The sequence below is a fragment of the Ralstonia sp. SA306 genome (assembly GCF_054792405.1).
In genome coordinates this window covers 228,992-344,334 of record NZ_CP096451.1, presented here as the reverse complement: position 1 = coordinate 344,334, position 115,343 = coordinate 228,992, and the positions used below count along the sequence as shown (strand labels likewise).

Sequence of the window (115,343 nt, the reverse complement as noted above, 5' to 3'; positions counted from 1 at the left end):
GTCGATGTTCGGCATGACCAACAGGTTCGCTTCGCCTTTGAGCGGCGAATCCGGCACCAGCGAGTCACGCAGCTTCTCGTCGAGCGCGGCATCACCGTGCATCTCACCGTCCACTTCCAGGTTCGGGGCACGTTCGCGCAGGATTGCCAGCGTTTCGCGCATCTTGACGGCCGAAGGCGCTTCCGAGGAGCCGAAGTTCGAGTGCGACATCAGCGCGACCTTGGGCTTGATACCGAAGCGGCACAGCTCCTCAGCAGCCATGATGGTGATCTCGGCGAGTTCCTCGGCAGTCGGGTCAACGTTGACATGCGTATCCGCCAGGAACACCTGCCGACCCGGCAGAACCAGGCCGTTCATGGCCGCGTACACGCAGTTCGTGCCACCCAGGATCTGGTCGATGTAGCGCAAGTGGGCGGCCGTGTTGCTGATCGTGCCGCAGATCATGCCGTCCGCTTCGCCCTTGTGGACCATGACGGCGCCGATCAGCGTATTGCGGCGACGCATCTCCAGCTTGGCGTACTGCGGCGTCACGCCCTTGCGCGCCATCAGCTTGTAATACGTCTCCCAGTAATCGCGGAAGCGCTCGTCATGCTCGGGGTTGACCACGGCGAAGTCCACGCCTTCGCGCAGACGCAGGCCGAAACGCTCGATGCGGTGGGCGATCACGCTCGGGCGGCCGATCAGGATCGGGCTGGCGAGCTTTTCGTCCACGACGATCTGCACCGCGCGCAGCACGCGCTCTTCTTCGCCCTCGGCAAAGACGATGCGCTTGTTCTCCATCGGCACCTTGCGGGCGGCCGAGAAGATCGGCTTCATCAGCGTGCCCGAGTGGTAGACGAACTGCTGCAGATGCTGGCGGTAGGCATCCATGTCTTCGATCGGACGCTGCGCCACGCCCGAGAGCATGGCGGCCTGCGCCACGGCCGGCGCGATCTTGACGATCAGGCGCGGGTCGAAGGGCTTCGGAATCAGATATTCGGGGCCGAACGACAAGTCCTGGATGCCGTACGCGGAAGCAACGATGTCGCTTTGCTCCTGGCGGGCCAGTTCAGCCACGGCGTGCACGGCGGCAACTTCCATCTCACGCGTGATGGTGGTCGCGCCCACATCGAGCGCGCCGCGGAAGATGAACGGAAAGCACAGGACGTTGTTGACCTGGTTCGGGTAATCCGTGCGGCCGGTGCCCATGATGACGTCGGGGCGCACTTCCTTGGCCAGTTCGGGCAGGATTTCCGGGTTCGGGTTGGCCAGCGCGAAGATGATCGGCTTGTCGGCCATGCGCTTGACCATGTCCTGCTTGAGCACGCCAGCGGCGGACAGGCCCAGGAAAATGTCGGCGCCGTCGATGACTTCAGCCAGCGTACGCAGATCGGTCTTCTGTGCGAAGTGCGCCTTGTCCGGGTCCATCAGTTCGGTGCGGCCTTCGTAGACGACGCCCGCCAAGTCGGTCACCCAGATGTTTTCGCGCGTCAGGCCCAGATCAACCAGCAGGTCAAGGCAGGCCAGCGCCGCAGCGCCCGCGCCCGAGGCCACCAGCTTGACCTTCTTGATGTCCTTGCCGACGACCTTCAGCGCGTTTGTAATGCCAGCGCCCACCACGATGGCGGTGCCGTGCTGGTCATCGTGGAAGACAGGGATCTTCATGCGCTTGCGCAGTTCGCGCTCGACGAAGAAGCACTCCGGCGCCTTGATGTCTTCCAGGTTGATGCCGCCGAAGGTCGGCTCCAGCGAGGCGATGATATCGACCAGCTTTTGAGGGTCTTTTTCGTTGATCTCGATGTCAAACACATCGATACCGGCGAACTTCTTGAACAGGCCGGCCTTGCCTTCCATGACAGGCTTCGAGGCTTCCGGGCCGATATCGCCCAGGCCGAGCACGGCCGTGCCGTTGGTCACCACGCCGACGAGGTTGCCGCGGGCGGTGTAGCGGAACGAGTTGGCGACGTCTTCGACAATCTCTTCACAGGCTGCGGCAACACCCGGCGAATATGCCAAGGCGAGGTCGCGCTGGTTCGACAGCGGCTTGGTCGGCGTGACGGAAATCTTGCCCGGGGTCGGAAACTCGTGGTACTCCAGCGCGGCCTTGCGCAAGGCGGCGCGCTGCTGCGCCTTGAGTTCTTCATCCGTGCGGGCGGGCTGCTGAGGCTGGGTATCCACCGTGGTCATGGGTCTCTCGTATCGGGTGGCCAGCGCGCGCGCCGGCCGTCGCATCTAGCGGGCCACCGGGATACCCTCACGAGCGCCACGGGAATACGGTCCGCCTCCTTGGGCCCGTCATTTTATATAGTGAAAAGCGATCTCACAACGGGATTTTGGGTGGGGGTGACATGCGTATTCGCTACAATATTCCACCGCCCTGTCACGGCACCATCGGGCTTGCCCCATATCTCTCCATCGCCGCCGCCGTGCCCAAGCCCGCAAATTCCAACAACTTCGCAGATCCAGCGGCAAATTTATCCGAATTTGACCTGATCCGGCGCTATTTCACCCGGCCGACGCCAAAAGCAATATTGGGCGTGGGCGACGACTGCGCCCTCCTCGCGCCGCGCCCCGGACACGAGTTGGCGATTTCCACAGATATGCTGGTCGCCGGCCGTCACTTTTTTCCACATGCGGAGCCGCGCGCACTTGGACATAAAGCGTTGGCTGTCAACCTGTCGGATCTGGCCGCCATGGGTGCGGAGCCGCGCGCTTTTACGTTGGCCGTGGCGCTGCCCGAAGCCAACCCTGCGTGGCTTAAACCGTTTTCCGAAGGCCTGTTCGCCCTGGCGGATGCCTTTCACTGTGAACTCATCGGCGGCGACACCACGCGCGGGCCGCTCACGCTGAGCCTGACGGTCTTCGGCGACGTCCCCACCGCTGCGGCACTACGCCGCGACGCTGCCCGGCCCGGCGATGACCTCTGGGTCTCGGGCACCGTAGGCGACGCGCGGCTGGCCCTCGGCGCCCTGCGCAACGAATGGGCGCTTACGCCCGACGCACTCGGACACGTGCAGCCGCGCATGGACATGCCCACGCCGCGCGTCGCACTCGGCCTGGCATTGCGCGGTGTCGCCCGGGCAGCGCTCGACATATCAGACGGCTTGTTGGGCGATCTAGGCCACATCCTCACACAATCCCGCGTCGGGGCGACGATCACGGTCGACGATGTACCGCGCTCGGCGACGCTCGCGGCGCAGCCCCTGGCACTCCAGCTGCAATGCACGCTGGCCGGCGGCGACGACTACGAACTTTGCTTCACTGCTCCTGCCGATGCGCGCGATGCCGTGGTCGCGGCGGGGCAGCGCGCGGGTGTGGCTGTCACACGCATCGGCCGCATCGACGCCGAAACCGGCTTGCGGCTCGTCGATGCCCACGGCATGCCAGTCCTCTTCACGCACGGCAGTTTCGATCATTTCTCTTCCGCCTCATGATGTCTTCCGCTCCCTTCCCGCCCTCCAATCCGCCGGGCCAGCCTGAAACCGTCGTCCTCGAGGCGGGCCAGACCGCGCAGGTGCGGCGCCCGACGGCGCGCTTCATGTTCGGCCATCCGGCACGCATCCTGGCGCTCGGCTTCGGCTCGGGCTTGTCGCCCATCCTGCCGGGCACGGTCGGTACGCTGTACGCGTGGCTGATCTACGTGGTGTTTGCACGGTGGATTTCGGGGCCGACTTGGCTGCTGATCGCGGCGGTTGGCTTCGTGATCGGCATCTGGGCATGCGCCCGCACCGCACGCGATCTGGGCGTGGCCGATCATGGCGCCATGGTCTGGGACGAGATGGTCGCGTTCTGGCTCGTGCTGGCGTTCGTCACGCCCACCACGCTGGGCGGGCAGTTCGCCGCGTTCCTGTGGTTCCGCTTCTTCGACATGGTCAAGCCCGCGCCCATCCGCTATTACGACCGCACGCTCAAGGGTTTTGGCGTGCGCGGCGGCTATGGCGTGATGGTCGATGACATTCTCGCGGCGTTCTACGCGCTGCTCGTGTTTGCGCTGTGGCGCTCGTTTTAACGTCTGACGTCAGAAGCTTCGAAGGCATTGTAATGGCTGAATCCCGCGCCCTGGCCCAACTGGCCGAACTTGTGGCTGACACGCTGAACAAGCGCAGCCTGATGATGGCGTCCGCCGAGTCGTGCACAGGTGGGCTGGTGTCTGCAGCCATCACCGATGTATCAGGCTCGTCCGCGTGGTTTGAGCGCGGCTTCGTCGTCTATTCCAACGAAGCGAAATCGCAGATGTTGGGCGTTCCGGCGGCGCTGATCCGCGAACATGGCGCCGTGAGCGAGCCCGTGGCGCATGCCATGGCCGAGGGTGCAGTGCTCAACAGCCGCGCACAGGTGGCCGTCTCGATTACCGGTGTGGCGGGCCCAACCGGCGGCACGCCCGACAAGCCCGTCGGCATGGTGTGTTTCGGCTGGAGCAACCGCCTGCAGACGCGCGTCGAAACGCGCCACTTCAAGGGCGATCGCAAGCAGGTCCGCCTGCAGGCAGCCGAGCACGCACTGCGTGGCCTGCTCGACTTCCTCGACTCGGCTGAGTCGTGATCTAAATCTCGCTGGGATGATCCGGCCGGCGACGATCTCCGTGATCGTGTTCCGGCTGGTGCTCGTGGTCGTGCTCGTGGCGACGGTCGCGATCATGATCGCGGCGCGTCGTCTCGTGCTGATGGGTGTCGTCGCGCTCTTTCTCGAGCTTGCGGTCCGGGTCCTTGCCAGTCTCTTCTCGGTGCGTACCGGCAACGGGGCGGTGCGGATGCGTGGTCATGGTGTCCTCGCTCTCACCGCAACCGGACCGACAAGGCGGATCAGTTGCGGAACTGGTTGATCTGGTCCCGAGTGGCTAGCGCCACGCGGCGCGCGGCATCGGCGAAATCGCTGTCGGTGCTGGCGTAGAGAATGGCCCGCGACGAGTTGATCATCATGCCGGTGCCGTCGGCCGTGCGGCCTGCGCGCACCGTGGCTTCGATGTCGCCGCCCTGGGCGCCCACGCCCGGAATCAGCAGCGGCATGTCGCCGACAATTTCTCGCACCTTGGCAATCTCTTCGGGGAAGGTCGCGCCCACCACCAGGCCCATCTGGCCGCTGGTATTCCACACGTCGCGCGCACGTTCCGCCACGACCTGATAGACAGGGCGGCCGTCGGTTTCCAGAAACTGCACGTCGCTGCCGCCGGCGTTCGAGGTGCGACACAGCACGATCACGCCCTTGTCGGCATGCGCGAGGTACGGCTGCATCGAGTCGAAACCCATGTACGGGCTGACGGTGACGGCGTCGGCCTGATAGCGCTCGAAGGCTTCCTTGGCGTAGTGCTCGGCAGTCGAGCCGATATCGCCTCGCTTGGCATCAAGAATGACGGGGATGCCGGGATATGCCTCGTGGATGTAGTTGATGAGCTGCTCGAGCTGGTCTTCGGCACGCTGCGAGGCGAAGTAGGCGATCTGCGGCTTGAAGGCGCAGACCAGATCGGAGGTCGCGTCCACAATGGCGCGGCAGAACGAGAAGATCGCTCCGCCCGTGCCCGTCAGCGACGCCGGCAGGCGCGACGGATCAGGATCGAGCCCGACGCACAGCAGGGAGTTGTTGCGCTGCCAAGCGGCAGCCAGTTGTTCGGTAAATCGCATGGTGTCGGGAATGTGAGAGCGGCCGGCCGGCCGCGTGACTTGTCTGCATTTTACCCGTCGGGCGGCCCGGTGGCGGCATCTTCCGGGCGTGGCGCCTGCCCCACGCGTGCGCGCCAAGCCACCGCTTGTGGCTGAACCTGCCGCCTCTTTACGCTACACTCGGCGCGATTTTTTCGCCGCCCGTTCAACGCCTGCTTCAAGGAAACACCCATGATCAACCTGTTCGTCGTGCAAAAAGGCCGTCTCGCGCAGGAACAGGTCGAAGAACGCAGCGAACTCCTGCAGCATAAGCCGATCTGGATCGACGTGATCGACCCCGACGACGAAGAGCTGGCGTGGATCAAGGAAGCCTACGGCGTGGTCCTGCCCGAGCTGGAGCAATTGGGAGACCTGGAAGCCTCAGCCCGCTACTTTGAAGGCGAGGACGGCCACATCCACATCCGCACCGATTTCCTGCTCGACGAAGAAGCTACCTCCCGTAACGTGCGCGTGGCCTTCGTCTTGACCAAGGATGTGCTCTTCTCCATCCACGACGAGGATTTGCCCGCATTCCGGCTGGTGCGCATGCGTGCGCGGCTTCGCCCGGGCTCGGTGCGCAACGCCAAAGATGTGCTGATGGATCTGTACGCCACCGACGCAGAATACTCGGCCGACTCCATCGAAGAAGTCTATGAACGCCTGGAAGATGCCAGCAAACGCGTGCTGGCCGATGAGGTGACCGACGCCGCCGCCGCCGATGTGCTGGAGATCATCGCCCGCGTGGAAGACTTGAACGGCCGGATCCGCCGCAACGTGATGGATACGCGCCGCGCGGTGTCGTTCCTGCTGCGCAGCCAGTTGCTCTCGGCTGACCAGCAGGACGAAGCGCGCCAGGTGTTGCGCGACATCGATTCCATCGAGAACCACACGGCATTCCTGTCGGACAAGGTCAACTTCCTGATGGACGCCACGGTCGGCTTCATCAACATCAACCAGAACAAGATCATCAAGCTGTTCTCGGTGGTGTCGGTGGCGCTGATGCCGCCCACACTGATCGCCTCGATCTACGGCATGAACTTCAAAGTGATGCCGGAGCTGGATTGGGCAGAAGGCTACCCATACGCGATCGTGATGATGGTGGTGTCGGCGGCGATTCCGCTGGTGTACTTCCGCCGCAAGGGCTGGCTGAAGTAGCCCCTACGCCAGGTCAATCCGGCAACGTGGCCGAGCCCATGCGGTTGGCGATTACGGTGGCCTTGCGTGTGAAGTTGACGTGCACGTTGGCGCAGTAGCTCTTCTTGTCGAAGCACTTCGGCGCGGGCAACGCTGCAGCCAAGCGGGCCGCCTGACCTACGGTGAGCTGCGAGGCCGGGCGCTTGAAGTAGTGCTGCGCTGCCGCTTCGGCGCCGAATACGCCTTCGCCCCATTCCACCGAATTCAGATAGATCTCGAGAATGCGTTCCTTGTCGAGCCAGAACTCAAGCATCCACGTGATGACGAGTTCTTCACCCTTGCGCAGATAGTGGCGCTCGCCTGAGAGGAAGAGGTTCTTGGCCAGTTGCTGCGTGATGGTCGAACCACCCGCGACCACGTGGCCGCGCCGCTTGTTTTTCTCCCACGCGTCGAGCATGGCGTCGACTTCCCAGCCGCTGTGCGAGACGAAATCTGCGTCTTCACTGGCGATGACCGCGCGCTTGAGGTTGCGTGATATCTGGTCGTAATTGACCCAGCGGTGGTCGACCTTGCAGGTAAAGACGTTGGCGCCGCACAGGCGCATGCGCTCGGCGCGCATGAAGCTGGTAGACGACGGATCAAACACCTGCCAACTCGCGATGGCGGCAAAGAAGTACAGGTTGAGCGCGACCACGCCCGCGACGAAGCAGCCGATCACGTAGCCGAACCAACGCATCATCGCGGGACTCCGCTCCAGGTTCAGCGAGGCGCGCGAGCCGCGACCGCGGCTTCGCCCTGCAACCCCTCGCGCATGGCGAGCAGCACCGGAGCGGTGTCCGGACGCACGTTGCGCCAGACGAAGAACGATTCCGCCGCCTGCTCCACCAGCATGCCCAAGCCGTCCCATGCGCGGGCGCCGTTGCGCCGGGCGAACTCCATGAACACCGTCGGCCGCGGTCCGTACATCATGTCGTAGGCCAGTGCGTTGGGGCCAAACACCGTGGTCGGGATCGGCGGCACTTCGGCCTGGAGGCTGCTCGCCGTAGCGTTGATGACGACGTCGAAAACGTCGTCCGCAGCAAGCTCGTCATAACCGCCGCCCACGAGCTCGACCTCGTGCAGCTTGGCCGAGACCTCGAAGCGCTCGACCAGCTTGTTGGCGCGGTCGGCCGTGCGGTTGGCAATGAACACGCGCGCGGGCTTGTGTTCCAGCAGCGGCAGCAGCACGCCACGCGCCGCACCGCCCGCGCCCAGGAGCAGCACGCGTTCGCCTTCGAACGAGTTGCCGATGTTGTGGGTGATGTCGCGCATCAGGCCGACGCCGTCGGTGTTGTCGCCAAAGATCTCTTCGCCGTCGAACTTGAGCGTGTTGACCGCGCCGGCAGATTCCGCCCGCAGCGACAGCGACGTCGACATGGCATACGCATCGAGCTTGAACGGCACCGTGACGTTGAGCCCACGCCCGCCTTCGCGCACGAAGGCCATCACGGTTTCGTCAAACGCGATCAGCTCCGCATAGATGCGGTCGTAGCGGATGAGCTGCCCGGTCTGCTGCGCAAACGCAGCGTGGATGGTGGGCGACTTGCTGTGCGAGATCGGGTTGCCGATCACGCCATAACGATCTGTGGGCGGCGCGCTCGCAGCTGCGAGGATGGCCTCTTGAAACGACGACATGGACGACGAAATCAGCGGGTCTGCAGGTGGGTTTCCAGGCCTGCTCGGGTGAACTTGAAGGTGGCAACGACATCTTGGATGTCGACGCGCTTGCGCATCTCGGCCGGGAAGCCGCCAAACGGTGAAGACGAACGCACGATTGCGACGGCCTGCCGATCCAGCACGGGGTTGCCCGAGCTTTTGGCGATCTCGATGCCTTCGATCTTGTAGCCGTCCTGGTTGTAGCCAAGCTGGCCTTCGCGGTTGATGCTGATCACCACGATCAACTCGCCGTACAGCGGGCGGCCGTTCTGGCTGGGAAAGTTGGCGGTGCCGCGCGCTTCGATCTTGCGGCGCACGGCATCGTAGTAGCGGGCGTAATCGACCTGACGCGCGCTGGCGGCCGTCAGCACATTGCGGCGCGGGCGCTTGGCGTAGTTTTCGAGGTTGCGGTCGATCTCGGCCTGCAGGCGGGCGATTTCATCTTGCGTGGTGCGGTCGTCGGTGCCATTGGTGGGCGATGGCTGCGGACGCTCGCCGGGCTTGACCTGACGATCGTTGACCAGCGGTGCGCGGTCAGTCGATTGCGTGAGCAGGCGACGCTGCTCTTGCTCAAGATATTCAACGCGGCGCTGCGTGAGCTTGATGGCATCGCCGGTCTGCTCGTTGGTGTCGGCGGGCAGCGGCGTGGTGGCGCGCTGTTGGTCGTATTCACCACCGCCGTTCAGGTTGACCTGGGCCACAGCCGTCGCCTTGGACGGCGCCGTCGACGACTTGGCGTTCACAAGCACCACATCCAGGCCCGGATCTTCGCGCTTGATATCGAACGCCTCAGGGGCCACCACACGCACGAACAGCAGCAGAACATGCACGGCCAGCGACACCACCAGTGCCTTGGTGAGCGTGCTGCTGCCGGACCAGTCCGGACGGTTTGCAAGGGCGGCCATGAGGCGATTCCTGGTCGATGCGCGAAGAATGAAGGTCAGATTGCGATTGTAGTTAGGCAGGGCCAGGCGTTCCACCGCTCTCGCCGTCTTGCGGCGGCGGCGCCACAGCAGCGTCGGCTTCTGCGCGAGCCTCTTCCTCATCGGCCGCCGGTTGTGGTTCAGCCGGCACATCCGCTTCGTTCTCTGCCTCGGCCAGTTCCTCTTCGATGGCTTCGGCTTCAGCTTGCGCGTCCGTTGCGGGTGTAAGGATTTCGACCACGCGGCACGATACTTCCAGGCTGATCTCGTCGGTGTCCAGGATATCGAGCACGACATGCGTGCCGCGTGGCGTTTGCGCCAGTTCCGGCACCTTCGTCACCAGCGGAATATCGGCGAAGCGCACGGCGCCTTCCTTGAGCACCACGGCCTGCATGCGCGTGCGATGTTCCTGCTTGAGCCAGCGCAGGCACCAGTAGCGCTCCATGGTCGACTGATGATCGGCATAGGCAGCGTAGGTGGCTTCGAAGTCGGCCACGGCAGCCAGCAGGTCGGCATCTTTGGGCTTGAACGGCGCGATCAGCTTGGCTGTCACGCCGTGCTGCGCCACCGCGGCAATCTGCCATTGGTTGACCAGATCGACATAGCGGCGCAGAGGCGAGGTGCTCCACGCGTACTGCGCCACGCCCAGGCCTTCATGCGGCGCCGGATACGTCTGCATGCGCGTGCGGTGCATGCCCCACGCCTTCTGCGTGCGATAGATGCCCGGCACCCCGGCGTCGGCCAGCATGCGGCCCCACGTGCTGTTGGCCAGGATCATCAGCTCGGCAACGATCTTGTCCAGCGGCGAGCCGCGCTTGCGCTGTTCGATCCGCACGCGCTCGCCGCCGCCTTCCGCTTCCGGAATCGCATCGATGTAGAACGAATAATCGCCCTTCTGCGCGCCCTCGGGCTTCAGGCCGCTGGCGATGCGTGCCTGCTGGCGACCGTCGTACAAGGCGCACACAAACGGCCACAGCACCGCCAGTTCGGCCTTGAACGGGTAGTCGCCCGAGCCATCGGCCAGCGCGTCGGCAGTGATCACGTCGTCGAGCAGGTTGTGGCGCAGGTTGGCTGCCACGGTCACGGATTCGCAGCGCGTTTCGCTGGCGGTGACCGTCCAGGTGGCGCGGTCGACCGTCGCATACAGGGACAGCGCCGGGCACGCGCGCCCTTCCTGCAGCGTGTAGCGATCCACCACCGACTCCGGCAGCATCGTGATCTTGTCGCCGGGGAAATACACGGTCGACAAGCGCTGGCGTGCAATCACGTCCAACGGTTCGCCGCGCTGGATGCCAAAGCCCGGCGCGGCAATATGGATGCCGATGCGCACGGTGGCGTCATCAATCGGGGTTACGGAGATGGCGTCGTCGATTTCCGTGGTGGTCACGTCGTCGATCGAGAAGGCGCGCACGTCGGCGGCCGGCAACTCCATCGCCGGTTCCGGCACGGTCACATCGGGAAAGCCGGTGCCCTTCGGGAAGCATTCCGACAAAAAGCGCGCCTCGTGCAGCGCGCGGGCGTTGGCGATGCCGCCCACCGCCACCATCAGGCGCATCGGCGACAGGCCCAGCGCCGTGCACGCCGCGTCGAGTGCCTTGTATTCGAGACTGTTCTTGTCCGGTTTGAACAGCAGTTGCAGCGTCTTCCCGCGGAAGGCCTCGGGCAGGCGCATCGCCTTCAACTCGGTTTCGTATTCGGCCTGCAGTGCGGCTTGTTGCTTCTTGCGCTCCAGGCCCGCGAGCGCGGCTTTCAGTTGATCTTCGGGTGCGCGCTGGTAGCGGCCGCGGCCCTTGCGGCGGAAGTAGATCGGCGAGCCATGCAGCGCGATGGCCAGCGCGGCCTGCTGCGTGGCATTGGCGCCAGCGCCAAAGTATTCCCCGGCCAGATCGGTAAAACCGAATTCATCGGCCGAAGCGCATTCCCAGAGGAAATCCAGGTCGATCTCTGCTGACAGAGCCTGGGCGGCCTGCGACAGCTCCCCTGCGGACGGCTGCGCGAATTGCAGCAACACGTCGCGCGACTTGACCTTGGTGCGCTTGGCACTCGGCAACTCGACCTGATAGGCCTCGCCCTGTTGGGACAAGACGGTGCCCGCGCGGATCTCGCCGCCTTCTTCAAACAGCAACTGCATGGATTTGTATGGATTGCGGCACTCGCACGACCGAGCATCGCTTTGAATGAGATGGAATGGCCGCGCACCCTGACGTCACAACGTAATACGCGGCGATAAAAAGTTGGGGGCGATGATACCGCACTGGCTCAACGCCTGGCCCGCCAAATACGCTTACCGCGGCGGCTGGAAGCCAGCCAGCGCGGGCAGGAAAACCTCCGTCACCAGCATCGCGCTCGCGCCACGCCGGAACACCGATCTGCGGGCCGGCAACCGGGCGGTGCCGGCAACAGTCGCATCGCCCAGCGCCCCGTGCGCACGGCGCACCAGCGGGTGGCGCGCGTCCAGCAAGGCGAATTCGAAGTCTCCGCGCTCGACACGCGGATCGGCAAACAGCGAGTGCCCCAGCGGCTGCGTCCCCAGCGCTTTCAGGAACGGCCAGTCAAGCGCCACGCTGCGCGGATGCACGATGGTGTGGGCATAGACCACCGGGATATCGTCGCAGATCAGCAAAACCTCGCGGACCAGCGTATCGGCAGGGCCGGCCATGCCGAGACAACGCCACTCGTCTCGCAATGGCATCGCCCGCCGCTGGCCGAGTAATTGAACGCGGAAGCGCGACGATGCCGCACGAAGCCGCGCAGTCAGCGAGTCGGCGCCGACTGCCCAGCGCGCCCAGTGCCGGTCATAGACCACAGCCGGGGGCAACGCGCTGCGCCAGAGGCTGCGCGGGTAAGACGGGGAATCGGTCATGCGGCGCTAAACGGATGCGCGGCCAACAGGTCGGCGGGAACGCCGCAGAAGACGAGCACTTCGTCCATGTACTGGGCGAAATCGCTGATGCCATGGTCGCCGCCCTCGATGATGCGGGAGGTCGCGCCAGGAAAGTGGCCAAGCATTTCACGGTAGTCGAGCACCTCATCGCCGGTCGCGGCGAGCAGGTAATAGCGCTCGGGTTGCGTGATGGCGGACACGGCGAGCGCTTGCAGCTCGTCCAGGTGATGCGGCTCGACGCGGATCGTGCCACCGCCATGCCACAGCGGCTGTTCGCCGACGTATTTGGCGAGATCCCGCTCTGGGCGGGTAGCGGGATTGAGCATTGCCGCGCGAAGCCCATGCCGCTCAGCCAGCCAAGTGGCGTAAAAGCCCCCCAACGAGGAGCCGATAAGCACAGGTTTGATGCCGTCACGCGCACCCAACTCAGCGATCAGCGCCTCTATTTCGGCCATCGCCGCGCTGGGTGATACAGGCAATGTCGGGCAAACGTATTGATCTGCCAGTCCCACAGAAGCCATCCGCTTGGCCAACAACTGCGCCTTGAACGAGCGGGGCGACGAACGGAATCCGTGCAGATAGATGATGGATGCCGGCATATACAGATCAGCCGGCGGTACCGACGCGTTCAGCCAAGGCGTTCAGCAGCTTCTGATGTACGCCGCCGAATCCGCCGTTGCTCATGACAAGGACATGGTCGCCTGGGCGCGCTGTAGCAGTGACGTCTGCGACTAGAGCGCCCAGATCAGAGAATGCCTTCGCGCGCTCCCCCAGCGGTGCCAACGCGCCAGCCAAATCCCAACCGATTGCATCGCGGCCATCGGCTGCCCCGTAAGCGAAGACTTGATCTGCTCCAGACAAGCTGTCCGGAAGCGCCTGTTTCATCACACCTAACTTCATGGTGTTTGAACGCGGCTCCAGTACCGCGAGAATGCGCCCCTTCCCTACGCGACGGCGCAGTCCCTCGATCGTCGTGCGAATGGCAGTCGGATGATGGGCAAAATCGTCGTAGACGGTCACATCATTGACGGTGCCGCGTACTTCCATACGGCGTTTCACATTTTCGAAACGAGCCAGGCTTTCAATGGCTTGAGCAGGCGGCACGCCGACGTGACGAGCGGCGGCAATCGCCGCCAGCCCGTTCATGCGGTTGTGATCGCCCTGAAGCGCCCAGCGGACCCGACCCTGCGGTTGGCCATTGAAAACCACGTCAAAGCTATCGTCTTCACCCAGGTTCGCGATTTCCCAACCGAGGTCGCCTTCTGCGCCGAATTGCTCGACTTCCGACCAACATCCGCGTCCAAGTACACGCTTCAGACTATCTTCGCGACTATTGACGAGCAGGCGGCCTTGACCGGGCACGGTGCGCACCAAGTGGTGAAATTGGGTTTCGATTGCCGCAAGATCGGGAAAGATGTCGGCGTGATCGAACTCCAGGTTATTCAATATGGCAGTACGGGGGCGGTAATGGACGAACTTGCTGCGCTTGTCGAAGAAGGCCGTGTCGTACTCGTCGGCCTCGATGACGAAGAAGTCGGATTCCGTGAGCCGCGCCGACAGCCCGAAGTTGCACGGCACACCGCCCACCAGGAAGCCAGGGTTGTAGCCTGCGTCCTGCAGAATCCAGGCGAGCATCGACGTGGTGGTCGTTTTGCCATGCGTGCCTGCCACGGCAAGCACCCATTTCTGACGCAGTACGTTGTCACCCAGCCATTGCGGGCCGGAAATGTAGGGCAGATTGCGATCCAGGATGGCTTCCATCAGCGGATTGCCACGGGAGATCACGTTGCCGATGACGTACAGATCGGCGCCGATGGAGAGCTGTTCGGGGTCGAAGCCCTCAATCAGCTCGATACCTTGCGCCTCGAGCTGGGTGCTCATCGGCGGGTAGACGTTGGCGTCGCAGCCGGTGACGCGGTGACCGGCCTGGCGGGCAATCAAGGCAATGCCGCCCATGAAGGTGCCGCAGATTCCAAGGATGTGGATATGCATGGGAGCCATCTCAACTTCGTTGCGCCGCATTGTACCTGCGGCTTCAGGCCGGCCCGCGCGCTTCAGTAAAATAGAGCCATGTCCAAACGCCCCACCCTCGACCCCGCCCGCGTGCGGGAGGAAATTGCCATCACCGCCGCTCGCATGATCGCGGAAGACGGCGCCGACTACGCCACCGCCAAGCGCAAGGCTGCGCGCCAAGTGCTCGGCACGGAATCCCGCGCGCCCGGCGAATGGCTGCCGGACAATGAACAGGTCGAAACGGAAGTCCGCGAATACCAGGCGCTGTTCCAGGCCGAATCCCAGCCGCGCGTGCTGGCGTTGCTGCGCCGCATCGCACTGCTGCTGATGGAAGGGCTGGCAATCCATCACCCGTACTTGGCGGGCGCGGTCTTCAACGGCACCGCCAGCGAGCACTCCGACATCCACCTGCAGGTCTTCTGCGACAGCCCGAAGGATGTGGCGATCTTCCTGCTCAACGCCGGCGTGGATTTCGACACAACAGAGAGCGCTCACTTCGCCGGCCGCGACGAAGTGGAAACGCTCAGCTTCCTATGGCGCGGCCAGTGGCCCGCGGGGGCCGAATCCCGGGAGCTTGCGCGCGAGCTGCGCGCTGAAACAGGCACGCCTGTCGGCGTCCACATCGCCTTATACGACATGAACGATGTGCGCGGCGCGCGGCGCGCAGACGCCACCGGCAAGACCCAACGTGGCGACGCGGCGGCGGTGCGTGCCCTACTGTCGCAGGGGTGACCGGCCGACAGGAGTACAATCCCGCACGCTCCGCCTCTGTCTATATATAGAGACCTCCGCAAAACCATGTCCCGCCGTACCACTCTGATTGCCCTGTTGATCGCTGGCCTGCTTGCCGCGGCGGCGGGCGTCTATTTCGGACATCGCGCCACCGAGCCCAAAACGCCGGCTGACAATGCCGTCACCGCCTTCTACGGCAGCAAGCTTCCAGACGCCAATGGCGCGCCCCTGGATCTGGCAGCTTTTCGTGGCCAGCCGGTGGTGATCAATTTCTGGGCACCGTGGTGCGGTCCTTGCGTGGAAGAAATGCCAGAGCTGTCCGCGCTGGCGCAGGAGCAGAAGGCCAAAGCAAAGTTTGTCGGCATCGGCATTGACTCGGCATCCAATATCCAGACGTTCTTGAGCAAGGTACACGTCACATACCCGATCGCGGTGGCGGGCTTTGGCGGGACAGAACTGGGCCGTCAGTTCGGCAACGAAGTCGGCGGCCTTCCGTTCACTGTGATTCTCAATGCACAAGGCGAAATCACGTTCCGAAAGATGGGCCGCGTGCATCCGGACGAACTGCGCGAGGCTTTGCAGCGCACGTGAATATACAAAAACGTCATATGACGTTCATGTGCACGCAACTCCCCTTCTTCTGCGGCCAAAGCGTAGGCAGCGCCCTCAGGATCGGTGAAAACACCGATTTCTCAAGACTTTTTTGACAAAAACTAGACAAAGCATTCTAAGTTGCTGTAAATTGCGCCCAACTTCGCTCAACCGGTCAAAACCGTGGCTGATAAACCCATCGCCAAAGCGCTTCGCAACGTGCTCGTACTGCACGGCCCGAACCTCAATTTACTGGGGACGCGCGAGCCGGAAGTCTATGGTGCAACCACCCTTGCCGACATCAACGCCGCCTTGGTCGAACGTGCCACGGCGCGCGGCGTGACGCTGGCGCACTTCCAGTCGAACCATGAAGGTGCGCTGGTTGACCGCATCCACGCCGCCAAGAGCGAAGGCATTGAATTCATCATCATCAATCCGGCCGCCTACACGCACACGAGCGTGGCCCTGCGCGACGCGCTGGCCGGCGTGGTGATCCCGTATATCGAAGTACATCTGTCCAACGTGCATCGTCGTGAGCCGTTCCGCCATCATTCGTATCTGGCAGACCAGGCGGTGGGCGTGATTTGCGGACTGGGCTGGCGCGGCTATCTGGCGGCGCTGGACTTCGCAATTGACCAACACGGCGGCTGATCAGCCGTCTTCTTCCTTTTATTTCAACTACTTAACCAACGCAACGACGCCAGCGCCTGGAGCGCCTTTGACCGATGCGCGGCTGAAGAGCCATTCGCGCGCATCCACTGCCCCAGACCGCCGACGCTGCAGGAGAACGTTCATGGATTTGCGCAAGCTGAAAACGCTGATCGACCTGGTAGCCGAATCGGGCATTTCGGAACTCGAAGTGACCGAAGGCGAAGGCAAGGTCCGCATCGTCAAGTCGGCGCCACAAGTGATGGCGCCGATGCAATATGCGCCGATGCCCATGCAGGCTGCACCGGCCGTCGGCGCACCCGCCGCCGCTCCGGCTGCCGTCGGCGCCGAAGCTGCTGCCCCGGCCCTGCCGGCTGGCCACATCGTGACGTCGCCAATGGTCGGTACGTTCTATCGCTCGCCCTCGCCGGGCGCGGCCGAGTTCGTCAAGGTGGGCGACACCGTCAAGGAAGGCCAGACGATCTGCATCATCGAAGCGATGAAACTGCTCAACGAAATCGAAGCGGACAAGGCCGGCGTCATCAAGGAGATCCTGATCGACAACGGCCAGGCTGTGGAATACGGCCAACCGCTGTTCGTGATCGGCTGATCTTCCGGCATCTCACCGACTCTCATCGTGCGGCGCGCAGCGTGCCGCATCCGAGCGCGAGCCGGCGCACCCGGGCTGCCACTGTGCGCGGCCCAGCCACAGCGCCCTCGCCTCTCCTTTTTGTAGCGAGAACACGATGTTCGACAAGATCCTGATCGCGAATCGCGGCGAGATCGCTCTTCGCATCCAGCGCGCCTGCCGCGAACTCGGCATCAAGACCGTGGTGGTCTATTCCGAGGCGGACAAGGAAGCCAAATACGTCAAGCTGGCCGACGAAGCGGTGTGTATCGGCCCGGCACCGTCGCCGCTGTCGTACCTGAACATGCCGGCCATCATCTCGGCCGCCGAAGTCACCGATGCCCAGGCCATCCACCCTGGCTACGGTTTCCTGTCGGAAAACGCCGACTTTGCCGAGCGTGTGGAGCAATCCGGCTTCACCTTCATCGGCCCGACGCCCGAATCGATCCGCCTGATGGGCGACAAGGTGTCGGCCAAGCAGGCGATGATCAAATCCGGCGTGCCGTGCGTGCCGGGCTCGGAAGGCGCCCTGTCGGAAGACCCGAAGGAAATTCTGGCAACGGCCAAGAAGGTCGGCTATCCGGTGATCATCAAGGCGGCTGGCGGCGGCGGTGGCCGCGGCATGCGCGTGGTTCACACCGAGGCTGCGCTGATCAACGCCGTCAACATGACGCGCGAGGAAGCTGGCCGTGCCTTCGGCAATCCGGAAGTCTATATGGAGAAGTTCCTGGAGCATCCGCGCCACGTGGAGATCCAGATCCTGGCCGACCAGCACCGCAACGCCGTCTGGCTGGGCGAGCGTGATTGCTCCATGCAGCGCCGCCACCAGAAGGTGATCGAAGAAGCGCCGGCACCGCACATTCCGCGCCGCCTGATCGAGCGTATTGGTGACCGCTGCGCCGAGGCCTGCAAGAAGATCGGCTACCGTGGCGCCGGCACGTTCGAATTCCTGTACGAAAATGGCGAGTTCTACTTCATCGAAATGAACACGCGCGTGCAGGTCGAACATCCGGTCACGGAAATGATCACGGGCGTCGACATCGTGCAGGAGCAGATCCGTGTGGCGGCCGGCGAAAAGCTGCGCTTCCGCCAGAAGGACATCGTGCTCAAGGGCCACGCCATCGAGTGCCGCATCAACGCGGAAGATCCGTTCAAGTTCACGCCGTCGCCGGGTCGCATCACGTCGTGGCACGTGCCGGGTGGTCCGGGCGTCCGCGTGGACTCGCATGCTTACAACGGCTACTTCGTGCCCCCCAACTACGACTCGATGATCGGCAAGGTCATCACGTACGGCGCCACGCGCGAGCAGGCCATCGCCCGCATGCGTATCGCCCTGTCGGAAATGGTGGTGGAAGGTATCCAGACCAACGTGCCGCTGCACCGCGAACTGATGCTCGATGCCAACTTCGTTGAAGGCGGCACCGACATCCACTACCTGGAGCACCGTCTGGCGCAACAGGAAGTGGCCAAGGGTGGCGGCAAGTGACGTACCGCGAATGCGTGCTCGAAGTGGCGCGTGACGACGCCGAAGCGTTGTCCGAAGCCCTGTTTGATCTCGGCGCACTGTCGGTCTCGGTGGAAGACGCCGATGCCGACACGCCCGAAGAGCAGCCGCTCTTTGGCGAGCCCGGCCACGAGCCAACACGCCTGGCGTGGAACCGATCGCGCGTGGTTGCGCTGCTCGCTGACGATGCCGACCCAGCACTGCTGGTGGCAGCCGCGGCCAACGAGATCAACCTGACGCCGCTGCCCGCGTACACCGTGCGCGAAGTCGAAGAGCAGGACTGGGTTCGCGTCACGCAGTCGCAGTTCGAGCCCATTCATATTGGCGAGCACATCTGGGTCGTGCCGTCTTGGCACGATGCGCCAGAGCCCGATGCCGTGGTGCTGGAACTGGACCCGGGCCTCGCGTTCGGCACAGGCAGCCACCCGACCACGCGCCTGTGCATGGAATGGCTGGAGCAGCACGTGCAGCCTGGCGAACGCACGCTCGACTACGGCTGCGGCTCGGGCATCCTGGCCATCGTCGCCAAGAAGCTGGGCGCCGGTGAAACCGTCGGTGTCGACATCGATCCCAACGCGGTGGAAGCCTCGCGCTACAACGCCGAGCGCAACCACGTCGAAGCCACCTTCGCTCTGCCCGACGACGCACCGGAAGGTACGTTCGATCTGGTCGTCGCCAACATCCTGTCGAACCCGCTCAAGCTGATGGCAGCCATGTTGTGCGCGCGCGTGCGCCCGGGCGGCCGGCTGATTCTCTCGGGCGTGCTCGAGCGCCAAGCCGAAGAAGTGGCCGCCGCGTATGCCTCGGTCATTCCACTCACCGTGTGGCGTGCACGTGACGGCTGGGTCTGCCTGCACGGTGTGAAGCCCGCGTAATTTCAAGGTATTGCGCGCCAGTGTCGCCTGCAAAGGTCGACGCTGGCGCCGCTGTCTGCAATACTCGCGCGGTCGGCATTTTTCTCCTCGTCCCGCATGGCAACTGCGCCACAAGCTGCGCCACGTTTGGCCGCCCGCTGTCCCAACTGCCAAACCGCATTCCGCGTTGTCGCCGATCAGCTTCGGCTGCGCGGCGGGCTCGTCCGTTGCGGCCGCTGCAATCACGTCTTCGATGGCCGCGATCACCTGATCGAGCTTGGCGCCGTGCTCACGCCTGCGGCGCCGACCGCCGAAGCACCGCAGCCACAGCAATCGCCGGAACACGCCGCGCGCATAGCGCCGCTCTCAACGCCCGCCACCGCTGAACCGGAAACGCCCGCGGCGCCGCCTGCAGCAGAGGACGATCACGGCTTCGGCATGACGCTGATCTGGGAAGAAGACGTTCCAGAAGAAGGCATCGCCGAAGTGCATCTGGGGGAAGTTGAAGGCGCAACACCCGCGCCCGACGTGCAATCGACTGCGCCGGACACGCGCCCGCTACCGGACGAGGCGCCAATCGAGCACGCTGCCGAGCTTGCCGCCGAGCCCGCACAGCAGGCACCGCAACCCGAACCGCCCGCCGCAACCGCCGATCCCGCCGATCCATTCCACGGTCTGCCTCCCATCCGCGACCTCGACGACGAGGAAGACGCGTTCGCCGCCGCCGTGCCCAAGCAGCCGTCGGCAGACCTGCCGGTAGAGCCGGCCATCGCGCCCCCGGCACCTCCGGCAGCGGCACCGTCCACGCCGGCAGCCGTCGCATCCCCGAAGCCCGAGGCGGAGAAGCACGATTCGGTCTGGATGCGCCACGAAACCGATCCGCACACGCTTTTTGCGCCGGTGCCGCGCCGCCATGGTCAAGCACGTCGCACGCAAGCCGAGCCGACCGGTCCGGCACCGCAGCGCACGCTGACCGGTGCTCCACGTCCGCGCAAGGCGCGTGGGCCGAATCATGGTGTCTCTGCCGCGACGCTGGATTTTCTGCGTGCCGCGCAGGCCCGCGAGCAGGCACGCAAAACCACCGGACGCCGTGCCCTCGCGCGCATCGCGATCGGCTTGCTGACGGTGCTGGCGGTGGCGCAGATGCTCTTCCTGGCGCGCGCCGAGATCGCGCGCCGCGTGCCCTCCACACGCCCGATGTTGGAAGCCCTGTGCCAGCCACTGCGCTGCACGATCGCGCCGCCGCGTGATCTCGATGCATTGCAGATCGAATCCTCGCAACTGCAGCGGCAAGAAGGCGATGCATCCGACCAGTACGTACTGACGGCTACGTTGCGCAACCGCGCCGGCGGCCCCATCGCCCTGCCGGCCATCGAGCTGGTAACAACGGACCTGCAAGACCAACTGCTCTCGCGCCGCGCGCTGCTGCCCACCGACTACCTGAACCCGACCGACAGTGCATACAGCAAGTCAGGGCTGCCCGCCCGCGCCGAATTACCGATTCGGGTACGATTCCAATCCCAGCGCCCGACGGCCAACTACCGGGTCCTGATTTTTTACCCCTGAATCTTCACCCCTGGCTTAGAGCCGCTAACAAGACCCTGCCGGCCCGGCGTGCCGACGCAGAGGCCAGAAGGGTCTTGTTAGCGGCTTTTCCCCAACATGTATCAAAGGAAGGAGTAACACCATGGCAAACGTGACCCTTGGCGGCAACCCGATCGAAGTCGGCGGCCAATTCCCGACCGCAGGCTCGAAGGCTCCGGCATTCACGCTGGTCGGCGCAGACCTGAAAGACGTCTCGCTCGCTGACTTTGCCGGCAAGCGCAAGGTCTTGAACATCGTGCCGAGCCTGGACACCCCGGTGTGCGCCACCTCCACGCGCAAGTTCAACGAAGCCGCTGCCAAGCTGGATAACACCGTCGTGCTCTCCATCTCTGCTGACCTGCCGTTCGCGGCCGGCCGCTTCTGCACCACCGAAGGCATCGCCAATGTGAAGCCGCTGTCGACCTTCCGCGACAAGGGTTTCAAGCAAGCCTACGGCGTCGACATCACGTCGGGCCCGCTGGCTGGCGTGACTGCGCGTGCCGTGGTTGTGCTCGACGCCAACGACAACGTCCTGTACTCGCAACTCGTGCCCGAAATCAAGGACGAGCCGAACTACGACGCTGCCCTGGCTGCGCTGAAGTAAGCTGAACTGATTGCATGGAGACCGGCTTCCGGTCTCTCGTTCATCACACGGCCGTCCACTGGGCGGCCGTGTCATATCTGGAGTGCTTCAATATGGCCAGCGTGATCTGCGGCTCGGTTGCCTACGACACCATCATGACGTTCGACGGACACTTCCGCGAACACATCCTGCCCGACAAGATTCACATCCTGAACGTTTCCTTTCTGGTGCCGACCATGCGCCGGGAGTTCGGTGGCTGCGCAGGCAACATCGCCTTCACGCTGAAGATGCTCGGCGGCGACCCCATCATCATGGGCACGGTCGGCCAGGATGCAGGCCCGTATCTGGACTATCTGCAGAAGCTCGGTATCTCGACAGCGCATGTCACGGAGGTTCCGGACACGTTCACCGCGCAAGCGATGATCACGACCGACCGAGACAACAACCAGATCACCGCGTTTCACCCAGGCGCGATGAGCCATTCGAGCATCAATTCGGTCAAGAATGCGCTGCCAGCCAGGCTCGGCCTCGTTGGCCCCGACAGCCGCGAAGGCATGCTCCACCACGCGAAGCAATTTGCCGAATCCGGCGTGCCGTTCATCTTTGATCTGGGCCAGGCAATGCCGCTGTTTGACGGCGCTGACCTCCGCCACTTCGTTGAACTCGCCAGCTACGTGGTGGTCAATGACTACGAAGCGCAGGTCATGCTGTCACGCACGGGCTACAGTGCGGCAGAACTTGCGCAGCGCGTCGAGGCTTACATCGTCACGCGCGGGGAAGAAGGGGCGGAGATTTACGCCGGCGGCAAGCAGTACACTATTCCGGCCGTGCCGGCCGAACGTGTGGTCGACCCGACCGGTTGCGGCGACGCGTTCCGCGGCGGCCTGCTCTACGGCATCGAGAACGGCCTGGATTGGGACACCACCGGCCGCCTCGCCAGCCTGATGGGCTCACTCAAGATCGCTTGCCAAGGCCCGCAGAATCACGGCCTGCCCGTCGACGAAATTGCGCGGCGCTTTGAATCCGCTTTCGGGTACCGGTATCAATAAGGAATCAACATGCAACCCATCTATCGCATCGGCGCCGCGACTCTGCTGGTCGCCGCCCTTGGCCTGCAAGGCTGCGCCATGGGCACCAACTCCAACAGCGCTTACACCTCGGGTCAGGCGCAGCGCGAGCAGACCGTGCGCTTCGGTACGGTAGATTCCGTGCGCAATGTCGTGATCGACCGTGAACAGACCGGCGTTGGCACCATTGCCGGCGGCGCGATCGGCGGCATCGGTTCGGCAGCAGCCATCGGGCGCGGCAACGGCTCGGTGGCGGCGGGTGTGCTCGGTGCGATTCTCGGTGGCGTTGCAGGCAGCGCGCTCGAGGGTCAGATGAACAAGCGTCCGGGCCTGGAAATCACGGTCAAGCTCGACAACGGCGAGTACCGCGCGATCACGCAAGACGCCGACGAGGCCTTCCGCCCTGGGGAGCGCGTGCGTCTGCTCTCATCGGGTGGCGTGACGCGCGTCACGCACTGATCGACAACGCTCGGCCGATAGGCCGAGGGCTTTATCGGAAACACCGCATCGGCATCGCGCCGGTGCGGTGTTTTTTTGCCTGCGAGAAACGTATGCGCGATGCTCGGGGCAAGAAAAAGCCCGCCGAGGCGTGAGCCGATCGGCGGGCGGTGCAAGACACTGAGGTCTTGCGGACCGGATACGCAGTATCCGATCAGGTGGGCGCGACTTGCGCGCCGCTGTGGTCCCGGAGGATCACCGTCGTAAGAATGACTTACGGACGGTTGCCGGTCGGGAACGGCCATGCCGCAGCCGGATTCAGCGCGGTCTTGGCAGCGGGTGCAGCAGGTGCAGCGGCCGGAGCAGCAGCGGGCTTGGCGACAGCCTTCTTCGCGGGGGCCTTCTTCGCAGCAGGCTTGGCAGCAGCCTTCTTCGCAGCCGGGGCCTTCTTGGCGGCAGCCTTCTTCGCAGCAGGCTTAGCAGCAGCCTTCTTCGCAGCCGGAGCCTTCTTGGCTGCAACCTTCTTCACTGCAGCTTTCTTGGCCGGAGCCTTCTTGGCTGCAACCTTCTTCACTGCAGCTTTCTTGGCCGGGGCCTTCTTGGCTGCAACCTTCTTCACTGCAGCTTTCTTGGCCGGAGCCTTCTTGGCTGCAACCTTTTTCACTGCGGCCTTCTTGGCGGGTGCCTTCTTGGCAGCGACCTTCTTAGCTGCAACCTTCTTGGCCGGGGCCTTCTTTGCGGCCGGAGCAGCCTTCTTTGCAGCAGCCTTCTTGGCGGCCGGAGCCTTCTTCGCAGCGGCCTTCTTGGCCGGGGCCTTGGCGGCCGGTTTCTTCTTAGCAGCAGTTGCCATGGGAAACTCCTTCAAGATTGGGTATCGAACTATCGAGATTGAGCAACCCGACCGGTCCGATCCCACGATGCATTGGCATCGCCAGACCAACCGAGCGAGCGATTCATCGGCGCACCACCAAACGGCAGTCGCACGCTAATGAATTCGGTAGGAAGATCTGCGACTTGCGCGGCGGAAACACGCAGCAAGTTACACGCCTCGATTGCGCACACAGGCGTAACCGCAGTCGGCCAGACAGATTGCATCCGGCGAGTCTTCATCAATTGAGAGGACCGGGGCATCGTGGCCACACCGGTCGAAATCTGATCTTGCGCGAATCGCTGCGTGGACCGCAAAGCCGCGTGCAGCGTGACTTTGCAGACAGCGAAAAACTGGAGAGCGCGCGTTTTCTTTTGGGGGTAGTACGCCCATCCCAACGGGGGGATCGCAGAGACGGCACCGAGTTCGAACAGCCCTGTCGGCGTGGCGTGCATCAAAGTGGTTACGCTCCTCGACTACCTTTCACTTGCCGCTTGGAACTTCATCGTCGTTGATCGCGCGAAGCTTCCTTGCATCGAAGTCAACGTCTTGTCAAGGCGAATCATAATTCGTTTGCGCGGTGATGTTAAGAGATTTATGCAAAAAGCGCGGTGAGTTTTGGTGAAGGATTGCGCTGCGTCTGTGCGTCGCTGCGATTCGATTCGCGCATGCACGCAGATCGATCTCGCGAAGGCGCATTTTCTTGCGTCGTGACATCACGTTACGGCGTTGCTCCACGTTGACACACGCGCCCCGCAAACCCAGTGGTCATGCCGGTTTACAGCAACACGCGATGTTGTGCGCGTGTGCATCGTGAACACACGCACGCGCCTTGCGCGCATTCGGCATCGTCGTGCGCACCGACGTGCGAGCTGCGCGATGCGTATCGAAAAAACCGATGCGTAGATGCGACAACGCGTGCGAATTTTTCGCGCTCAACACGTCGATACACACGCAATCGATGCAGTCGACACATGCGCATCGACGTGTTCAACGTGTCGACGACACTGCTGACACGCATCTCGAACACCGTCGATGCGCGCCGCGCGAAGTCGATGCGATTGCGATGGTCAACAGCGTGCATGCAGGTACCGCAAGTCGCGTGCCGCGCATCCGATGCGCGAGGTGTTGGCGATAGGGTCGACACATCGATGCGTGCGTGAGCGCGAATCGCATCGACGCATGCGATGTTGGTGCCAATGCATGCGACACCCGCGCCCAAGCGTGACGACGCCGAACTGCTGGCGAGCGCGACCGCGCGATCGCGACATGCGCTGCGCAAAACCAATCGTCGATCGCGGGAAAACCCTGCTCAGCAACCGCTGAAAAGTTCACGCAACTGCGTTTGAAACGAGGCTGTTTTACGACGATAGAAGGATTGTTCTACGGCGATCCACAGGCGATTTTTGTTGCGGCTTTTCTACCCGAAGATTGGCTTCCAGTGTCGTTTCATTCGAAATCAAGTGCGTGAATTGCTGCAACCGCATATTTGGGTGTCAGGTTGACGCTGATTGTCATGCCATTCGGTTTCACTTCACGATCCGCTCACCACATCAGCACGGCATCGATCGGGCGGTGTGGCACGGGCCTCGCGCGTGGCACGTGACAAGACAGGGAGGTCGTCGCCAACGCCACAGCCTGGCGAAGACAAACCCGACGAGCAAAGAGCGCAAGACAGAAGGGGTCCAACACAAGCGTTCTGTTCTGAGTAGTGGAGGCACAAGATGCGCGATCAAGCGTTCTTGTCGAAATCGAATCCGCCGAAGCGCGGAGTGTTCCAGCAGTGCGTGCTGGCGACGGCATCGCTCGTCGTGTTGGCCGGCTGCGCGAATTCGGGCAGCGGCGACATGGGTACGTCGCTGGGCGGCGGCAGCGATTCGCAATCAAAGCCTGCGATCGCGGCATCGACCTCGCCCACGTGGTCGAACGACAACGGCAGCAATGCAACGGGTAGCACCGGATCGACCGGCAGCACGCCCATCGCGACGCTGACCGGCCCCGTCGAGCAGGTGACGACCGCCACCATCACCGCCATCGTGCCGCTCACCAGCACGCTGACTTCGACCACACAAACGCTGGGCGCCGCCACCGGCCTTGGAGCGCCGGTGAGCAACGTACTGGCGACGCTCGGCAGTGCGCTAGGCAGCGAGGGCAGCACGATCACGACGGCCGGCAAGGGGGATGCGCTGGTGTCGACGTTGGGCAACACGGTCGGTGCGCTCGGTTCGCTCACCACCGGGTTGTCGACGATGGTTTCGCCGGCGACGCCATCTGCCGCGGGTGGTGCGCCGGGTAGTGCGCTAACCGGTGCACTCGGTGGTGCTCTGGCGCCGGTCACGACGGCAGTCGGTTCGCTGACGGCGGGCTTGCCTGGTGTCAGTGCGCTTGGTTCGGTCGGCGCGGTCAGCAGTGGTGGTACGGCCGCGACCGGTCCGCTGGGCGGATTGGGCAGCGTTGGTACAACGGTGGGCGGGTTGGTTGGCGGTGTGCTGTCGGGTGTGACATCCGGCGTGCATCACTAGCCACTGCTCTGTAGAACTTTCTTTGCATTCGACAGCAAACGCAGGCGGATGCTACCCGCTGGACGCCAGATGCGCGTTCTTCTGACCCGGCGGTGACACGCGGTACGGGCCGCGCTTACAAGGAGACTCACCATGAAGATTCAGAACCCGCTCCACACTTCTTCTTCCGCTTCGTTGTCCGCCGTTTCGGCGTCGCGCACCCTACTGGCAGCAGCTGCCGTAGCCGTGCTGACACTGGCCGGTTGCGCTTCGGGCGGCAACCCGAACGGTGATACGACGCCCTCATCGTCGGCCAACAACAATCCGGGCGCTGTGCCGGTCGGCAACGTGGCCAGCAGCGGCGGCAACGTGGTCACTCAGACGGGCAAGACCGTCAGCGACCTTGGCACGACGATCAGCACGGCGTCGGTGCCCGTCATCGGCGGCACGGCAGCGCAGAAGGATCTTGGCGCGACGGTCACCTCCACTGGCAATACGGTCCAGACGTTGGGTGCGGGCATCAGCAACGGGCTCGGCAAGATCGGCTCGACGCCCGACCCGGTCGGCACCACGGTGCAGAGCTCGGGTGACGTGATCCGCTCCGCCGGGGTGACGGCAGGCAACGCAGGGCAGACCATCTCGGATCTAGGTGCCGCTGGCAGCCCGCTGGCGCCGCTGAATCCGGTGACTTCGCCGGTGGGCAGCGGTGTGTCGGCGCTCGGGCAAGTGCTGCAAGGTGCGGGCGGCCTGGCCACCATCGCCACGTCGAGCGGCCCGGTCCAGCAGGTCACGCAGCAGACCAGCAACGCGATCGTGCCGCTGTCGTCGCAGGTGGTGAAGGGCACGCAGACGGTCGGCAGCACGACCATGCTCGGTGGCCCGCTGGCCGGTGCACTCAACACGGTCGGCGGCGGCCTGCAGAGCGGGGGGGCGCAAGTCGGCGCGGCCGGCGGCAACCCGCTCACGGCAGACGTTGGCGGTGTGGTCGGCGCCGTCGGCGGCACGGTAGCCAGCGCCGGTGGCCTGGTCAACGGCAGCAGCAGCGGTTCGACGAATCCGCTGGCGCCGATCACGGGCGCGCTCGGTGGCGGCCTCGGCGGTGGCAGCAATCCGCTGGCGCCGGTAACGAGCGCACTGAGCGGCGCAGCCGGCAGCAGCAACCCGCTCGCCCCAATCACGAATGCGCTGGGTGGCGTCACGAACGCCGCCGGCACCTCCGGCAGCAATCCGCTGTCACCCCTGACCGGTGCGTTGAGCGCGCATTGATCCCTGCGCCGACATCATCGATCAGCCCTCACCGATTTTTTTGACTGACAACAAGGAGACTCCACAATGAAACATACCCCCCACTCTCTCGCGCGCCTGGCTGGCGCACTGGCCCTCGCACTGGCAGCCGGCAGCGCTTTCGCGCAAGTCAGCCCCGCCGGCACCTGGAAGACCATCGACGACAACACAGGCAAACAGAAAGGCGAGGTGACGATCGTCGATAACGGCGGCACGTTCTCGGGCAAGGTCAGCAAGATCCTGGTACCCGGCGACGAGAACAAGACCTGCACCAAGTGCACGGACGACCGCAAGGACCAGCCGATCAAGGGCCTGACGATCCTCACGGGTCTGAAGGCGGACGGCAACAACAACTGGGATGGCGGTCAGATCCTGGACCCGGAAAACGGCAAGGTCTACAGCGCCAAGATGTCGCTGTCGGAAGACGGTCAGAAACTGAATGTGCGCGGCTTCCTGGGCATCAGCCTGCTGGGCCGTACGCAAACGTGGATTCGCGAGCAATGATCGCCCACTGATAGCGAAACCTCCCAACGCGCGGCGGTGCCCCTCCTTGTGGATGGGCACCGTCTCTTCGGGCGCCGGTGCAAGCCGGCGCCTTCTTTTTGCGGAAATCCGCACACTGCGCGCACGGTATCTCCACTAAAGAAGACAACTCGATCGCCGTTACACCGTTGCGGAGTCGTCAAACAATAAGTGGAGAAAACGCGACATGCGACAGTGGACACTCAAAGCAAAGCTGCGCCTCGCGCTGGCCCTGATGTGGCTGGGGCTGATCGGCGTTGGCATCTGGAGCGCGATGGAGACCCGCGCGACCATGCTCGACGAACGTAAGGTCGGGCTGCAGAACCTGGTGGACGCCGCCGAAGGCGTCGCCAAGCTGTATCACGGCCGCGCACAATCGGGTGCCATGAGCGAGGCCGATGCCAAGAAAGCCGCGTTGTCGACGCTCGCCTCGATGCGCTTTGGCTCCACCGGCTACCTGTTCGTGGTCGATTCGCAGTTCATCCTGCTGATGCACCCGACGCTGGCCGACATGGTCGGCAAGAGCACCGCAGGCTTCAAGGACCCGACCGGCAAACCGGTCTACCCGACCATCGTCAACGCCGCCAAAGACAAGGGCTTCGGCTTTGCCGAATACCAGGGCCGCTTGCCCGGCAGCGAGACCGCATTGCCGAAGATCGGCTATGTGAAGCACTTCGCGCCGTGGGACTGGAACATTTCTAGCGCCGTCTTTCTGCAGGAAGTGGATGCGGCGTATCGCCACTCGCTCATCGCCAACCTGCTCGTCATTCTGCTGGTGGGCGGCGCGGTGTCGCTGGCCATGTCGCTCATCATCCGCAACGTGCAGCGCGGGCTGGGCGGTGAGCCCAGCTACGCCACTGAGGTCGCACGCCGCATTGCCGGCGGGGACCTGGCCGTGCACGTGCAAACCCACACCGGCGACCGCGACAGCATGCTGGTCGCCATGGCGCAGATGCAGCAGCAACTGACCGGCACCATCAGCCATATCAAGACGTCGGCGGACTCGATCGCGAGTGCCACCAAGCAGATCGCAGCTGGCAATGCCGATCTGTCGCAACGCACGGAAGAGCAGGCTTCGTCGCTGGAGGAAACCGCGTCGAGCATGGAAGAACTGACGAGCATCGTGCGTCAGAACGCTGACAACGCGCGCCAGGCGAGCACGTTGGCCGTCAACGCATCGGACATCGCGACCAAGGGCGGCGAGGTGGTCGGCCGCGTGATCGACACCATGGCGGGCATCAACGAAAGCAGCAAGAAGATTGCCGACATCATCGGCGTAATCGAAGGCATCGCGTTCCAGACGAATATCCTGGCGCTCAATGCCGCGGTCGAGGCCGCGCGTGCCGGCGAACAGGGCCGCGGCTTTGCCGTGGTGGCCGGAGAGGTGCGCAACCTGGCGCAGCGCTCGGCTGGGGCGGCCAAGGAGATCAAGGAACTCATCGGCGATTCGGTCGGCCGCGTAGAAAACGGCACCACGCTGGTGGCCGAAGCGGGCAGCGTGATCGACGAGGTGGTGATCGCGGTCAAGCGCGTGACCGACATCATGGGCGAGATCAGTTCGGCCTCCGAAGAACAAAGCTCCGGCATCGAGCAGGTAAACCAGGCCGTGAACCAGATGGATGAGGTGACGCAGCAGAACGCCGCGCTGGTCGAGCAGGCTGCGGCCGCTGCGCTATCGCTGGAAGAACAGGCACAGGTGCTGCGGGACGCGGTGGCGTCGTTCCGCACCGCCTGATCGCCGAGACTTCACGCCCGATTCCCCAACGAGGGGAGGGGCGCCGCGCCGTTCTCTGGTGTGTCGCATGGTGCTATGCTGCGCGCCAGAGAATCGATAAAACCATGTTGGAATAGCCATGCCCGAGCGCAACCGGCCGCCATTCAGTGGCCCTTTTAGCGCGATTGCCGGGTCGACCACCAGCGCCTATGCCGCAGCAGGAGACACTGCCGGCGACGCCCATGAGCCGATGTCCGGCGGCCGCTCCAGTGCCGTGCGTGATGTCGCTGCACAGGATCTGGCCAGCGACACCGCGCTGTGGCGCTTTGCGCTGGCCGCAGAGCACGGCGGCCGCGCGCCCCACCCCGATGCCGCCTTGCGCGACGATCTTTCCGTCCTGCGCATCCTGCGCCACGCTGATGGCCTGCGCCTGCTCCGGCAAGGATTGCGCAGTGCGTTCCCGGGTTCTGCCCTGCGCTTGACCACCTTCTGGCCCGAAGAACAGCCGCACGCCTACCCGGCGCGCGCGGAAGCCCGCCCAGCGGAATTCGGCGATCTGCTCGTGCTGCTGCGCCTGCGCGGCGCGGTGCCGACGCTCGATTGCCGTGCGCTGTTTCTTACCAGCCGCCGCATCGATCAGCCCGACGATGCGCTCGACAAGCACCACGCGCTACCGCAGATCAGCCTGTACGAAGGCTGGCCCGATTTCAACGTCTATGCGCGTTCGCCGATCAAGTCGCGCAACGCAACCTTCCTGGGCAAGTTTGACCTGTCGGCCGAGCTGGACCCGCTGCGCCGCGTTGGCCGCGACCAGCGCCAGTGGCGCTACCTGACGCCCTGCACTGGCCTGCAGCAGTACGCGCAATGGCCCGGCGCACGGCCGGCTTCGCCGCTGCAATGGCGCTGGCCGTCGGGCGCGCAAGCCGCTGGCGCACGGCCCAGTTCCGGTTCGTTTACCGGGCTGCTGCGACAGCTCGCACGCCCGGAAGGCCCCGGCGAGGATTGCTCCGCGGGCACTGATGTGCCGACCTGGGGCCGCCTCATCAACAGACTGCTCGATCACAGCTGGGAAGTCGCCCCGAGCCACGCGCTCAAGAGCGGCAATATCAGCTCGCTGGCGTTCTGGACGCGACTGCGCGGCTTCCTGACGGCGGAATACCTGCTGGGCTCGCATTCGTTGCAGAAGGGTTTTGGCGCGTCGTTGCAGTTCGAGATGGCCAACGGCCTGCAGGACATCGCCCGCGACGACTGGACAGCCACCACCGGCTTCGACCCGGAAGACCTCGACGTGCCCGGCGTGCGCGGCACGCTGCAGCGCATTGCGGCGTCCAGACTGGCCGTCTTCGGCATGAGCGCCGAAGACCCCGCACCGCTCGCAGCGCCGCGCCCGCAGCGCGGCGTGACCCCGCGCCCCGATGGCGAACGCGAAGGCCTGCGCGTGTTGCTGATCGACGTGATCCGCCCCAGCGCAGCCGCCCTGTAGGCACGCCAATTCGATAAAAAGCGACGCCCGCGCCGCAGAGAACGCAACGATTTCTCGGTGGTGCGCGGCTATGCTGTGGCGTTGCGCTGCTGCGCTTCCTGCCGCCCCTCCGCTGTCGCCCATGCCTTCCGCTGCTCCCGCCTCCGCCGCTTCCACGACAACAGCCTCCCCCTGGATGCCCATCCTTGCACTGATGGGTTCGATGGCCTCTGTGTGCCTCGGTAACTCATTTGCCAAGACGCTGTTTCCGGTACTGGGCGCTGCGGGCACGGTCACGTACCGCGTGACGATTGGCGCGGTGATCCTGCTGGCGTTCTGGCGGCCGTGGCGCCTGCACCTGAGCCGCGCAGATGCCGGCCGCATCGCCCTGTACGGCATCACGCTAGCGAGCATGAACCTGCTGTTCTACCTGTCGCTGCAGCGGTTGCCGATCGGCATTGCGATCGCCATCGAATTCACGGGGCCGCTGGTGCTGGCCGTGCTGCTGTCGCGCCGCGCTCTGGATTTCGTGTGGATCGGGCTGGCGGTGGTCGGCTTGCTCATGCTGACGGTGGCCGACAAGTCGGTCGGCCAGGTTGACCACCTGGGCGCGATGTATGCGCTGGCCGCCGGCGTGTGCTGGGCGCTCTACATCCTGACCGGCAAGAACCTCGGCGGCCTGCATGCGGGCCAGGCTACGTCGATCGGCATGCTGGTCGGTGCGCTGTTTGCGATTCCGTTTGGGGTGGCGCAGGCAGGGTCGGCACTGCTTGCGCCCTCGCTCATTCTGGCTGGACTGGGCATCGGGCTGCTGTCCAGCGCGATCCCGTATTCGCTGGAGATGGTGGCGCTCAAGCACCTGCCGGGCAAGACGTTTTCCGTGTTGCTGAGCCTGGAGCCCGCCATCGGCGCGCTGGCGGGGGCAATCGTGCTGCACGAGCAGCTGACCGGGCGCCAATGGGTGGCAATTCTGGCCATCATCGCTGCGTCAGCGGGGTGTGCGCTGACGGTGCGGGCACCTAAGCCTTCCCCTGATCCTGCCGGCGTCGCCTGACGTCGTTTAGCCGGAAAACCGCACCAGCGCTTGCAGAACAGCCATGCGCGTCTGCGCGTAGACCATCCCCTTCCATTCCGGCGCGTCGCAATAAAACGCATCACGCAGCGCCTGACGAATGCCGGTGCGCTGCGCGGCGCCCTGCTCCGGATGGCGATGCAGCCAATGATCGGCACGCAGCGCCTGCAGCACCGCCAGCGGTGCGAGCGTGCCGAACTCCAGCGTCACGCAGGTCTTCTCGATGCTGGGCAGCAGTTCGTATGCGATGCCGACCAGATCACCCTTGACGACCGATGAGACCGAACCCGCTGCCGCAATCGGTCGAACATCGGCGCCCCAGGTGCGCATGGCGCGCTCCAGTTCCGCAGCGTCGGGGCTGTTGAAGATTTTCTCACCGTGGCCGTAGTGGCCGAGCCCGGTATGCAGGTCGATCCACACCAGGCGCGACATGCCGGCCGCATGCCGCGACACGATCCCGCGCATCTGCAGCGTGCTCCAGCACGGCGCGCTGCCGCCGTAGAACATGCCGTCCGGCACGCGGTATTGGCCGCTCGTTGCGGCGTCTTGCAGGGCCTTCTCGCCGCGCGTCACCATGTAGTGCTGCAGCGCTGCCTGATCCGCCTGGCTGGGCGGCCACGTGCGCGGCAGCAAAAGTGGATCGACTTCGAGATAGGCCGGGTTGGCAGAAGCGGCTTCGGCAAAGTCGACGCTGTTGCGGTTCAGGTCAACGTTGTCTTCATTCACGCGCCGCAAGTGTGCAAACCCGTACGGATTGACCGCGTGCACCAGCAGCAGCGCTACGTTGGCTGCCGCCAGCCGCGCGAATAGTTCTTCGTCTTGCAGCAGGCCGGTCTGGCAGCCGGAGCCGCAGAACCCCTCCACACCATGGACGCCGGAGGTGACGATCAGCAGCGTTTGCGCCTGTGCCGGCGCAAGCAGCGCGGTGTCGATGGAGAGCTGCTCGCCGGACGGCCCCGCCACATCCGGATGCAGATGACGCTCGATGCGGAGCCCGCGCGTCTGCGCGGCGGCGAGGAACTTGCCGCGCGCTTCATCGTAGGTCTGCGAGAAGAAAGCTTCGACCGTCATGGCGGGAATCCCGGGGGCAGTGGTAGCCGCAGCGTGCCATGCCCAACAGGCGCGGCGCAACCGCACAAACGTGAATCGACCGCCCCAAAACGCAAACAGGCGACGCATGGTGCGTCGCCTGTCTACGTTGATGCCGGGTCGAGCCGAGTGTCGAGCCGTTGGCTCAGATCACTCCCAAGACAGCGCACCGCCGGTCTGGTACTCGATCACGCGCGTCTCGAAGAAGTTGCGCTCCTTCTTCAGGTCGATCATCTCGCTCATCCACGGGAACGGGTTTTCTTCGTTCGGGAACAGCGCGTCCAGGCCGATCTGCTGGCAGCGACGGTTGCAAATGAAGCGCAGGTAGCCCTTGAACATCGGTGCGTTCAGGCCCAGCACGCCGCGCGGCATGGTGTCTTCTGCGTAGCGGTATTCCAGGTCGACCGCCTTCTTGAACAGCTCCGTGATCTCGGCCTTGAACTCGGCCGTCCACAGGTGCGGGTTCTCCAGCTTGATCTGGTTGATCAGGTCGATACCGAAATTGCAGTGCAGCGACTCGTCGCGCAGGATGTACTGGTACTGCTCCGCAGCGCCGGTCATTTTGTTCTGACGGCCCATCGCCAGGATCTGCGTGAAGCCGACGTAGAAGAACAGGCCTTCCATGATGCAGGCGAAGACGATGAGCGACTTCAGCAGCTTCTGATCGTTCTCGGGCGTGCCGGTCTTGAACGACGGATCGGTCAGCGTGTCGATGAACGGGATCAGGAACTCGTCCTTGTCACGGATCGACTGCACCTCGTGGTACGCGTTGAAGATCTCTGCCTCGTTCAGGCCCAGCGACTCAACGATGTACTGATACGCGTGCGTGTGGATTGCCTCTTCAAACGCCTGGCGCAGCAGGTACTGGCGGCATTCCGGCGCGGTGATCTGGCGGTACGTGCCCAGCACGATGTTGTTGGCGGCCAGCGAGTCAGCCGTCACGAAGAAGCCCAGGTTGCGCTTGATGATGCGGCGCTCGTCTTCGGTCAGGCCGTTCGGGTCTTTCCACGTCGCGATGTCGCGCGACATGTTGATTTCCTGCGGCATCCAGTGGTTCGCGCAACCGGCGAGGTACTTTTCCCAGGCCCACTTGTACTTGAACGGCACCAGCTGGTTGACGTCGGTGGCGCCGTTGATGACGCGCTTGTCGGCGGCGTTCACACGGCGGTTGCTCTGTGCGGCAGCGGCGTTCGGATTGTTACCGAGGATGCCCGTGCCGGCGGCAGCGGTGGCCGACGGAGGCAGCACGCCGCCCTGGTCAGCGGTGGCCGTTTGCAGTTGCGGCTGCGGTTGATACACCGGCTGCGGTGCAGCCGGAGGTTGTGCGGCAGGTTTGACGTCGTCGTCCCAGCTCAGCATGTGTGTTTCTCCTAATTCTTTGCTCGTCGCTCCCGCTCTTTTGGAGCGCGAGTCCAGTGTCGTTCAGGTCACGGCGCCCCCGCTTGCGCGGGAGCAACCTCAGACACTGTTTTGACTTATTGGCAGGCTTCGCATTCCTCGAAACCGGGGTCGCCGGGGCGCATCGTGCACACGGCGCCTTCAGCTTCCGGCATGGCCTGCGCGGTGGCAGCAGCGGCGTCCAGTGCGCTGGTCGGTGCGGCCGAATTCACGCCGGATGCACCTGCAGCCCCGGTTGCCGAATGACCACCCACATCGCTACCCGACGACACCGCATTCAGCGTGCCGCGCGACACGGTCGACTTCTCGACGTGCGTGGCGCCGATCGTGCGCAGGTAATACGTGGTCTTCAAGCCACGCAGCCAGGCCAGCTTGTACGTGTCGTCCAGCTTCTTGCCCGAGGCGCCGGCCATATAGATGTTCAGCGACTGTGCCTGGTCGATCCACTTCTGGCGACGCGAGGCAGCTTCCACCAGCCATTGCGGCTCCACTTCGAAAGCCGTTGCGTACAGGTCGCGCAGGTCTTGCGGGATGCGGTCGATGCGGGCCAGCGAGCCGTCGAAGTACTTCAGGTCGGCGACCATCACTTCGTCCCACAGACCGCGTGCCTTCAGGTCGCGCACCAGGTAGTCGTTGACCACCGTGAACTCACCCGACAGGTTCGACTTGACGTACAGGTTCTGGTACGTCGGCTCGATACAGGCCGACACGCCGATGATGTTGGAGATCGTTGCCGTCGGGGCGATCGCCACGCAGTTCGAGTTGCGCATGCCGTACTGCTTGATGCGGCCGCGCAGGCTGTCCCAGTCCATCGTCGACGACATATCCGTTTCCAGATAGCCGCCGCGCTCTTCGGCCAGCAGCTTGAGGGAGTCTTGCGGCAGGATGCCGCGATCCCACAGCGAGCCCTTGTAGCTGCTGTAGCGGCCACGCTCTTCAGCCAGTTCGGTCGACGCCAGGTAGGCGTAGTAGCACACGGCTTCCATCGAAGTGTCGGCAAACTGCACCGCTGCATCGCTGGCGTAAGGCACACGCAGCACATGCAGCGCGTCCTGGAAGCCCATGATGCCCATGCCGACCGGACGGTGGCGCAGGTTGGAGTCACGCGCCTTCTTGACCGCGTAGTAGTTGATGTCGATCACGTTGTCGAGCATGCGCATGGCCGTGCGCACGGTCTTCTTCAGCTTCTCGTGATCGAGCACCACGCTGCCGTCCGCTTGCTTGATCAGGTGAGCGACCAGGTTGACCGAACCCAGGTTGCACACGGCGATTTCGCTGTCGTTGGTGTTCAGCGTGATTTCCGTGCACAGGTTGGAGCTGTGCACCACACCCACGTGCTGCTGCGGGCTGCGGATGTTGCACGGATCCTTGAACGTGATCCACGGGTGGCCGGTTTCGAACAGCATGCCCAGCATCTTGCGCCACAGTTGCAGCGCCGGCATCTTCTTGAAGAGCTTGATCTCGCCGCGCGCGACCTTGTCTTCATAAGCCAGGTAGGCCTGCTCGAATGCCTTGCCGACCTTGTCGTGCAGGTCCGGGCAGGTAGACGGCGAGAACAGCGTCCACTCGCCACCTTCCATCACACGCTTCATGAACAGGTCGGGAATCCAGTTCGCCGTGTTCATGTCGTGCGTGCGGCGGCGGTCGTCGCCGGTGTTCTTGCGCAGTTCCAGGAATTCTTCGATGTCCAGGTGCCACGTTTCCAGATACGCGCAGACAGCGCCCTTGCGCTTGCCGCCCTGGTTCACGGCCACGGCCGTGTCGTTGACCACCTTCAGGAACGGCACCACGCCTTGCGACTTGCCGTTGGTGCCCTTGATGTGCGAACCGAGTGCACGCACGTTGGTCCAGTCGTTGCCCAGGCCGCCTGCGAACTTCGACAGCAGCGCGTTTTCCTTCAGCGCCTCGTAAATGCCGTCCAGATCATCCGACACGGTGGTCAGGTAGCACGACGACAGCTGCGAGCGGCGCGTGCCCGAGTTGAACAGCGTCGGCGTGCTCGACATGAAGTCGAACGACGACAGCAGCTGGTAGAACTCGATGGCGCGGGCTTCGCGGTCGATTTCGTTCAGCGCCAGGCCCATCGCCACGCGCATGAAGAATGCCTGCGGCATCTCGATGCGGGTTTCGTTGATGTGCAGGAAATAGCGGTCGTACAGCGTCTGCAGGCCGAGGTAGTTGAACTGGAAGTCGCGCGAGGCGTCCAGCGCCGCACCCAGGCGGGCCAGGTCGAACTGCGCCAGCTTGTCGTCGAGCAGCTCGGCGTTGATGCCGCGCTTGATGAACTGCGGGAAGTAGTCGACGTAACGCGTGCTCATTTCCGCTTGCGTGACTTCTTCGCCGAGGATTTCGCGGCGGATCGTGTGCATCAGGATACGCGCCGTGACCTGGCTGTACGCCGGGTCCTTTTCGATCAGGGTACGCGAGGCCAGGATGGCCGAGTCGTACACCTGCGTCATCGGCACGCCTTCATACAGGTTCTTGACCGTTTCCTTGAGGATCGGCTCCGGGTCCACCGCTTCGCCCAGGCCTTCGCAGGCCGAGACGATCACGTTGCGCAGCGCCGCCATGTCCAGCGGGCGGGAGATGCCGCCGTCGGTCACGTTCAGGCCGATGAAGGCCGGTTGCTGCTGGGTTTCGCCGGCTTGCGCGCGCTCCTGGGCGCGGCGCTCGCGATACAGCACGTAGGCGCGGGCAACGTCGTGCTCGCCCGAGCGCATCAGGGCCAATTCCACTTGGTCCTGCACGTCTTCGATATGGAACGTACCGCCGTTCGGGCGGCTGCGCAGCAGTGCGCGCACGACGTTCTGCGTTTGTTGGTCGACCAGCTCGCGCACACGCGCGGAAGCAGCGCCCTGCCCGCCATTCACGGCGAGGAAGGCCTTGGTCATGGCCACGGCGATCTTCGAAGGCTCGAAGCTGACCACGGCGCCGTTGCGGCGAATGATCTTGTAGTCGGCAAGGTTGACGCCGGAAGCGATGCCGGTGGCCACGGCCGTGCCGCCAGCGCTTTGCGCAAATTGCGAGGGGTTGGCGGTGCCGGAGTGGATTTCGGATTGGGCCGTCTGCATGTGGACTCCTGTTGAACCGTTCGTTTTTTATTGGCTCGCCGAGCGGGTGACCCGTTGGCGAACCCTCGCGCTACGCGGAGAAATGAGACGGAAAAGACCCTTGCCTTTTCTCAGCTCCCAAGCGTCGGCTTGACCCGCCGTACGCCCGCCCCCGCGTGGCGCCGAAATAAGAATCCCGGAAAGTCACCACTATATCTAGTGTGTTACCCCGGGATTGGCCCTAAGTATAGTGGATCGATCAAACAAGACCAGTCTTGACAGATGGCGGCGAAGGGGGGTTTTCTCAACCCAAATGCAGTGCCGCAAACCCGCCATCCCAGGCAGCACAACGGGTCGGCGGGACTGGCGTGCGGCGTCGCAATGACCGCCTCTTCAGAATAATTCTTTCTATCGACGTCGCAAGTTCAATAGACGTCACCTCATCCACGGTAGGGGCATGTGTGCCGCGCACAGCACTGGTGCAGACGTGCTGCGCTCCGCGCCCTCCTGGACATTCCCCCCGCTCAAGAAATCCGAATAGCCGCATCAGCATTCTTGCCGCGGCTGTCACTTGAGCGACAGGCCCCAACCCTACGCTTCGGTCGCATTGCAGGGAGCGCAATCACAGCGGTGGGACACCGAGCGCCGCACACAACGACCGAGGAAATCGACATGGACTGGAATCAACCCGCCCGCCGCCTGCTGACGGCTGCGCTGGGCACGACGGTGGCCGCCACGCTGGCGACCACCTTGACCGCATGCGGCGGCGGCGACAGCAGCCCCATCGCCAACCAGGGCAACACGGACGCCCCGACCACCAGCGCCAGCAAGAAAGTGCTGGTGGTCGGCGTAGACGGTGCCACCTATGCGCAGGTGCAGAGCGCGCTCCTGCAGCGCAGCTTGCCGAACCTGGGCACCCTGGCGGTGATGCCGGCTTCGACGGGCGGCACGCTGGGTACCACCACCGCCCAGGCGCCGCTGGACACGCCAAGCTGGGCCACCGTGCTGACCGGCACCTGGCAGAACCGCCACAGCGTGACGGACGACACCGTCACCACCCTGGCCGCCCCGAGTGTCTTCAGCTATGCGCGCAGCGCCGCCAAGGCGGCCGGCACCACGCAACGCCTGGGCGCTGCCGTCAGCTCGGCCGTACTGCCGGCGCTGCTCAAGGCGGATCAGCAAGGCGGCAATCTCGACGCGCTCGTCGACTGCGCCCAGGTGGACACCTGCGTGACGCAGAACAGCGTGAAGCTGGTGCAGTCGGGCTACGACGTCGTCTTCGCGCAATACACCGCGCCGGCTGCGGCCGCGCTGGCTTCCGGCGTGCAGAGCGACGCGTACGCGGCCGCACTGGCCAACGTCGATCAGGCGCTGGGCACGCTGCAGGCTGCCATCGCCCAGCGCCGCACCGCCAACCCGAACGAAGACTGGCTTGTCGTCGTGACCACCAGCCACGGCCTGGACGCCACAGGCGCCACCACGTCGGCGCCGACGCTTGAAAACCGCACCGCCTTCATCGCGCTGAACAAAAGCGTCAATCCGGTGCTCGGTAAGAACGGCATGGCCGCGCCCACGTCGGAAGCCGCGCTCGCGGCCCTGCCGAGCGAGGCTGACATCGTGCCGACCGTGCTGGCGCAATTGAACGCCGCCGTGCCGGCGACCGCCCACAAGTTGGATGGCGCAGCGCTCACCGCCAGCACCATCGGCGTGCGCAACCTCCAGAGCACCGTGGGTGCGTACAGCGCATCGCTGGTGCTGAACTGGCAGAACCCGACGTCAGCGAGCGGCCCCATCACCGTGCTGCGCGACGGCAAGCAGGTCGCCACGCTACCCACCACGGCCACGCAGTACACCGACAGCAACATCGCCACCGCAAGCGGCATCTACCGCATCAACTACACGCTGGTGCGCAACAACGTGCCGGTGTCGATGCTTGCGCAGATCGCCTACGTTGCACCGACGCCGCTGGCGACGTCGCTCACCAACGGCCTGGCCGCGTACTACAGCTTCGATCCGCTGCCGCCGACTGACCGTAAAGCCAGTTCGACGATCGGCCCGTGGGTGGCAGGCACCGACGGCGGTTCTGCGGTAACCGACCCCTTTGGCGGTACGGCGCTTTCGGTCGATTCGCGCATCGACGCCTACAAGCTCACCCAGAACGGCGCCGACATCGCGCAGAGCCCGCAGTTCACGATTGGCTTCTGGTTCAAGTCGGACTGCACGCAAGGCAACGGCACTGGCGAGCCCATCCTCGCCAACAAGGACTACTACTCCGGCTCCAATGCCGGCATCGCCATCGGCCTGTGGGGCGGCTGCGAAGTGCGCTTCAACCTGGGCAGCGGCGGCAAGCGCGACGACATCCAGGGCATGAAGTTCAGCGCCAACCAGTGGGCCTACCTCGCCCTGTCGGTCGATGCGCAGGCCAAGCTTTTCAGCGCTTACATCCTTGACCCGGTGCTGGGCGTGCAGAAGGTGGAAGACAAGGCCATCGCCAATACCGACGTCACCAAGCTCAATGGCCTGGCCACCAAGGTCTGGGGCCTGAACGACGACGCCACGCACAACTACGTGCCCAACAACCCGGGCTCGCTCAAGGGCGTGATGGCCTACGACGACCTCGCCATGTGGACACGCCGGCTGACGCTGGACGAACTCAAGACGATCAACGGCTCGCACCAGCCGCTGTCGACGCTGAACCCCTGATCCCCTCCCCCAACCCGAACGAGACAGCTCATGAAGCCTTTCATCAACCCTCTCGCGCGGCCGCACTGGCTGGCCGCCGTGCTGCTGTGCGCCGCCACCTTGTCGTTGTCGGCCTGCGGCGGCGATTCGAACGACGGCACGCTGAGCACAGGCCCCGGCGCCGCTCAGCCGGATCAACCCGGCCAGCCGCCGGCCAACAAGCCGACCCTGCACTGCGCTCCGTAATGCGCGGCTTCCCATCGACTTGCGTTTGAGACCGACATGACTTCCGACACGAACCACGCCAACAACGGCAGCCGCCGCAACTTCCTCAAGATGGCCAGCACGGGCGCGATTTCCGCCGCTGCGCTCGCCGCCTTCCCGCCGTCGATCCGCCGTGCGCTGGCGATTCCCGCCAACAACGCCACCGGCACGATGCGCGACGTTGAACACGTGGTGATCCTGATGCAGGAGAACCGCTCGTTCGACAACTACTTCGGCACGCTGCAAGGTGTGCGCGGCTTCGGCGACCGCTTCCCCATTCCGCTGGCCGGCGGGCTGAACGTGTGGCAGCAGACCTACGTGCCAAGCAGCGGACCGAGCCGCACGGTGCTGCCCTATTACCTCGACAGCAGCGCCGGCAACGCGCAGCGCGTCTCGGGCACCCCGCACAGCTACCCCGATGCCCAAAACGCATGGGACCTCGGCCGCATGAGCAAGTGGCCGACCTACAAGCAGACGCAGTCGATGGGCTACTACAAGCAGGCCGAGCTGGACTTCCAGTTCGCGTTGGCCAACGCCTTCACGCTGTGCGATGCGTACCACTGCTCGTTCCACGGCGGCACCAACACCAACCGCCTGTTCCACTGGACGGGCACGAACGACCCGACCGGCGCTGCGGGCGGCCCGGTCATCGACAACAGCGGCGACCACCTCGACGCCAGCGTCACGTACAACTGGAAGACCTACCCGGAACGCCTGCAGGCTGCCGGCGTGTCGTGGAAGGTCTACCAGAACATGCCGGACAACTTCACCGACAACCCGCTCGCGGGCTTCAAGGCCTACCGCGATGCCAACGCCGCGCGTGGCAACCTGGCCGACGGCACCCCGTTCCCGCCGTACACGCCAGCCGACGAAACCGTCAGCCCGCTCATCAAGGGTGTCGGCAACACCATGCCCGACGGCGGCTTCCTGCAAGCCTTGAAGGATGACATCGCCGCAGGCCTTCTGCCGCAGGTGTCGTGGATCGTTGCACCGGCCACGTATTCCGAGCACCCCGGCCCGTCGAGCCCCGTGCAGGGCGCGTGGTACACGCAGGAAGTGCTCAACGCGCTCACCGCCAACCCGGCCGTGTGGAGCAAGACCGTGCTGTTCATCAACTTCGATGAAAACGACGGCTTCTTCGACCACGTGCCGCCGCCCGCAGCCCCCGCCTATGACAACGGCGTGCTGGCCGGCAAATCGACGGTCAGCACGGCCGGCGAATACCACACGGACCAACACCCCTATGGCCCCGGCCCGCGCGTGCCGATGTACATCGTCTCGCCGTGGAGCCGCGGCGGCTGGGTCAACTCGCAGGCGTTCGATCACACCTCGGTGCTGCGCTTCCTGGAACTGCGCTTCAACGTCCAGGAGACGAACATCAGCGCATACCGTCGCGCCGTGCTGGGCGACCTGACCAGCGCCTTCAACTTCGTCAACCCGAACAACGAAACGCTGCCGACGCTTCCCAGCCGCGACAAGACCACTGCCGACGCCATCCGCACCGCGCAGGGGTTGCAGCCGCAGGTGCCGCTGCCCTCCGTCACGGCGCAGCAAATGCCTACACAAGCCACCGGCACCCGCCCCTCGCGCGCCCTGCCGTACGAGCTGCACGTCAGCGCACGCGAAGACGCCACCAACCGCACGCTGCGCCTGATCTTCAGCAACACCGGCACGGCCGCGGCCGTCTTCCACGTGTACGACCGTCTGCATCTGGACCGCGTGCCGCGCCGCTATGCGGTCGAGCCCGGCAAGATGCTCGACGACACGTGGGACGTCTTCACCGCAGACAAGGGCAAGTACGACCTGTGGGTGCTCGGCCCCAACGGCTTCCACCGCGCCTTCTCGGGCGATGTGAGTGCCGTGTCGGCAGCGGGTTCGAGCGCGCCGGAAATCCGCGTGTGCTACGACCTGGCCAACGCCGAGGTCTACATCACGATGATGAACACCGGCACCGCCGGCTGCACCTTCACCGTCAAACCCAACGCCTACCGCACCGACGGCCCGTGGACGTTCGACATCCCAGCCGGCAAGCAGCTCGACCAGCACTGGCCGATCGCGCGCCAGGGCAACTGGTACGACTTTACGGTGACGGTGCCGCAAGGCGGCTTCACGCGGCGCTTTGCCGGCCGGATGGAAACGGGCAAGGACAGCGTGTCCGACCCGGCGATGGGCAACTGAGGTGTTGAACTAGAAGGATCAGCTGGGAGAAAAACGCGGGCGGCCTTCGCAACAGGCCGCCCGTTTTCATTTCAGAGCGCGTGCTGATACGGAAACAACGCCGCGTTGAACCCGCCGAGCGCACGCAGATGCGCCCAGTCGAAATGCGGCCCCGGATCGGTCTTGCGGCCCGGTGCAATGTCCGAGTGCCCGGCAATCGCCGTAATGGGATACGCCGCGCAGATCGCCCGCACGAGCGACGCCGTGGCGGCGTACTGCTCGGGCGCGAAGGGCAGATCGTCGGTGCCCTCGATTTCGATGCCGATCGAGAAATCGTTGCAGCGCGTTCGGCCGAAAAAGTCCGACGCACCGGCATGCCACGCGCGCGCGTCGCACGGCGCAAACTGCACGCACTCTCCTGTGCGACGGATGAAGAAATGCGCCGATACGCGCACGCCGCGCAACTGATCGAAGTACGGATGCGCGTCGCAGTCGAGCGTGTTGGTAAAGAAGTCGAGCACGTGATTGGTGCCGAAATCGGCAGCAGTCTGCGCGGGCGGCAGGCTGATGTTGTGCAGCACGATCAGGTCGATCGGCATGCCTTCGGGCCGCGCGTCGATATTCGGCGACGGATGTCGGTGCCCGCCATCGACCCATCCGTCAGCACCGATATGCAACCGTTCAGGCATCGCCGTTCAGCCCATTTCCGGCAGGTTCACCCACGCTGCCAGACGGCGCTTCAATGTCCCGCGGGTCACGGATGCCAAGTTGCTGCATGCGATAGCGCAACTGGCGGAATGACAATCCGAGCAGCTTGGCCGCTGCCGTGCGGTTGAAGCCCGTCTGGTCCAGCGCGGCCAGGATCACGTTGCGCTCGACCGACTCCAGGTAGGCCGGCAGATCGATCGGCAATGCAACGCTCGGCAGCGACGGCTCCGCCGGCTGCGCAACGGGCGCCGGCTCGGGCTGTGCCACTGGTTGCGGCATTCCCAAGGGGCTTGGCACAGGCGCCGGCATGTAGACGGCATCAGGCCAGTTCGCCATCGGCGGCGGCGACATCGGGTGATGGGCGGCTGCAGCAGCCTGCGCCTCGCGCGTGCGGTGGAACAACGGCGAGCGCTCGATCTCGGCGCCCAGCGCGCCAAGGTCGTCCACATCGATCGACTCGCCTTCCGCAAACGCGTAGGCACGCTCCAGCAGGTTCTCCAGCTCGCGCACGTTGCCCGGGAACGGGTACGCGCACAGTTGCTGCAGCGCCGGACGCGTCAGGCGCTTGGGGCGCGGATCGCCGTAGCGGCTGGCGAGCTGTTCGAGCAGCACGCCGGCCAGCACGGGCACGTCTTCGGCACGCTCGCGCAGCGTGGGCATGCGCAGCTCCAGCACGTTCAGGCGGTAGAACAAGTCTTCGCGAAAACGGCCGGCGGCCACCAACCGCGCGAGGTTCTGGTGGCTGGCGCAAACGACGCGCACGTCGACCGGATCTTCGCGGCTCTCGCCGATCTTGCGCACGCGGCGCTCCTGCAACGCGCGCAGCAATTTCACCTGCATCGTGAGCGGCAGGTCGGCCACCTCATCGAGCATGAGCGTGCCGCCATTGGCCGCCTGGAAGAAACCCTGGCGATCGCTGTCCGCGCCGGTAAAAGCGCCTTTCACGTAGCCGAAAAACTCGGCTTCCATCAGGTTCTCGGGAATCGCACCGCAGTTGACCGCCACAAACGGCCGCGATGCACGCGCAGACAGGGCATGCACAGCGCGCGCAGCGCGCTCCTTGCCGCTGCCGGATTCGCCGCTGATCACCACCGGCGCCATGCTGCGCGACAGGCGCATCAGCGAACGGCGCACTTCCTGCATCGCGGCGGAATGGCCTGGCAGCAGGTCGTTGGTGCGCTCCACCAAGTCGGCATTACCGGGATCGGGATCGCGTTGCTGGCGACCCAGCGCGTTGAGCACGAGGCTGCGCAACTGGTCCAGCGAGAGCGGCTTGGCGATGTAATCGAACGCACCGGCCTTGAGCGCTTCGACCGCGTTCTCGGCGCTGCCATAAGCGGTGATGACGGCCACCGGCGTGCGATCTGCCGTGGCAGAGAGCTGGCGCACGAGCTCAATGCCCAGGCCATCGCCCAGGCGCATGTCGGTCAGCACGAGTGCGAAACGCTGGCGCGAAAGCGCCTCGCGCGCTTCGGCCAGCCCGCTGGCGAGCACGACGTCGTGCCCCATGCGGCGCAGGGAGATCTCCAGCAGCTCGCGCAGGTCGGCTTCGTCATCGACGACGAGAATGGGTTCGCGAACGATGGCGGCTTTGGACATGAATCAGCAGAAGATCGGCGGAAATTCGCGGCCAGCGGATCATTCCGCTACGGCCAAGGCAGGTTGGTCAAACATCAGGGTGATGACGAAGGCGCGGCGCGGCAATGTGTCGCGCGCCTCCATGGTCAACGCTCCGGTGCGATCGAGCAAGGATTCCAGTGCGATGGCACCGTAACGGATCTGCGCATCGTTGGCGCTACACAACTCGCGGGCCATGTAGAGGCCCAGACCAGTGCCTTGTGCGTCATTCGTGAAGAACGGCTCGAACAGGCTGCGTTGCTGCTCGGTCGGCACTTCCGGGCCGTCGTTCCAGATCACGAGTTCGGCGTGGGTATCGTCCAGCGCGTAGGCCGCCAGCTGGATCGAACCCGGCACACGGCGGCAATAGCGCAGCGCGTTGTCAAGCATGTTGCCCACGACCTGCAGCAACTGCGCCGGGTCGAACAGCACGGGCTTGTCCAGGTCGACCGCCACGCGTACGAGGTTCGGGTTGATCTCGGTTGCTTCACCTGCGCGGCGCAGGGCCTCGGCACGCCAGCGCTCGACCACCTCCGGCAGCACCTGCGCCAGTTGCACGCGCACGCGTTCGCCACGCGGGCGGCGCGAGAGCATCAGCACGTCGGCGACCACCTGATCGAGCCGGCGCACGTTGTCACGGATGATGCGCAGCAGGCGCGTCTCCACGCCGGAGCTTTCCGGACGCACGTGTGCGCCGCCATCCTGGCCGTCGCCCGGATCGTCCAGCAGTTCCGCGGCCTGGCTGATCGCGGCCAGCGGGTTGCGGATCTGGTGCGCGACGCTGGCCACCAGCCGCCCCATCGAGGCCAGCTTTTCCTGCTGCGCCTGCTCCGCCACACGCTCCCAGCTTTCCACATGGACCAGCACGGTGTCATGCAACTCGTGGCGCAGAAACGCTTCGTCGTCCACCGACCAGCCCTGTGCGGTGGCCTCGGCCGACGGAATACGTGGACGCATCTCGCCGCCCTCGCCCGGCAGGCCCCGGCCGATCGAGCTGACGAGGCTATCCATATAGACGCTGCGCAGGTTGGCCAGGCTCGGCAGGATGAAGCGCAGGCGCAGGCGAGCGCTCAACATGGCGCGGCCACCCCGCCCGCCCGAGGCAACGGGCAGCAGGTCGAGGATGCGCGGTGCATCGTCGTCACCGGTGCCATCGGTGGGACGGCTCTTGCGGCGCAGCCACTGGCGCAGCATTTCGAGCAGCGGGCGCAGGTGCGGCACGTCCTTCAAGTCAAACAACATCGCACCGCTGCCGACAAACGCGCTCTGTGGCACGCCCAGCAGCATGGCCGCAGCCGGGTTGGCTGCAACGACACGGCCATCGGCACGCACCAGCATCACGCCGTCCTGCATGTCGTAGACCATCAGGCGGTTGACGAGCTGTTGCAGACGCAGCTCGCGCTCGCGGGCCATCGTCAAACGTTCCTGCGCGATCTGGCGATGCGACAGGCCGTACATCATCGACGCGGCCATCATGTAGACCAGGCCGTACAGCCCGGCAGATGCCAGCCCCGGCGCAATCACTCCGTCGCTCATCATCCGCAGGAACGGATCGGCCAGCACCACGATCGAGGCCACGGCCGCCGTGAACAGCGCAAACAGCAGGCTGGTGAGCGCGCCGGCGGCCAGCACGGGCACCAGCAGCACCATCGCCACGCTGGCCGACAGGCGCGAGAGCGTCGCATACGCCAGCCCCAGGAACAGCAGATCGAGCACCACGTCCAGTCGCACGCGGAATTGGAATCGCGTGCGCCACCAGCCGGCCGCCGCCAGAATCAGCAGGGCCATCGCCAGATACGGCAGCGTCAGGCTGAGCAGGGCATCGCTATTGGGCAGGCCGACTGCGTCGTTGTGCTCGCGCGGCACCATCACGAACAGCAACAGCACCAGCGCCACCGCTGCGCGGCTGAAGGCGAAATAGCGCAGCAGGCGCCACTGGAATTCAGGCGGATCGGGCTCCAGCCAGACCGAACGGAGCGCGCGCCAGGCGTTCAGGCGCGAGAGCAGGCTACGCGCGGCGGATGGCGTTGCCCGCACGGCACCCGACGCTTCGGGCGTCACGTGTTGCCTCGGTCAGCATGCTCGGGGCAGCGATAGCGGCCGCCCGGCAGCGCGATCATGCCGGTGCGCGGTGCATGCACGCCGCACACGGCACATTGCTCGATGGGTTGCGAGGCCTGGGGCTCAGGCGTGCGATTGGCCGCGCCCTGCCCGCGCGAGGCTGTCTGGCCCTGCCCCGAAGAGCGGGAGGAACGCGTCCCAAGGCGGCTCAACCACCACCAGCCGGCGAGCAGCATCAGGATCAGCAGGACAGGACGGGACATGGAGAACAGACAAGGACAAGTAACGGCGCAGGCGCCAGGGGCGCACTAGGCGCGATGCAGGATGACTTCGAGCACGAAGCGGCTGCCCACGTACGCCAGCAGCAGGATCGCAAAGGACGCCATCACCCAGCGCAGCGCTACACGTCCGCGCCAGCCGCGAAAACGCCGGCCGATCAGGATGCCACCGAACATCGCCCAGGACAGCACGGCAAAGATGTTCTTGTGATCGAAATGGAAGGCGCTGTGGAACAGTTGCTCGGAGAACAGCACGCCCGATGCGATCGTCAGCGTCAAGAGCACGAAGCCCGCGCCGATCAGGCGGAACAGCAGTTTCTCAAGCGTGAGCAGCGGCGGCAACAGATCCAGCCAGCGGCTGAACCAGCTTGCCTCCGGCCGGTTGATCGTATGTAGTCGGCGCTCTGCAGCCAGCATGAGGATCGCGTGGAATGCCGCCAGCGTGAACAGCCCGTAGGCGACGTTGGCAATAGCGAAGTGCAGCTTGAACAGCGGGCTGGCCGCATAGCCGAGAATCTGCGTGCCAGGGAAGACCACCGGCAACAGGCTTCCGACCAGCGCCACCGGCATCACGAGCAGGCCGAGGCCGGCAAGCGAGAAGAAAAGGCTTTCGATCCAGAAAATGCCCACGCCCAGCCACAGCATGGCCGACAGCGCATAGGCAAAGCCAAATACCATGGCGCTGGCCGGGAAAATCGTCTCGTGCAACAGGAACCCGTGCGCGATCAAAGCGGCCAGCAAACCCCAGCGCCACCAGGCCGGGACCGTGTCGGCGGCGCCCGGAGGCGGCGGAACGAGGACCGTGGCACCCGGCGACGGACCACCTGCCGCCATGGCTCCCGCCGGGGCCTGGGCACCCAGCCCACCGCGTCGCGCCCACGCTACCGAAGCGAGGATGCCGTAGAGAAGCGCCGTCAGCGCATACAGTACAATTGCCATTTGCACAGTTTACCGCAGCGCACCCCGGTTTTGGCTGGGGCCTGCCCCCGCCGAAAGCCTCGTTGGGCGGGAACGCAACATGCGCGCATTAAGTACATTCCCTGCCGGTGCAAGCCAAATGCGCGCCGGCCTCCTCTTCATCCCGTCCCCAATTCCGGATCTCTGTCACTGTCATGCTGGATAACCTGACCCAACGGCTTGCGCGCGTGGTCAAGACCATGCGCGGCGAAGCGCGCCTGACCGAAGCCAACACCGCCGAGATGCTGCGCGAAGTCCGCCTGGCACTGCTCGAAGCCGACGTGGCGCTGCCGGTCGTGCGCGAGTTCATTGCCCGCGTCAAGGAAAAAGCGCTCGGCGAAGACGTCATCACGAGCCTTTCGCCTGGCCAGGCGCTGGTCGGCATCGTGCAGCGCGAACTGACGGCCATCATCGGCGGCCAGGAAGCGCTGGAAGGCGTCGGCAGCAACATCATGGGCGGCCGCGCGGCGGAGCTGAACCTCAACGTCACGCCGCCCGCGATCATCCTCATGGCCGGTCTGCAGGGCGCGGGTAAGACCACCACGGTCGGCAAGCTCGCCAAGTGGCTCAAAGAGAACAAGAAGAAGAAAGTGCTGACGGTGTCGTGCGACGTGTATCGCCCCGCCGCCATCGCGCAGTTGAAGACTGTTTCCGAGCAGGTCGGCGCGGACTTCTTCCCCTCGCAGCCGGACCAGAAGCCTGTAGACATTGCCGCTGCAGCACTGGATTGGGCCAAGAAGCACTACCACGACGTGCTGATCGTCGATACCGCCGGCCGCCTTGGCATCGACGAGGCGATGATGCAAGAAATCGCCGCGCTCCACGCCACGCTCAAGCCGGCCGAAACGCTGTTCGTGGTCGACGCGATGCTCGGCCAGGATGCCGTCAACACCGCCAAGGCCTTCAACGACACCCTGCCTCTGACCGGCGTGGTGTTGACCAAGCTCGACGGGGATGCGCGCGGTGGCGCGGCGCTGTCGGTGCGTCACATCACGGGCAAGCCGATCAAGTTCGTCGGCGTGGCCGAAAAGCTCGACGGGCTGGAGCCGTTCTATCCCGACCGCATGGCCCAGCGGATTCTGGGCATGGGCGACATCCTCGCGCTGGTGGAAGAAGCCCAGCGTGGTGTCGACATGGAAGAGGCGCAGAAGCTTGCCGCCAAGATCAAGAAGACCGGCGGCTTCGACCTCGAAGACTTCAAGGCCCAGATTGGCCAGATGAAGAAGATGGGCGGCCTGGGCGGCCTGATGGACAAGCTGCCTGCACAGTTCGCGCAGCAGGCGCAGGGTGCCAACATGGACCAGGCCGAAAAGCAGGTCCGCCGCATGGAAGGCATCATCAACAGCATGACGGCCGCCGAGCGTGCCAAACCCGAACTCATCAAGGCGAGCCGCAAGCGCCGCATTGCCGCCGGTGCGGGCGTGCAGGTGCAGGAAGTCAACCGTCTGCTCAACCAATTCGAGCAGATGCAATCCATGATGAAAAAGCTCAAAGGCGGCGGCATGATGAAGATGATGCGCGCCATGGGCGGCATGAAAGGCGGCATGAAGGGGATGTTCGGCGGCCGCTGAGCGGGCTACCCTCCTTCCTGAATCGCACCTTTGATCGACACACCGAACCGTTTCACCGAACTGACACGATGCTGAGCGCAGAACAGGCCCGCGAACTCTGGGCCAACTCCGAAGAAATCGTCAGCGAAGACGCCGTGCGCGGCTCGCTGGACCGCATGGCCGAACAGATCACCGAGAAGATCGGTGACACCTTTCCGATGGTGCTGTCCGTGATGGGCGGCGCGGCCGTCTTTACCGGCATGCTGCTGCCCAAGCTGGCTTTCCCGCTAGAGTTCGACTACATCCACCTCTCGCGCTACAACAACAAGACGGTGGGCGGCGAGATGCAGTGGCGCGTGGCACCGCGCGAATCGGTCAAGGGCCGCACGGTGCTGGTGCTGGACGACATCCTCGATGAAGGCGAGACGATGGCCGCCATCCGTTCGCGCATCATCGACATGGGTGCCGCGGAGTTCTATTCCGCCGTGCTGTGCGAGAAGACGCTCAGCAAGTCCAAGCCGCTGTACCCGGACTTCTGCGGTTTCAACGTGCCGGACCGCTACGTGTTCGGCTGCGGCATGGACGCCAAGGGCTACTGGCGCAACCTGCCGACCATCCGCGCGCTCAAGAACACCTGAGGCGGCACCGCGCGGCAAACAAAAAGGGCGACTAATGTGTCGCCCTTTTTGTTTGCCCACGCCCCGCGTTCAAAGCTGGTGCGCGAACGTGCGGATGCCCTTGAGCAGCATCTCCACCGAGATCGCCACCAGAATCAGCCCCATCAGGCGCTCGAACGCCATCACCGTGCGCTCGCCCACGAGGCGCTGGATGTGCGTGGCGCTCAGTAGCACCACGGCGCACACGGCCATCGTCGCGCACAGCGAGCCGACCCACGTCCACATGCGCCCGGGCGCCTGTGACACGAGCAGCATCACCGTGGCCATCGCCGACGGCCCCGCAATGGCCGGAATCGCCAGCGGCACGATGAAGGGCTCACCGGTGGGCTGCGACTCTGCACCACCTTCACGCGGGAAGATCATCCGCAGCGCGATCAAGAACAGCACGATGCCGCCGGCAATCTGCAGCGACATGTCGGTCAGGCTCATCATGCGCAGGAAACTCTCGCCGAAGAACATGAAGACGAGCAGCAGCACGAACGCAATACCGACCTCGCGCAGCACGACGCGGTTGCGGCGCTCAGGCGCTACCGGCCTCAGCGCCGAGATGAAGATGGGAATGTTGCCGAGCGGATCGGTGATCAGCACCAGCAGGACGGTCGCAGAGAGGAACGTGTATTCCATCGCCTAACGTCGATCAGGCGCCGCGACGATAGGGGCGTTCACGCAGCCATTTGGTGGCGATCCATTTTTCACCGCGCTCGACCGGCAGCCCCGCATGCAGCGTGTCTTCGTCCAGCGTGCCGTCGGGGCGTTTGTAGACGAAAAAGACCGCGTTGCCCTTGACCGGCGCCACCTCCAGCCCGAGCTTCGGAAAGCCCGTCGCGCCGCCGGCCTGCACGCTGTTCAGATAGATAACCATGGTAGCCACGCGCTGGCCGCCGACTTCGAGCTGGCGTGCCTCGCCGCTGCGGCCCGGGTTGAAGAAGTCGAAGTGCGGCTGATATTCGCCGCCGGGCTGGTAGTTCAGGACCTGGAAGCCTTCGCCGTGTTCGACCGGCACGCCCACGGCCTGCGCGATGCGTGCCTCGATCTTGGCAATCAAGGGATGCTCGCCCACCTGGAACATCCCGCCCTGGCTGGTGCGTGCCGAAATTAGATTTTCCTCGCCCGTATCGGGATTCACCACGGGCGAACGTTTGAGGCGGTTGCGCCCGATCGCGATCAGTTCGTCGCACTCGGCGTCCGACAGAAAGTGCTGGAACAGCACGATGCGCGGCGTTTCGATCGCAAACAGGATGGGGATATCGCCATCGGCGGTATGCACGGCGTTGCTGTTTTCGACCGCCTGATCGGCGACGGGTGTAGGCGAGGGCGCAGCAATCGGAGCGGGCGCGCGGGCGGTCAGCGCCTCATCGACGACACGGCGCGCGAAGGCGCGGTCGTAGCCAGATTGCACCATCGACGCCACCAGGGATTCGGCTTCGAAACCTTCGGTCACGTGACGCTGCAGCCAGTCGCGCAGCGCGTCAGACATCGTCGCGTACGGTTGGGAGGTGGACATGCGGGATGGAGATGCGGGCGAGCGAAAGATGGCCCTATTGTAGGCCGACCGTTCGTCGACTGAAGATCACGAACCGCCAGCCGGACCGCCAGCAATACGCAGCGGCGAGAACGGATTGCGCGCCGGCACTTCCGGCAACGCCTTGGCACGCGGAGCGGGCCGAAGGGGCTCGGCAGGAACCGGCGCAGACACCGTCATCGCGCTCGACTCCTGATATTGCCAGCGCTTCCAGGCGGCCAGCACGGCATTCGGATATTGCGGCTGCCCCCGGCTGCCGTTGTAGCGGCCCAGCGCCAGATACAGATTGCCGCCTTCCATGTCGAGGTAATGACGCAGGATCGTGCAGCCATAACGCAGGTTGCTCTGCAGATGGAAGAGCTTGCGCGCGTCGTTGTCGCCGATGCTACGTGTCCAGAACGGCATCACCTGCATCAGGCCCATCGCACCGGCACTGCTCATGGCGTACTTGCGGAAACCGCTTTCCACCTGGATGAGGCCGAGCACCAGCGCCGGGTCCAGGCCTGCGCGCTTGGCTTCGTAATACGCCGTCTCGATCAGCTCGACGCGTACCGATGCCTGCGGAATCTTGCCCGACATGCGCACCGACATCTCGGCCAGCCAGCGCAGGTAGCCGAGTTGTTCGTCGTTGCTGGCAAAGACCGGGCGCAGCGGGCGGCTATCGGCCACTGCGGCAGACAGCGCACTGCGCACGGAGTCCGCCAGGTACTCCTCTTTCTGGGCGCCCGCCCACGCCGCCTGCGTGCCCGCGAGCAACGTCCCTGCGCACAGCGCAGTGGCGATCAGGCGGGCGGAGAACAAGCGGGGCATGCGTGGTGGGTCCTGTCGTTGCGTTATTGCGCGAGACGCGCCTTCAGCGTAGCCAGCACGTCGGCCGGTGCCACGGCGGTGGCAGCTTCGTCGCGGCGGCCCTGGAATTCCAGCTTGCCGTCCTTCAGGCCGCGGTCGCCCACCACCACGCGGAACGGCACACCGATCAGCTCCCAGTCGGCGAACATCGCGCCGGGGCGCTCGCCGCGATCGTCCAGCATCACGTCGATACCGGCGGCGACCAGTTCGGCGTGCAGGCGGTCCGCTTCTTCGCGCACGGCGTCGGAGCGGTCGTAACCCACCGGGCAGATCACCACCTGGAACGGCGCGATCGACGCCGGCCAGATGATCCCGCGCGCATCGTAGTTCTGCTCGATGGCCGCACCCAGGATCCGCGTGATGCCGATGCCGTAGCAGCCCATCACCATCGGCTGGGTCTTGCCGTTTTCATCGAGGAACGTCGCGTTCATCGCCTCGGAGTAACGCGTGCCCAGCATGAAGACGTGACCGACTTCGATGCCGCGGCAGATGGCCAGCGTGCCCTTGCCATCCGGCGACGGATCGCCCGCCACCACGTTACGCAGGTCGTAGACCTCGGGCTCGGGCAGATCGCGGCCCCAGTTCACGCCAGTGAAGTGGTAATCCTCTTCGTTGGCGCCGACCACGAAATCACTCATGGCAGCCGCCGTGCGATCGGCCACGACCTTCACCGGCAGCTTCGTGCCGATCGGGCCGAGATAGCCCGGGCGCGTGCCGAACGCGCGCAGGATTTCACCTTCGGTGGCAAAGCGGAAGTCGGCCAGGCCGGGCACCTTCGATGCCTTGACCTCGTTGAGTTCGTGATCGCCGCGCAGCAGCAGCAGCCAGATCTGGGGCTCTCCGCCCTCGACTTCGGTTGCCAGCACGATGGATTTGATCGTGCGCTGCAGCGGGATACCCAATTGTTCGGCCACGGCCTCGCACTTGGCGCGACCCGGCGTATGCGTCTTGGTAAGCGCCTCGGTGACAGCCCCACGCGGCGCAGCCGGAGCCACGGCTTCGGCGGCCTCGATGTTGGCGGCGTAGTCCGAATCCGGGCAATAGATGATGGCGTCTTCGCCCGTGTCGGCAATCACGTGGAATTCGTGCGAGCCAGACCCGCCGATGGCGCCGTTATCGGCGGCCACCGCACGGAACTCCAGGCCGAAGCGCTGAAAGATGCGCGTGTAGGCGTCGTACATCTTCTGGTACGACACCTTCAGGCCCTCGGCGTCGCGGTCGAAGGAGTATGCGTCCTTCATCGTGAATTCACGGCCGCGCATGATGCCGAAACGCGGGCGGCGCTCGTCACGGAACTTGGTCTGGATCTGGTAGAAATTGACCGGCAGTTGCTTGTACGAGCGGATTTCGGTGCGGGCGATGTCGGTCACCACTTCCTCCGACGTCGGCTGCATGACGAAGTCGCGCTCGTGGCGATCCTTGAAACGCAGCAGTTCGTCGCCCATCTTGTCCCAGCGGCCGGTCTCCTGCCACAGCTCGCCCGGCTGTACCACCGGCATCAGCACTTCCACCGCGCCAGCGGCATTCATTTCCTCACGCACGATCTGCTCAACCTTGCGGATCACGCGCAACCCCACGGGCATATACGTATAGAGGCCCGCGCCAAGCTTCTTGATCATGCCGGCACGCATCATCAACTTGTGCGAGACGATCTCCGCGTCGGCGGGCGCTTCCTTGAGCGTGGAAATGAAGAATTGGGACGCTTTCATGCGACTGACAATAAGGGATGACGCGGCCAACCAAAGCCGCGAAAACAAGGGCAAAAGCCACCGGAATCAGGAGATGAGACGAGGCGCCGGGCGCACATTCGCGCAATCGGCACCCCTCCCCCAGGAGGCGCGAGTGAGCGGCAACATTTCGGCGTCTGTGACAGCCGAGCGACGGGCCGCTCTATAATCGGCGTAATTCTAAAGTATTCGAGGTGCAGTCATGCTCGATCGTGAAGGCTTCCGCCCGAACGTCGGCATCATCCTCATCAACGCAAGAAACGAGGTGTTCTGGGGCAAGCGCATTGGCGAGCACTCCTGGCAGTTTCCACAAGGCGGCATCAAATACGGCGAAACGCCCGAACAAGCGATGTTCCGCGAACTGCACGAAGAAGTCGGCCTGTTGCCAGAACACGTCCGGATCGTCGGTCGCACGCGCGACTGGCTGCGGTATGAGGTGCCGGACAAGTTCATCCGCCGCGAAATTCGCGGCCATTACCGGGGCCAGAAACAGATCTGGTTCCTGCTGCGCATGGTCGGTCGCGACTGCGACATCCAGCTGCGCGCCACCGAGCATCCGGAATTCGATGCGTGGCGGTGGAGCCAGTACTGGGTGCCGCTCGAAGCCGTCATCGAGTTCAAGCGCGAGGTGTATCAGTTAGCGCTGTCGGAGCTGTCGCGCTTCGTGCAGCGGCAGACTCGCGCACCGCTCTCGCCCTACGGGCGCGGCGGGCAGCACCGTGAGCGCGACGGACGTGATGCGCGCGATCACCGTGAACGTTCTGGCGGCCAGAGCGGCCGAAACGAGCAGTACGCCCAGCCAGCCCTGACCGTCACCACCACGACGGTCATCGTCGAAACGGTGAGCGTATCCGCACCTGCCCCCTCCTCTCCCAACCCTGACGACACGGCTCCTAAGGACAATTCGTGAATTTGATGACGACGACACGTGGAGCGCGCCGCGCTCTCGTGCCGCTCGCGCTGGCGGCTGCGCTGGCGTTGACGGCATGTGGCCATAACCGCACCGGCGACCTCGAAGACAAGCTGTTGATGGACCCATTCAACGACAAGCCCTTCAAGGAAGACGCTGTGACCTTCCCGGCCCCGCCGGTCGATCGCGATGCCGTGCCGTTCGATGTGGGCGGCCGCAATGATTCGCCGCTGCGCTTTGCCATCGATCCGAAATCGGTGTCGATCGGCAAGGACAACGTAGTGCGCTACACCGTGCTGATCACCAGTAAGACCGGCGCGCGCAACGTGAACTACGAAGGCCTGCGCTGCGACACGGCCGAGCGACGCATCTATGCGACGCTGCGCAATGACACCAACCAGTGGGTCGGCAACCGCGCGGTCGACATGAACGAAACCGCGAATGCTGAATCCGCCAGCATGAACGCCTACAAGCCGGCCACCGATTGGCAGCGCGTTGGCAATGGCGGGCCGACGGACTATGCGTCGGCGCTGATGCGCTCTTACTTCTGCGACGTGCGCTCAGTAGCGGGAGATGGGAAGGCTTCTACGCTCGTGCAACGGTTGGGCGGCAGCGGGCGCTATTTCGGGCCCTAAAGGCGCGGGGTTTCGATTGCCCCCCTTTCGCCCCTACCGGGGCCGAAGGGGGCAAGCCACCAACACCCCAACTCAGAGCAAGACCAAATTATCGCGGTGCACCAACTCCGCAGCGCTCACATACCCCAGCACCGCCTCGATCTCCGAAGACGACTTCCGCGCAATCAAGCGGGCCTCAGCTGACGAATAGTTCGTCAACCCACGGGCCACTTCCAGCCCCGCCGCGTCCACGCACGAGATCACTTCGCCGCGCGCAAACTCGCCCTGCACTTCGGTCACGCCAATCGGCAGCAACGACTTGCCGCCGGCCGTGAGTTTTTCTACCGCGCCGGCATCCAACACCACGCGACCGCGCAGCTGCAGGTGGTCGATCATCCACTGCTTGCGCGCCGCCATCCGCCCGGTCGGCGCGCGAAGTTGCGTGCCGATGGCCTCGCCGTTCGCCAGCCGAGCAAGCACGTCAGCCTCCCGACCCGAAGCAATGATGGTGTGTGCGCCCGATTTTGCCGCGCGCTTGGCCGCCAGAATCTTCGTCAGCATGCCGCCCTTGCCAATGCTCGAACCGGCGCCGCCAGCCATCTGCTCAAGGTCGGGCGTGCCGGCTTGCGCCTCGTCGACAAAGCGAGCGCCTGGGTCCTTGCGCGGATCAGCGGTATACAGGCCGCGCTGGTCTGTCAGGATGATCAGCGCATCGCCTTCGATCAGGTTGGTGACAAGCGCACCCAGCGTGTCGTTGTCGCCGAACTTGATTTCATCGGTGACAACGGTGTCGTTCTCGTTGATGATCGGCACGACACCGAGGCTCAGCAGCGTGAGCAGCGTGGAACGCGCGTTGAGGTAGCGCTCCCGATCAGCCAAATCGCCGTGCGTGAGCAGCACCTGCGCTGTGCGGATGCTGTGCCGCGCGAACTCAGATTCGTACACCTGCGCCAGCCCCATCTGCCCGACGGCAGCGGCGGCCTGCAACTCATGAATTTCCTTCGGACGCTTGGCCCAGCCCAACCGCTGCATGCCCTCGGCGATGGCGCCGGAGCTCACCAGCACGACTTCCTTGCCCGCCGCCCGTAACGCCGCGATCTGCGCGGCCCAGCGGGCAATGGCGGCCTGGTCGAGGCCACGGCCATCGTTGGTAACCAGGCTGGAACCGACCTTGACGACAAGGCGGCGCGCATCGGCAATCAGCGAATGCAGGGCCATGGTGGGCGTGTCTCCGAAGAATGTCTGTTGTGTTTAGGCTTGATCGTCGTGGTCGACGTTGTGCAGTGTCGGATCCAGACGCTGGTCGGGCGCGGCCGCTGCGGCGTCCTCTTCAGCGCGCAGCTCGTCGAGGTATTCCTGGATCGCGTGGACAAGCGCCTGCGTGCCATCGTGCGTCAACGCAGAAATGCGGTGCACCGGGCCCTTCCACTTGAAGCGTTTCACGAAGTCTTTCACGCGCGCTTCACGTTCGTCCTCGGGCACCATGTCGAGCTTGTTGAGCACGAGCCAGCGCGGCTTGTCGAAGAGTTCAGCGTCGTACTTCTTCAACTCGCCGACAATCGCCTTGGCTTCGGCCACGGGGTCGACGTTCTCGTCGAACGGGGCGAGATCCACCACGTGCAGCAACACGCGCGTACGCTGCAGGTGCCGCAAGAACTGGTGGCCCAAACCGGCGCCTTCCGCTGCGCCTTCGATCAGGCCGGGAATGTCCGCCACCACGAACGATTTCGATGGGCCACTCCGGACCACACCCAGGTTCGGGTGCAGCGTCGTGAACGGGTAGTCGGCAATCTTCGGGCGCGCATTGGAAATGGCGGTGATCAGCGTCGATTTGCCCGCATTGGGCATGCCGAGCAAGCCCACGTCGGCCAGCACCTTCAACTCGAGGCGAAGGTTGCGGCGCTCACCGGCCTTGCCGTCGGTCTTCTGGCGCGGCGCGCGGTTGGTGCTCGACTTGAAGTGAATGTTGCCCCAGCCGCCCTCGCCGCCCTGCGCCAGGCACAGGCGCTGACCGTCGATCGTCAGGTCGGCGATCAGCTCTTCCGTGTCGGCATCGTAAATGGCAGTGCCCACAGGCATGCGCAGAGTGATGTCGTCGCCAGCGGCGCCGTAGCAGTCGGCACCGCGACCGTTTTCGCCGTTGCGCGCGAGATGCTTCTTGGCAAAGCGGTAGTCGATCAGGGTGTTGATGTTGCGGTCAGCCACGGCCCACACGCTGCCGCCACGCCCACCGTCGCCGCCGTCCGGTCCGCCAAACGGGACGAATTTCTCGCGGCGCATCGAGGCGCTGCCGTTGCCGCCGTCACCAGCGATCACTTCAATCCGGGCTTCGTCGATGAACTTCATGGAGGTCTCCGCCCGTGCGGCGTACGCACGGCAGGTAAAAAGAAATCGGCGCCACTCGCGCCGTCGCTAACAGAACGCACCTGGAACACGCGCCAAGAAGCAGCGTACCGCCCAGGATCAAAGTCGCGTTTTGTTAGCGGCCAGAAACGAAAAAGCCCCGCACGGGTGCGGGGCCTTTCTACTACAAGGCTGAATCAGGCCGCCGGAACAACGTCGACGAACTGCTTCTTGCCTTCGCCGCGGTTGGCGAACTTCACGTGGCCATCGACCAGCGCGAAGAGGGTGTGGTCCTTGCCCATGCCCACGTTCACGCCAGCATGCGTGCGGGTGCCGCGTTGGCGAACGATGATGCCGCCAGCGTTGATGGCTTGACCGCCGTACACCTTCACGCCCAGGCGCTTCGACTCGGAATCGCGGCCGTTCCGTGTGGAACCGCCGCCTTTTTTCTGTGCCATGACTGAACTCCTATCCGGTTACGTAGACGACGCAGCCTTAGGCCACGATCGAGTCGATACGCAACTCGGTGTAATTTTGACGATGCCCTTGGCGCTTTTGATAGTGCTTACGACGGCGCATCTTGAAGATGTGCACTTTGTCGTGACGACCATGGGAGATGACGGTGGCTTTGACGGCAGCCCCGCTCACCAGCGGCGCACCAACCTTGAGTTGGTCGCCGGCGCCCACTGCGAGCACCTGGTCAAGCGTGATTTCTGCGCCAACGTCCGCCGGTATCTGTTCTACTTTCAGTTTTTCGCCAGCAGCAACCTTGTATTGCTTACCGCCGGTTTTTACGACCGCGTACATTGTCGGACCTCGATAAAAGAACTAAAACATGACTCTTGCGCCACTTGTCGACCGCATGCGCAGACAACGGACACAGAGAACTCGCAACTATACAAGAAAAACTCAAGCAAATCAAAGGCTAATCGCCCAATGCGTGTGCTGCGCCCGCACAACGACCAGCCACATCAAGCGTCGGGCGACACGCCATCGGGCAAACTACTTGGTTGCTCTATAATCTCGCGGTTTTTTGCGCCGCATCGCTCGCGCGCAAGTCGACTATCAGCCACACGCCTTCTGTCGGAATTCGCCTTGACCCAAATCTCCGCCTCCGTCCTGCTCGCCCCTGTCGCTGAAGACATGCGCGCCGTCGATGCCGTGATCCGCCGCCGCCTGGGCTCGGAGGTGGTACTGATCAATCAGATTGGTGAATACATCATCAGCGCCGGCGGCAAGCGGCTGCGTCCAGTGATCCTGCTGCTGGTGGCAAATGCGCTCGGCTACAAGGGCGAGCATCAGCACGAGCTGGCCGCCGTGGTCGAGTTCATCCACACAGCCACGCTGCTGCACGACGACGTGGTTGACGAATCCGACTTGCGCCGCGGCCGAAAGACCGCCAACGCCGTGTTCGGCAATGCGGCCAGCGTGCTGGTGGGCGACTTCCTGTATTCGCGCGCCTTCCAGATGATGGTGCAGGCCAACAGCATGCGCATCATGCAGATCCTGGCCGACGCAACCAACATCATTTCCGAAGGCGAGGTTCTGCAGCTGCTGAACATGCACGACCCAGACGTGACGGAAGAGCGCTACCTGCAGGTCATTCGCTACAAGACCGCCAAGCTTTTCGAGGCGGCCGCACAGATTGGCGCAGTGCTCTCAGGCGCGGACGCCGCCACTGAAGAAGCCGCCGCCGAATACGGCCGCCGCATCGGCACCGCGTTCCAGATCGTCGATGACCTGCTCGACTACACGTCCACCGCGGATCAAATGGGCAAGAACGCCGGCGACGACCTGCGCGAGGGCAAGCCAACCCTGCCGCTCATCCACCTGCTATCGAACGGCACGGAAGAACAACGCGCACTGGTGCGCCAAGCCATCGAGCAAGGCGGCACGGAACATTTCGATGCGATCTTCGCCGCCATTCAGGCTTCCGGCGCATTGGAGTACACGCGCCAAGCCGCCGAGCGCGAAGCCGCCGCAGCTGAAGCAGCAGCAAACGCATTCCCCCCTTCCCTTTTCCGCCAGACGCTGATAGACTTGTGTGCTTTCTCGCTGCAACGTCAGTCCTGACACGCACGAGATCTGCGAAGAAGCATCGGGGTGTAGCTTAGCCTGGTAGAGCGCTACGTTCGGGACGTAGAGGCCGGAGGTTCGAATCCTCTCACCCCGACCAGTTTCTCGTATTCAAGTCGTTCCTGCGGCACGGTTTTCAGCATCGCCGCACAGCAATTCCCAGGCATTTTCCGCATCGTCCGCTCAATCCAGCGGGGTGTTGCGCTGTCCGCGCGGCCAATGGCCGTGTGCGCAGAAGCGGCAAACCCCTCTGTTATAGTGGGCGCTTCGCCGCCCTTCCCCTCCCGCTTTGGACTCTTGGCCGCTCTGGGCACAAATCGGCGCCGTCGTGCTGCTGTTGTGCTGCTCCGCCTTCTTCTCGATTTCCGAAACCGCGATGATGGCGCTCAACCGCCATCGCCTGCGGCATCTTGCCAAGTCCAACGTATCGGGCGCGCGCAATACGCAGCAGTTGCTCGGTCAGACCGACAAGCTGCTTTCACTCATCCTGATCGGCAACAATCTGATCAACACCGCCGTGCCGGTGCTGATCACCACCTTGGCCATCCACTACTTCGGCAACAACGGAACGACGCTGTCGATTGCCACGGCCATCGTCGCGTTTCTTATCATCGTATTCGCCGAGATTGCCCCCAAGATCGTGGGCGCGACCTACCCCGAACGCGTGGCCTTCCCGGCCAGCTTCATCATCAAGCCGCTGCTGCAGATTTCGACGCCGCTGGTCGCGGTGGTCAACGCGTTTGCCATGGGTGTGCTGAGATTGGTGCGCATCAACACGCGTAAGGCGCCAGAGCAGCGCATGTCGACCGAGGAACTGCGCACGCTGGTGCTGGAATCAGGCAACTTCATTCCGCACAAGCACCGCAGCATCCTGCTCAACCTGTTCGATCTTGACGTCATCACCGTGGACGACGTGATGACGCCGCGCGCGCGGGTTGAATCGCTCGATCTGTCGCGCCCGATTGAAGAAGTCATCCAGCAGCTCGAGACCTGCTATCACAACAAGCTGCCGGTGTTCGAGCAGGACAGCGATCAGGTGATCGGCATCCTGCATGTGCGCAAGGCGCTGTCGCTGCTCGGGCACACCGAACTTACGCACGACGATTTCCGAGGCCTGCTGGCCGAGCCATATTTCGTACCGAGCGGCACGCCCGTTTTCCGGCAACTGCAGTACTTTCAGGAGAATCGCCGCCGCATCGGTCTGATCGTCAATGAGTATGGCGACATGCTGGGGCTGGTGACGCTCGAAGACATCATCGAAGAGATGATCGGCGAGTTCACCACCACGCTGCCCAACGCCGGCAAGCTGGCCTGGGACAAGGAAGGCACTTATCTTGCGGATGCGGGAATGTCATTGCGCGATCTGAACCGGCGCCTCGGCCTGAGCCTGCCGACCGACGGCCCGAAGACGCTCAACGGGCTGGTACTGGAAGTGCTGGAAGAGATTCCCGAGGCGACGGTCAGTGTGAAGATTGCGGGCTGCGTGATGGATATCGTCCAGATGGACAGCCAGTCGATCCGCACGGTGCGGCTGCATCAGCCGCCGCAGCCAAAGCGCAGTTGACGCCACACTCGAGAGCAAACGCTTCAGTTGGGGCGGTTTTCTGCCGATGTGGCACAAATGCAAGCTGCGCTTTGATGTGCGCTTTACAAATACAGGGGCGGTCGGCAAACTGCCCCGGTTCCGGACACCACCCCCCACGAATGGGTGGGGTACCGGCTGCAGAACATAAAACAATCGCCTTGGGGGGCGAGCGCACGCTGGAGGCGGTGGGGCCCGGCGCACGCTGAAATGGTCAGCTTCAGCCTGACGGACTGGACTCATGACACTCGGACTCGCTCTAGCGCAGAGCCGGCGGATCGCGCCGACGTTACTCACCCAGCTCGAACAGAGCGCGCGTGAAAAACGCACGCAGTTGATCGACGAACTGGTGAGCAGCGGGATCATGAGTGCGCACGACCTTGCCATGTTTGTCGCCGGCAAGTATCAGATGCCGCTGCTGGACCTGGCGCAGTACAAGCTCGACACCGTACCGGCCGTGCTGTCGGCCAACAAGCACTTTGCTCAGTTGCGCCTGTTGCCGCTGGGCCGTCGCGAAAACCGTCTCATCCTGGCCACGTCAGACCCGAGCGATCCGAAGCCAATCGAAGAGCTGCGTCAGAAGATGAACGTGGCCATCGAAACGGTCATCGTGGAGCACGACAAGCTGGTGCGGCAACTGAGCATCGCCAATGAAGCGCCGGCCGAGATCAAGTCGCTCTTCCCCAAGCAGGAAGCTACGCAGATCGAGTACGACCCGGGCGCTGCTGCCGCCACGCGTCGCACCACCACCGATGGCATCGACGATGCCCCCGTGGTGCGCTTCCTGCAGAAGCTCTTCACCGAGGCCCTGTTGCGCGGCGCGTCGGACTTGCATTTCGAGCCCTTTGAAACGTTTTACCGCGTGCGTTTCCGTATTGACGGCATCCTCGCGCAGGTCGCGCAGCCGCCGCTGGATATCCGGGACAAGATCGCCACCCGCATCAAGGTGCTCTCGCGCCTCGACATCTCGGAAAAGCGCGTGCCGCAAGACGGCCGCATGAAGCTGCTCATCACCGTCCCGAAAGACCGCAAGGACAAGGACAACAAAGAGACGATCGAGCGCGCCATCGACTTCCGGGTGTCGACGCTGCCGACGCTGTTCGGCGAGAAGATCGTGATCCGGATTCTGGAGTCGTCCACCGAGCGGCTCGATATCGACCAGCTCGGCTACGAGCCGGAGCAAAAGCAGTTGCTGCTCGACGTGATCAAGCGCCCGTATGGCATGGTGCTCGTGACGGGACCAACCGGCTCAGGCAAGACGGTGTCGCTGTACACTTTCCTGAACAGGCTGAACCAAGGCGACATCAATATCTCTACCGCCGAAGATCCGGCGGAAATCCAGTTGCCCGGCATCAACCAAGTCAACGTGAATGACAAGGCGGGCCTGACCTTTGCGGCGGCGCTGAAGTCGTTCCTGCGGCAGGATCCGGACATCATCATGGTGGGCGAAATCCGGGATCTGGAAACGGCCGACATTTCGATCAAAGCCGCACAGACCGGTCACTTGGTGTTTTCCACGCTGCACACCAACGACGCCCCGACCACGCTGACCCGCCTGATGAACATGGGGGTGGCGCCGTTCAACATCGCGTCGTCGGTGCTGCTGATTACGGCGCAGCGTCTGGCACGCCGGTTGTGCAAGGATTGCAAGAAGCAGGGGCCGCTGCCCAAGGAAACGCTGCTCGACGCGGGCTTTACCGAAGCGGACGTCGACGGCTCCTGGCAGCCGTATCACCCGGTCGGTTGTGAGACCTGCAACGGCAGTGGCTACAAAGGCCGGGTCGGCATTTACCAGGTCATGCCGATCACCGAAGCGATCCAAGAGATCATTCTCACGCACGGCACGGCGCTGCAGATTGCCGAGCAGGCACGCAAGGACGGCGTGATGTCGCTGCGCGAATCGGGCTTGCGAAAAGTGAAGCAGGGGCTGACTTCCCTAGAGGAAGTGCTGGCCACAACGAACCAATAACCTTCTCGATCAATCGTTCCCATACCGGGGGGTAGGAACCAACCATGGCCACACGAGCACCTGCCGCGAATCGCGCGGCCGCCGCGCCAGCGCGAAAGACCGCCAAGACAAAGGCGCCCACGCAGTACATCTTCGAGTGGGAAGGCAAAGATCGCAAAGGCAAGATCTTCAAGGGCGAGATGCGCGCCGAGAGCATCACCGAGGTGAATGCCGTCCTGCGCAAGCAAGGCTTGTCGATCACCAAGTCCAAGCGCCGTCGTGCGGCCCGCGGCAAGAAGATCACGCCGAAGGACATCGCCTACTTCACGCGCCAGCTCTCGACCATGTTGAAGGCCGGCGTCCCGCTGCTTCAGTCGGTCGACATCATCGCGAAGGGCCACGCCAATCCGAATTTCACACAGCTGCTGACGGAAATCCGTTTCGACATCGAGTCGGGCAGCAGCATGGCGCAAGCCTTCCGCCGACATCCCAAGTACTTCGACACGCTGTACTGCAACCTGATCGACGCGGGCGAGCAAGGCGGTATTCTGGATGCGCTGCTCGAGCGGCTTTCGCTGTACATGGAGAAGTCGATCGCGCTGAAGGCACAGATCAAGTCGGCGATGATCTATCCGATCTCGGTGCTGACGGTGGCGTTTGCCGTGACCGTCGTCCTGATGATTTTTGTGGTGCCGTCGTTCAAGGGCGTGTTCTCCAGTTTCGGCGCCGATTTGCCGGCGCCGACGCTGTTCGTCATTGCGATATCGGATTTCTTCGTCAAGTGGTGGATACCCATCGTGCTGGGCCCCATCGCCGGCATCGCGCTGTTTTCACGCGCATTCAAGCGATCCGAAAACGTCCAGCGTTCGACGCATCGCGTTATCCTAAATATCCCCATCTTTGGCGACATCATTCGCAAAGCGACCATTGCTCGCTGGACTCGCACGCTGGCGACAATGTTCGCAGCGGGCACACCGTTGGTGGAATCGATGGAGTCGGTCGCCGGTGCCGCCGGCAACTGGATCTACCATGATGCAACCCTGGAGGTTCAGCAAGCGGTACGTATCGGCACAAGTCTCACCAACGCCATGCAGGCCACGCATGTGTTCGACAACATGGTTCTGCAGATGACGCAAATCGGTGAAGAGTCTGGTGCCCTGGACAACATGCTGCTCAAGGTGGCCGAGTTCTACGAGCGTGAGGTGGACGATGCGGTCGCCAACATCTCGACTTTGATCGAGCCAATCATCATCGTCTTCCTCGGTGTGATGATCGGTGGCATGGTTGTGGCGATGTATTTACCGATCTTCAAACTTGGTACGGTGGTCTGACGCAATGCCCGAGATGTTCATCATCTCCACGCTGACGCAACTGCCGGCGTGGTTCGTGATTGCCGCCGGCGGACTGGTGGGCTTGCTGGTCGGCAGCTTCCTCAACGTGGTGATCCACCGCCTGCCGCGCATGATCGAGCGAGAGGAGGCCAACTACATCGCCGAGCTTCGCGAAGAGCCACTGCCTCATCCCGACGCATACAACCTGATCGTGCCGCGCTCGGCGTGCCCGTCGTGCGGTCATCAGATCAAGGCGATCGAGAACGTCCCCGTGTTGAGCTGGCTTGCGCTGCGCGGCCGGTGCAGTGCCTGCAAAACGCCCATCTCGTGGCGATATCCCGCGGTGGAACTGGTCACCGGTCTGCTGACGGCGGCCTGCCTGTGGCACTTCGGCCCGACGTGGGTGGCAATTGCGTCGGCGGTGCTGCTTTGGTTCCTGATCGCCGGCACGATGATCGACGCCGACACGCAGCTGTTGCCCGACGCCATCACGCAGCCCCTGCTCTGGCTTGGGCTGGGCGTGAACCTGTTCGGCATGTTCACGCACCTGCCCGATGCGGTGATTGGCGCGATGGCCGGCTACCTGTTCCTGTGGTCGATCTACTGGGCCTACAAGCTGCTGCGCGGCCGTGAGGGCATGGGCTACGGCGACTTCAAGCTGATGGCCGCACTCGGCGCGTGGTTCGGCTGGCAGGCGCTGCCACTGGTGGTGCTGCTCTCGTCGGTCGTGGGGCTAGTGTTTGGGCTCGTGCGCATTGCGCGTGGTGCGAAGAGCGAATCGCCGTTCTCGTTCGGGCCGTTCATTGCCGGGGCCGGCGTGATCGCACTGCTGGCCGGCCCGCAATTGCTGATGATGGCGGGCCTCGGTCCTCTGTTTGCGCCATAAGGGCACGGCGAATATGCGCGTGATCGGTTTGACCGGCGGCATCGGCAGCGGCAAAAGCTACGTGGCTGACCGCCTGGCGGAGCGCGGTGCGGCCATTGTCGACACCGACGCCATCGCCCACGAGATCACCGCACCGGGCGGTGCCGCCATCGCCAAGCTGGTCGAGACTTTCGGCGCCGGTATCCTGCGCGCCGACGGCGCGATGGACCGCGATGCCATGCGCGCGCTCGCCTTCTCCGATGCCACCGCCAAATCGCGGTTGGAGCAGATCACGCATCCGCTCATCCGCGAGATTGCGCTGTCACGTGGTGCCGCGGCGCGGGCGTCGGATGCGCATCCGTACCTCGTCTACGTGGTCCCCCTGTTGGTGGAGTCCCTCGCCGGGCATCACAGCTGGCGCACGCTGGTCGACCGCATTCTGGTGGTCGACTGCCCGGTTGAGACGCAGATCGCCCGCGTGATGGCCCGTAACGGTCTGCCGCGCGCGCAGGTGGAAGCCATCATCGCGCGCCAGGCCTCACGCGAAGCCCGCCTTGCTGCAGCCGACGACGTGATCGACAACAGCGGCGCGCTGGCCGACCTCCTGCCGCAGATCGACCGTCTGGACCTAACCTACAGGTCGAACTGAAACGATCTGAAAGCGGTCGTCACAGCCCTTTGCATTGTGATGAACGAGGGTCTCGCATAGAATGCGGGCAGATCGAGGCCAAATGGGCTTCGGGGCCGCATATGCCAGCGGGCCAGCACACCGGGCACCCAAGTTTTGATCCTGTACGAATATCCCTTCAACGAACGCATTCGGACGCTGCTGCGCCTCGAAGACTTGTTCGAGCGGCTGGATTTCTTTCTCGTGCAGGAACACCCGCTGCAGCACCATGTGGCGCTGACCACGCTGTTCGAAGTGGTGGACGTGGCAGGGCGCGCCGACCTCAAATCCGACCTGCTGAAGGAACTCGATCGCCAGCGCCAGACGCTCACCGCCCTGCGCGCCAATCCGCAGATCGACCAGGACGCGCTTGATGCCGTCATCAGCGAGCTGGAAACCGCCTCGGGCAATCTCACTGCCACGCATGGCAAAGCCGGCCAGCTTATCGCCGACAATGAATGGCTGACGAGCATCCGCAGCCGCGCGATCATCCCCGGCGGTACGTGCGAGTTTGATCTGCCGGCGTATTTTGCATGGCAGCATCATCCTGCCGAGCGCCGCCGCGCCGACATCATCAAATGGGCTCAACCGCTGGTGCCGCTGCGCGACGCCACGATGATCGTGCTGCGCCTGCTGCGCGAATCGGGCCAGAGTGGCAAGGTGATTGCTAACGCTGGTAGCTATCAGCAGATGCTGTCGGGCCGCGTGTACCAGCTGATGCAGGTGCGCTTGGATGAGTCGGCACTGGGGTTCATCCCCGAGATCAGTGCCAACAAGTACATGCTCTGGGTGCGCTTTACCCAGCAGGATGGCGACCTGCGACCCAAGCCGGTCGATGCGGATATCCCGTTCCAGCTGAAGCTCTGTAATTTCTGAGCCGCACCATGAATGTGAAGACCGTCAAATGCCCCAGCTGCGGCAAGCCCGTGCCTTGGGTGGCTGAGAGCCGCTACCGCCCCTTCTGCTCCGAGCGCTGCAAGCAGATCGACCTGGGCGCCTGGGCCGCCGAGCAGTACACCATCCCCGTGGTCGAAGAAGACGACCTGCCCGACGCTCCTGGCGGCGATACGAGCGGCAAACTCAACTAGCCGTCGCTTCCTCGCGCATCCATTCGAAGACGGGCAACGTTGCCGGCAGCACCGGATCAACGCTGATCGGCAGCGTCTGCCAGGCGAAATCCTGGCCTTCCAGCGGGCGCAGTGTCCCGTCCCACGCCGTTACCTTGCAGAAGTGCAGACGCACGTACGCGTGTGGGTAGTCGTGCTCGATGGTGTGCCACGGCACGCAGGTGCGCAGCGTGACATCCAGCTCTTCCTTCAACTCACGCGTGAGCGCGGCTTCCACCGATTCGCCCGCTTCCAGCTTGCCGCCAGGGAATTCCCAGTAGCCCGCATACGGCTTGCCCTCGGGACGCTGCGCCAGCAAGAACTGGCCGTCCGACTGCACCAGCACGCCGACGGCCACTTCGGTGATCTTGCGGCCGTCTGGCGTGTGTGTCGGTGGCACTTGAGTCAGGTTGTCAGTCGACATGCTGCCGCCCATGCTTGCCGCCCCAGTCGCGGGCGAATTGCCAGGCCACGCGGCCCGAACGCGAACCACGCTCGAGCGCCCAGACCAGCGCATCGCCACGTGCGGCAGCGATGTCCTCCTCGCTGCAGCCGAAGTGCCAGAGCCAGTGGCCGACGATGGTCAGGTATTCGTCCTGCTTGGGCGGGTAGAACGACAGCCACAGCCCGAAGCGCTCCGACAGCGATATCTTCTCCTCCACCACCTCGCCCGGATGGATTTCGCCGTCCGATGTGTGCTGATAGGTCTCGTTGTCCTTCATGTACTCCGGCAGCAGATGGCGCCGGTTGGACGTCGCGTAGATCAGCACATTGTCCGACTGCGTTGCCACCGAGCCGTCCAGCGCAGACTTCAGCGCCTTGTAGCCCGATTCGCCCTCTTCGAACGAAAGGTCATCGCAGAAGATCGCGAAGCGCTCCGGACGCGTCGAAAGTTGCTCGACGATATCGCCCAGATCAGCCAGATCATCCTTGTCGACTTCAACAAGGCGCAGGCCTTCCTTCACGAATTCGTTCAGGCACGCCTTGATGAGCGATGACTTGCCGGTGCCCCGCGCACCCGTGAGCAGCACATTGTTGGCCGGCAACTTGCGCACGAACTGGCGGGTGTTGGCGACGATGGCGTCTTTCTGGCGCTCGATGTTGTGCAGATCGCTCAGGTGGATCGGCGGCAGCTGGCGGATCGGCGCGAGATAGCCGATGTTGCCGAACAGGCTCTGACGTTTGCGCCAGCGGAAGGCAACGGCCTCGTTCCAATCTGCCTCGGTCAGTTCGGGCGGCAGCCATTGCTCCAGCCGCCCGAGAAAGCGGTCGAGCCGTGCGGAAAGGTCGGACGACATAGCGGCGGACTCCGGATTACGAACGGTAGTCCGCGTTGATCGACACGTAGTCATGCGAGAAGTCGCACGTCCACACGGTGGCAGAGGCATGGCCGCGGCCGAGCGCGATGCGCACGGTGATCTCCGCCTGCTTCATCACGCGCTGACCGTCTTCTTCGCGGTATTCGGGGTTACGGCCACCGTCACGCGCGACCCACACGTCGTCGAGCCACAGGTTGACGCCGTTCACGTCGAGATCCGCCACGCCGGCGTAGCCGACGGCGGCCAGGATACGCCCCAGATTGGGGTCCGAAGCGTAGAACGCGGTCTTGACCAGCGGCGAGTGCGCGACCGCGTAGGCGATCAGGCGGCACTCCTCAACGTTCCGGCCGCCCTCGACCTGGATGGCCATGAACTTGGTCGCGCCCTCGCCGTCGCGCACGATCTTCTGCGCCAGCTCCTGTGCGAGGCCCGTCAACGCATCGCGCAACGCAGCATAGTCGGGGTGCGATTCGGAATCGATGCGCGGCGTGCCAGCGCGGCCCGTGGCGATGACGACGAACGAGTCGTTGGTCGACGTATCGCCGTCCACCGTCACGCTGTTGAACGAATGATCGGCGGCGTGGCGCACCAGACCTTGCAGCACGGCTTCATCCACATTGGCATCGGTGGCGATGAAGCCGAGCATCGTCGCCATGTTCGGACGGATCATGCCCGCCCCCTTGCTGATGCCCGACATGCGCACGGTCTTGCCTGACAGCGTGCACGTGGCGGACGCTGCTTTGGGTACGGTGTCAGTGGTCATGATGGCCTCAGCGGCGGCCAGCCAGTTGTCGGGCTTCGCGTTGGCCTGCGCAGCCGGCAGCCCTGCGACGATGCGATCGACGGGCAGCGGCTCCAGAATCACGCCCGTGGAGAACGGCAGCACCTGTTCCGCCGACACGCCCAGCAGCTTGGCCACGGCATCGCAGGTCTGGCGTGCATGTGCAAGGCCAGGTGCGCCCGTACCGGCATTCGCGTTGCCCGTGTTCACAACGATCGCACGCGCGCCCTTGCCGCTCGCCAGATGCTCGCGGCACACCTGCACAGGTGCCGCGCAGAAACGGTTCTGCGTGAACACACCGGCCACCGTCGAGCCCTCGGCGATACGAACCAGCAGCACGTCCTTGCGATTGGCCTTGCGCACACCGGCCTCGGCCCAGCCCAGGTCCACACCGTCGATCGGCAACAGGGTGTCAGCGGCGGGCGCGACGAGATTCACAGCCATGGAGCACACCTTTCAAAATGAGGATGCCCGCATTGCGGGCATCGTGAATCAACAGAAAACAGGTCTAAACAGCGTCAGGCGAGCTTGCCGTGGCACTGCTTGTACTTCTTGCCCGAACCGCATGGGCACGGATCGTTGCGGCCAACTTTCGGCACTTCGCCAGCCAGTACGGCAGCAGCGGCAGATGCCGCCGAACGCGGTGCGGCCATGGCTGGCGTAGCGCCGTGGATCTCCGCATCACCCGCAGCCACTTCGGCCAGTTCGCTGAACTCGTCATGCTTGTACTGCAGGTTGGTCAGCGCGGAAAGATCTTCCTCGATCTGCTCGGAGGCCTGCTCCAGCTCTTCCTGCGACTGGATACGCACCGTGAAGACAATACGCGTGACCTCGTTGCGGATGGTATCGAGCAGGCGGCCGAACAGTTCGAACGACTCGCGCTTGTATTCCTGCTTCGGGTCCTTCTGTGCATAGCCGCGCAGATGGATGCCCTGGCGCAGCATGTCGAGCGCAGCCAGGTGTTCACGCCAGTGCGTATCGAGGCTTTGCAGCATCACCGAACGCTCGAAACCGGCGAAGGACTCGCGGCCAACCTGGGCCACCTTGCCTTCGTACACTGCTTCAGCGGCCTCCAGCACCATCTTGAGCAGATCTTCGTCTTCGATCGACTGTGCGTCTTCCAGCGTCTTCACCAGCGGCTGATCGACACCCCAGTCCTCGCGCAGAGCCTTTTCCAGGCCGGCGACATCCCACTGCTCTTCCATGGTCTCGGCCGGCACGTACGTGCGGAACAGCTCGGTGAACACGGACTCGCGCAGGTTCTTGACCAGATCGCCCACATCCTGCGCTTCGAGAATCTCGTTACGCAGCTTGTAGAGTTCCTTGCGCTGATCGTTGGAGACATCGTCGTACTGCAGCAGTTGCTTGCGGATATCGAAGTTGCGGCCTTCGACCTTGCGCTGCGCAGATTCGATCGAGCGCGTGACGATGCCGGCTTCGATCGGCTCGCCTTCGGGCATCTTCAGGCGGTCCATGATCGCGCGCACGCGGTCGCCCGCGAAGATGCGCAGCAGTTGGTCATCCAGCGACAGATAAAAACGCGACGAACCCGGGTCGCCCTGACGGCCGGCACGGCCACGCAACTGGTTGTCGATCCGGCGCGACTCGTGGCGCTCGGTGCCGACGATATGCAGACCGCCGGCGGCCTTCACCTGCTCGTGCAGCGATTGCCATTCGTCCTGGAGCGTCTTCACGCGCGAGGCCTTCTCAGCGTCGGAGAGCGACTCGTCGGCCATCACGAAGCCGGACTGCTTCTCCACATTGCCGCCCAGCACGATGTCGGTACCACGGCCAGCCATGTTGGTGGCAATGGTGATCATCTTCGGACGACCGGCCTGCGCGATGATCTCGGCTTCGCGTTCGTGCTGCTTCGCGTTGAGCACCTGATGCGGCAGCTTCGCCTGGTCCAGCAGGTTCGACAGCAGTTCGGAGTTTTCGATGGACGTCGTGCCCACCAGCACCGGCTGGCCCCGCTCGTAGCAATCGCGAATATCGCGAATGACGGCGTCGTAGCGCTCCTTCGAGGTCTTGTAGATCTGATCCTGCAAGTCCTTGCGCTGCGGCGTGCGGTTAGTCGGGATCACCACGGTTTCCAGGCCGTAGATCTCCTGGAATTCATACGCTTCCGTGTCCGCCGTGCCGGTCATGCCCGACAGCTTGTTGTACATGCGGAAGTAGTTCTGGAAGGTGATGGTCGCCAGCGTCTGGTTTTCCTGCTGGATCTGCACGCCTTCCTTGGCTTCCACGGCCTGATGCAGACCGTCGGACCAGCGGCGGCCCGCCATCAGCCGGCCCGTGAATTCATCGACGATCACCACTTCACCGTTCTGCACCACGTAGTGCTGATCGCGGAAGAACAGGCTGTGCGCACGCAGGGCGGCGTACAGGTGGTGCATCAGCGTGATGTTCTGCGGCGCGTAAAGGGATTCGCCCTCGCCGATCAAGCCGGCTTGCAGCATGATCTGCTCGGCTTTCTCGTGCCCCGATTCGGTCAGGTAGACCTGGTGCGATTTTTCGTCGACGTAGTAGTCGCCCGGCTTCTCGACGCCCGTGCCATCCGACTTCTCTTCACCGATCTGGCGCGTGAGCTGCGCCGGAATGCCGTTCATGCGGCGGTACAGGTCGGTGTGGTCTTCGGCCTGGCCGGAGATGATCAGCGGGGTCCGCGCCTCATCGATCAGGATCGAGTCGACTTCATCGACGATCGCGTAGTTCAGCGGACGCTGCACGCGCTGGCCGGCGTCGTACACCATGTTGTCGCGCAGATAGTCGAAGCCGAACTCGTTGTTGGTGCCGTAGGTGATGTCCGACGCGTAGGCGGCCTGCTTCTGGTCGTGGTCCATGGTGGTCAGGTTGACCCCCACCGACAGGCCCAGCCAGTTGTACAGGCGGCCCATCCACTCGGCGTCGCGCTGGGCGAGGTAATCGTTGACCGTCACCACGTGCACGCCCTGACCCGAAATGGCGTTCAGATACACAGCCAGCGTTGCGGTCAGCGTCTTGCCTTCACCCGTGCGCATTTCGGCGATCTTGCCGTCGTGCAGGACCATGCCGCCGACAAGCTGCACGTCGAAGTGCCGCATCTTCATCACGCGCTTGCTGGCCTCGCGGCACACGGCGAACGCTTCGGGCAACAGCGCGTCGAGCGTCTCGCCCTTGGCAAAGCGTTGGCGGAATTCTTCGGTCTTGGCCTGCAGCTCGGCATCGGAGAGCGCTTCGAACTTGGGCTCGAGCGCATTGATCTGCGCCACCTTGCGGCGGTACTGTTTGATCAGCCGTTCATTACGGCTGCCGAAAATCTTCTTGAGAAGGCCCGTGATCATCGATGGCTAGGGCTGGTGAGCCACCCGGAAAACGCGTCGGAGAGACCGCGAAACACAGGCAGCACAACGGCCCAGAAAGGGTTGGCGCAAAGGCGGGAGTTTAGCATGTGCAAAACACCCGCTTGATGGCAGCAGAACCGCCGGATGTGGCAGGAACGCCGCACTTTAGGGCCGCACGAACGCCGTCCGGGCGGCTACACACTCACGCTGAACTGGGGACGGGCGCCCCGATTGCAACCCGCGCTAGATCAATGGCCGGCCGCCGCCATGCTCTTTCCGATATCGGCCGCCGCAACCTTCGGCGCAGGAGCCTTGTTGGCCGCCATCTTGGGCTGGCCGGCGTTCTCCAGGAAAGCCACCGGATTCTGCGGGACATCGTTGACGTGCACCTCGAAGTGCAGATGCGGCCCAGTGGCGCGGCCGGTACGGCCGATCAGCGCGATGCGCTCGCCCGCCTTCACGATGTCGCCGACCTTCACGAATACCTTGGACGCATGCGCATAGCGCGTCTTCAGGCCGTTGCCGTGGTCGATATCGATCATGTTGCCGTATTCGTGGTGGAACTCGCTGGCCACCACCACGCCACCGGCAGCCGCCACGATGGGCGTGCCAACCGGGCCGACAAAGTCGACGCCGTCATGCTGCGTGCGCCGGCCCGTGAACGGATCGATTCGCGTGCCAAAGCCCGAAGAATCGTAGCCCGTGGCCACCGGGCGCACGGTGGGCATCATCTTGGCGTGGATCTGCCGGTCCATCAGGGTGCTCTCGAGCACGCTGAGATAATCGTTGCGTTGGTCGGCCGAGCGCGTCAGGCGATTCAGCTCGGACTGAATTTCCGGCATCGACATCGGCCGAGAGAATGCACCCTCCGGGCCGCCGCGGCTCGGTTGCGATTTGAAATCGAACTCGCGGGGCTGCACACCCGCCAGGCCCGACACACGGGCGCCCAGCGCGTCCAGGCGGGCGATCTGCGCCTGCATTTCGCCAATGCGCGCGGCCATCAGGTTGAGGTTTTCGCGGGTGACACGCTGGTCTGCGCCGACAACCGCAGAAGCGGCCGCCCCCGGCAGCAGGCCTTGCTTGGCCGCCAGCCACGTACCGCCGACGGACAGGGTCGCCACGGCCAGCAGCGCCGCGCCGATAGCCACAAAGACGCCGCGTCGCGACAGGTGCGTTGCACCGGCCTTGCGCGGGTGAATCAGGATGATTTGCATCGCTCGTTTTCCGGACAAAAAAGCTGCCCACCGGCACGAAAGCGCGACGAAGCGCCCTACAATGCCGGCATGCGAATCTTTGTTCATCCCGCTCTCAAGACGCCTGTGGCAAAACCCGTCCAGGACTGGCTCTCGGGTGCCGGTTCGGTCGGCCCGCTGATGCAGGCGGCCAGGCAATTGGCGTCGTTGGAAGCGGAGGTGTTGTCGCTGTTGCCGCCCGGCTTGGGCGGCGGCGTGGCGATCGGTGGCATCAAGAACGATGCGCGCGATAGCCGGGAAGCGACTCTGGTGTTGCTCGCCGCACATAGTGCAGCTGCGGCGCGCTTACGGCAGGTGGTACCCACCTTGCTTGAGCGTCTGCAGCGCCGGGGATCGCAGATTACCGCAATTCGTGTACGGGTACAACCGCAGGGCGGGAGCGACAGTTTATGGCCACAAGAGACCGAAAAGCCGCCTAAACGCGCCAAGATGACGGCAGTTGGTGTCAACAGTCTGGCGGCGCTCGCCAACGAACTGCCCGATTCACCGCTGCGCCAAGCGTTGGCGGAAATGATCGCCCGGCACGTTCCGCCTGCCGCACGGCCCAAATAAAAAGCGCCCCGCGGGGCGCTTCTTTCATGCAGACGGCCGCGTCAGCCGGTCAAGAAAACGCAGGTTGCAACTGGGGCAGGAACGCGCGCGGCGCCTCTTCCGCCTTGTCGAACGTCACGATCTCGTAGGCCGTTTCATCGGCCAGCAGCGCGCGCAGCAGCGCGTTGTTCAGGCCGTGGCCCGATTTGTGCGCCGTGTACGCAGCAATCAGCGGGTGGCCGACCACATACAGATCGCCAATCGCATCGAGAATCTTGTGACGGACGAACTCATCGCCGTAGCGCAGTTCGTCGTTGTTCAGCATGCGGTGCTCGTCGAGCACGATGGCGTTGTCGAGACTGCCGCCGCGCGCCAAACCGACCTCGCGCAGCATTTCAACTTCATGCGCGAAACCGAACGTACGGGCGCGGGCGATTTCGCGCGTGTAGCTGGTGTCGGCAAAGTCGATCTCGAATGTCTGGCCGGTCTTGTCGACGGCCGGGTGGCGGAATTCGATCGTGAACGACAGCTTGAAGCCGAAGTATGGGTCGAGGCGAGCAAGCTTGTCGCCCTCGCGGATTTCCACCGGCTTGATCACACGGATGAACTGCTTGGCCGCGCCCTGCTCTTCGATGCCCGCCGATTGCAACAGAAATACGAACGAGGCCGCGCTGCCATCCATGATGGGGATTTCTTCGGCGTCCACGTCGACATAGAGATTGTCGATGCCAAGGCCAGCGCAGGCGGACATCAAATGCTCGACGGTCGACACACGGGCGCCGTCCTTCTGCAGCACGGACGCTAGGCGGGTGTCGCCGATGGCGCTGGCGGTGGCGGGAATCTCGACGGCCGGGTCGAGGTCAACGCGTGTGAAGACGATGCCGGTGCCTGCGGCTGCCGGACGCAACGTCAACGTCACCTTACGGCCCGAGTGCAACCCGATGCCGACGGTCTTGACGAGGGACTTGATGGTGCGTTGTTTCAACATGGCCGCCCTCAACTCACGAAATTTCTACGATTGTTTTTATCTATGCGGTCTGCATAGGTGATAACCCTAATCATACCATTTTCACGTCCCTGCCTTCAAAACGACTTTTGTATCGGGATGTTAGGGGTGCCCACACTTTGCTCAACCTCAGTGCACGCAGATTCGGCGCCACGGTCTCGTCGGCCTTGAGGCGGGGCGGGATAGCGGGCGGTACTCCGCCATTTGGGGGAACCGCTGGCGTGGCGTCAGAGTATCGCCAGGATCGATTCGGCGCTGCTGACGGCGAACTGACCGGGCGCTTCCACCTGTAGCGCTGTTACCACACCGTCCTTCACGACCATCGCGTAGCGCTGCGAGCGCACGCCCATGCCGCGCTTGGAGAGGTCCTGGTCAAGGCCGAGCTTGCTGGTGAACTCTGCGCTGCCGTCGCCCAGCATGCGGATTTTGTCGTCGGTGCCTTGCGCGCGAGCCCAGGCGCCCATCACGAAGGCGTCGTTGACGGACACACACCAGATCTCGTCGACGCCCTTGGCGCGCAGCGCGTCGAAGTGAGCGAGATAGCCAGGCACATGACGCGCCGAACAGGTCGGCGTGAACGCACCGGGCAGCCCAAAGATGACGATCGTCTTGCCCTCGGCCAGATGCTGGACGGAAAAAGCATTGGGGCCGAGCGCGCAGCCGTCCTTTTCCAGTTCAAAGAACTCGTAGAGCGTCGCATCGGGAAGCGGTTGACCAGGCTGGATCATGATCGTCAAGGAGCGTGAGCGGATATCGCGATCATAGAACTTGCCGCGCGACCGCGCAGCACGTTCCTAAAACAAGACCGCCCGCGTGAACGAATCACGCGGGCGGTCTTGGGAGACAACACCATCAGGCCGCTTGGGTCGGAACGCACCGCGCGCGGCACAACGAACGGATACACCCGCCGGGCGGGGTGAACCCTTCCGGGGAGGCGGCCAGAGGCCAACCTGCCCGGCGGCAACGACTGTGTCCGGTTCGTCGAGCGCTGTCGACTTGCGAGCAGCGGGCCATCACACAACGGCGATCACGGGAGGGGAGCCGTGAACCGCGCGCGGCGTGCGGTGCCGCAGGCAGTCGGACGTGCGCGAGCGCTATCGAACCAACGCGGGCCCGATCAGTCCGCCTGCTTGCGCAGGAATGCCGGAATGTCGTACGTGTCGACGCCCTTCTCTTGCAGTGCTGCCACGTGAGCCGATGCCGACTCACGCGAGCTGCGCCACACGGCGGGGGTGTCGAAATTGCTGTAGTCCGGCGCAGCTGCCACCGAGTGACCGGCGCTACCGCCGAACGCCACCGGCTGGTTGTCGGTACCGGTCTTCAGCAGCGTCATCGTCTGTTGCTGTTGCTGCTTGTTGCGAGCAGCGCGGCCCAGGCCCGTCGCAACCACGGTCACACGCAGTGCGTCGCCCATGGCGTCGTCGTAGACCGTACCGAAAATGACGGTGGCATCTTCCGCGGCATAGCTGCGGATGGTGTTCATCACTTCCTTGGTCTCGGACAGCTTCAGCGAGCGGCTGGCCGTGATGTTGACCAGCACGCCGCGCGCACCCGACAGGTCCACGCCTTCCAGCAGCGGGCTTGCCACGGCTTGCTCAGCGGCCAGACGTGCACGGTCGACGCCGGACACGGTGGCCGTGCCCATCATCGCCTTGCCTTGTTCGCCCATCACGGTCTTCACGTCTTCGAAGTCGACGTTCACCAGACCATCGACGTTGATGATTTCCGCAATGCCGGCAACCGCGTTGTGCAGCACGTCGTCGGCGCACTGGAAGCACTTGTCCATCTCGGCATCATCGCCCATGACTTCGAAGAGCTTTTCGTTGAGCACGACGATCAGCGAATCGACGTTGCCCTCGAGGTCGTTCGCGCCGTGCTCGCCAACCTTCGAGCGGCGTGCGCCTTCGAATTCGAACGGCTTGGACACCACGCCCACGGTCAGGATGCCCATTTCTTTGGCGACCTGTGCAACCACCGGTGCTGCGCCCGTGCCCGTACCGCCGCCCATGCCGGCGGTGATGAAGACCATGTGCGCGCCGCGCAGTGCGTCGGCGATCTGCTCGCGGGCTTCCTCTGCGCAGTGCTTGCCCACTTCCGGCTTGGCGCCAGCGCCAAGGCCCGTGCTGCCGAGCTGCAGCACGCGCGATGCGGTCGAGCGCTTGAGCGCCTGCGCATCAGTGTTCATGCAGATGAATTCCACGCCTTGCACGCCGCGGTTGATCATGTGCTGCACGGCATTACCGCCCGCGCCGCCGACGCCGACCACCTTGATGATGGTGCCGTCCTGCATTTCCGTTTCAATCATGTCGAAGTCCATCATTGCAGTCCCAGACGATGCAGCCTCCCCGCCGCAACTCCTGGTTCCTGAACAAAAAACATCAAAACAAGAAACTCAACTTGCCCCCCCAGGGAGCACATCGTCAACACCCAGCACACACGTGCTTAGAAGTTGCCGATGAACCATTCCTTCATGCGCGTCCAGATCTGCTTGGCCGACCCTGACTGCACGACGACCTTGCGTCCGCGCACGCGCTGCACGCGACCTTCCTGCAGCAAGCCCATCACCGTGGCGTAACGCGGGCTCTTCACCACCTCGTGCAGGTTGCCGCGGTACTCAGGCACGCCCACGCGTACGGGCTTCAAGAACATGTCTTCACCCAGCTCGACCATGCCCGGCATCATTGCGGTACCGCCAGTCAGGACCACGCCGCTGGAGAGCAGTTCCTCGTAGCCGGATTCGCGCACCACCTGATGCACCAGCGAGAACAGCTCTTCCACACGCGGCTCAATCACAGCGGCCAGCGCCTGGCGCGAGAGCGTGCGCGGGCCGCGATCACCGACGCCTGGCACGTCGATCATCTCGTCCGGATCGGCCAACACCTGCTTGGCGATGCCGTACTGGATCTTGATGTCTTCTGCATCCGGCGTTGGCGTGCGCAGAGCCATGGCGATGTCGTTGGTGATCTGGTCACCGGCGATGGGAATCACGGCCGTGTGGCGGATCGCACCTTCACTGAAGATGGCGATGTCGGTCGTGCCGCTGCCGATGTCGACCAGCACCACACCGAGTTCCTTCTCGTCTTCGGTCAGCACCGCCAGGCTTGAAGCCAGCGGCTGCAGGATCAGGTCATGCACTTCCAGCCCGCAGCGGCGCACGCACTTGACGATGTTCTGCGCTGCGCTGACGGCGCCCGTCACGATGTGCACCTTCACCTCAAGCCGGATGCCGCTCATGCCGATCGGCTCGCGCACGTCTTCCTGGCCGTCGATGATGAATTCCTGCGTGAGGATGTGCAGGATCTGCTGATCGGTCGGGATGTTGACGGCCTTGGCGGTCTCGATCACGCGCGCCACGTCGGTGGAGGTGACTTCCTTGTCCTTGATCGCAACCATGCCGCTCGAGTTGAAGCTGCGGATGTGGCTGCCCGCGATGCCGGTGAAGACCTCGCTGATCTTGCAGTCGGCCATCAGCTCCGCTTCTTCGAGCGCTTTCTGGATCGACTGGACGGTCGCCTCGATGTTGACAACCACGCCCTTTTTCAGCCCCTTCGATTCGGTCTGGCCCATACCGATGACCTCGTAGGCGCCGTCAGGACGCAGCTCGGCCACCACCGCCACCACCTTGGAGGTGCCGATGTCCAGCCCGACCAGAAGATCCTTGTATTCCTTGCTCATCGCGTTTTCTCTGTGCTTCGCGTTGCTTTGTTGTTGGCCGCCGGCTTACCCCCCAGCGTGGCTTTCGGCTTTGCAGCACCGCTGGTGCCATTCGCGGTGCCGGGCAACTTGCCCCCCTTGGCCAGCACCGCGGCCTGCGCATCGGTCAGGAAGCGCACACCCGCCGCCCGAACTGCGAATCCATTCGGATACCGCAGATCGGCGTATTCGATCTGACCGCCCCAGCGCTTCGTCACCTCGGGCCACGCACGCACAAAGCGGCGGGCACGCGCGGCCAGCGCTGTGCGGTCATCGTCATTCAGTTCGCGGCCCAGCTCGATGACCGTGCCGTTGGACAACCGCGCGCGCCAGGCGTAGCGGTCGGTAAGGGTCACGCTCAACGGCTCGACATTCATCGGCTTGAACCACTCGGTCATGGTCTCCAGCTTGTCGACCACGTCCTGTTCAGTACCTTCGGGACCGGCCAGCGCAACCAGGTCGGTGTCGTCTTCGGCTTCAGCCAAGTTGGCCACGAAGACTTCGCCATACGTGTTGACCAGCTTGCCGGACTCATTGCCGCCCCAGGTGCCCAGGGCTTCGTGTTCCTGCACTTCGACCAGCAGCCCGTTGGGCCACACGCGGCGCACGCTCGCACGTCGCACCCACGGCACGGATTCGAACGCGGCGCGCGCATCGTCCAGATTCAGCGAGAAGAAATTGCCGCGCAGCTTGGCCAGCGCGTTGGCGCGCAGACTGGGCACATTCACGTGGCGCAACTCGCTGCCGGCCATCGGCATCACACGCACCTGTTGCAGCTGGAACATCGGTCGCTGCATCAGCCAGACCGCCCCAACACCCAACGCACCAAGCGCAAGCAGCGCATATAGCGCGCTCGCGACGGCGTTGAGGAGACGGGTGTTGTGCCACATAACGTTGTGTTGTCCGGTTTCGCTGACGTTGCGTTGATTACTCTGGTTTCCAGTCGGTGCTCGCGTGCAGCTCCAGCGACGCACTCGCCGCCAGTTGCAACACGAAATCTTCATAGCTGATACCAGCAGCGCGTGCGCCCATCGGCACCAGCGAATGGCCAGTCATGCCCGGCGACGTGTTCATTTCCAGCAGGAACGGCGTGTTGTCGGACTTGCGCAGCATGATGTCGGCGCGGCCCCAGCCGCGGCAGCCCAGCCCGCGATATGCCTGCACCACCAGCGCCTGCACGCGGGCGGCCACGTCGGCGGGAATCGGTGCCGGGCATTCGTAGCGCGTGTCGTCGGTGAAGTACTTGTTCTGGTAGTCGTAGTTGGCCTGCGGCGCGACGATGCGAATGAGCGGCAATGCCGTGGCGCTCTCGCCCTCGCCGATGATCGGGCAGGTCAGCTCGTCGCCTTCGATGAACTGCTCGGCCATCACGTCGCGGTCCAGGCGCGCGGCCTTTTCGTAGGCGGCGGGCAGCTCGGCGGCGCTCGTGACCTTGGTCAGACCGATCGACGAACCTTCGCGCGCCGGCTTGACGATCAGCGGCAGGCCAAGGCGGTCGGCCACGGCTTGCCAGTCGGCACCGGCATGCAACATCACGAAATCGGGCGTGGGCAGGCCGTGGGTCTGCCATTGGCGCTTGGTGGCTTCCTTGTCCATCGCCAGCGCAGACGCGAGTACGCCGCTGCCGGTGTACGGAATGCCGAATTGCTCGAGCAGGCCCTGGATCGTGCCGTCTTCGCCAAAGCGGCCATGCAGCGAGATCACCACGCGGTCGAACCCTTGCTTGGCCAGATCGGCCACGGCCTGCAGGCCCGGGTCGAACGGGTGCGCATCGACGCCGCGCGCGCGCAGCGCAGCCAGCACGCCGTTGCCGGACATCAGCGAGATTTCGCGCTCGGCGGACCGGCCGCCCATGAGCACGCCCACCTTGCCGAGGGACTTCGGGTCGATCGTCGGATTTGGAACAAACGGACCGGTCGTCATGCTGCGGCGCCTCCGTTCAGATCCACGACGTTTGCCGTGCGCGCCTGCGCCTGCAACGCAACCACTTGACCGGGCACCTGCCCGATCGATCCCGCACCCATGGTGATCACCACGTCGCCGTCCTGCGCTGCATCCAGAATCGCTTGCGGCATGTCTTCGATCTGCTCCACGAAGACCGGCTCGATCTTGTTGGCCACGCGCAGCGCACGCGTCAGCGCGCGGCCGTCGGCGGCGACGATGGGCGGCTCACCGGCGGCGTACACCTCAGCCAGCAGCAGCGCATCTACGGTGCCGAGCACCTTCACAAAATCTTCGAAGCAATCGCGCGTGCGCGTAAAACGGTGCGGCTGGAACGACAGCACGAGCCGGCGACCGGGGAACGCACCGCGCGCTGCGGCCAGCGTGGCGGCCATCTCGACGGGGTGATGGCCGTAGTCGTCGATGAGCGTGAAGCGGCCCTTGCCGTCAGCGGTCGGCACTTCGCCGTAACGCTGGAAGCGGCGGCCCACGCCGTTGAACTCGGCCAGCGCCTTGACGATGGCCTCGTCCGGCACTTCCAGTTCGGTGGCGATTGCAATGGCGGCCAGCGCGTTCTGCACGTTGTGCATGCCCGGCAGGTTCAGCGTGATCGACAGCGGCGGCTCGGCATGGCCGTTGAGCTGGCGGATCACGGTGAATTCCATCCTGCCATCGACGGCGCGCGCATTGACGGCACGCACTTGCGCATCTTCGGCAAAGCCGTAGCGCACAACAGGCTTGGAGACGAACGGCAGAATTTCGCGCACGTTCGGGTCGTCCACGCACAGCACGGCAATGCCGTAGAACGGCAGCCGTTGCGTGAACTCGATGAAGGCCTGCTTCAGGCGCGCGAAGTCGTGCCCGTAGGTATCCATGTGATCGGCATCGATATTGGTGATGACCTCGATCACGGGGAACAGGTTGAGGAACGACGCGTCGGATTCGTCCGCCTCAGCGACGATGAAATCGCCCGTGCCCAGCCGCGCGTTGGCGCCGGCCGAGTTCAGGCGGCCGCCGATCACGAAGGTCGGGTCCAGGCCGCCTTCGGCCAGCACGGAGGCGACCAGGCTGGTGGTCGTCGTCTTGCCGTGCGTGCCGGCAATGGCGATGCCCTGCTTCAGGCGCATCAGCTCAGCCAGCATCACCGCACGCGGCACGATGGGGATGCGCTTGGCGCGCGCGGCCAGCACTTCCGGGTTGTCGCCGCGCACGGCGGTGGAGACGACCACGGCATTGGCGCCGATTACGTGCTCCGGCGCATGGCCCTGCATGATCGTCGCGCCGAGCGTTGCCAGGCGCTGCGTGGTCGCGCTGCTGCCCAGGTCCGAGCCTGTCACGCGGTAGCCGAGGTTCAGCAGCACCTCGGCGATGCCGCTCATGCCAGCGCCGCCGATGCCTACAAAATGGATGTTCTTGACGATGTGCTTCATATCGATTCGATTCCCTATGCCCGTGCCACCGCTACACACACGTCGGCGACACGCGCGGCCGCTTCGGGCCGTGCCTGCTCACGTGCTTTAGCCGCCATATCGGCCAATTGAGCACGCGTCAGGGACGCGAGTGTATCTGCCAGCGATGCCGGACCCAGTTCCTGCTGCGACACCAACAGCGCCGCACCGCGTTCGGAGAGGAAGCGCGCGTTGGTGGTCTGGTGATCGTCCACGGCATGCGGGAACGGCACGAACAGCGCCGCGACACCAGCCGCGGCCACTTCTGAAACAGTCATTGCGCCCGCACGGCAGATCACGAGATCGGCGTGCGCATACGCGGCCGCCATGTCGTCGATGAAGGGAACGGGCTGCGCGTGGGTATCGTCAATGCCGGCGGCTGCATAGTTGGCGCGCAGCGTGTCGATCTGCTTGGCGCCCGCCTGGTGGATGACGATCGGGCGCGTATCGGCCGGCAGCAACGCCAGAGCCTTGGGCACCACATCGTTGAGCGCCGCCGCGCCCAGACTGCCGCCCACGACCAGCACGCGCAGCGGACCGGTTCGCTCGGCGTAGCGCGCTTGCGGCGAAGCCAGCATGGCCAAGTCGGCGCGAATCGGGTTGCCGACCCACTCGGCGCCGGACAGCGCATTCGGAAACGCGCAGAGCACGCGATCGGCCACGCGCGCGAGCACGCGGTTGGCCAGACCTGCGATGGAATTCTGTTCGTGCAGCACCAGCGGGCGACCCAGCAGCACACTCATCATGCCGCCCGGGAACGTGATATAGCCGCCCATGCCCAGCACCACGTTCGGACGCACACGGCGCACCACGCCGAGGCTCTGCCAGAACGCGCGCAACAGGTTGAGTGGCAACAGAAACTTGGTGACGAGGCCCTTGCCGCGCAGGCCACCAAACTGCACCGACTCCAGCGGAAAGCCGTGCTTGGGTACGAGTTGGCCTTCCATGCCATTGGCGTTACCAAGCCACACCACCCTCCAGCCGCGCCCGGCCAGCAGCTTGGCCACCGACAGCGCGGGGAAGATGTGACCGCCCGTACCACCGGCCATGACGAGGAGCGTGCGCGGCGCCAGATCGGCCGAAATGCGTGCCGTCATACCTTGCCCCCACGCATCAGCACGCGGTTTTCATAGTCGATGCGCAGAAGCAGCGCGAGCGCCACGCAGTTCATCAGGATGCCCGAGCCGCCGTAGCTGACCATCGGCAGAGTCAGGCCCTTGGTTGGCAGCAGGCCGAGGTTCACACCCATGTTGATGAAGGCCTGCCAGCCGATCCAGATACCCAGGCCCTTGGCGACCAGGCCGGCGAACGTGCGGTCGAGCTGCAACGCGGTGCGACCGATCTCGAACGCGCGGCGCACCATCCAGTAGAACAGCAGGATCACGATCAGCACGCCGACGAAGCCTAGTTCCTCGCCGATCACGGCCAGGATGAAGTCGGTATGTGCTTCAGGCAGGTAGTGCAGCTTTTCGATGCTGCCGCCCAGGCCCACGCCGGTCCACTCGCCACGGCCGAAAGCGATGAGCGAGTGCGTAAGCTGGTAAGCCTTGCCCTGTGCGTATTCTTCTTGCCAGGGGTTCAGGTACGCGAAGATCCGCTCGCGCCGCCAGGGCGACGCCACGATCAGCAGCGAGAAGGTCGAAATTGCCGTCAGTACCAGCCCGCCGAACAGCTTGCCGTTCACGCCGCCCAGAAACAGGATGCCCATGGCCACGGCCGCGATCACCAGGAACGCGCCCATGTCCGGCTCCAACAGCAGGAGCGAGCCGACAAACGCCACGGCCACGCCCATCGGCAGGAAGCCCTTGCGCACGCTCTGCATCCAGTCCTGCTTGCGCACGGTGTAGTTGGCGGCGTACAGCACCACCGCCAGCTTCATCAGCTCGGACGGCTGGAAGTTCATCACGCCCAGCGGCAGCCAGCGGCGCGCGCCGTTCACGCCCTTGCCCACGTGCGGGACGAGCACGATCACCAACAGCACCAGCGCGATGATGAATAGCTTCGGTGCGTACTTGTCCCAGAACTTGACCGGAATCTGGAATGCGACGATCGCGCCGATGAGCCCGATCACCAGCGAGAAAATGTGGCGAATCAGGAAGTGCCCGTTGCTGTAGTTGGCGTACTTGGGCGAATCCGGCAATGCGATCGACGCGGAATACACCATCACCAGCCCGAGGCCGAGCAGCACGATCGCCACCCACATCAGCGGCTGGTCGTACTCCATCATCTTCGAGCGCGTGGGCTTGACCCCCGAAACAGCATCGCGCAGGCCTTCCCACGCATTGCCGATGGTCGCGCCGATGAAGCCGCTGCGCTTGATCTGGGTGTCGCTCATAGGAGGACTCCTCGGTCTGCCGCCAACGCGGCCACGGCCTCGTGGAACACCTGGGCGCGGTGTTCATAGTTGCGGAACATGTCAAAGCTGGCACACGCCGGCGACAACAGCACGGCATCGCCCGGTTGCGCGTGCGCGGCGGCTTCCTGCACGGCGGCTTCCAGCGTCGGGGCATCGACCAGCGTGACGCCGGTATTGGCCAGAGCCTCGCGAATCAGCGGCGCATCGCGGCCGATCAGCACGACGGCGCGCGCGTATTGCGCGACCGGCTCTGCCAGCGGCGAGAAATCCTGACCCTTGCCATCGCCACCCGCGATCAGCACGACGTGCTTGGACAAGCCCGAGAGTGCAGCTGCCGTGGCGCCGACATTGGTGCCCTTGCTATCGTCGAAGAATTCGATGTCGTCAAACGCGGCGATCAGCTCGACGCGGTGCGGCTCGCCGGCGTAGTCGCGCAGGCCGTGCAGCAGCGCGCTCACCGGCAGGCCGATCGCCCGGCACAGTGCCAGCGCAGCCATCGCGTTGGTCGCGTTGTGCAAGCCACGGATGCGCAGTGCGTCGGCGGGCATCAGGCGCTTGAGGCGCACCGGCACCGGCGCGGCCGGCACGTTGTCGCTTTTCTTGCGGCGCGTGGGCTTGGGCAGATCGTCCTCATCGACTTCGGCCAATACGATCCAGGGCATGCCGCCATCGCGCAGCAGGCCGAGCGCATCGGGCGTGCCCGGCTCGTCGATACCGAACGTGATATCGCCGCCCTTCTTGCTGGCGAATGCCATCACGCCGGCGTCCTGACGGTTCAGCACACGCACGGTGTTGGCGCCGAAGATACGGCCCTTGGCTGCGGCATAGGCGTCCATCGTGCCGTGCCAGTCGAGGTGGTCCTGCGTGATGTTCAGGACGGTGGCGGCATCGGCGTCCAACGTGTGCGTGGTTTCGAGCTGGAAGCTGGAAAGCTCGAGCACCCACACGTCGGGCAGCGTGCCGGCGTCAACGCATTCGCCGAGCTTATCGAGCGCCGACGGGCTGATGTTGCCTGCCACGCCGACAGTCTTGCCGGCGCGCTCCACCAAGGCGCCCGTGAGCGCCGTGGTGGTCGTCTTGCCGTTAGTCCCGGTGATGGCCAGCACGCGCGGTGTGTAGCCTTGCGCAGCCTTGAGACCCGCCAACGCGCGGGCAAACAATTCGATCTCGCCCCACACCGGCACGCTGCGCGCATTGGCGGCGCTCAGCAGCGCGGCGACGTTGGCATCCAGCGGCGACAGCCCGGGGCTGATCGCCACCAGCGTCACATCGTCCAGCAGCGACACGACGAACGGGCCGCTAACGAATTCGGCATCCGGCACGTGTGCACGCAGTGTCGGCAGGTTGGCCGGTGCCTCGCGCGTGTCCGCCACACGCACTCGCGCGCCATGACGGGCACACCAGCGCGCCATTGCCAAGCCGGACTCACCGAGACCGAGCACCAACACCACCGGCGAGTCGAAGTCGCCGAACATGCGCGGCGCCTGCGCGGTTTCAGCGGCGGGCATCGGCTCGGCAGAATCGAGCGTCGCAACAACGGCGTCCACGGCCGCTTCCGGCTGCGTGGCGTCCATGTCGTCCGGGCTGATCGATTCGGTCATGTCGGTCATGTCCGTGTTCACCGCAGCTTCAGGGTCGACAGGCCGATCAGCACCAGCATCATGGTGATGACCCAGAAGCGCACGACCACTTGCGTTTCCTTCCAGCCGGAGAGCTCGAAATGGTGATGCAGCGGTGCCATGCGGAACAGGCGCCGGCCCTCTCCATAACGCTTCTTGGTGAACTTGAACCACGTGACCTGCAGCATCACGGAGACGGTCTCGGCTACGAAAATGCCGCCCATGATGAAGAGCACGATTTCCTGACGCACGATCACGGCGATCGTGCCCAGCGCGCCGCCAAGCGCCAGCGCGCCAACGTCACCCATGAACACCTGCGCCGGATGCGCGTTGAACCAAAGGAAGGCAAGCCCCGCCCCGGCCATCGCCGAGCAGAAGATCAGCAGCTCACCTGCGCCCGGAATGTGCGGGAACAGCAGGTACTTGCTGTAGACGGCACTGCCCATCACGTAGGCAAACACGCCCAACGCACTGCCCACCAGCACGACCGGCATGATGACCAGGCCATCGAGGCCATCGGTCAGGTTCACGGCATTGCTGGAACCGACGATCACGAGGTACGTCAGGATGATGAAACCGAACACGCCCAGCGGGTAGCTGATCTCTTTGAAGAACGGCACGATCAGGTGCGACTTGGCCGGCAGGTTCAGTGACAGGCCGCTGCGCACCCAATCCATGAACAGCTCAAGCACGCGCATGTTGCTCGTCTCGGACACCGAGAACGCCAGATAGGCCGCCGCAAACAGGCCGATCACGGTCTGCCAGAAGAACTTCTCGCGCGAAGACATACCCTTTGGATCGCGGTGCACGACTTTGCGGTAGTCATCCACCCAGCCGATCGCGCCATAGCCAAGCGTGACCAACAGCACGATCCAGATGAAGCGGTTACCCCAGTCCGCCCACAGCAGCGTCGACACGGCAATGCCGATGAGCACCAGCACACCGCCCATGGTGGGCGTGCCGGCCTTGACCAGGTGCGTCTGCGGACCGTAGCTGCGCACAGCCTGCCCGACTTTCAGTTCCGTCAGGCGACGAATCACAAACGGCCCGAACCCGAGGCCGATCACCAGCGCCGTGAGAGATGCCATCACGGCGCGGAACGTCAGATAGTTGAAGACGCGCAGGAAGCCGTAGTCGTTCTGCAACCATTGCGCCAATGCCAATAACATGGGTTCTTGCTTCCCTTAATGCTGCTGTTGTGTGCTGGAACCGGCCGACAAATCCGCAACCGGGTCTTTCAAGACCAGCGCTTCCACAATGCGTTCCATCCGCATGAAGCGCGAGCCCTTCACCAATACCGTCGCGGCCGGCGCAATGGCGGGCACGCCGTGTTCAATCAAGTCCTCTGCCGACGCAAAATGCTGCGCGCCTGCGCCGAATGCGTCGACCGTGTGGCGCGCAAGCTCGCCGGTTGCCAGCACTGCGTCGATGCCGTGCTCGCGCGCGTAAGCGCCGATTTCTTCGTGGAAAGCCGGGCCCTGCGAACCAACCTCGCCCATGTCACCCAGCACCAGCCAGCGCGGCGCCGGCAGCGTGACGAGCGCATCGATCGCCGCGCGCATCGAATCCGGGTTCGCGTTGTATGTGTCGTCGATGACGAGGCCGCCGTGCGTGCCCTGCTTGCGCTGCAGCCGCCCCTTGACCGGAGCAAAGTTGCCCAGCGCTTGTGCGATCACCTCGGGAGCGACACCGGCCGCCAGCGCGCATGCCGTCGCGGCCAGCGCATTGCGTGCGTTGTGCAGACCGAGCAGCGGCAAGGTGATGACGAAGCGCTGGCCAGGGGCCTGCACATGAATGCGTTGACCGTCGGCGGTGTCCACCACCGTGCCTGTCACAGCCCCGGCCTCGATACCGAAATCGAGCACGCGGCGCGCACCGGCCGCGGCCTGCCACACCGGCGCATATTCGCCACCGTTGGCCGCGTCGCGCGGGAACACCCCCACGCCATCGGCCGGCAACGCTGCCAGCACGGCGGCGTGTTCTTCAGCCACCGCTTCCACGCTGACCATGAATTCCTGGTGCTCGCGCTGGGCGTTGTTGATCATCGCCACGGTCGGCTGGGCAATGGCGGCCAGCACGGCCGTCTCGCCCGGATGATTCATCCCGAGTTCGAGCACGGCCAGCTTGTGTTGCGCGTTCAAGCGGAACAGCGTGAGCGGCAGGCCGATGTCGTTGTTGAAGTTGCCGGCGGTCGCCAGGCGGGCGTCTTCACCCACGGCCTGCGCGAAGATCGCGGAGATCATTTCCTTGACCGTGGTCTTGCCGTTGCTGCCCGTCACGGCGACGACGGGAATCGGGAACTGGCGGCGCCAGCCGGCGGCAAGTTGGCCGAGTCCGATACGCGTATCTGCAACGGTCAGCACGGCCACGTTGGTCACATCCAGCGTGGCAGCAGGTGCGCGCGACACCAGCACGGCGGCAGCGCCACGCGCCACCACCTCAGGCAGGAAATCGTGTGCATCGAAACGCTCGCCGATCAGCGCGACGAACAGGTCGCCGGGCTGCACGGCTCGGCTGTCAGTCGTCACGCGCAGGATCGCCGCGTCGGGGCCAGCCAGATGGGCGCCGGCCATCCAGGCAGCGGCGTCGGTGGCATGCATCATCACGGTCTGGGCGCTCATGCATTCACCCCGCGAGCAGCAAGCGCCAGGCGCACATGCTCCTGATCGGAGAACGGTCGCTTGCGACCGGCAATCTCCTGCGTCGATTCATGCCCCTTGCCGGCCACGACGATCACGTCATGCGCATCGGCGTGCCGCACGGCATGCAGGATGGCAGCCGCGCGGTCTTCGATCTGGGTGGCGGCACGCGGGTTGTCCATGCCGTCGGCGATCTCGTCGAGGATGTGCTGAGGATCTTCGCTGCGCGGGTTGTCGGAGGTCAGCACAACGTGCGGCGCCAGGCGCTCGGCGATGGCGCCCATGTGCGGACGCTTGCCGGGGTCGCGGTCGCCGCCACAGCCGAACACGGCCCACAACTTGCCGCCGCGCGCCTCGGTAATCGGCCCAAGCGCACGCAGCGTCTGCTCCAGCGCGTCGGGCGTGTGGGCGTAATCGACCACCACCAGCGGACCGTCTTCGCCGCCGAAACGCTCCATGCGGCCGCTCACGGGTTGCAGCTTTTCCAGGCGCGCGATGGCGTCCTGCCACGGCACGCCAGCGGCCAGCAATGCGCCCAGCACACCGAGAAGATTCGATACGTTGAACAAACCCACCGTGGGCGCATGGACGGTTGCATGGCCAAAACTGCCGTCCACGTCGAATGTCGTTCCGGTGCGGTGCGCACGCACGTTGCTGGCGCGCAGCCATTGCTTGGCACCGTGCCGCGCAGCGGCTTCGCCGTCGATGCCGTATTCGATGGTTTCGACATCGGCTCGGGCGCTCTGCAGCAAGCGCACACCGGCTGCGTCGTCGCGGTTGATGACGGCTGCACGCAGGCCCGGCCAGCCGAACAGGCGCGCCTTGGCGAGTTCGTACTCGGCCATCGTGCCGTGGTAGTCGAGGTGATCCTGCGTGAGGTTGGTGAACACCGCGATGTCGAAGCAAGTGCCATCGACGCGGCCTTGCTCCAGACCATGCGACGACACTTCCATGGCGATGGCGCGGGCACCCGCACGGTGCAGATCGGCGAGGCTGTGCTGCAGCTGGATGGCATCCGGCGTGGTAAAGCCGGTAGCGGCCAGCGCATCGACAAACCCGGTGCCGAGCGTACCCACCACTGCGCAACGCTGGCCGTGTTTGGTCAGCGCCTGCGCAATCCATTGCGAACAAGATGTCTTGCCGTTGGTGCCCGTCACGCCAATCACACGCAAGGCGTCCGGGCCCGGCACGCCGTACCACTGTGCCGCCAGCGGCCCGGCCAGTTCAGCCAGACCGTCTACGGGCAGGATGCGCACGGGCGCGTCTGCGGGCATTGCATAGCCATGGGCTTCGGCCAGCACGGCGGAAGCGCCAGCCTCGATCGCCTGCGGAATATGCGGACGGCCATCGCCGCGCTGGCGCACATTGCCGAGCACGTAGGCGACGAACACGTCGCCGGTCTTGAGCTTGCGCGTGTCGCTGGTGAGGTCGGCACTCGCCGGCGCCTGGGCGCGCAGCCAATCCACCACGGGCGCGAGGCGCGCGGCGATGGTCGGGCGGTCAGAGGTGGGCTTGATTGTCATTGCAGCCCCCCCACCGGCTCTTCCGGCACGTCCGGGGTCATCACGAGTTGTCGCACCGGCGAATCCGGCGGCACGTTCAACGCACGCAGGGTGCCACCCACGATTTGGGAGAACACGGGGCCGGCCGCGCCGCCGCCATAGCGGTTACCCACGGTGGGCTCGTCCACGCTCACCGCCACGATGATGCGCGGGTTCGACATCGGCGCCAGGCCGATAAACGAGGCGCGATACTTCGAGCGGTCATAGCCGCGCCCGGTGTGCTTCCACGCTGTGCCGGTTTTGCCGCCGACGCGGTAGCCCATCACCTGGGCCTGCGGTGCGGTGCCGCCGGGCGCCGTCACGGTCTCAAGCATCTGACGGACCTGCCGCGCCACCTCCGGCGAAATCACGCGCTCGCCCTGCGGCGGCTGGCCATCAGTGCGGTACATCGTGATCGGGATCAGCTCGCCATCGTGCGCGAAGATGGTGTACGCATGTGCAATCTGGAACAGCGACACCGACAGGCCGTAGCCGTACGACATGGTCGCCTGCTCGATGCGGCGCCATTTGTTTGCCGGTCGCAGCCGCCCTGCCACCGCGCCCGGGAAGCCGATCTTCGGCGCCTGACCCAAGCCAACGCTGGTGAACATGTCCCACATTTCCTGCGGCTTGAGCATCATCGCGATCTTGGTCGTACCGATGTTGCTGGAGTGCTGGATCACTTGCGCGACCGTCAGCGTGCCGTAGTTGCCGGTATCGGAAATGGTCGCGCCTTCAAAGCTGTATTTGCCGTTGGTTTGCACCAGCGTGGTGGGCGTCACGCGCTTGAGCTGCAGCGCCAGGCTGATGGTGATCGGCTTCATCATCGAGCCGGGCTCGAAGGTGTCGGTCAGCACGCGGTTGCGCAGTTGCTCGCCCGAGAGGCGGCTTCGGTCGTTCGGGTTGTAGGTCGGATAGTTGGCGAGCGCCAGCACCTCGCCGGTCTGCGCATCCAGCACGATCGCACTGGCGGCCTTTGCGCGGGTACGCTCAATGGCAGCCTTCAGTTCGTTGAACGTCAGGTACTGGATCTTGGCGTCGATCGACAGCGTCTGATCATGCCCATCACGCGGGGCCTTGAGCACCCCCACGTCTTCCACCACGCGGCCCAGCCGATCCTTGATCACCTGACGCTGGCCGGCGGCACCCGCGAGGTCGGACTCGCGCGCCAGCTCCATGCCTTCCTGGCCTTTGTCCTCGACGTTGGTGAACCCGACGATGTGCGCCATCGCCTCGCCTTCCGGATAGAAGCGCTTGTACTCACGCGTCTGATAGATGCCTTCGATCTTCAGCGCGGCGATTTGGTCGGCCACCTCGGGCAGCACCTGGCGCTTGAGGTAGACAAAGCCTTTGTCTTCCCCCAGCTTGCCCGAAAGCTCCTTGTTGTTCATGTCAAGCAGCTTGGCGAGCTTCTTCATGTCCTCGCCAGGCACGTTGTTGGGCACGTCTTCCGGCACGGCCCAGATGGCCTTCACCGGCAGACTCGTGGCCAGCACCAGACCATTGCGATCGAGAATCTTGCCGCGCGTGGCCGGCAATTCCAGCGTGCGCTGGAAGCGCTTCTTGCCCTCGACTTCATAGAAGCGGTTGCCAGGACCTTGAATCCACAGCGCGCGGCCGATCAGTGCCAAGAACGCCGCGAACATCAGGAACACGACCAGCTTCGAGCGCCACATCGGCAGGCGCAGGCCAAGCACAGGGCTGGCAGAGAACTGGCCCAGGCGCGCGCGCGCCGTGGTGCCGTTGGACTTGCGTGCGCCGCTCATGGCTGTACTCCGGAAGCCGTGGGCGCGCTCGCCGCTGCCGAGGAAGCCCCGGAGCCCCCCCCTGCTGCCGGCAGATCGGCAAACCCCTGCAGATACTGCGTGCGACCCGCCTGCGCGGGCGACATCTTCAATTGCTTGCTCGCGATGTCGGCAATGCGAGCGCTCTTGCCCAGCGCGCTCTGCTCATATTGCAGGCGCGACCAGTCGGTGTTGAGTTGCTTCTCTTCCGCCTGCGCGCGATCCAGCGCGACAAACAGTTGCCGCGCCTGATGCTGTGCGTTGACCAGCGACAGCGCGCACAGCACCAGCGCAGTCAGCAGGAACATGTTCAGGCGGTTCATGGCGTGCGTCTCCGTCGGCTCAGCAACGCTCGGCCACGCGCATGATGGCCGAGCGCGCACGCGGGTTGGCCGACACCTCGGCCTCCGACGGCTTCACGCGGCCAAGCAGGCGCAACTGCGGCGCCGGCAGCTCATGCGCACGCAGCGGCGCCCGACGCAGTTCCGGCGCGGCGGATTGCTCCGGGCGCGCCAGGGCCTGCATAAAGCGCTTGACGATGCGGTCTTCCAGCGAATGGAAGCTGATCACGACGAGACGTCCCCCCTGCTCCAGGCGTTCAAAGGCGGCCTTCAGACCGGTTTCGAGGTCCGCAAGCTCTTGATTGACGTGAATCCGTAAAGCTTGAAAGGTGCGGGTCGCAGGGTCTTGGCCCTTCTCGCGTGTTTTGACGGCTTGCGCCACGAGCGCGGCAAGCTCGGATGTGCGATCGAGAGGACCTCGATCCCCGGATTGGCCCCGGCGAGCAACAATCGCCTTTGCAATCTGTACAGCAAACCGTTCTTCCCCATAGTCCCGTATCACCCTCGCAATGTCGCGCTCATCAGCCTCGGCCAGCCATTGGGCTGCGGTGATGCCGCGCGTGGTGTCCATCCGCATGTCGAGCGGGCCATCCATCCGGAACGAGAAGCCACGTGCGCCTTCGTCGATCTGCGGCGAGCTGATGCCGAGATCGAGCAGCACGCCGGCCACCCGTTCAATGCCGCGCGCATCCAGGCACTGGGCCATCTGCGCGAAGCTGTCATGCTCAATAGCGAAGCGGGCATCCTCTACGGTGCCCGCTTCGGTGATTGCTGCCGGGTCCTTGTCGAAGGCGACAAGTCTGCCGCCGGGCCCCAGCCGTTCCAGGATGAGCCGGCTGTGCCCGCCTCTCCCGAAGGTTCCATCGATATAGATGCCGTCGTCGCGCCAGATGAGCGCATCGACCGCTTCGTCTAAGAGCACCGTCTGATGGCGCAGTCCCGTACTGGCTTGGGTTGTCATCGTGCGTCATCAAAAGGAGAAATTCTTGAGGGCGTCGGGCATGCCTTGCGCCATGGCGGCTTGCTCCTTCGCGGTGTACGTGGCGGCGTCCCAGACTTCGAAGTGGCTGCCCATGCCGAGCAGCATCACGTCACGTTCAAGGGAGGCAGCCGTGCGCAGTTCTGGGGTGATGAGGACGCGGCCGGCGGTATCGAGTTCGACATCGGCGGCGCTGCCCAGGAAGATCCGTTTCCACCAGTGGGCTTCCATCGGGAGCGCGGCGATGCGCTCGCGAAAGCGTTCCCACTCGGGGCGCGGAAACAGCATGAGGCAACCGTCCGGGTGCTTGGTCACAGTCACCCGGCCCTCGGCCTGCAGCTGGAGCGCTTCGCGGTGCCGCGACGGAATGGACATCCGCCCCTTGGCATCCAGCGTCAGCGCCGACGCACCCTGGAACACGTTGGTTTCTCTCTCCGTGTGGCGATTCGATCGCCACTCACCTTGCCGTCAACTGGCCTGCAAACGGCCTCTTTAAACCACAAAACTACACTTTCTGACACTGTTTCCCACTTTAGAGGAACGACTTTAGGCGGTCAAGGCTTGCGGAGGGCTGCGAGACGGAAAATTTGCAATCAGAACAATGACTTAGCGCACCCTCCCGGAGGAGACAAGTCACTTTTCCCAATCAAATGAAGGAGATAGCGTGGTTTATGCAGAAACCACGTGAGCGAATGGCGAGCGACCGCGCCCTCATACGAGGGCACAGACCGCAGGCGGCAAAGCTCGGGCGAATGGAGGAGCCAGCGCCGTGTCGTCGGGCCGTCGACCCGCCACACGCGCGTCAGATGCGATAGGCGGCGGTGGTCATGACGCGTGACGCGGCACGCATGGCTTGGCGGATCGGCGCAGGCAGATCAATGCCACCGGCCTGGCGCGCATTGTCGCCGTGGCGGATTTCGTCGTCGCGCATCTGGGCGACGATGGCGCGCGAGCGGGTGTCCTGCTCGGGCAATGCATCGAGATGGCCGTCGAGGTGATGCTCGACCTGGCGCTCGGTCTCGGCGACGAAACCAAGGCTGATCTTGTCGCCGAGGCGTCCGGCCACCGCGCCGATGGCGAAAGCACCGGCATACCACAGCGGGTTGAGCAGGCTTGGGCGGTCGTTCAGTTCCTGCAGGCGCTGGGCGCACCAGGCGAGATGGTCTTCTTCTTCGCGTGCGGCTTCGTCGAGCTGGGCCCGGATGGCCGGGTCCCGGGCAAACAGCGCTTGCCCTTGGTACAGGGCCTGCGCGCAGACCTCGCCGACATGGTTCACGCGCATCAGGCCGGCAGCATGGCGGCGGTCGGCCTCAGAAGGCTTGGTCGCGTTGTCGGTCCTGTCCGCGGAGGAGGACACGATAACGGCGTCAGCAGGGTTCGGTCGGCTGGCGCGGGTGACGCCTGCCACAGCGCGCAAAGCGCGGTCGAATTCGGGGATGAAGCGGTCGAGCATAGGTACGGGCACCGCCGGCAATGGCGTGCGGCGCGATCGCCATTGTAAAGCCGGCACCGCGCGGCACATTGCGTCCGGTCAGAACCTGGTAGACCAAACACTACTGTACGGGATAACCCTGTTGGCGCGGGGATCGCATCTAAAACCGCAAGGAATCGAGCACGCCTATCGCCGATCTATTTCAAATTCGGAAACAGCCTGTTGCCGAGATCAGACAGCAAACGCGCGTTTACGAACATTCGTTCGCAAATTTCGACCGAGCCCAGTACCGCGTTGCTACATTAGTCAGCGACTTCGTTTGAAAGTCATGGGGCGGGAAGACGAGAACGGAGGGTCTGCCTGCCACTGAACTCAATAATTAAAGATCTGGAGACCGACCGATGAAGAAATCGCTGCTGGCATTGGCAGTGCTGGGCACGTTTGCGGGTGTTGCGCAGGCTCAGTCGAGTGTGACGCTGTATGGCGTGGTCGACGCGAACGTCGAATACGTCAACCATGAGCAGGCCGTGACTGCGGCGGGGGTTGCCATTCCGGGCAGCAGCGGATCGCGCCTTGCGATGCAGGCGGGCGGCCTGTCTTCAAACCGCTGGGGCTTGCGCGGCGTTGAAGACATCGGCGGCGGGCTCAAGGGCCTGTTCGTGCTGGAATCGGGCTTCGGTATGGACACCGGCACGCTGCAGCAAGGTGGCCGTCTGTTCGGCCGGCAGGCGTTTGTGGGCTTGCAGGGCAACTGGGGCAAGATCACTCTGGGTCGTCAGTACACGACGATCTTCGACATGATGGCGAACTTCTCGCCGAGCGGTTATGCCACGCAGTGGGAGCCGGTGGTCGGCCTGCTGGGTGCGAACTTCCGCGAAGACAACATGATCAAGTACGGCGCTGCATTCGGTCCGCTGACGGTCGAAGCCCACTGGGCGTTCGGCGAGCGCACGGGCAGCAACACGGCCAACTCGGCCTACGGCGCCGGCGCGAACTACTTCGCTGGCCCGTTTGGCTTGGGCGTCGCGTATGACGAAGTGAAGGTGCTGACGGCCGCAGAAGCCCTGGGTCTGTCGGGCGGCAACGAATATGCCCGCGACAAGCGCGCTGCCATTGCAGCCAGCTACACCACGGGCCCAATCAAGGTGATGGCAGGCTTCCGCTATGGCAACACCGAAGCGCCCTCCAGCGGCGCCACAGCAGCACTGACGCCGCACCGCGACGACCTCTACTGGCTGGGCGTGAACTACCAGGCCACCACGGCACTCGGCCTGACGCTGTCGTACTACTACGACAACATCAAGGAAGCGACCATCGGTGGCGCCACGATCAACCCGCGCAATCCGCAGCAGTGGAACTTCATTGCTGATTACAACTTCTCGAAGCGCACCGACGTGTACCTGACGGCCGCGTATTCGCGCAATGGCTCGCTGAACTGGGATTCGATCGGCTACGTGACCAACCCGGCAACGGGCGCACAAACGTCGGTAGGCTATCTGCCGGCTGCATCGCAGACGTACTTCATCACGCCGAACTCGGATAACCAGGTCGGTGTGGCCGTGGGTGTGCGCCACAAGTTCTGACGCACGCTTTGGTTTTTGCCCGCCGCCCCTCTCCTTGGCGGGCGCAGGAAGGCACCTTCGGGTGCCTTTTTGCATGGCCGCGCGCTATGCTCCTGCGTTCGAGCCCGCCGCCGGACAGCAAGACGGCAACACAACAGCGAGCGGCGCTTCATAACGACAACAACGCGAACCTTACCGGAGACCCGCATGTCCTCTTCGACATCTCCAACCATGGCGCCCGCCGCCCCCGGCGCGGCCGCCGACGCCAGCCGCTCGCGCATCGTCTTTGCGAGCTTCATCGGCACGGCCATCGAGTTCTACGATTTCTATGTCTATGCGACAGCCGCGGCGCTGGTGATCGGCCCGGTGTTCTTTCCGCATGGGTCTGCCACAGCCCAAGCGCTGTCGGCGTTCGTCACGTTTGGCATCGCGTTTATTGCGCGGCCGATCGGCTCGTTCCTGTTCGGCCACTTTGGCGATCGCATCGGGCGCAAGTCGACGCTGGTGGCGTCGCTGCTGGTGATGGGCATTTCGACAACGCTGATCGGGCTGGTGCCGGGATACGACAGCATCGGCACGCTCGCACCGATCCTGCTATGCGTGCTGCGCTTCGGGCAGGGCATCGGCCTGGGCGGTGAATGGGGCGGCGCAGCGCTGCTGGCCACGGAAAATGCGCCGGCCGGCAAGCGCGCGTGGTTCGGCATGTTTCCTCAGCTCGGCCCCTCGGTCGGTTTCCTGGCATCGAACGGCCTCTTCTTCGGGCTGGCGATCGCACTGTCGGACGAGCAGTTCCGCAGCTGGGGCTGGCGCGTGCCGTTCCTGGTCAGCGCAGTGCTCGTGGCGCTGGGCTTGTATGTGCGATTGAAGATCGCCGAGACCCCGGCCTTCCAGGCCGCCATCGATCGGCAGGAGCGCGTGAAGGTGCCCGTGGCCGAACTGCTGGCGCACCATTGGTGGCCGACGCTGCTGGGCGCGCTGGCCATGGTGGTCTGCTACACGCTGTTCTATATCTCGACGGTGTTCTCGCTGTCGTACGGCGTGGGCACGTTGCACTTCTCGCGCCCGAGCTTCCTGGGACTGCTGTGCCTGGCGGTGGTGTTCATGGGGCTGGCGACGCCACTGTCGGCGTGGGCGTCGGACCGCTTCGGGCGCAAGCCGGTGCTGATCGTCGGCATCATCGCGGCCATTCTGTCGGGCTTTACGATGGCGCCGCTGCTGGGCAGTGGCCAAACGCCGCTGGTAGCGCTATTCCTCATCGTCGAGCTGTTCCTGATGGGCGTGACCTTCGCGCCGATGGGTGCGCTGCTGCCAGAACTGTTTCCGACCAACGTGCGCTACACAGGCGCCGGCGTGTCGTACAACCTCGGCGGCATTCTCGGCGCGTCGATTGCGCCGTATATCGCGCAGAAGCTTGCCGAGCAAGGTGGCCTGAGCTGGGTAGGCATGTATGTGTCGGCCGCCGCGGTGGTCAGCCTGATCGGTGTGCTCTGCATGCGCGAGACGCGCGATACCCGGCTGATGTAAGGCCCCCCATAGCAACGCGCTTAATCCCACGAGTGGCGGCCCGAGCGACCACGCTTGACGTCGCCACGCGCGCGCTTGCCTTCCAGACGGCGCGTCTTGGAAGCGCGCGTAGGCTTGGTGGCGATGCGCGACTTCGGCACCGAAAGCCCCGTCGCAATGAATGCGGCCAGACGTTCACGGGCGTCCTGGCGATTGCGGTCCTGCGTGCGAAACCGTTGCGCATCGATCACAATCACGCCTTCATCGGTCAAGCGCCGGTCGCGCTTTCCCAACAGGCGAGCCCGCAATGCCTCCGGCAACGACGGCGATTGGGCGATGTCAAAGCGCAACTCCACCGCCGTCGATACCTTGTTGATGTTTTGCCCCCCCGCCCCGCTTGCGCGCACAAAGCGCTCGACCAGCTCGGACTCAGGAATGGACAATTGGGGAGTGATTTTGAGATCGGTGCCGGGCATTGGGGCATTGTAGGAAGAACCGGGTTTTTCTGGAGATCAGCGTATGTATCGCGGAGAACGTTTCAACGGCTTCAGCCACCTCGCCGGGGCCATCCTTGCCGCCGGGGGCATGGCCGTTCTGGTAACGTCATCCGCCCTGCACCACGACGCGTGGAAGGTCGTTAGCTCCGTGGTGTACGGCACCACGCTCGTCCTGCTCTACACAATCTCCACGCTGTATCACAGCCTGCGCGGCCCCGCCAAAAGCATCTTCCAGCGGCTGGACTATTGCGCCATCTACCTGTTGATCGCCGGTAGCTACACACCGTTTGCGCTAGTGACGCTGCGCGGCCCCTGGGGCTGGGCGCTGTTCGGCATCAACTGGGCGCTGGCAGCCATCGGCATTGCACAGGAACTCTGGATCGGCCACCGCACGCGCCTGTTCTCACTGCTGATCTACGTAGTGATGGGCTGGCTGGTGCTGATTGCCATGGGGCCGCTGGCAGCCGCGCTGCCTGCGCCGGGCCTGTGGTGGCTGGTAGCGGGTGGCGCGCTTTATACGGCGGGCATCGGCTTCTTTCTCTTTGACGAGAAGGTGCGGCACTTCCACGGCATCTGGCACCTGTTTGTGCTGGCCGGCAGTGCGTGCCAGTTCGTCAGCATCCTGCTGTACGTCGGTTGATACGCCATGAAAAAAGCCGCGACGAATCGCGGCTTTTTCTTTACAGCTACGCAGACTCAGGCACGCTTCTTCATCGCTTCGTCGCGCAGTTCGCGGCGCAGGATCTTGCCGACGTTGGTCTTCGGCAGTTCATTGCGGAACTCGATGAACTTCGGACGCTTGTAGCCGGTGAGCTGTTCCTTACAGAACTCCTGCAGCTTCTGCTCCGTGAGCGTCGGATCGCGACGCACCACGAACAGCTTCACCACTTCGCCGGAATGCACGTCGGGCACGCCCACGGCGGCCACTTCCAGCACGCCCGGGCACATCGCCACCACGCCTTCGATCTCGTTCGGGTACACGTTGAAGCCCGATACCAGGATCATGTCCTTCTTGCGATCGACGATCTTGGTGTAGCCGCGCTCGTCCATCACGCCTACGTCGCCGGTCTTGAAGAAGCCGTCGGCGTACATGACCTTGGCGGTCTCGTCCGGGCGCTTCCAGTAACCGGCCATGACCTGCGGGCCTCGGATGCAGATTTCGCCCGGCTGGCCGATCGGCTGATCGCGGCCTTCGTCGTCGCGAATGGCGATTTCAGTGCCCGGAATCGGCAACCCCACGGTGCCCGAAAACTTGTCGGTATCGGTCGGGTTGCAGATGGCCGACGGCGAGGTTTCCGACAGACCATAGCCTTCGATGATCGGGCAGCCCGTCACCTCGAGCCACTTTTTGGCAACGGCTTCCTGCACCGCCATGCCGCCGCCGTTGGCCACGCGCAGGTTGGAGCAATCGACGTCCTTGAACTCGGGGTTGTTCAGCAGCGCGTTGTACAGCGTGTTCACGGCTGGGAACATGTGGAAGCGGTACTGCTTGAGCACCTTGATGAAGCCGGGGATGTCGCGCGGGTTCGGGATCAACACCGCCAGCCCGCCCTTGCGCATCGACAGCAGGCAGCACACCGTCAGCGCAAAGATGTGATACAGCGGCAGCGCCGTGATGGTGATGATTTCTTCGTCGGCAGCCAGCATGCGGCCGTCGCGGCCGGGCTTGGTGAGCGCCGGGTTCATCCACGCTTCCGATTGCAGCACGTTGGCAACGATGTTCCGATGCAGCAGCGTCGCGCCCTTCGACACGCCGGTCGTGCCGCCTGTGTATTGCAGGAAGGCCACGTCGTCGGGGCCGACGGAGGTCGGCTTGAGCGTCTGCTTGGTGCCCTCTTGCAGCGCGGTGTTGAAGCGGATGCAGCTGGGCAGTTCCCACGCCGGCACCATCTTCTTGACGCTGCGCACGACGAAATTGACCAGCATGCCCTTGAGCCCGCCAAGCATGTCGCCCATGCTGGCCACCACGATGTGCTTGATCGGTGTATTGGGCAGCACCTGCTGTAGCGTCGTCGCGAAGTTCTCCAGGATGATGATGGCCTCGGCGCCACTGTCCTTGAGCTGGTGTTCCAGTTCGCGCGGGGTGTAAAGCGGATTGACGTTGACGACCACATAGCCGGCGCGCAGCACGGCGGCTAGAGCCACCGGGTACTGCAGTACGTTCGGCATCATCAGCGCAACACGTGCGCCAGGCGCCAGGCCACGCGATTGCAGCCACGCCGCAAGTTGGCGCGAGAGCGTATCCAGCTCGCCGTAGGTCAGCACCTTGCCCATGCATTCAAACGCACGGCGGTTGCGGTTCTTCTGGAAAGAATCCTCAAGCAGATGGGCCAGTGATCGATACTGCGATGCATCGATCTCGGCCGGCACCCCAGCGGGGTACTGCTTCAGCCACGGCTTATCCATGGGTGTGTCTCCTGGCGATTGTCGATTTTTTCGAATGGTCGTTCGTTTTTTTCGGCATCCTACGCGGATGTCTGTGTCAAAACAATAACTTAGACAGTTCCCTCAGCCGGTCCAGGCTGCTTGAAACTGGTGCAGAAAACGATCTTGGCATCACTTTTGCGTGATGCCCTCCGACTTGGCCATCGCCGCAGGCGCGAGCACCCGCAGTGCTGCCTCGCGCTGTTGTTTGGATTCGCGCGCCATGGCTTTGACGTCGGCATAGAAGCGCGCCCAGTCGCCGCCGTCGCGGTGGTACAGCGCCGTGAACGCCGGCACCCATTCCAGGTAGCTCGCGACCGCGCCCAGGTGCGCATTCGACAGCGGCTGCGCAAACCAGCGGTCGTAACCGGTATAACCGCCCCAGCTTGCTTTGAGCTTGGCGTAATCCGCCTGCAGGCTCGCGAAGATGGCGCGTTTTCCGGCGCGTTTCTCATCGTCTGAGACGGGGCTCGCATACAGCGCCTCGAGCCGGTTGCGGTACTCCAGCAGCAGGGCGCGGAATTGTACGCGCCGGGCGTCGTACGTAGCGTATTCCGCGCGAATTTCCGGGGTGGCGGCATCGGCCAGCCAGCGTTCGACGCCAATGGTCTCGACGGTGGTAGCAAACGATTCGTTGAACGCCGTATCGCCCTTGGCGTAGACGATCTGATGCGCCAGCTCATGAAAAATCAGCCGCGCCAGCTCGCCTTCGGGCAGGCCGACGAAGGTGTTGAGCAATGGATCGTCGAAATAACCCAGTGTGGAATACGCAGGAATGCCGGCCACATCCACGTCCAGACCTTGGGCGCGCAAGGTATCGGCGTAGGCCATGGCGGCGTTGCGGTCGTAATACCCGCGATAGGTCACGCAGCCGACGACAAGAAAGCACCATTCCTTGAGCTTGACCGACAGTTCGGGTGCGGCAAATACGTTCCACACCGCAAAGGGGCGCTTGAGATTGGCGTAGACGCGATAGCTGCCGTTGTCGGGCAAGCCCAGCTCTCGCGAGGCATAGATGCGAATGCTGCGCGCATCTTCCAAGCGCTTGGCGAGCTTGTCGTTGTGGGCCTGCCGCGCGTTGTCGATGGCTTGGTCGATCGACTCGCGCTGCGCCATCAGCGAGAGATGTCCGCTGACCGACTGGTAGTAATAGCCAACGGTGTCGCAGCCGGCCAGCAACGCCGAACCGGCAAGCGACAGCGCAAGGCACAGCGCGCGTGCGGCACGCATGATGGCCTCGTCAGGCGGCCTGTGCCAACGGCGCGACCTCGACCAGGCAATCGTAGAACGTAGGCGCACGCCCCATGTCGGTCAGCCGCTGGCTGGTCAGCTCGTTCGCGTTGGTGCCATCGGGTGCGAGCTTTTTCCACCAGATCGACAGGCCGACGACCACGCCGCGCCGCGCACGGTCGGTCACGCGGGCGCGCGCCTGCATGGTGCCGCGATCGTTGAAGATGCGGACCAGTTCGCCATCGACGACACCGCGTGCATTCGCGTCGTCTGGGTGGATGTCGAGATGCGGCTCGCCTTCGGTGTTGCGCAGGCTGTCGACGTTGACGAAGGTGGAGTTCAGGAAATTGCGCGCCGGCGGTGAGATCATCGACAGCGGATAACGCTTGGCCAGCTCTGGCGTGCTGATCGCCGACTCATGCGGCGGCACATAGCCGGGCAGCGGGTCGAGTCCGTCTTTGGCCATCTGTTCGGAATAGAACTCGCAGCGGCCGGACGGCGTGCGATAGCCGCCACGTGCCAGCGGCGCGGCCGGGTGCGCCAGCTTCTGCCAACCCTCGCGCTTAAGCGTGGCCCAGTCGATGTGCGCGGCGGCTGGGTCGTCACGGCGAACGGCCTGGGCGGCGATGTCGTCGTCGGAATCGGCAAAGCAGGTGTCGTTAAAACCCATGCGTTGCGCGAGACGGCGAAAAATCTCGGTGTTCGGCAGCGACTGGCCCATTGGCGCAATGGCAGCGTTGTTGGCCAGCACGTAGGTGTGGCCATAAGCCTTGTGCACATCGACGTGTTCGAGCTGCGTGGTCGCGGGCAGCACGATGTCGGCGTAGTCGGCCGTGTCGGTCTGGAAATGCTCGAGCACCACGGTGAAAAGGTCTTCGCGTGCAAAGCCCGCGGCGACCTTGCGCGAGTCCGGCGCCACCGCCACCGGGTTGCTGTTGTAGACCACCACCGCCTCGACCTTCGGCCCGAAGGACGCATCGCCTGCATGCAGCAGCGCATCGCCGATGGTGCTCATGTTGATCGTGCGCGGCATGCTTGGCCACGTCGGCAGCAAGTCAGGGCGCTGCAGCTTCGCATTGTCGATAGGGAAGAAGCCGGACGTCGACAGTTGCAGGCCGCCCGCCGCATCGCGCCACGCGCCCACCAGCGACGGCAGGCATGCGACCGCGCGCACGCCCTGCCCGCCGCCATGCGCGCGCTGCATGCCGTAGTTCAGGCGAATCGCCACCGGTTGCTTGTCGCGCACGACGGTCATGCCGTACAGCTTGGCGAGCCACTCGATATCCGCCGCGTCCACGCCGCACAGCGTGGCCGCATATTCCGGCGTGTATTGCTGCGCGCGCTCACGCAGCGCATCGAAGCCCAGCGTATGGTTGGCGATGTACTCGTGGTCGAGCAGGTCATCACGGATCAACACGTGGATCATCGCCAGCGCCAGCGCCGCATCTGTACCGGGGCGCACCGCCAGATGGTGATGGCACTTCTCCGCCGTCAGCGAGCGATACGGATCGATGGCGACGAGCGTGGCGCCGCGCCGTTTCGCTTCCTGCGCACGTGTCCAGAAATGCAGGTTCGACGCGATCGGATTGGCGCCCCAGATCAGGATGAGCTTGGCATCCTGCACGTGCTCGATGTCCATGCCAAGGCTTGCGCCATACGTGTAACGCAGCGCCGTCGCGCCGGCCGATGCACAGATCGTGCGATCGAGCAGCGACGCCCCGAGCTTATGGAAGAAGCGCGCGGCCATGCTCTCGCCCTGCACCAGGCCCATCGTGCCGGCATAGCTGTACGGAAGGATGGCCTCCGGATTGCGCGCCGCGATGTCGCCCAGGCGCGTGGCGATGGTGTCGATGGCCTCGTCCCACGAGATCGGTTCGAACTTGCCCTCGCCCTTGGCGCCCACGCGCTTCATCGGCGTCAGCAGGCGGTTCGGATGGTACGTGCGCTCTGCATACCGATTGACCTTGGTGCACAGCACGCCGGCCGTCGTCGGGTGGTCCGGATCGCCCTGCACGCGGGTGGCACGGCCGTCCTCGACGGTGACGAGCAAGGCGCAGGTGTCGGGGCAGTCGTGCGGGCAGGCGGCACGGATGACTTGGGTGGACATCAAGGGGCTCCGGATTGGGTGGCGGCTGGCGCATGTCGGTGTCATCGCCCAGCCGCAGGTATCCGGAAATTGTAATCGCCTGCTAGGGGCTTCGCAGCGGTGTGGAGCCGCGCGTGACGAGCCGCCCCGTGAGCAACACGCGACGCGTCGGCAAGGCCGGCTGCGCGAGGCGGTCCTGCAACATCGCCATTGCCATGCGGCCGATGTCGTAGACCGGCTGTTCGATCACGGTGATGCCCGGGCCGGCGAGTTCCGTCCAGGGCTCATTGTCAAAGCCCGCCACGGCGATGTCGCGAGGCACATCCAGCGAAAGCCGCCGCAACGCACGCAGCACGCCGAGCAGCGATTGCGCGTTACTCGCAACCAGCGCGTCGGGCCGCTCACGTTCTGCGCCGGACAGCCAGGCCAGCGTCTCGGCCTCCGCCGCCTCGGCAGTGGGCAGGATGAAGCGTGCCTCGACGGTCATGCCGTGGCGCGCCAGCGCCGTCGCAAATCCGGCCTGACGCTCAGCGCCCGTGCTGCTGGTCCGCCCGAACAAGCCGCCGATACGCCGGTAACCCTGCGCGGCGAGATGCTCGGCCAGCGCTTGCGCGGCCTGCTGGTTGTCGAGCACCACGGCATCGGTCCCACAGGCCGGGCCCGCTCGGTCGATCAGCACGACCGGGTAGCCGAGGTGCACCGGTTGCTGCGCTTCGGCAATGCTGCGCGTCGGCGAGAGGATGACGCCGGTCACGCGCTCCTCTTCCATCAGGCGCAGGTACATCGCTTCCTTCTCAGGGTCTTCGTCGGAATTGCAGAGGATGACGCGCAGGCCGGCGGCATAGGCCGCGTCTTCCACCGCCCGGCTGACGCTGGTGAAGAACGGGTTGCGGATGTCGGACACGATCAGCCCGACGGTCTGCGCCTGCTGCGAGCGCAGCCGCCGCGCCGACAGGTTCGGCCGATACCCGGACGCTGCCACCGCCGCATCGACACGCCGGCGCAGTTCTGCGCTCACGGGGCCGCCGGCGAGCGCGCGTGACACCGTTGCCACCGACACCCCCGCCGCCGCCGCTACGTCCTTGATTCGAACCGTCATGCTGAAATCGTTTCCAAAGAAAGCGTCATCATAGCGAATGACCGCATTACCTCCAATCTCTCGCTCTCCTAGGGAAAACCCCGTAAATACTGGGATGAGCGTCACTTTGTGTGGCGCCGCACATTGACACTCGCACTGTAATCGATTTCAATTCGCGATCATCGACGACACGCATGCCGGGCCTTGGAGCACGGCAGCCGCAGGAGACCCCGCCGCATGGCTTCCGCCCTGATCTGCGCCGAACGCATCCGTCTGCAACAACGCGCCACCGACAAGGAAAGCGCCATCCGCGCCGCCGGCCAATTGCTGGCCGACGCCGGCTGCATCGACCCCGCCTATATCGACAGCCTGCTGCGCCGCGAGACCGTGGCCAACACGTTCCTCGGTCACGGCGTCGCCATTCCTCACGGCATGGGCGAGGACCGCCACCTGATTCATCAGACGGGCATTGCGGTGCTGCAATTTCCCGATGGACTGGAGTGGCACCCTGGGCAGACCACGCACCTCGTGTTTGCCATTGCCGCGCAGTCGGACGAGCACATCACGCTGCTGCGCCGGCTGACGCGGCTGCTGAATGACGACGCACGCCTGCGGCAGCTCTTCACCACGCAGAACGCCGAAGAGCTTGTTGCCGCGCTCTCTAGCGACGCACCCGCGCCCGCCACCAGCACGCCCGGCTCGGACCTCGCCGAGCAGCGCACCTTGACGCTGGAATACCCGAGTGGCCTGCACGCCCGCCCGGCCGCGCAGTGGGTGGAAACCGCTCGCCGCTTTGCCGCGCGCGTGCAAGTGCGGCATGGCGACGAAACCGCCGACGCAAAGAACCTGGTGGCGTTGCTGCAACTGGGGCTTGCAGTTGGCGCCAAGCTCACCCTCTCTGCGGAAGGCCCCGACGCGGGTGCCGCGCTCGACGCCCTCCAGCAAACCATCCGGGGCCTGACGGCACAGGAACGTGCCCAGGTCGCACGCGACACGCAAGCAGCCCGCACGCGCCAGACCGCGCACGGGTGGCAAGCCGACGCGGCGTTGCCGGCCATCGGCGGCATTGCGGCGAGTCCCGGGCTGGCGATCGGCCCCATCCACGTGCTCCAGCACGGCGCGTCGACCGTGCCTGATCACCCGGTCGCACTGACCACCGGCGGCGATCTGCTCGATCAGGCGCTGGCCAGCACGCGCGCCGAGCTGGAAGCCCTAGCACGCGACACCGCCGCCCGCCTGGGCGAAGCGGAAGCGGGCATCTTCAAGGCCCAGGCCGAACTGCTGGGCGATACCGATCTCATGACGCTGACGTGTCAGGCCATGGTCGAGGGGCATGGCGTGGCGTGGTCCTGGCATCAGGCCGTCGAACGCTTGGCCGAGCGGCTGGGCGCGCTCGGCAATCCCCTCCTGGCAGCGCGCGCGGCGGATTTGCGCGACGTGGGGCGGCGCGTGCTCGGCCATATCGATCCGTCGCTGCGCAGTGCAGCGCAGACACTGCCGGACACGCCCTGCATCCTGGTTGCGGCGGATCTCTCTCCCTCGGATACGGCGGCACTCGATACGCGACGCATCATCGGCATCGTCACTGCGCAAGGCGGTCCGACCTCGCACACGGCCATCCTGACGCGCACGCTGGGCATCCCGGCCGTCGTGGCCGCCGGCCCTGCAGTACTCGATGTGGCCACGGGCACGCAAGCCATCATCGACGGCACCGGCGGCCGTCTGGTGCTGGATCCCGATGCCGCCAGCATCGCCAGCGCCCGCGCCTGGCTGCAGGAAGACGCCGCCCGTGTGCAGCGTGAGCAGGCAGAGCGCGGCTTGCCCGGCCGCACACGTGACGGCCACACGGTCGAGATCGCCGCCAACGTCAACCTGCCCGCGCAGGCGGTCGAAGCCATCACGCTCGGCGCGGAAGGCGTTGGCCTGATGCGCACCGAATTCCTGTTCCTCGAACGCGATCACGCGCCCGACGAAGACACGCAATACGCCGTCTACGCCGATATGCTCAACGCCCTCGGCGGTCGCCCGCTGATCGTGCGCACGCTGGACATCGGCGGCGACAAGCAGGTCCCGCATCTGAACCTGCCGACGGAAGACAACCCGTTCCTCGGTGTGCGCGGTGCGCGCCTGCTGTTGCGCCGGCCCGACCTCATGGAGCCGCAACTGCGAGCGCTGTACCGTGCCGCCCGCGATGCTGGAGAGGCGACTGCGTTGTCGATCATGTTTCCGATGATCACCTCATTGGAAGAAGTGACGTCACTGCGGGCCGCATGCGAGCGTATCCGCGCTGAACTCGACGCGCCGGTGGTGCCGCTGGGCATCATGGTGGAGGTACCAGCCGCCGCGCTGCTGGCCGATCGACTGGCCGAGCATGTCGACTTCTTCTCCATCGGAACAAACGACCTCACGCAATACACGCTGGCGATCGATCGCCAGCATCCTGACTTGGCGGCCGAGGCCGACAGCCTGCACCCGACGGTGCTGCGCCTGATTCAGCAGACCGTGCAAGGCGCCGCACACCACGGGCGCTGGGTGGGCGTATGTGGCGGCTTGGCGGGAGACCCGTTCGGCGCGCTGCTGCTCACCGGTCTTGGCGTGCATGAACTGTCGATGAGCCCGCGCGATATTGCCCCGGTCAAGGCGCGGCTGCGTGAGGCGCACATCCGCGCGCTGTCGCAGCTCGCCGAACGGGCGTTGGCGTGTGCGTCCGCCCAGGAGGTGCGTGCCCTGGAGACCACGTTGCCGATGCAAGCCGGTGGTAAGGAGATGGCCGCATGAGCAAGCAGCCGCGCATCGTCACCGTCACGCTCAACCCGGCCATCGACATGACCATCGGTCTGGAGCGCCTTGAACGCGGCCGCGTCAACATCGGCCGCAGCGTCACGCAACAGGCCGGCGGCAAAGGTGTCAACGTCGCAGCCTGTCTGGCCGATTGGCGGGTGCCGGTGATCGCCACGGGCCTCCTCGGGGACGCCAATGCCGAGCTGTTCGAAGCGCTGTTTGCGCGCAAGGGCGTGCTTGATGGCTTCTGCCGCGTGCCCGGCACCAATCGCACCAACATCAAGATCAGCGACCAGGCAGACGGGCAGACCACCGACATCAATCTGCCAGGCATCGACGCCACGTCCGCCGAGTTCGACGCGCTGTGCGACCGCATCGACGCATTCGCCGACATTGCGGGCGCGGCGCTGTGCGGCAGCCTGGCCGGGGGCTTGCAGCCCGATAGCTACCTGAGATTGCTGGCGCGGCTGAACCGCCGCGGTGTCCCCACCTTGCTCGATACGAGCGGCGCCCCGCTGGCGCAGGTGCTGGCCGCGCCGCGCGAGGCGCTGCCGACGGCCATCAAGCCCAACCGGCACGAACTGGAACTGTGGGCAGGCACAGCGCTGCCCACGCTGGCTGAAACGGTGGACGTGGCGCGCGCCATCCATGCGCTTGGCGTGGCGCAGGTCATCGTTTCACTGGGCGAGGACGGCGCGCTGTTCGTCACAGAGGAAGGCACGTGGCAAGCAGGCCTGCCGCCGGTACGCGCCGCCAGTACCGTCGGCGCGGGTGACGCCATGGTCGCCGGCGTGCTGGCCAGTTGGCATGCCGGTGCTGGCATGGAAGAGACCGTGCGCCTTTCGGTGGCCTTTGCCGCATGCAAGTTGCAACGCCTGGGCCCGCACCTCCCGGCCCCGGGGCAGGTACGCGAACGCGCGGCCGCCGTCCAGATGCAGCGCGTGGCCTGACGCCGCGTACATCGCATCGCCACACGCTCAACGCATTCAAGGAGCCGATCATGGCAAACCTGCTGGCAATTCTCGGTGCGGATGGCCGCACCACCCGCGCGATGCTCGCCGGTGCGGCACTGCGCCATGCGGCGCGCGAATCGGGCTACAAGCTCGACGTGGACGTGCGCGGCCCGGACGCCGCCTCGGTCGTCGACACGGCGGCGCTCACCACCGCCGAGGCCGTCGTCTGGGCTGGTCTCTCGCCCAATGAGGCGGCTCGCCACGCCAATCCGCGCATGCTTGAAGTCACGCTGGACGAAGTGCTGGCCGATGCCCGGGCCGTGCTGGCGCGCATGATGCACAACGCCCCGCCCGCACAGAAAGCCGGCGTGCAAGCTCAACGCATCGTCGCCATCACATCGTGCCCGACCGGAATCGCCCATACCTTCATGGCCGCCGAGGCGCTCACGCAGGCGGCCGGCGCGCTTGGTCACACGATCCACGTAGAAACGCAGGGCTCGGTGGGCGCACAGAACACGTTGTCGGCCGATGCCATCGCGAGTGCGGATCTCGTGCTGATCGCCGCCGACACGCAGGTAGACCTGTCACGCTTTGCCGGCAAGCGCGTCTTCCGCGCCGGCACGAAGGCCGCCATTCACGATGGGCAAGCGCTGATCCGCCGCGCCTTGGAAGAGGCGTCCGTGGAAGGCAGCGGAACAGCGCAATCAGGAGGCACCGCTGCCGCCGCTGCCGAACAGCAGCGCACCGGCCCTTACAAGCACCTGATGACCGGCGTGTCGTTCATGCTGCCCTTCGTGGTGGCGGGGGGCATTCTGATCGCGCTAGCGTTTGCCCTGGGCGGCATCTACGTGACGGACCCTTCGGCCAGCCACACGCTGGGCGGCGCGCTGTTCCAGATCGGTGCCAAATCGGCGTTTGCCTTGATGGTGCCTGTGCTTGCCGGATACATCGCCTATTCGATCGCCAGCCGGCCGGGTATTGCCCCCGGGATGGTCGGCGGCATGCTGGCCGCCAGCCTCGGGGCCGGGTTTCTTGGCGGCATCGTGGCCGGGTTCGTCGCCGGCTATGGCACCGAGGCACTCAACCGTTGGCTGAAGTTGCCGCGCAATCTGGAAGGGCTGAAACCGGTGCTGATTCTGCCGGTGCTCGGCTGCCTGCTGACGGGCCTGGTGATGCTGTATGTGGTCGGTGCGCCAGTCGCCGCGCTCCTCGCCTCCCTCACGAGCTGGCTGCGGGGCATGCAAGGCGCCAACGCCGTACCGCTGGGCGCACTTCTGGGCGGCATGATGGCCTTTGACATGGGCGGCCCCATCAACAAGGCCGCGTATGCCTTCAGCACGGGGCTGATCGGCGCACAGGTCTACACGCCGATGGCGGCCACCATGGCGGCAGGTATGACGCCACCGCTGGGCATCGCTCTGGCGGCATGGCTGTTCCCCTCGCGGTTCACCCGAGACGAACGCCAGGCGGCAAGGGCCACCGCCGTGCTCGGCCTCGCCTTCATCAGCGAGGGGGCGATCCCGTATGCGGCCCGGGACCCATTCCGCGTCATTCCCGCGCTTGTGGTGGGCTCCGCCTGCGCGGGCGCCCTATCGATGCTGTTCGGGGTGGAACTGCGCGTGCCGCACGGCGGGGCATTCGTGCTGCCGATCCCGAACGCGGTGACGCACCTGGGGGGCTATGTGGTGGCGCTGGTGGCCGGCACCGTTGTTACCGCCGTGTTGCTTGCAATGATGAAGCGCCGGGTGACTGAAGCCGCCTGAAACGGCGCCCCGTGTGAAGGAAGCCGTGCACATCGTGCGGCTTCTTTGTCTCAAAAACGCTCAAAAGCGACGCTGGCCGCCCGATTCTGTTTGCCTCCCCAGCCCGTTTAGCTATGATGCCGGGCAAATCAACTCTCGGGGGAGAGCAATGCAATCTCGCAGAATCACCGAACTGATGGCCATGTTCGCAGCGGGCATCATCGGCATGGCGTCAAGCGGCGCGAGCGCCGAGACGGGCGTGAGCAACGACGCGATCATCGTCGGCCAATCGGCGCCGATGAGCGGGCCGGCGGCGCAACTCGGTCAGCAGATGAACCGCGGCGCTCAGCTTTACTTCAATGCCGTCAACGCGGCAGGCGGCGTCAACGGACGCAAGATCGAGCTGAAGGTGCTCGACGATTTCTACGAACCCGATGCGGCTGCCCGCAACACCAAGACGCTGATCGAAGACACCAAGGTCTTCGCCCTGTTCGGCTATGTCGGCACGCCTACGAGCCTGGCAGCGCTGAAGATCGCCAACCCGGCCGGCGTGCCGTTCTTTGCGCCCTACTCCGGCGCCTCGGCGCTGCGCGAGCCCTTCGCACGCAATGTGTTCCACGTGCGCGCCAGCTACAACGATGAAACCGCCGCCATCGTCCAGCAGATCCACACTACGGGGCTGAAGCGCATTGCCGTGGTCTATAACGACGATGCCTACGGCAAGGCCGGCCTGGACGGTGTGCAACGCGCGCTTAAGCTTCCCGCCAACCAGGGTGTGTCGCTGGCGGCACAGGCCAGCGTGACGCGCAACACCACCGACGTGAAGGGTGCAATCGGCACCGTGCTTGCACAAAAGCCGGACGCCATCGTCGTCATCAGCGCTTACCAAACGGTGGCGGCGTTGGTAAAAGGGGCGCAGGAACAGGGCTACGCTGGTCAGTTCTACAACGTATCGTTCGTCGGCACCAAGGCGCTGGCCAATACGCTGGGCAAGGCCGGCGGCGGCGTGATCATCTCGCAGGTGATGCCGTATCCGTATAGCGGTGCATCGCCCGTGGTGCGCGACTACCAGAAGCTGCTTAAATCCGACGGCATTACCGATTTCGACTACGGAAGCATCGAGGGCTATGTCGCGGCGCGCGTCTTTGTTGAAGGTCTCAAGCGTGCTGGCCGCGACCTGACTCGCGAGAAGTTCATCGGTGCGCTGGAGTCGATGGGCAACTACGACGTGGGCGGCTTCAACGTGAACTTCTCGCCCTCCAACCACGTGGGCTCCAAGTTTGTTGAGATGACGATCATCAACTCGAACGGTCAAGTGATTCGCTGAACGCGCATCGTCCATAAGCAAAAAGCCGGGCCACATGCCCGGTTTTTTTTCGCTCAAGCCGGCTGTGTCTGCCGCTGCGCGAGCCGCCGCATGAACGCCTCGCACTGCGCAATCTGCGCGAGTTCGATGTACTCGTTAGGCTTGTGCGCCTGCTCGATATTGCCCGGACCGCACACCACAGTCGGGATGCCCGCGCGCGAGAACAGTCCGGCTTCTGTCCCATAGTCGACCTTGCCGACCGTGCCCCGGCTATCAGCCAACGCTTGCGCCAGCGTCACCAGCTCGTGCGACGGCGCAATCGACAGGCCCGGCGTGTTCGCCTTCATGGCGAAGCTGATGTCAGCATCGGCAGAAATCTCGCGCATCTGCGGCAGCAACGTCTGTTGCGCATAGCGCTCGACCTCGCCGAAAAGCCAATCAGGATCGGTACCCGGGAGATAGCGGAAATCGAAGGTAAATTCGCAATCGCGCGGCACCACGTTGGTGGCAATGCCGCCCTTGATCGTGCCCGTGTTCAAGGTGGTGTGCGGCACGACAAAGGCGACATCGCGTGCCTCTTCCGCCGCCAGACGCGCGGCTAGCGAGCGAATATGCGCAATCAGCAGCGCCGCAAACTCGATGGCATTCACGCCCTGCGGCGTCAACGCGGAATGCGCTTCCTTGCCGCGCACGCAGCATCGATATTCGCGCTTGCCCTTGTGCGCAATGATGGCGCGCATCGACGTGGGTTCGCCGACGATGCACCCCGCAGGCTGAATGCCGCTGGCCTCCAGATCACGCAGCAGGCTGCGCACGCCCACGCAGCCGATCTCCTCGTCGTACGACAGCGAGAGATGAAAGCTGGCATCGCCCTCCACCGCCATGAACGCGGGCACATTCGCGAGCGCCACGGCAATGAAGCTCTTCATGTCGGCCGTGCCGCGCCCGTACAGGCGGCCATCGCGGATCTGAGCATCGAATGGGTTCGTCTCCCACGACTGGCCATCGACGGGCACCACATCGGTATGCCCAGACAGCACCAGCCCTGGCTTGCTGCCTGGTGATAGCGTTGCAAACAGGTTCGCCTTGCCGCCCGTTGCGTCATACGTGAGTCTGCAGTCCGCCCCCTGGGCTTGCAGGCGATCGCGCACCCACTCGATCAGGCCAAGATTGGAGTTGCGGCTGACCGTATCGAACGCCACCAGGGTGCGAATCAATTGCAGAACTTCGTCGGAAGGGTGCGGTGCGGCAGCGATGGCGTCGGCAGACATGATGGGGTTCGGGTCGTTCACGTAGCGCTCGAGAACTGCGGCGGGCGGGGGGATATCGGCGGCGCGCCGTTAATTAGCGGACCTCCAGTGTAGGCGTTTCAGCCGCTCGGCTTTGACTGTAAGCGAGAGCGCACAAGCCATCGCGTGAAGAATCCATACGAAACTGCATGGACAGATCAAGCAATTGGCTGATGGCCGGTCGGAAATCGCCCTTCGGCGTATGATCGAATGTGATTCCGAACTTTCAGCCAGAACACGAGCATCTCATGAAGCTGATCCCAGAAATCCAAGCCGCGCAGCCCGAGATCCAAGCGCTGCGACGCGACATCCACGCGCACCCCGAACTCTGCTTCGAAGAGCAGCGCACTTCCGATCTGGTCGCCGCGAAGCTCGCCGAATGGGGCATCGAAGTGCACCGGGGCCTGGGCAAGACCGGCCTGGTCGGCGTTATCCGCAACGGTGAGGGCAAGAGCATCGGCCTGCGCGCCGATATGGACGCACTACCGCTCGCCGAGGCCAACCAGTTCGAGCATCGCTCCAAACACGACGGCAAGATGCACGCGTGCGGCCACGACGGCCA

At 64.4% G+C, this 115,343-nt stretch carries 101 protein-coding genes and 1 tRNA gene (2 of these 102 running past the window's edge); 46 read left to right on the top strand and 56 right to left on the bottom strand.

The window, feature by feature from the left end; translation table 11 throughout:
* Positions 1-2,166, bottom strand: the 5' portion of a protein-coding gene (locus M1D44_RS01650; protein ID WP_112183646.1) for an NADP-dependent malic enzyme. 180 nt of this gene lie to the left of the window's left edge; the window shows 2,166 of its 2,346 coding nt (coding positions 1-2,166); the start codon lies at positions 2,164-2,166; its stop codon lies off the left edge, out of view.
* Positions 2,167-2,327: 161 nt separating this feature from the next.
* On the opposite strand from M1D44_RS01650, the gene thiL reads away from it, so the two are divergent.
* From thiL to M1D44_RS01635, 3 genes are read left to right on the top strand one after another with little or no spacing between them, the layout of a single operon-like run.
* The gene (thiL, locus tag M1D44_RS01645) at positions 2,328-3,413 is read left to right on the top strand and encodes a thiamine-phosphate kinase (RefSeq protein WP_024979114.1); all 1,086 of its coding nucleotides are present in this window, start codon (positions 2,328-2,330) and stop codon (positions 3,411-3,413) included.
* On the top strand, positions 3,410-3,988 hold the full coding sequence (locus M1D44_RS01640; protein WP_316854223.1) for a phosphatidylglycerophosphatase A family protein: 579 nt from the start codon (positions 3,410-3,412) through the stop codon (positions 3,986-3,988). The genes thiL and M1D44_RS01640 overlap by 4 nt, the downstream gene beginning before the upstream one ends.
* A gap of 32 nt (positions 3,989-4,020) precedes the next feature.
* The gene (locus tag M1D44_RS01635) at positions 4,021-4,521 is read left to right on the top strand and encodes a CinA family protein (RefSeq protein WP_024979116.1); all 501 of its coding nucleotides are present in this window, start codon (positions 4,021-4,023) and stop codon (positions 4,519-4,521) included.
* Between the two features lies 1 nt (position 4,522).
* Here the strand turns inward: M1D44_RS01635 and M1D44_RS01630 are convergent, their stop codons facing one another.
* Both M1D44_RS01630 and pyrF read right to left on the bottom strand, forming a co-directional pair.
* Complete coding sequence (locus M1D44_RS01630) at positions 4,523-4,741, bottom strand: metal transporter (RefSeq protein WP_102066830.1); 219 nt, start codon at positions 4,739-4,741, stop codon at positions 4,523-4,525.
* Between the two features lie 40 nt (positions 4,742-4,781).
* Positions 4,782-5,597, bottom strand: coding sequence for an orotidine-5'-phosphate decarboxylase (gene pyrF, locus M1D44_RS01625; protein WP_316854222.1), 816 nt, complete (start codon positions 5,595-5,597; stop codon positions 4,782-4,784).
* 210 nt (positions 5,598-5,807) lie between these two features.
* Here pyrF and corA point away from each other — a divergent pair, with 210 nt between their 5' ends.
* Positions 5,808-6,770: a magnesium/cobalt transporter CorA gene (gene corA, locus M1D44_RS01620; protein ID WP_024979119.1), complete on the top strand. Its 963-nt coding sequence runs from the start codon at positions 5,808-5,810 to the stop codon at positions 6,768-6,770.
* A gap of 13 nt (positions 6,771-6,783) precedes the next feature.
* On the opposite strand, the gene mtgA is transcribed toward corA, so the two are convergent.
* The 7 genes from mtgA to mpl all read right to left on the bottom strand — a co-directional run bounded on the left by mtgA (position 6,784) and on the right by mpl (position 14,243).
* Entirely contained in the window at positions 6,784-7,488 is a 705-nt protein-coding gene (gene mtgA, locus M1D44_RS01615) for a monofunctional biosynthetic peptidoglycan transglycosylase (RefSeq protein WP_012436427.1), read from the bottom strand.
* 20 nt (positions 7,489-7,508) lie between these two features.
* The gene (gene aroE / locus M1D44_RS01610) at positions 7,509-8,423 is read right to left on the bottom strand and encodes a shikimate dehydrogenase (protein WP_024979120.1); all 915 of its coding nucleotides are present in this window, start codon (positions 8,421-8,423) and stop codon (positions 7,509-7,511) included.
* A gap of 11 nt (positions 8,424-8,434) precedes the next feature.
* Positions 8,435-9,349: an energy transducer TonB family protein gene (locus tag M1D44_RS01605; protein ID WP_024979121.1), complete on the bottom strand. Its 915-nt coding sequence runs from the start codon at positions 9,347-9,349 to the stop codon at positions 8,435-8,437.
* Positions 9,350-9,401: 52 nt separating this feature from the next.
* Positions 9,402-11,498 (bottom strand): ribonuclease catalytic domain-containing protein, encoded by a 2,097-nt coding sequence (locus tag M1D44_RS01600; protein WP_316854221.1) that lies wholly within the window; start codon positions 11,496-11,498, stop codon positions 9,402-9,404.
* Between the two features lie 153 nt (positions 11,499-11,651).
* The gene (locus M1D44_RS01595; RefSeq protein ID WP_316854220.1) at positions 11,652-12,230 is read right to left on the bottom strand and encodes a chorismate--pyruvate lyase family protein; all 579 of its coding nucleotides are present in this window, start codon (positions 12,228-12,230) and stop codon (positions 11,652-11,654) included.
* On the bottom strand, positions 12,227-12,850 hold the full coding sequence (locus M1D44_RS01590) for a YqiA/YcfP family alpha/beta fold hydrolase (protein WP_316854219.1): 624 nt from the start codon (positions 12,848-12,850) through the stop codon (positions 12,227-12,229). Before M1D44_RS01590 ends, M1D44_RS01595 begins: the two co-directional genes overlap by 4 nt.
* Before the next feature lie 7 nt (positions 12,851-12,857).
* Positions 12,858-14,243 carry a UDP-N-acetylmuramate:L-alanyl-gamma-D-glutamyl-meso-diaminopimelate ligase gene (gene mpl, locus M1D44_RS01585; protein WP_316854218.1) on the bottom strand — a complete coding sequence of 462 codons (1,386 nt, stop codon included), beginning with the start codon at positions 14,241-14,243 and terminating at the stop codon, positions 12,858-12,860.
* A 78-nt stretch (positions 14,244-14,321) separates the two neighbouring features.
* Here mpl and M1D44_RS01580 point away from each other — a divergent pair, with 78 nt between their 5' ends.
* The 10 genes from M1D44_RS01580 (at position 14,322) to M1D44_RS01535 (ending at position 22,914) form a co-directional block, all read left to right on the top strand.
* Entirely contained in the window at positions 14,322-14,996 is a 675-nt protein-coding gene (locus tag M1D44_RS01580) for a UDP-N-acetylmuramate--alanine ligase (protein WP_316854217.1), read from the top strand.
* Between the two features lie 66 nt (positions 14,997-15,062).
* Positions 15,063-15,587: a TlpA family protein disulfide reductase gene (locus tag M1D44_RS01575; RefSeq protein ID WP_024979127.1), complete on the top strand. Its 525-nt coding sequence runs from the start codon at positions 15,063-15,065 to the stop codon at positions 15,585-15,587.
* 183 nt (positions 15,588-15,770) lie between these two features.
* The gene (gene aroQ / locus M1D44_RS01570) at positions 15,771-16,238 is read left to right on the top strand and encodes a type II 3-dehydroquinate dehydratase (protein WP_024979128.1); all 468 of its coding nucleotides are present in this window, start codon (positions 15,771-15,773) and stop codon (positions 16,236-16,238) included.
* 142 nt (positions 16,239-16,380) lie between these two features.
* Positions 16,381-16,845 carry an acetyl-CoA carboxylase biotin carboxyl carrier protein gene (accB, locus tag M1D44_RS01565; RefSeq protein WP_024979129.1) on the top strand — a complete coding sequence of 155 codons (465 nt, stop codon included), beginning with the start codon at positions 16,381-16,383 and terminating at the stop codon, positions 16,843-16,845.
* Positions 16,846-16,981: 136 nt separating this feature from the next.
* Positions 16,982-18,349: an acetyl-CoA carboxylase biotin carboxylase subunit gene (gene accC, locus M1D44_RS01560; protein ID WP_024979130.1), complete on the top strand. Its 1,368-nt coding sequence runs from the start codon at positions 16,982-16,984 to the stop codon at positions 18,347-18,349.
* Positions 18,346-19,242 carry a 50S ribosomal protein L11 methyltransferase gene (gene prmA, locus M1D44_RS01555; RefSeq protein ID WP_024979131.1) on the top strand — a complete coding sequence of 299 codons (897 nt, stop codon included), beginning with the start codon at positions 18,346-18,348 and terminating at the stop codon, positions 19,240-19,242. Before accC ends, prmA begins: the two co-directional genes overlap by 4 nt.
* 96 nt (positions 19,243-19,338) lie before the next feature.
* On the top strand, positions 19,339-20,787 hold the full coding sequence (locus M1D44_RS01550) for a DUF3426 domain-containing protein (protein ID WP_316854216.1): 1,449 nt from the start codon (positions 19,339-19,341) through the stop codon (positions 20,785-20,787).
* A gap of 121 nt (positions 20,788-20,908) precedes the next feature.
* Positions 20,909-21,409, top strand: a complete 501-nt coding sequence (gene tpx, locus M1D44_RS01545; protein ID WP_024979133.1) for a thiol peroxidase — start codon at positions 20,909-20,911, stop codon at positions 21,407-21,409.
* 92 nt (positions 21,410-21,501) lie between these two features.
* The gene (locus M1D44_RS01540; protein WP_316684811.1) at positions 21,502-22,437 is read left to right on the top strand and encodes a carbohydrate kinase family protein; all 936 of its coding nucleotides are present in this window, start codon (positions 21,502-21,504) and stop codon (positions 22,435-22,437) included.
* 9 nt (positions 22,438-22,446) lie between these two features.
* The gene (locus M1D44_RS01535) at positions 22,447-22,914 is read left to right on the top strand and encodes an outer membrane lipoprotein (protein WP_316854215.1); all 468 of its coding nucleotides are present in this window, start codon (positions 22,447-22,449) and stop codon (positions 22,912-22,914) included.
* A gap of 253 nt (positions 22,915-23,167) precedes the next feature.
* Here M1D44_RS01535 and M1D44_RS01530 read toward each other — a convergent pair whose 3' ends face one another.
* Positions 23,168-23,743: a histone H1-like DNA-binding protein gene (locus tag M1D44_RS01530; RefSeq protein WP_004632965.1), complete on the bottom strand. Its 576-nt coding sequence runs from the start codon at positions 23,741-23,743 to the stop codon at positions 23,168-23,170.
* Between the two features lie 992 nt (positions 23,744-24,735).
* Here M1D44_RS01530 and M1D44_RS01525 point away from each other — a divergent pair.
* From M1D44_RS01525 to M1D44_RS01495, 7 genes are all read left to right on the top strand, one after another.
* A complete protein-coding gene (locus M1D44_RS01525; protein ID WP_112183628.1) occupies positions 24,736-24,924 on the top strand; it encodes a hypothetical protein in 189 nt (62 codons plus the stop codon).
* 561 nt (positions 24,925-25,485) lie between these two features.
* A complete protein-coding gene (locus tag M1D44_RS01520) occupies positions 25,486-26,283 on the top strand; it encodes a collagen-like triple helix repeat-containing protein (protein WP_316854214.1) in 798 nt (265 codons plus the stop codon).
* Between the two features lie 132 nt (positions 26,284-26,415).
* On the top strand, positions 26,416-27,528 hold the full coding sequence (locus tag M1D44_RS01515; protein WP_316854213.1) for a collagen-like triple helix repeat-containing protein: 1,113 nt from the start codon (positions 26,416-26,418) through the stop codon (positions 27,526-27,528).
* Positions 27,529-27,594: 66 nt separating this feature from the next.
* On the top strand, positions 27,595-28,050 hold the full coding sequence (locus M1D44_RS01510) for a DUF2147 domain-containing protein (protein ID WP_024979138.1): 456 nt from the start codon (positions 27,595-27,597) through the stop codon (positions 28,048-28,050).
* A 205-nt stretch (positions 28,051-28,255) separates the two neighbouring features.
* On the top strand, positions 28,256-29,803 hold the full coding sequence (locus M1D44_RS01505) for a methyl-accepting chemotaxis protein (protein ID WP_024979139.1): 1,548 nt from the start codon (positions 28,256-28,258) through the stop codon (positions 29,801-29,803).
* A gap of 118 nt (positions 29,804-29,921) precedes the next feature.
* Complete coding sequence (locus M1D44_RS01500) at positions 29,922-31,265, top strand: hypothetical protein (protein ID WP_024979140.1); 1,344 nt, start codon at positions 29,922-29,924, stop codon at positions 31,263-31,265.
* Positions 31,266-31,386: 121 nt separating this feature from the next.
* Positions 31,387-32,298 (top strand): EamA family transporter, encoded by a 912-nt coding sequence (locus M1D44_RS01495; protein ID WP_024979141.1) that lies wholly within the window; start codon positions 31,387-31,389, stop codon positions 32,296-32,298.
* A gap of 6 nt (positions 32,299-32,304) precedes the next feature.
* Here the strand turns inward: M1D44_RS01495 and M1D44_RS01490 are convergent, their stop codons facing one another.
* The 3 genes from M1D44_RS01490 to M1D44_RS01480 all read right to left on the bottom strand — a co-directional run bounded on the left by M1D44_RS01490 (position 32,305) and on the right by M1D44_RS01480 (position 37,874).
* Positions 32,305-33,387: a M14 family metallopeptidase gene (locus M1D44_RS01490; protein ID WP_316854211.1), complete on the bottom strand. Its 1,083-nt coding sequence runs from the start codon at positions 33,385-33,387 to the stop codon at positions 32,305-32,307.
* Between the two features lie 168 nt (positions 33,388-33,555).
* Positions 33,556-34,764, bottom strand: a complete 1,209-nt coding sequence (locus M1D44_RS01485; RefSeq protein ID WP_024979143.1) for a ribonucleotide-diphosphate reductase subunit beta — start codon at positions 34,762-34,764, stop codon at positions 33,556-33,558.
* Between the two features lie 116 nt (positions 34,765-34,880).
* Positions 34,881-37,874 (bottom strand): ribonucleoside-diphosphate reductase subunit alpha, encoded by a 2,994-nt coding sequence (locus M1D44_RS01480; RefSeq protein WP_316684744.1) that lies wholly within the window; start codon positions 37,872-37,874, stop codon positions 34,881-34,883.
* A 651-nt stretch (positions 37,875-38,525) separates the two neighbouring features.
* Here M1D44_RS01480 and M1D44_RS01475 point away from each other — a divergent pair.
* Genes M1D44_RS01475 through M1D44_RS01465 form a run of 3 tightly spaced genes read left to right on the top strand, consistent with a single transcriptional unit; the run spans position 38,526 to position 42,977 of the window.
* Positions 38,526-40,556 (top strand): alkaline phosphatase family protein, encoded by a 2,031-nt coding sequence (locus M1D44_RS01475; protein ID WP_316854210.1) that lies wholly within the window; start codon positions 38,526-38,528, stop codon positions 40,554-40,556.
* A gap of 30 nt (positions 40,557-40,586) precedes the next feature.
* Positions 40,587-40,781 carry a hypothetical protein gene (locus M1D44_RS01470; protein ID WP_316684746.1) on the top strand — a complete coding sequence of 65 codons (195 nt, stop codon included), beginning with the start codon at positions 40,587-40,589 and terminating at the stop codon, positions 40,779-40,781.
* Positions 40,782-40,817: 36 nt separating this feature from the next.
* Positions 40,818-42,977, top strand: a complete 2,160-nt coding sequence (locus M1D44_RS01465) for a phosphocholine-specific phospholipase C (protein WP_316854209.1) — start codon at positions 40,818-40,820, stop codon at positions 42,975-42,977.
* A 71-nt stretch (positions 42,978-43,048) separates the two neighbouring features.
* Here M1D44_RS01465 and ampD read toward each other — a convergent pair whose 3' ends face one another.
* The 5 genes from ampD to M1D44_RS01440 are packed head-to-tail and all read right to left on the bottom strand — an operon-like array spanning position 43,049 to position 48,559.
* Complete coding sequence (ampD, locus tag M1D44_RS01460) at positions 43,049-43,645, bottom strand: 1,6-anhydro-N-acetylmuramyl-L-alanine amidase AmpD (protein ID WP_316854208.1); 597 nt, start codon at positions 43,643-43,645, stop codon at positions 43,049-43,051.
* Positions 43,638-45,263, bottom strand: coding sequence for a sigma-54-dependent transcriptional regulator (locus tag M1D44_RS01455; RefSeq protein ID WP_112183610.1), 1,626 nt, complete (start codon positions 45,261-45,263; stop codon positions 43,638-43,640). Before M1D44_RS01455 ends, ampD begins: the two co-directional genes overlap by 8 nt.
* A gap of 39 nt (positions 45,264-45,302) precedes the next feature.
* A complete protein-coding gene (locus M1D44_RS01450; RefSeq protein WP_316854207.1) occupies positions 45,303-47,342 on the bottom strand; it encodes an ATP-binding protein in 2,040 nt (679 codons plus the stop codon).
* Complete coding sequence (locus M1D44_RS01445; protein WP_316684750.1) at positions 47,339-47,605, bottom strand: hypothetical protein; 267 nt, start codon at positions 47,603-47,605, stop codon at positions 47,339-47,341. Before M1D44_RS01445 ends, M1D44_RS01450 begins: the two co-directional genes overlap by 4 nt.
* Positions 47,606-47,650: 45 nt before the next feature.
* The gene (locus tag M1D44_RS01440) at positions 47,651-48,559 is read right to left on the bottom strand and encodes a cytochrome C assembly family protein (protein WP_024979152.1); all 909 of its coding nucleotides are present in this window, start codon (positions 48,557-48,559) and stop codon (positions 47,651-47,653) included.
* Positions 48,560-48,732: 173 nt separating this feature from the next.
* On the opposite strand from M1D44_RS01440, the gene ffh reads away from it, so the two are divergent.
* Positions 48,733-50,148, top strand: coding sequence for a signal recognition particle protein (gene ffh / locus M1D44_RS01435; RefSeq protein ID WP_024979153.1), 1,416 nt, complete (start codon positions 48,733-48,735; stop codon positions 50,146-50,148).
* Positions 50,149-50,216: 68 nt separating this feature from the next.
* Positions 50,217-50,765 carry a hypoxanthine-guanine phosphoribosyltransferase gene (locus M1D44_RS01430; RefSeq protein ID WP_024979154.1) on the top strand — a complete coding sequence of 183 codons (549 nt, stop codon included), beginning with the start codon at positions 50,217-50,219 and terminating at the stop codon, positions 50,763-50,765.
* Between the two features lie 69 nt (positions 50,766-50,834).
* Here the strand turns inward: M1D44_RS01430 and M1D44_RS01425 are convergent, their stop codons facing one another.
* From M1D44_RS01425 to M1D44_RS01410, 4 genes are all read right to left on the bottom strand, one after another.
* Positions 50,835-51,428 (bottom strand): MarC family protein, encoded by a 594-nt coding sequence (locus tag M1D44_RS01425; RefSeq protein WP_024979155.1) that lies wholly within the window; start codon positions 51,426-51,428, stop codon positions 50,835-50,837.
* Positions 51,429-51,441: 13 nt separating this feature from the next.
* Entirely contained in the window at positions 51,442-52,308 is an 867-nt protein-coding gene (locus M1D44_RS01420) for a 2OG-Fe(II) oxygenase (protein ID WP_024979156.1), read from the bottom strand.
* 66 nt (positions 52,309-52,374) lie between these two features.
* Entirely contained in the window at positions 52,375-53,136 is a 762-nt protein-coding gene (locus M1D44_RS01415) for a lytic transglycosylase domain-containing protein (protein WP_112183603.1), read from the bottom strand.
* 23 nt (positions 53,137-53,159) lie between these two features.
* Positions 53,160-54,884 carry a proline--tRNA ligase gene (locus M1D44_RS01410; protein WP_112183600.1) on the bottom strand — a complete coding sequence of 575 codons (1,725 nt, stop codon included), beginning with the start codon at positions 54,882-54,884 and terminating at the stop codon, positions 53,160-53,162.
* A 220-nt stretch (positions 54,885-55,104) separates the two neighbouring features.
* Here M1D44_RS01410 and M1D44_RS01405 point away from each other — a divergent pair, with 220 nt between their 5' ends.
* Both M1D44_RS01405 and M1D44_RS01400 read left to right on the top strand, forming a co-directional pair.
* The gene (locus tag M1D44_RS01405) at positions 55,105-55,812 is read left to right on the top strand and encodes an RNA pyrophosphohydrolase (RefSeq protein ID WP_024979159.1); all 708 of its coding nucleotides are present in this window, start codon (positions 55,105-55,107) and stop codon (positions 55,810-55,812) included.
* 5 nt (positions 55,813-55,817) lie between these two features.
* Entirely contained in the window at positions 55,818-56,447 is a 630-nt protein-coding gene (locus M1D44_RS01400) for a CNP1-like family protein (protein WP_024979160.1), read from the top strand.
* Positions 56,448-56,519: 72 nt separating this feature from the next.
* Here M1D44_RS01400 and proB read toward each other — a convergent pair whose 3' ends face one another.
* From proB to rplU, 4 genes are all read right to left on the bottom strand, one after another.
* Positions 56,520-57,644 carry a glutamate 5-kinase gene (gene proB, locus M1D44_RS01395; protein ID WP_200869066.1) on the bottom strand — a complete coding sequence of 375 codons (1,125 nt, stop codon included), beginning with the start codon at positions 57,642-57,644 and terminating at the stop codon, positions 56,520-56,522.
* A 33-nt stretch (positions 57,645-57,677) separates the two neighbouring features.
* Complete coding sequence (obgE, locus tag M1D44_RS01390; RefSeq protein ID WP_112183598.1) at positions 57,678-58,772, bottom strand: GTPase ObgE; 1,095 nt, start codon at positions 58,770-58,772, stop codon at positions 57,678-57,680.
* A gap of 194 nt (positions 58,773-58,966) precedes the next feature.
* Positions 58,967-59,227, bottom strand: a complete 261-nt coding sequence (gene rpmA, locus M1D44_RS01385; protein WP_004633021.1) for a 50S ribosomal protein L27 — start codon at positions 59,225-59,227, stop codon at positions 58,967-58,969.
* A gap of 37 nt (positions 59,228-59,264) precedes the next feature.
* The gene (gene rplU / locus M1D44_RS01380) at positions 59,265-59,576 is read right to left on the bottom strand and encodes a 50S ribosomal protein L21 (RefSeq protein WP_004633023.1); all 312 of its coding nucleotides are present in this window, start codon (positions 59,574-59,576) and stop codon (positions 59,265-59,267) included.
* A 336-nt stretch (positions 59,577-59,912) separates the two neighbouring features.
* Here rplU and ispB point away from each other — a divergent pair, with 336 nt between their 5' ends.
* From ispB to M1D44_RS01335, 9 genes are all read left to right on the top strand, one after another.
* Positions 59,913-60,842, top strand: a complete 930-nt coding sequence (gene ispB, locus M1D44_RS01375) for an octaprenyl diphosphate synthase (RefSeq protein ID WP_316854229.1) — start codon at positions 59,913-59,915, stop codon at positions 60,840-60,842.
* A gap of 26 nt (positions 60,843-60,868) precedes the next feature.
* Positions 60,869-60,945, top strand: a tRNA-Pro gene (locus M1D44_RS01370).
* Positions 60,946-61,134: 189 nt separating this feature from the next.
* On the top strand, positions 61,135-62,409 hold the full coding sequence (locus M1D44_RS01365) for an HlyC/CorC family transporter (RefSeq protein ID WP_024979163.1): 1,275 nt from the start codon (positions 61,135-61,137) through the stop codon (positions 62,407-62,409).
* A 259-nt stretch (positions 62,410-62,668) separates the two neighbouring features.
* Positions 62,669-64,396: a type IV-A pilus assembly ATPase PilB gene (gene pilB, locus M1D44_RS01360; protein WP_439004847.1), complete on the top strand. Its 1,728-nt coding sequence runs from the start codon at positions 62,669-62,671 to the stop codon at positions 64,394-64,396.
* A gap of 44 nt (positions 64,397-64,440) precedes the next feature.
* Positions 64,441-65,706, top strand: coding sequence for a type II secretion system F family protein (locus M1D44_RS01355; protein WP_024979165.1), 1,266 nt, complete (start codon positions 64,441-64,443; stop codon positions 65,704-65,706).
* 4 nt (positions 65,707-65,710) lie between these two features.
* Positions 65,711-66,592: a prepilin peptidase gene (locus tag M1D44_RS01350; RefSeq protein WP_024979166.1), complete on the top strand. Its 882-nt coding sequence runs from the start codon at positions 65,711-65,713 to the stop codon at positions 66,590-66,592.
* Positions 66,593-66,605: 13 nt separating this feature from the next.
* Complete coding sequence (coaE, locus tag M1D44_RS01345; RefSeq protein WP_112183592.1) at positions 66,606-67,220, top strand: dephospho-CoA kinase; 615 nt, start codon at positions 66,606-66,608, stop codon at positions 67,218-67,220.
* 135 nt (positions 67,221-67,355) lie between these two features.
* Positions 67,356-68,114 carry a cell division protein ZapD gene (zapD, locus tag M1D44_RS01340; protein WP_004633038.1) on the top strand — a complete coding sequence of 253 codons (759 nt, stop codon included), beginning with the start codon at positions 67,356-67,358 and terminating at the stop codon, positions 68,112-68,114.
* Between the two features lie 8 nt (positions 68,115-68,122).
* The gene (locus M1D44_RS01335; RefSeq protein WP_024979168.1) at positions 68,123-68,326 is read left to right on the top strand and encodes a DNA gyrase inhibitor YacG; all 204 of its coding nucleotides are present in this window, start codon (positions 68,123-68,125) and stop codon (positions 68,324-68,326) included.
* Here the strand turns inward: M1D44_RS01335 and M1D44_RS01330 are convergent.
* From M1D44_RS01330 to M1D44_RS01310, 5 genes are all read right to left on the bottom strand, one after another.
* On the bottom strand, positions 68,319-68,768 hold the full coding sequence (locus M1D44_RS01330; RefSeq protein WP_024979169.1) for an NUDIX domain-containing protein: 450 nt from the start codon (positions 68,766-68,768) through the stop codon (positions 68,319-68,321). The two genes, M1D44_RS01335 and M1D44_RS01330, sit on opposite strands and share 8 nt — an antisense overlap.
* Entirely contained in the window at positions 68,758-69,642 is an 885-nt protein-coding gene (locus tag M1D44_RS01325) for an ATP-binding protein (protein WP_316854206.1), read from the bottom strand. The genes M1D44_RS01330 and M1D44_RS01325 overlap by 11 nt, the downstream gene beginning before the upstream one ends.
* Positions 69,643-69,658: 16 nt before the next feature.
* Complete coding sequence (gene argJ / locus M1D44_RS01320; RefSeq protein ID WP_112183586.1) at positions 69,659-70,888, bottom strand: bifunctional glutamate N-acetyltransferase/amino-acid acetyltransferase ArgJ; 1,230 nt, start codon at positions 70,886-70,888, stop codon at positions 69,659-69,661.
* A 74-nt stretch (positions 70,889-70,962) separates the two neighbouring features.
* Positions 70,963-73,767, bottom strand: coding sequence for a preprotein translocase subunit SecA (gene secA / locus M1D44_RS01315; protein WP_024979172.1), 2,805 nt, complete (start codon positions 73,765-73,767; stop codon positions 70,963-70,965).
* A gap of 248 nt (positions 73,768-74,015) precedes the next feature.
* Positions 74,016-74,981, bottom strand: a complete 966-nt coding sequence (locus M1D44_RS01310) for a M23 family metallopeptidase (RefSeq protein WP_112183584.1) — start codon at positions 74,979-74,981, stop codon at positions 74,016-74,018.
* Positions 74,982-75,050: 69 nt separating this feature from the next.
* On the opposite strand from M1D44_RS01310, the gene M1D44_RS01305 reads away from it, so the two are divergent.
* Positions 75,051-75,572 carry a DciA family protein gene (locus tag M1D44_RS01305; protein ID WP_024979174.1) on the top strand — a complete coding sequence of 174 codons (522 nt, stop codon included), beginning with the start codon at positions 75,051-75,053 and terminating at the stop codon, positions 75,570-75,572.
* A 49-nt stretch (positions 75,573-75,621) separates the two neighbouring features.
* On the opposite strand, the gene lpxC is transcribed toward M1D44_RS01305, so the two are convergent.
* The 18 genes from lpxC to coq7 form a co-directional block, all read right to left on the bottom strand.
* Entirely contained in the window at positions 75,622-76,539 is a 918-nt protein-coding gene (lpxC, locus tag M1D44_RS01300) for a UDP-3-O-acyl-N-acetylglucosamine deacetylase (protein ID WP_024979175.1), read from the bottom strand.
* 245 nt (positions 76,540-76,784) lie between these two features.
* Positions 76,785-77,285, bottom strand: coding sequence for a peroxiredoxin (locus tag M1D44_RS01295; protein WP_112183701.1), 501 nt, complete (start codon positions 77,283-77,285; stop codon positions 76,785-76,787).
* A gap of 389 nt (positions 77,286-77,674) precedes the next feature.
* On the bottom strand, positions 77,675-78,874 hold the full coding sequence (gene ftsZ, locus M1D44_RS01290) for a cell division protein FtsZ (RefSeq protein ID WP_024979177.1): 1,200 nt from the start codon (positions 78,872-78,874) through the stop codon (positions 77,675-77,677).
* Between the two features lie 125 nt (positions 78,875-78,999).
* Positions 79,000-80,232: a cell division protein FtsA gene (gene ftsA, locus M1D44_RS01285; RefSeq protein WP_024979178.1), complete on the bottom strand. Its 1,233-nt coding sequence runs from the start codon at positions 80,230-80,232 to the stop codon at positions 79,000-79,002.
* A complete protein-coding gene (locus tag M1D44_RS01280; protein ID WP_024979179.1) occupies positions 80,229-81,140 on the bottom strand; it encodes a cell division protein FtsQ/DivIB in 912 nt (303 codons plus the stop codon). The genes ftsA and M1D44_RS01280 overlap by 4 nt, the downstream gene beginning before the upstream one ends.
* A gap of 37 nt (positions 81,141-81,177) precedes the next feature.
* Positions 81,178-82,173, bottom strand: a complete 996-nt coding sequence (locus M1D44_RS01275) for a D-alanine--D-alanine ligase (protein WP_024979180.1) — start codon at positions 82,171-82,173, stop codon at positions 81,178-81,180.
* Entirely contained in the window at positions 82,170-83,621 is a 1,452-nt protein-coding gene (murC, locus tag M1D44_RS01270; protein ID WP_024979181.1) for a UDP-N-acetylmuramate--L-alanine ligase, read from the bottom strand. Before murC ends, M1D44_RS01275 begins: the two co-directional genes overlap by 4 nt.
* A 14-nt stretch (positions 83,622-83,635) precedes the next feature.
* On the bottom strand, positions 83,636-84,736 hold the full coding sequence (gene murG / locus M1D44_RS01265; protein WP_316854205.1) for an undecaprenyldiphospho-muramoylpentapeptide beta-N-acetylglucosaminyltransferase: 1,101 nt from the start codon (positions 84,734-84,736) through the stop codon (positions 83,636-83,638).
* A complete protein-coding gene (gene ftsW / locus M1D44_RS01260) occupies positions 84,733-85,974 on the bottom strand; it encodes a putative lipid II flippase FtsW (protein WP_024979183.1) in 1,242 nt (413 codons plus the stop codon). The genes murG and ftsW overlap by 4 nt, the downstream gene beginning before the upstream one ends.
* Positions 85,971-87,470 (bottom strand): UDP-N-acetylmuramoyl-L-alanine--D-glutamate ligase, encoded by a 1,500-nt coding sequence (murD, locus tag M1D44_RS01255; protein ID WP_316854228.1) that lies wholly within the window; start codon positions 87,468-87,470, stop codon positions 85,971-85,973. Before murD ends, ftsW begins: the two co-directional genes overlap by 4 nt.
* Positions 87,471-87,613: 143 nt before the next feature.
* A complete protein-coding gene (gene mraY / locus M1D44_RS01250; RefSeq protein WP_024979185.1) occupies positions 87,614-88,783 on the bottom strand; it encodes a phospho-N-acetylmuramoyl-pentapeptide-transferase in 1,170 nt (389 codons plus the stop codon).
* A 15-nt stretch (positions 88,784-88,798) separates the two neighbouring features.
* Positions 88,799-90,235, bottom strand: coding sequence for a UDP-N-acetylmuramoyl-tripeptide--D-alanyl-D-alanine ligase (locus M1D44_RS01245; protein ID WP_024979186.1), 1,437 nt, complete (start codon positions 90,233-90,235; stop codon positions 88,799-88,801).
* Positions 90,232-91,776: a UDP-N-acetylmuramoyl-L-alanyl-D-glutamate--2,6-diaminopimelate ligase gene (locus M1D44_RS01240; protein ID WP_316854204.1), complete on the bottom strand. Its 1,545-nt coding sequence runs from the start codon at positions 91,774-91,776 to the stop codon at positions 90,232-90,234. Before M1D44_RS01240 ends, M1D44_RS01245 begins: the two co-directional genes overlap by 4 nt.
* Complete coding sequence (locus M1D44_RS01235; protein ID WP_024979188.1) at positions 91,773-93,560, bottom strand: peptidoglycan D,D-transpeptidase FtsI family protein; 1,788 nt, start codon at positions 93,558-93,560, stop codon at positions 91,773-91,775. The genes M1D44_RS01240 and M1D44_RS01235 overlap by 4 nt, the downstream gene beginning before the upstream one ends.
* Entirely contained in the window at positions 93,557-93,901 is a 345-nt protein-coding gene (gene ftsL / locus M1D44_RS01230) for a cell division protein FtsL (RefSeq protein WP_112183569.1), read from the bottom strand. The genes M1D44_RS01235 and ftsL overlap by 4 nt, the downstream gene beginning before the upstream one ends.
* Positions 93,902-93,920: 19 nt before the next feature.
* Positions 93,921-94,880, bottom strand: a complete 960-nt coding sequence (gene rsmH, locus M1D44_RS01225; protein ID WP_316854203.1) for a 16S rRNA (cytosine(1402)-N(4))-methyltransferase RsmH — start codon at positions 94,878-94,880, stop codon at positions 93,921-93,923.
* A gap of 9 nt (positions 94,881-94,889) precedes the next feature.
* Positions 94,890-95,318: a division/cell wall cluster transcriptional repressor MraZ gene (mraZ, locus tag M1D44_RS01220; RefSeq protein WP_024979191.1), complete on the bottom strand. Its 429-nt coding sequence runs from the start codon at positions 95,316-95,318 to the stop codon at positions 94,890-94,892.
* 382 nt (positions 95,319-95,700) lie between these two features.
* On the bottom strand, positions 95,701-96,351 hold the full coding sequence (coq7, locus tag M1D44_RS01215) for a 2-polyprenyl-3-methyl-6-methoxy-1,4-benzoquinone monooxygenase (RefSeq protein WP_316854202.1): 651 nt from the start codon (positions 96,349-96,351) through the stop codon (positions 95,701-95,703).
* A 380-nt stretch (positions 96,352-96,731) separates the two neighbouring features.
* On the opposite strand from coq7, the gene M1D44_RS01210 reads away from it, so the two are divergent.
* Together M1D44_RS01210 and M1D44_RS01205 are read left to right on the top strand one after the other, a co-directional pair.
* Positions 96,732-97,913, top strand: a complete 1,182-nt coding sequence (locus M1D44_RS01210; RefSeq protein WP_316684768.1) for a porin — start codon at positions 96,732-96,734, stop codon at positions 97,911-97,913.
* 186 nt (positions 97,914-98,099) lie between these two features.
* A complete protein-coding gene (locus tag M1D44_RS01205) occupies positions 98,100-99,416 on the top strand; it encodes an MFS transporter (protein ID WP_024979194.1) in 1,317 nt (438 codons plus the stop codon).
* A gap of 20 nt (positions 99,417-99,436) precedes the next feature.
* Here the strand turns inward: M1D44_RS01205 and arfB are convergent, their stop codons facing one another.
* The gene (gene arfB / locus M1D44_RS01200; protein ID WP_009241618.1) at positions 99,437-99,871 is read right to left on the bottom strand and encodes an alternative ribosome rescue aminoacyl-tRNA hydrolase ArfB; all 435 of its coding nucleotides are present in this window, start codon (positions 99,869-99,871) and stop codon (positions 99,437-99,439) included.
* 43 nt (positions 99,872-99,914) lie between these two features.
* Here arfB and trhA point away from each other — a divergent pair, with 43 nt between their 5' ends.
* The gene (gene trhA / locus M1D44_RS01195; RefSeq protein ID WP_316854201.1) at positions 99,915-100,532 is read left to right on the top strand and encodes a PAQR family membrane homeostasis protein TrhA; all 618 of its coding nucleotides are present in this window, start codon (positions 99,915-99,917) and stop codon (positions 100,530-100,532) included.
* Positions 100,533-100,588: 56 nt separating this feature from the next.
* On the opposite strand, the gene M1D44_RS01190 is transcribed toward trhA, so the two are convergent.
* The 4 genes from M1D44_RS01190 to M1D44_RS01175 all read right to left on the bottom strand — a co-directional run bounded on the left by M1D44_RS01190 (position 100,589) and on the right by M1D44_RS01175 (position 106,731).
* Positions 100,589-102,298 carry a long-chain fatty acid--CoA ligase gene (locus tag M1D44_RS01190; RefSeq protein WP_024979197.1) on the bottom strand — a complete coding sequence of 570 codons (1,710 nt, stop codon included), beginning with the start codon at positions 102,296-102,298 and terminating at the stop codon, positions 100,589-100,591.
* A 150-nt stretch (positions 102,299-102,448) separates the two neighbouring features.
* Positions 102,449-103,546 (bottom strand): aminopeptidase, encoded by a 1,098-nt coding sequence (locus M1D44_RS01185; protein ID WP_112183560.1) that lies wholly within the window; start codon positions 103,544-103,546, stop codon positions 102,449-102,451.
* Positions 103,547-103,556: 10 nt separating this feature from the next.
* Positions 103,557-105,653: a molybdopterin-containing oxidoreductase family protein gene (locus tag M1D44_RS01180; RefSeq protein WP_316854200.1), complete on the bottom strand. Its 2,097-nt coding sequence runs from the start codon at positions 105,651-105,653 to the stop codon at positions 103,557-103,559.
* A gap of 82 nt (positions 105,654-105,735) precedes the next feature.
* Complete coding sequence (locus tag M1D44_RS01175; RefSeq protein ID WP_024979200.1) at positions 105,736-106,731, bottom strand: LacI family DNA-binding transcriptional regulator; 996 nt, start codon at positions 106,729-106,731, stop codon at positions 105,736-105,738.
* Between the two features lie 216 nt (positions 106,732-106,947).
* Here M1D44_RS01175 and ptsP point away from each other — a divergent pair, with 216 nt between their 5' ends.
* The 4 genes from ptsP (at position 106,948) to M1D44_RS01155 (ending at position 113,513) form a co-directional block, all read left to right on the top strand.
* On the top strand, positions 106,948-109,488 hold the full coding sequence (gene ptsP / locus M1D44_RS01170; protein ID WP_316854199.1) for a phosphoenolpyruvate--protein phosphotransferase: 2,541 nt from the start codon (positions 106,948-106,950) through the stop codon (positions 109,486-109,488).
* Complete coding sequence (pfkB, locus tag M1D44_RS01165; protein WP_024979202.1) at positions 109,485-110,441, top strand: 1-phosphofructokinase; 957 nt, start codon at positions 109,485-109,487, stop codon at positions 110,439-110,441. Before ptsP ends, pfkB begins: the two co-directional genes overlap by 4 nt.
* A gap of 50 nt (positions 110,442-110,491) precedes the next feature.
* The gene (locus M1D44_RS01160) at positions 110,492-112,207 is read left to right on the top strand and encodes a PTS fructose transporter subunit IIC (RefSeq protein ID WP_316854198.1); all 1,716 of its coding nucleotides are present in this window, start codon (positions 110,492-110,494) and stop codon (positions 112,205-112,207) included.
* A gap of 148 nt (positions 112,208-112,355) precedes the next feature.
* Positions 112,356-113,513, top strand: a complete 1,158-nt coding sequence (locus M1D44_RS01155) for an ABC transporter substrate-binding protein (RefSeq protein ID WP_316854197.1) — start codon at positions 112,356-112,358, stop codon at positions 113,511-113,513.
* Positions 113,514-113,566: 53 nt separating this feature from the next.
* On the opposite strand, the gene argE is transcribed toward M1D44_RS01155, so the two are convergent.
* Positions 113,567-114,763, bottom strand: coding sequence for an acetylornithine deacetylase (argE, locus tag M1D44_RS01150; protein ID WP_024979205.1), 1,197 nt, complete (start codon positions 114,761-114,763; stop codon positions 113,567-113,569).
* Between the two features lie 266 nt (positions 114,764-115,029).
* Between argE and M1D44_RS01145 the strand changes: the two genes are divergently transcribed.
* Positions 115,030-115,343, top strand: the 5' end (the start) of a protein-coding gene (locus M1D44_RS01145; protein WP_316854196.1) for a M20 aminoacylase family protein. The gene runs 877 nt beyond the window's last position; 314 of the gene's 1,191 nt are visible here — the first part of the coding sequence; its start codon is at positions 115,030-115,032; the stop codon falls past the right edge of the window.

Bases quoted from the DNA above. Each gene is read 5' to 3' on its own strand.
- thiL (WP_024979114.1), top strand. From the start codon at position 2,328: ATGCGTATTCGCTACAATATTCCACCGCCCTGTCACGGCACCATCGGG.
- M1D44_RS01640 (WP_316854223.1), top strand. From the start codon at position 3,410: ATGATGTCTTCCGCTCCCTTCCCGCCCTCCAATCCGCCGGGCCAGCCT.
- M1D44_RS01635 (WP_024979116.1), top strand. From the start codon at position 4,021: ATGGCTGAATCCCGCGCCCTGGCCCAACTGGCCGAACTTGTGGCTGAC.
- M1D44_RS01630 (WP_102066830.1), bottom strand. From the start codon at position 4,741: ATGACCACGCATCCGCACCGCCCCGTTGCCGGTACGCACCGAGAAGAG.
- pyrF (WP_316854222.1), bottom strand. From the start codon at position 5,597: ATGCGATTTACCGAACAACTGGCTGCCGCTTGGCAGCGCAACAACTCC.
- corA (WP_024979119.1), top strand. From the start codon at position 5,808: ATGATCAACCTGTTCGTCGTGCAAAAAGGCCGTCTCGCGCAGGAACAG.
- mtgA (WP_012436427.1), bottom strand. From the start codon at position 7,488: ATGATGCGTTGGTTCGGCTACGTGATCGGCTGCTTCGTCGCGGGCGTG.
- aroE (WP_024979120.1), bottom strand. From the start codon at position 8,423: ATGTCGTCGTTTCAAGAGGCCATCCTCGCAGCTGCGAGCGCGCCGCCC.
- M1D44_RS01605 (WP_024979121.1), bottom strand. From the start codon at position 9,349: ATGGCCGCCCTTGCAAACCGTCCGGACTGGTCCGGCAGCAGCACGCTC.
- M1D44_RS01600 (WP_316854221.1), bottom strand. From the start codon at position 11,498: ATGCAGTTGCTGTTTGAAGAAGGCGGCGAGATCCGCGCGGGCACCGTC.
- M1D44_RS01595 (WP_316854220.1), bottom strand. From the start codon at position 12,230: ATGACCGATTCCCCGTCTTACCCGCGCAGCCTCTGGCGCAGCGCGTTG.
- M1D44_RS01590 (WP_316854219.1), bottom strand. From the start codon at position 12,850: ATGCCGGCATCCATCATCTATCTGCACGGATTCCGTTCGTCGCCCCGC.
- mpl (WP_316854218.1), bottom strand. From the start codon at position 14,243: ATGCATATCCACATCCTTGGAATCTGCGGCACCTTCATGGGCGGCATT.
- M1D44_RS01580 (WP_316854217.1), top strand. From the start codon at position 14,322: ATGTCCAAACGCCCCACCCTCGACCCCGCCCGCGTGCGGGAGGAAATT.
- M1D44_RS01575 (WP_024979127.1), top strand. From the start codon at position 15,063: ATGTCCCGCCGTACCACTCTGATTGCCCTGTTGATCGCTGGCCTGCTT.
- accB (WP_024979129.1), top strand. From the start codon at position 16,381: ATGGATTTGCGCAAGCTGAAAACGCTGATCGACCTGGTAGCCGAATCG.
- accC (WP_024979130.1), top strand. From the start codon at position 16,982: ATGTTCGACAAGATCCTGATCGCGAATCGCGGCGAGATCGCTCTTCGC.
- M1D44_RS01550 (WP_316854216.1), top strand. From the start codon at position 19,339: ATGGCAACTGCGCCACAAGCTGCGCCACGTTTGGCCGCCCGCTGTCCC.
- tpx (WP_024979133.1), top strand. From the start codon at position 20,909: ATGGCAAACGTGACCCTTGGCGGCAACCCGATCGAAGTCGGCGGCCAA.
- M1D44_RS01540 (WP_316684811.1), top strand. From the start codon at position 21,502: ATGGCCAGCGTGATCTGCGGCTCGGTTGCCTACGACACCATCATGACG.
- M1D44_RS01535 (WP_316854215.1), top strand. From the start codon at position 22,447: ATGCAACCCATCTATCGCATCGGCGCCGCGACTCTGCTGGTCGCCGCC.
- M1D44_RS01530 (WP_004632965.1), bottom strand. From the start codon at position 23,743: ATGGCAACTGCTGCTAAGAAGAAACCGGCCGCCAAGGCCCCGGCCAAG.
- M1D44_RS01525 (WP_112183628.1), top strand. From the start codon at position 24,736: ATGCGCATCGACGTGTTCAACGTGTCGACGACACTGCTGACACGCATC.
- M1D44_RS01520 (WP_316854214.1), top strand. From the start codon at position 25,486: ATGCGCGATCAAGCGTTCTTGTCGAAATCGAATCCGCCGAAGCGCGGA.
- M1D44_RS01515 (WP_316854213.1), top strand. From the start codon at position 26,416: ATGAAGATTCAGAACCCGCTCCACACTTCTTCTTCCGCTTCGTTGTCC.
- M1D44_RS01510 (WP_024979138.1), top strand. From the start codon at position 27,595: ATGAAACATACCCCCCACTCTCTCGCGCGCCTGGCTGGCGCACTGGCC.
- M1D44_RS01505 (WP_024979139.1), top strand. From the start codon at position 28,256: ATGCGACAGTGGACACTCAAAGCAAAGCTGCGCCTCGCGCTGGCCCTG.
- M1D44_RS01500 (WP_024979140.1), top strand. From the start codon at position 29,922: ATGCCCGAGCGCAACCGGCCGCCATTCAGTGGCCCTTTTAGCGCGATT.
- M1D44_RS01495 (WP_024979141.1), top strand. From the start codon at position 31,387: ATGCCTTCCGCTGCTCCCGCCTCCGCCGCTTCCACGACAACAGCCTCC.
- M1D44_RS01490 (WP_316854211.1), bottom strand. From the start codon at position 33,387: ATGACGGTCGAAGCTTTCTTCTCGCAGACCTACGATGAAGCGCGCGGC.
- M1D44_RS01485 (WP_024979143.1), bottom strand. From the start codon at position 34,764: ATGCTGAGCTGGGACGACGACGTCAAACCTGCCGCACAACCTCCGGCT.
- M1D44_RS01480 (WP_316684744.1), bottom strand. From the start codon at position 37,874: ATGCAGACGGCCCAATCCGAAATCCACTCCGGCACCGCCAACCCCTCG.
- M1D44_RS01475 (WP_316854210.1), top strand. From the start codon at position 38,526: ATGGACTGGAATCAACCCGCCCGCCGCCTGCTGACGGCTGCGCTGGGC.
- M1D44_RS01470 (WP_316684746.1), top strand. From the start codon at position 40,587: ATGAAGCCTTTCATCAACCCTCTCGCGCGGCCGCACTGGCTGGCCGCC.
- M1D44_RS01465 (WP_316854209.1), top strand. From the start codon at position 40,818: ATGACTTCCGACACGAACCACGCCAACAACGGCAGCCGCCGCAACTTC.
- ampD (WP_316854208.1), bottom strand. From the start codon at position 43,645: ATGCCTGAACGGTTGCATATCGGTGCTGACGGATGGGTCGATGGCGGG.
- M1D44_RS01455 (WP_112183610.1), bottom strand. From the start codon at position 45,263: ATGTCCAAAGCCGCCATCGTTCGCGAACCCATTCTCGTCGTCGATGAC.
- M1D44_RS01445 (WP_316684750.1), bottom strand. From the start codon at position 47,605: ATGTCCCGTCCTGTCCTGCTGATCCTGATGCTGCTCGCCGGCTGGTGG.
- M1D44_RS01440 (WP_024979152.1), bottom strand. From the start codon at position 48,559: ATGGCAATTGTACTGTATGCGCTGACGGCGCTTCTCTACGGCATCCTC.
- ffh (WP_024979153.1), top strand. From the start codon at position 48,733: ATGCTGGATAACCTGACCCAACGGCTTGCGCGCGTGGTCAAGACCATG.
- M1D44_RS01430 (WP_024979154.1), top strand. From the start codon at position 50,217: ATGCTGAGCGCAGAACAGGCCCGCGAACTCTGGGCCAACTCCGAAGAA.
- M1D44_RS01425 (WP_024979155.1), bottom strand. From the start codon at position 51,428: ATGGAATACACGTTCCTCTCTGCGACCGTCCTGCTGGTGCTGATCACC.
- M1D44_RS01420 (WP_024979156.1), bottom strand. From the start codon at position 52,308: ATGTCCACCTCCCAACCGTACGCGACGATGTCTGACGCGCTGCGCGAC.
- M1D44_RS01415 (WP_112183603.1), bottom strand. From the start codon at position 53,136: ATGCCCCGCTTGTTCTCCGCCCGCCTGATCGCCACTGCGCTGTGCGCA.
- M1D44_RS01410 (WP_112183600.1), bottom strand. From the start codon at position 54,884: ATGAAAGCGTCCCAATTCTTCATTTCCACGCTCAAGGAAGCGCCCGCC.
- M1D44_RS01405 (WP_024979159.1), top strand. From the start codon at position 55,105: ATGCTCGATCGTGAAGGCTTCCGCCCGAACGTCGGCATCATCCTCATC.
- M1D44_RS01400 (WP_024979160.1), top strand. From the start codon at position 55,818: ATGACGACGACACGTGGAGCGCGCCGCGCTCTCGTGCCGCTCGCGCTG.
- proB (WP_200869066.1), bottom strand. From the start codon at position 57,644: ATGGCCCTGCATTCGCTGATTGCCGATGCGCGCCGCCTTGTCGTCAAG.
- obgE (WP_112183598.1), bottom strand. From the start codon at position 58,772: ATGAAGTTCATCGACGAAGCCCGGATTGAAGTGATCGCTGGTGACGGC.
- rpmA (WP_004633021.1), bottom strand. From the start codon at position 59,227: ATGGCACAGAAAAAAGGCGGCGGTTCCACACGGAACGGCCGCGATTCC.
- rplU (WP_004633023.1), bottom strand. From the start codon at position 59,576: ATGTACGCGGTCGTAAAAACCGGCGGTAAGCAATACAAGGTTGCTGCT.
- ispB (WP_316854229.1), top strand. From the start codon at position 59,913: ATGCGCGCCGTCGATGCCGTGATCCGCCGCCGCCTGGGCTCGGAGGTG.
- pilB (WP_439004847.1), top strand. From the start codon at position 62,669: ATGACACTCGGACTCGCTCTAGCGCAGAGCCGGCGGATCGCGCCGACG.
- M1D44_RS01355 (WP_024979165.1), top strand. From the start codon at position 64,441: ATGGCCACACGAGCACCTGCCGCGAATCGCGCGGCCGCCGCGCCAGCG.
- M1D44_RS01350 (WP_024979166.1), top strand. From the start codon at position 65,711: ATGCCCGAGATGTTCATCATCTCCACGCTGACGCAACTGCCGGCGTGG.
- coaE (WP_112183592.1), top strand. From the start codon at position 66,606: ATGCGCGTGATCGGTTTGACCGGCGGCATCGGCAGCGGCAAAAGCTAC.
- M1D44_RS01335 (WP_024979168.1), top strand. From the start codon at position 68,123: ATGAATGTGAAGACCGTCAAATGCCCCAGCTGCGGCAAGCCCGTGCCT.
- M1D44_RS01330 (WP_024979169.1), bottom strand. From the start codon at position 68,768: ATGTCGACTGACAACCTGACTCAAGTGCCACCGACACACACGCCAGAC.
- M1D44_RS01325 (WP_316854206.1), bottom strand. From the start codon at position 69,642: ATGTCGTCCGACCTTTCCGCACGGCTCGACCGCTTTCTCGGGCGGCTG.
- argJ (WP_112183586.1), bottom strand. From the start codon at position 70,888: ATGGCTGTGAATCTCGTCGCGCCCGCCGCTGACACCCTGTTGCCGATC.
- secA (WP_024979172.1), bottom strand. From the start codon at position 73,767: ATGATCACGGGCCTTCTCAAGAAGATTTTCGGCAGCCGTAATGAACGG.
- M1D44_RS01310 (WP_112183584.1), bottom strand. From the start codon at position 74,981: ATGCAAATCATCCTGATTCACCCGCGCAAGGCCGGTGCAACGCACCTG.
- M1D44_RS01305 (WP_024979174.1), top strand. From the start codon at position 75,051: ATGCGAATCTTTGTTCATCCCGCTCTCAAGACGCCTGTGGCAAAACCC.
- lpxC (WP_024979175.1), bottom strand. From the start codon at position 76,539: ATGTTGAAACAACGCACCATCAAGTCCCTCGTCAAGACCGTCGGCATC.
- M1D44_RS01295 (WP_112183701.1), bottom strand. From the start codon at position 77,285: ATGATCCAGCCTGGTCAACCGCTTCCCGATGCGACGCTCTACGAGTTC.
- ftsZ (WP_024979177.1), bottom strand. From the start codon at position 78,874: ATGGACTTCGACATGATTGAAACGGAAATGCAGGACGGCACCATCATC.
- ftsA (WP_024979178.1), bottom strand. From the start codon at position 80,232: ATGAGCAAGGAATACAAGGATCTTCTGGTCGGGCTGGACATCGGCACC.
- M1D44_RS01280 (WP_024979179.1), bottom strand. From the start codon at position 81,140: ATGTGGCACAACACCCGTCTCCTCAACGCCGTCGCGAGCGCGCTATAT.
- M1D44_RS01275 (WP_024979180.1), bottom strand. From the start codon at position 82,173: ATGACGACCGGTCCGTTTGTTCCAAATCCGACGATCGACCCGAAGTCC.
- murC (WP_024979181.1), bottom strand. From the start codon at position 83,621: ATGAAGCACATCGTCAAGAACATCCATTTTGTAGGCATCGGCGGCGCT.
- murG (WP_316854205.1), bottom strand. From the start codon at position 84,736: ATGACGGCACGCATTTCGGCCGATCTGGCGCCGCGCACGCTCCTCGTC.
- ftsW (WP_024979183.1), bottom strand. From the start codon at position 85,974: ATGAGCGACACCCAGATCAAGCGCAGCGGCTTCATCGGCGCGACCATC.
- murD (WP_316854228.1), bottom strand. From the start codon at position 87,470: ATGTTCGGCGACTTCGACTCGCCGGTGGTGTTGGTGCTCGGTCTCGGT.
- mraY (WP_024979185.1), bottom strand. From the start codon at position 88,783: ATGTTATTGGCATTGGCGCAATGGTTGCAGAACGACTACGGCTTCCTG.
- M1D44_RS01245 (WP_024979186.1), bottom strand. From the start codon at position 90,235: ATGAGCGCCCAGACCGTGATGATGCATGCCACCGACGCCGCTGCCTGG.
- M1D44_RS01240 (WP_316854204.1), bottom strand. From the start codon at position 91,776: ATGACAATCAAGCCCACCTCTGACCGCCCGACCATCGCCGCGCGCCTC.
- M1D44_RS01235 (WP_024979188.1), bottom strand. From the start codon at position 93,560: ATGAGCGGCGCACGCAAGTCCAACGGCACCACGGCGCGCGCGCGCCTG.
- ftsL (WP_112183569.1), bottom strand. From the start codon at position 93,901: ATGAACCGCCTGAACATGTTCCTGCTGACTGCGCTGGTGCTGTGCGCG.
- rsmH (WP_316854203.1), bottom strand. From the start codon at position 94,880: ATGACAACCCAAGCCAGTACGGGACTGCGCCATCAGACGGTGCTCTTA.
- coq7 (WP_316854202.1), bottom strand. From the start codon at position 96,351: ATGCTCGACCGCTTCATCCCCGAATTCGACCGCGCTTTGCGCGCTGTG.
- M1D44_RS01210 (WP_316684768.1), top strand. From the start codon at position 96,732: ATGAAGAAATCGCTGCTGGCATTGGCAGTGCTGGGCACGTTTGCGGGT.
- M1D44_RS01205 (WP_024979194.1), top strand. From the start codon at position 98,100: ATGTCCTCTTCGACATCTCCAACCATGGCGCCCGCCGCCCCCGGCGCG.
- arfB (WP_009241618.1), bottom strand. From the start codon at position 99,871: ATGCCCGGCACCGATCTCAAAATCACTCCCCAATTGTCCATTCCTGAG.
- trhA (WP_316854201.1), top strand. From the start codon at position 99,915: ATGTATCGCGGAGAACGTTTCAACGGCTTCAGCCACCTCGCCGGGGCC.
- M1D44_RS01190 (WP_024979197.1), bottom strand. From the start codon at position 102,298: ATGGATAAGCCGTGGCTGAAGCAGTACCCCGCTGGGGTGCCGGCCGAG.
- M1D44_RS01185 (WP_112183560.1), bottom strand. From the start codon at position 103,546: ATGCGTGCCGCACGCGCGCTGTGCCTTGCGCTGTCGCTTGCCGGTTCG.
- M1D44_RS01180 (WP_316854200.1), bottom strand. From the start codon at position 105,653: ATGTCCACCCAAGTCATCCGTGCCGCCTGCCCGCACGACTGCCCCGAC.
- M1D44_RS01175 (WP_024979200.1), bottom strand. From the start codon at position 106,731: ATGACGGTTCGAATCAAGGACGTAGCGGCGGCGGCGGGGGTGTCGGTG.
- ptsP (WP_316854199.1), top strand. From the start codon at position 106,948: ATGGCTTCCGCCCTGATCTGCGCCGAACGCATCCGTCTGCAACAACGC.
- pfkB (WP_024979202.1), top strand. From the start codon at position 109,485: ATGAGCAAGCAGCCGCGCATCGTCACCGTCACGCTCAACCCGGCCATC.
- M1D44_RS01160 (WP_316854198.1), top strand. From the start codon at position 110,492: ATGGCAAACCTGCTGGCAATTCTCGGTGCGGATGGCCGCACCACCCGC.
- M1D44_RS01155 (WP_316854197.1), top strand. From the start codon at position 112,356: ATGCAATCTCGCAGAATCACCGAACTGATGGCCATGTTCGCAGCGGGC.
- argE (WP_024979205.1), bottom strand. From the start codon at position 114,763: ATGTCTGCCGACGCCATCGCTGCCGCACCGCACCCTTCCGACGAAGTT.